This window comes from Streptomyces sp. 17_S59, from assembly GCF_056930295.1.
Genome location: NZ_JBXOWD010000001.1, coordinates 1,037,077 through 1,149,551, shown reverse-complemented (window position 1 = coordinate 1,149,551; position 112,475 = coordinate 1,037,077). Strand labels below are relative to the sequence as shown.

Annotated in this window: 105 protein-coding genes and 8 tRNA genes (2 of these 113 only partly in view); 83 read left to right on the top strand and 30 right to left on the bottom strand. The window is 72.1% G+C overall.

What is annotated here, in order from left to right:
- The 3 genes from AC1Z4A_RS04855 to AC1Z4A_RS04845 all read left to right on the top strand — a co-directional run.
- Window positions 1-314, top strand: the 3' end of a protein-coding gene (locus tag AC1Z4A_RS04855; protein WP_483676576.1) for a glycerophosphodiester phosphodiesterase. It extends 859 nt beyond the left edge of the window; the window shows 314 of its 1,173 coding nt (coding positions 860-1,173); its start codon lies beyond the left edge, outside the window; its stop codon occupies window positions 312-314.
- A gap of 66 nt (window positions 315-380) precedes the next feature.
- The gene (locus tag AC1Z4A_RS04850) at window positions 381-878 is read left to right on the top strand and encodes a sigma-70 RNA polymerase sigma factor region 4 domain-containing protein (RefSeq protein WP_483676575.1); all 498 of its coding nucleotides are present in this window, start codon (window positions 381-383) and stop codon (window positions 876-878) included.
- Between the two features lie 50 nt (window positions 879-928).
- A complete protein-coding gene (locus AC1Z4A_RS04845; protein WP_483676574.1) occupies window positions 929-1,441 on the top strand; it encodes a GNAT family N-acetyltransferase in 513 nt (170 codons plus the stop codon).
- A gap of 39 nt (window positions 1,442-1,480) precedes the next feature.
- Here the strand turns inward: AC1Z4A_RS04845 and AC1Z4A_RS04840 are convergent, their stop codons facing one another.
- Window positions 1,481-1,918 (bottom strand): hypothetical protein, encoded by a 438-nt coding sequence (locus AC1Z4A_RS04840; RefSeq protein ID WP_483676573.1) that lies wholly within the window; start codon window positions 1,916-1,918, stop codon window positions 1,481-1,483.
- 3 nt (window positions 1,919-1,921) lie between these two features.
- Entirely contained in the window at window positions 1,922-2,281 is a 360-nt protein-coding gene (locus AC1Z4A_RS04835) for a hypothetical protein (RefSeq protein ID WP_483676572.1), read from the bottom strand.
- 423 nt (window positions 2,282-2,704) lie between these two features.
- On the opposite strand from AC1Z4A_RS04835, the gene AC1Z4A_RS04830 reads away from it, so the two are divergent.
- The 8 genes from AC1Z4A_RS04830 to AC1Z4A_RS04795 all read left to right on the top strand — a co-directional run bounded on the left by AC1Z4A_RS04830 (window position 2,705) and on the right by AC1Z4A_RS04795 (window position 14,059).
- Entirely contained in the window at window positions 2,705-3,802 is a 1,098-nt protein-coding gene (locus AC1Z4A_RS04830) for a methionine ABC transporter ATP-binding protein (protein WP_483676571.1), read from the top strand.
- Window positions 3,799-4,575, top strand: coding sequence for a methionine ABC transporter permease (locus AC1Z4A_RS04825; RefSeq protein WP_483676570.1), 777 nt, complete (start codon window positions 3,799-3,801; stop codon window positions 4,573-4,575). Before AC1Z4A_RS04830 ends, AC1Z4A_RS04825 begins: the two co-directional genes overlap by 4 nt.
- A 101-nt stretch (window positions 4,576-4,676) precedes the next feature.
- Window positions 4,677-5,543: a MetQ/NlpA family ABC transporter substrate-binding protein gene (locus AC1Z4A_RS04820; RefSeq protein ID WP_483676569.1), complete on the top strand. Its 867-nt coding sequence runs from the start codon at window positions 4,677-4,679 to the stop codon at window positions 5,541-5,543.
- A 175-nt stretch (window positions 5,544-5,718) separates the two neighbouring features.
- Window positions 5,719-6,363: a GNAT family N-acetyltransferase gene (locus tag AC1Z4A_RS04815; protein ID WP_483676568.1), complete on the top strand. Its 645-nt coding sequence runs from the start codon at window positions 5,719-5,721 to the stop codon at window positions 6,361-6,363.
- A 106-nt stretch (window positions 6,364-6,469) separates the two neighbouring features.
- Complete coding sequence (gene cbiE, locus AC1Z4A_RS04810) at window positions 6,470-7,684, top strand: precorrin-6y C5,15-methyltransferase (decarboxylating) subunit CbiE (protein WP_483676567.1); 1,215 nt, start codon at window positions 6,470-6,472, stop codon at window positions 7,682-7,684.
- Window positions 7,685-7,901: 217 nt separating this feature from the next.
- On the top strand, window positions 7,902-11,705 hold the full coding sequence (cobT, locus tag AC1Z4A_RS04805; protein WP_483676566.1) for a nicotinate-nucleotide--dimethylbenzimidazole phosphoribosyltransferase: 3,804 nt from the start codon (window positions 7,902-7,904) through the stop codon (window positions 11,703-11,705).
- 225 nt (window positions 11,706-11,930) lie between these two features.
- Window positions 11,931-13,166, top strand: coding sequence for a uroporphyrinogen-III C-methyltransferase (gene cobA, locus AC1Z4A_RS04800; protein WP_483676565.1), 1,236 nt, complete (start codon window positions 11,931-11,933; stop codon window positions 13,164-13,166).
- A gap of 74 nt (window positions 13,167-13,240) precedes the next feature.
- Entirely contained in the window at window positions 13,241-14,059 is an 819-nt protein-coding gene (locus tag AC1Z4A_RS04795; protein WP_483676564.1) for a TrmH family RNA methyltransferase, read from the top strand.
- On the opposite strand, the gene AC1Z4A_RS04790 is transcribed toward AC1Z4A_RS04795, so the two are convergent.
- Window positions 14,034-15,314, bottom strand: coding sequence for a serine/threonine-protein kinase (locus tag AC1Z4A_RS04790; RefSeq protein WP_483676563.1), 1,281 nt, complete (start codon window positions 15,312-15,314; stop codon window positions 14,034-14,036). The genes AC1Z4A_RS04795 and AC1Z4A_RS04790 overlap by 26 nt on opposite strands.
- A gap of 656 nt (window positions 15,315-15,970) precedes the next feature.
- Between AC1Z4A_RS04790 and AC1Z4A_RS04785 the strand changes: the two genes are divergently transcribed.
- On the top strand, window positions 15,971-16,177 hold the full coding sequence (locus AC1Z4A_RS04785; protein ID WP_483676562.1) for a hypothetical protein: 207 nt from the start codon (window positions 15,971-15,973) through the stop codon (window positions 16,175-16,177).
- Between the two features lie 215 nt (window positions 16,178-16,392).
- Here AC1Z4A_RS04785 and AC1Z4A_RS04780 read toward each other — a convergent pair.
- From AC1Z4A_RS04780 to AC1Z4A_RS04755, 6 genes are all read right to left on the bottom strand, one after another.
- A tRNA-Val gene (locus AC1Z4A_RS04780) sits at window positions 16,393-16,464 on the bottom strand.
- 20 nt (window positions 16,465-16,484) lie between these two features.
- A tRNA-Val gene (locus tag AC1Z4A_RS04775) sits at window positions 16,485-16,559 on the bottom strand.
- Between the two features lie 32 nt (window positions 16,560-16,591).
- Window positions 16,592-16,663, bottom strand: a tRNA-Val gene (locus AC1Z4A_RS04770).
- 19 nt (window positions 16,664-16,682) lie between these two features.
- Window positions 16,683-16,757: transfer RNA gene (locus tag AC1Z4A_RS04765), tRNA-Val, on the bottom strand.
- Between the two features lies 1 nt (window position 16,758).
- Window positions 16,759-16,832: transfer RNA gene (locus tag AC1Z4A_RS04760), tRNA-Cys, on the bottom strand.
- A 35-nt stretch (window positions 16,833-16,867) separates the two neighbouring features.
- Window positions 16,868-16,940, bottom strand: a tRNA-Gly gene (locus AC1Z4A_RS04755).
- A 178-nt stretch (window positions 16,941-17,118) separates the two neighbouring features.
- On the opposite strand from AC1Z4A_RS04755, the gene AC1Z4A_RS04750 reads away from it, so the two are divergent.
- Genes AC1Z4A_RS04750 through AC1Z4A_RS04740 form a run of 3 tightly spaced genes read left to right on the top strand, consistent with a single transcriptional unit; the run spans window position 17,119 to window position 19,854 of the window.
- The gene (locus AC1Z4A_RS04750; protein ID WP_483683504.1) at window positions 17,119-18,159 is read left to right on the top strand and encodes a chorismate-binding protein; all 1,041 of its coding nucleotides are present in this window, start codon (window positions 17,119-17,121) and stop codon (window positions 18,157-18,159) included.
- Entirely contained in the window at window positions 18,156-18,977 is an 822-nt protein-coding gene (locus AC1Z4A_RS04745; protein ID WP_483676561.1) for an aminotransferase class IV, read from the top strand. Before AC1Z4A_RS04750 ends, AC1Z4A_RS04745 begins: the two co-directional genes overlap by 4 nt.
- Before the next feature lie 40 nt (window positions 18,978-19,017).
- Window positions 19,018-19,854: a GNAT family N-acetyltransferase gene (locus AC1Z4A_RS04740; protein WP_483676560.1), complete on the top strand. Its 837-nt coding sequence runs from the start codon at window positions 19,018-19,020 to the stop codon at window positions 19,852-19,854.
- An 18-nt stretch (window positions 19,855-19,872) separates the two neighbouring features.
- On the opposite strand, the gene AC1Z4A_RS04735 is transcribed toward AC1Z4A_RS04740, so the two are convergent.
- Window positions 19,873-20,382 carry a DsbA family protein gene (locus tag AC1Z4A_RS04735; RefSeq protein ID WP_483676559.1) on the bottom strand — a complete coding sequence of 170 codons (510 nt, stop codon included), beginning with the start codon at window positions 20,380-20,382 and terminating at the stop codon, window positions 19,873-19,875.
- A 167-nt stretch (window positions 20,383-20,549) separates the two neighbouring features.
- On the opposite strand from AC1Z4A_RS04735, the gene AC1Z4A_RS04730 reads away from it, so the two are divergent.
- A complete protein-coding gene (locus AC1Z4A_RS04730; protein WP_483676558.1) occupies window positions 20,550-20,999 on the top strand; it encodes a hypothetical protein in 450 nt (149 codons plus the stop codon).
- A 68-nt stretch (window positions 21,000-21,067) separates the two neighbouring features.
- On the top strand, window positions 21,068-21,208 hold the full coding sequence (locus AC1Z4A_RS04725; protein WP_483676557.1) for a hypothetical protein: 141 nt from the start codon (window positions 21,068-21,070) through the stop codon (window positions 21,206-21,208).
- 40 nt (window positions 21,209-21,248) lie between these two features.
- On the opposite strand, the gene AC1Z4A_RS04720 is transcribed toward AC1Z4A_RS04725, so the two are convergent.
- Both AC1Z4A_RS04720 and AC1Z4A_RS04715 read right to left on the bottom strand, forming a co-directional pair.
- Window positions 21,249-21,782 carry a CGNR zinc finger domain-containing protein gene (locus AC1Z4A_RS04720; protein ID WP_483676556.1) on the bottom strand — a complete coding sequence of 178 codons (534 nt, stop codon included), beginning with the start codon at window positions 21,780-21,782 and terminating at the stop codon, window positions 21,249-21,251.
- Window positions 21,783-21,971: 189 nt separating this feature from the next.
- Window positions 21,972-22,385 (bottom strand): SsgA family sporulation/cell division regulator, encoded by a 414-nt coding sequence (locus AC1Z4A_RS04715; protein ID WP_003959770.1) that lies wholly within the window; start codon window positions 22,383-22,385, stop codon window positions 21,972-21,974.
- Window positions 22,386-22,728: 343 nt separating this feature from the next.
- Between AC1Z4A_RS04715 and AC1Z4A_RS04710 the strand changes: the two genes are divergently transcribed.
- The 3 genes from AC1Z4A_RS04710 to AC1Z4A_RS04700 all read left to right on the top strand — a co-directional run bounded on the left by AC1Z4A_RS04710 (window position 22,729) and on the right by AC1Z4A_RS04700 (window position 23,484).
- Window positions 22,729-22,800 (top strand) — tRNA-Val (locus AC1Z4A_RS04710).
- A gap of 67 nt (window positions 22,801-22,867) precedes the next feature.
- The gene (locus tag AC1Z4A_RS04705; RefSeq protein WP_483676555.1) at window positions 22,868-23,350 is read left to right on the top strand and encodes an SRPBCC family protein; all 483 of its coding nucleotides are present in this window, start codon (window positions 22,868-22,870) and stop codon (window positions 23,348-23,350) included.
- Window positions 23,351-23,412: 62 nt separating this feature from the next.
- Window positions 23,413-23,484: transfer RNA gene (locus tag AC1Z4A_RS04700), tRNA-Val, on the top strand.
- 71 nt (window positions 23,485-23,555) lie between these two features.
- Here the strand turns inward: AC1Z4A_RS04700 and AC1Z4A_RS04695 are convergent.
- Window positions 23,556-24,281: an exonuclease domain-containing protein gene (locus tag AC1Z4A_RS04695; protein WP_483676554.1), complete on the bottom strand. Its 726-nt coding sequence runs from the start codon at window positions 24,279-24,281 to the stop codon at window positions 23,556-23,558.
- 165 nt (window positions 24,282-24,446) lie between these two features.
- Here AC1Z4A_RS04695 and AC1Z4A_RS04690 point away from each other — a divergent pair, with 165 nt between their 5' ends.
- From AC1Z4A_RS04690 to AC1Z4A_RS04665, 6 genes are all read left to right on the top strand, one after another.
- The gene (locus AC1Z4A_RS04690) at window positions 24,447-25,025 is read left to right on the top strand and encodes a DUF4365 domain-containing protein (RefSeq protein ID WP_483676553.1); all 579 of its coding nucleotides are present in this window, start codon (window positions 24,447-24,449) and stop codon (window positions 25,023-25,025) included.
- Window positions 25,025-26,218 (top strand): hypothetical protein, encoded by a 1,194-nt coding sequence (locus AC1Z4A_RS04685; protein WP_483676552.1) that lies wholly within the window; start codon window positions 25,025-25,027, stop codon window positions 26,216-26,218. Before AC1Z4A_RS04690 ends, AC1Z4A_RS04685 begins: the two co-directional genes overlap by 1 nt.
- 75 nt (window positions 26,219-26,293) lie before the next feature.
- Window positions 26,294-28,273 carry a threonine--tRNA ligase gene (gene thrS, locus AC1Z4A_RS04680; protein ID WP_483676551.1) on the top strand — a complete coding sequence of 660 codons (1,980 nt, stop codon included), beginning with the start codon at window positions 26,294-26,296 and terminating at the stop codon, window positions 28,271-28,273.
- 141 nt (window positions 28,274-28,414) lie between these two features.
- Window positions 28,415-28,975: an HIT family protein gene (locus AC1Z4A_RS04675; protein WP_483676550.1), complete on the top strand. Its 561-nt coding sequence runs from the start codon at window positions 28,415-28,417 to the stop codon at window positions 28,973-28,975.
- A gap of 101 nt (window positions 28,976-29,076) precedes the next feature.
- Complete coding sequence (locus AC1Z4A_RS04670) at window positions 29,077-29,877, top strand: polysaccharide deacetylase family protein (RefSeq protein WP_483676549.1); 801 nt, start codon at window positions 29,077-29,079, stop codon at window positions 29,875-29,877.
- A 113-nt stretch (window positions 29,878-29,990) separates the two neighbouring features.
- Complete coding sequence (locus AC1Z4A_RS04665) at window positions 29,991-31,139, top strand: YncE family protein (RefSeq protein ID WP_483676548.1); 1,149 nt, start codon at window positions 29,991-29,993, stop codon at window positions 31,137-31,139.
- A 34-nt stretch (window positions 31,140-31,173) separates the two neighbouring features.
- On the opposite strand, the gene AC1Z4A_RS04660 is transcribed toward AC1Z4A_RS04665, so the two are convergent.
- Together AC1Z4A_RS04660 and AC1Z4A_RS04655 are read right to left on the bottom strand one after the other, a co-directional pair.
- On the bottom strand, window positions 31,174-32,829 hold the full coding sequence (locus AC1Z4A_RS04660; protein ID WP_483676547.1) for a hypothetical protein: 1,656 nt from the start codon (window positions 32,827-32,829) through the stop codon (window positions 31,174-31,176).
- Window positions 32,830-32,994: 165 nt separating this feature from the next.
- Window positions 32,995-35,202: an elongation factor G-like protein EF-G2 gene (locus AC1Z4A_RS04655; RefSeq protein WP_483676546.1), complete on the bottom strand. Its 2,208-nt coding sequence runs from the start codon at window positions 35,200-35,202 to the stop codon at window positions 32,995-32,997.
- 235 nt (window positions 35,203-35,437) lie between these two features.
- Here AC1Z4A_RS04655 and pgsA point away from each other — a divergent pair, with 235 nt between their 5' ends.
- Genes pgsA through AC1Z4A_RS04640 form a run of 3 tightly spaced genes read left to right on the top strand, consistent with a single transcriptional unit; the run spans window position 35,438 to window position 38,180 of the window.
- Window positions 35,438-36,100 (top strand): phosphatidylinositol phosphate synthase, encoded by a 663-nt coding sequence (gene pgsA / locus AC1Z4A_RS04650; protein WP_483676545.1) that lies wholly within the window; start codon window positions 35,438-35,440, stop codon window positions 36,098-36,100.
- The gene (locus AC1Z4A_RS04645) at window positions 36,097-37,023 is read left to right on the top strand and encodes a phosphatidylinositol mannoside acyltransferase (RefSeq protein WP_483676544.1); all 927 of its coding nucleotides are present in this window, start codon (window positions 36,097-36,099) and stop codon (window positions 37,021-37,023) included. Before pgsA ends, AC1Z4A_RS04645 begins: the two co-directional genes overlap by 4 nt.
- Window positions 37,020-38,180: a glycosyltransferase family 4 protein gene (locus AC1Z4A_RS04640; RefSeq protein ID WP_483676543.1), complete on the top strand. Its 1,161-nt coding sequence runs from the start codon at window positions 37,020-37,022 to the stop codon at window positions 38,178-38,180. Before AC1Z4A_RS04645 ends, AC1Z4A_RS04640 begins: the two co-directional genes overlap by 4 nt.
- Before the next feature lie 61 nt (window positions 38,181-38,241).
- On the opposite strand, the gene AC1Z4A_RS04635 is transcribed toward AC1Z4A_RS04640, so the two are convergent.
- On the bottom strand, window positions 38,242-38,940 hold the full coding sequence (locus AC1Z4A_RS04635) for a VC0807 family protein (RefSeq protein WP_483676542.1): 699 nt from the start codon (window positions 38,938-38,940) through the stop codon (window positions 38,242-38,244).
- A gap of 224 nt (window positions 38,941-39,164) precedes the next feature.
- Between AC1Z4A_RS04635 and AC1Z4A_RS04630 the strand changes: the two genes are divergently transcribed.
- From AC1Z4A_RS04630 to AC1Z4A_RS04575, 12 genes are all read left to right on the top strand, one after another.
- Window positions 39,165-39,707 carry a LemA family protein gene (locus AC1Z4A_RS04630; RefSeq protein WP_483676541.1) on the top strand — a complete coding sequence of 181 codons (543 nt, stop codon included), beginning with the start codon at window positions 39,165-39,167 and terminating at the stop codon, window positions 39,705-39,707.
- A gap of 119 nt (window positions 39,708-39,826) precedes the next feature.
- Window positions 39,827-40,738 carry a pyridoxal 5'-phosphate synthase lyase subunit PdxS gene (gene pdxS, locus AC1Z4A_RS04625; protein ID WP_483683503.1) on the top strand — a complete coding sequence of 304 codons (912 nt, stop codon included), beginning with the start codon at window positions 39,827-39,829 and terminating at the stop codon, window positions 40,736-40,738.
- A gap of 79 nt (window positions 40,739-40,817) precedes the next feature.
- Entirely contained in the window at window positions 40,818-41,408 is a 591-nt protein-coding gene (gene pdxT, locus AC1Z4A_RS04620; protein ID WP_483676540.1) for a pyridoxal 5'-phosphate synthase glutaminase subunit PdxT, read from the top strand.
- A 62-nt stretch (window positions 41,409-41,470) separates the two neighbouring features.
- A complete protein-coding gene (locus tag AC1Z4A_RS04615; RefSeq protein WP_483676539.1) occupies window positions 41,471-42,220 on the top strand; it encodes a YebC/PmpR family DNA-binding transcriptional regulator in 750 nt (249 codons plus the stop codon).
- A gap of 118 nt (window positions 42,221-42,338) precedes the next feature.
- On the top strand, window positions 42,339-42,890 hold the full coding sequence (ruvC, locus tag AC1Z4A_RS04610) for a crossover junction endodeoxyribonuclease RuvC (RefSeq protein WP_483676538.1): 552 nt from the start codon (window positions 42,339-42,341) through the stop codon (window positions 42,888-42,890).
- Entirely contained in the window at window positions 42,887-43,510 is a 624-nt protein-coding gene (gene ruvA / locus AC1Z4A_RS04605) for a Holliday junction branch migration protein RuvA (RefSeq protein ID WP_483676537.1), read from the top strand. The genes ruvC and ruvA overlap by 4 nt, the downstream gene beginning before the upstream one ends.
- 129 nt (window positions 43,511-43,639) lie before the next feature.
- Window positions 43,640-44,716 (top strand): Holliday junction branch migration DNA helicase RuvB, encoded by a 1,077-nt coding sequence (gene ruvB / locus AC1Z4A_RS04600; RefSeq protein ID WP_483676536.1) that lies wholly within the window; start codon window positions 43,640-43,642, stop codon window positions 44,714-44,716.
- A 164-nt stretch (window positions 44,717-44,880) separates the two neighbouring features.
- Window positions 44,881-45,372 carry a preprotein translocase subunit YajC gene (gene yajC / locus AC1Z4A_RS04595; RefSeq protein WP_483676535.1) on the top strand — a complete coding sequence of 164 codons (492 nt, stop codon included), beginning with the start codon at window positions 44,881-44,883 and terminating at the stop codon, window positions 45,370-45,372.
- Window positions 45,373-45,521: 149 nt separating this feature from the next.
- Window positions 45,522-47,360: a protein translocase subunit SecD gene (secD, locus tag AC1Z4A_RS04590; protein WP_483676534.1), complete on the top strand. Its 1,839-nt coding sequence runs from the start codon at window positions 45,522-45,524 to the stop codon at window positions 47,358-47,360.
- A 1-nt stretch (window position 47,361) separates the two neighbouring features.
- Entirely contained in the window at window positions 47,362-48,492 is a 1,131-nt protein-coding gene (secF, locus tag AC1Z4A_RS04585; RefSeq protein WP_483676533.1) for a protein translocase subunit SecF, read from the top strand.
- Window positions 48,489-49,055 (top strand): adenine phosphoribosyltransferase, encoded by a 567-nt coding sequence (locus AC1Z4A_RS04580; RefSeq protein WP_483676532.1) that lies wholly within the window; start codon window positions 48,489-48,491, stop codon window positions 49,053-49,055. Before secF ends, AC1Z4A_RS04580 begins: the two co-directional genes overlap by 4 nt.
- A 168-nt stretch (window positions 49,056-49,223) precedes the next feature.
- Window positions 49,224-51,755: a RelA/SpoT family protein gene (locus tag AC1Z4A_RS04575; protein WP_483676531.1), complete on the top strand. Its 2,532-nt coding sequence runs from the start codon at window positions 49,224-49,226 to the stop codon at window positions 51,753-51,755.
- 84 nt (window positions 51,756-51,839) lie between these two features.
- On the opposite strand, the gene AC1Z4A_RS04570 is transcribed toward AC1Z4A_RS04575, so the two are convergent.
- Together AC1Z4A_RS04570 and AC1Z4A_RS04565 are read right to left on the bottom strand one after the other, a co-directional pair.
- Window positions 51,840-53,069, bottom strand: a complete 1,230-nt coding sequence (locus AC1Z4A_RS04570; protein ID WP_483676530.1) for a DUF349 domain-containing protein — start codon at window positions 53,067-53,069, stop codon at window positions 51,840-51,842.
- Window positions 53,070-53,279: 210 nt separating this feature from the next.
- Complete coding sequence (locus AC1Z4A_RS04565) at window positions 53,280-54,083, bottom strand: peptidylprolyl isomerase (RefSeq protein ID WP_483676529.1); 804 nt, start codon at window positions 54,081-54,083, stop codon at window positions 53,280-53,282.
- 215 nt (window positions 54,084-54,298) lie between these two features.
- On the opposite strand from AC1Z4A_RS04565, the gene AC1Z4A_RS04560 reads away from it, so the two are divergent.
- The 4 genes from AC1Z4A_RS04560 (at window position 54,299) to AC1Z4A_RS04545 (ending at window position 58,478) form a co-directional block, all read left to right on the top strand.
- Window positions 54,299-55,009 (top strand): MBL fold metallo-hydrolase, encoded by a 711-nt coding sequence (locus AC1Z4A_RS04560; RefSeq protein ID WP_483676528.1) that lies wholly within the window; start codon window positions 54,299-54,301, stop codon window positions 55,007-55,009.
- An 11-nt stretch (window positions 55,010-55,020) separates the two neighbouring features.
- Window positions 55,021-56,283, top strand: a complete 1,263-nt coding sequence (hisS, locus tag AC1Z4A_RS04555) for a histidine--tRNA ligase (protein WP_483676527.1) — start codon at window positions 55,021-55,023, stop codon at window positions 56,281-56,283.
- 59 nt (window positions 56,284-56,342) lie between these two features.
- On the top strand, window positions 56,343-56,993 hold the full coding sequence (locus tag AC1Z4A_RS04550) for a vitamin K epoxide reductase family protein (protein WP_483676526.1): 651 nt from the start codon (window positions 56,343-56,345) through the stop codon (window positions 56,991-56,993).
- Between the two features lie 132 nt (window positions 56,994-57,125).
- Window positions 57,126-58,478, top strand: coding sequence for a replication-associated recombination protein A (locus AC1Z4A_RS04545; RefSeq protein WP_483676525.1), 1,353 nt, complete (start codon window positions 57,126-57,128; stop codon window positions 58,476-58,478).
- Window positions 58,479-58,569: 91 nt separating this feature from the next.
- Here the strand turns inward: AC1Z4A_RS04545 and AC1Z4A_RS04540 are convergent, their stop codons facing one another.
- Window positions 58,570-59,286, bottom strand: a complete 717-nt coding sequence (locus AC1Z4A_RS04540; RefSeq protein ID WP_483676524.1) for a DUF2470 domain-containing protein — start codon at window positions 59,284-59,286, stop codon at window positions 58,570-58,572.
- A 201-nt stretch (window positions 59,287-59,487) separates the two neighbouring features.
- Between AC1Z4A_RS04540 and rpsD the strand changes: the two genes are divergently transcribed.
- The 15 genes from rpsD (at window position 59,488) to nusB (ending at window position 73,449) form a co-directional block, all read left to right on the top strand.
- The gene (rpsD, locus tag AC1Z4A_RS04535; RefSeq protein ID WP_483676523.1) at window positions 59,488-60,102 is read left to right on the top strand and encodes a 30S ribosomal protein S4; all 615 of its coding nucleotides are present in this window, start codon (window positions 59,488-59,490) and stop codon (window positions 60,100-60,102) included.
- Window positions 60,103-60,360: 258 nt separating this feature from the next.
- Window positions 60,361-60,807 (top strand): DUF948 domain-containing protein, encoded by a 447-nt coding sequence (locus tag AC1Z4A_RS04530; RefSeq protein ID WP_483676522.1) that lies wholly within the window; start codon window positions 60,361-60,363, stop codon window positions 60,805-60,807.
- An 8-nt stretch (window positions 60,808-60,815) separates the two neighbouring features.
- A complete protein-coding gene (locus AC1Z4A_RS04525; RefSeq protein WP_483676521.1) occupies window positions 60,816-61,145 on the top strand; it encodes a DUF6167 family protein in 330 nt (109 codons plus the stop codon).
- Window positions 61,145-63,814: an alanine--tRNA ligase gene (alaS, locus tag AC1Z4A_RS04520; RefSeq protein WP_483676520.1), complete on the top strand. Its 2,670-nt coding sequence runs from the start codon at window positions 61,145-61,147 to the stop codon at window positions 63,812-63,814. The genes AC1Z4A_RS04525 and alaS overlap by 1 nt, the downstream gene beginning before the upstream one ends.
- A 2-nt stretch (window positions 63,815-63,816) precedes the next feature.
- Complete coding sequence (ruvX, locus tag AC1Z4A_RS04515) at window positions 63,817-64,281, top strand: Holliday junction resolvase RuvX (RefSeq protein ID WP_483676519.1); 465 nt, start codon at window positions 63,817-63,819, stop codon at window positions 64,279-64,281.
- 127 nt (window positions 64,282-64,408) lie between these two features.
- Window positions 64,409-66,061 (top strand): endolytic transglycosylase MltG, encoded by a 1,653-nt coding sequence (mltG, locus tag AC1Z4A_RS04510; RefSeq protein ID WP_483676518.1) that lies wholly within the window; start codon window positions 64,409-64,411, stop codon window positions 66,059-66,061.
- Window positions 66,058-66,900, top strand: a complete 843-nt coding sequence (locus AC1Z4A_RS04505; protein WP_483676517.1) for a shikimate dehydrogenase — start codon at window positions 66,058-66,060, stop codon at window positions 66,898-66,900. Before mltG ends, AC1Z4A_RS04505 begins: the two co-directional genes overlap by 4 nt.
- A gap of 177 nt (window positions 66,901-67,077) precedes the next feature.
- Complete coding sequence (gene aroC, locus AC1Z4A_RS04500; RefSeq protein ID WP_483676516.1) at window positions 67,078-68,262, top strand: chorismate synthase; 1,185 nt, start codon at window positions 67,078-67,080, stop codon at window positions 68,260-68,262.
- On the top strand, window positions 68,259-68,804 hold the full coding sequence (locus AC1Z4A_RS04495) for a shikimate kinase (RefSeq protein WP_483676515.1): 546 nt from the start codon (window positions 68,259-68,261) through the stop codon (window positions 68,802-68,804). The genes aroC and AC1Z4A_RS04495 overlap by 4 nt, the downstream gene beginning before the upstream one ends.
- A gap of 7 nt (window positions 68,805-68,811) precedes the next feature.
- Window positions 68,812-69,903, top strand: a complete 1,092-nt coding sequence (gene aroB / locus AC1Z4A_RS04490) for a 3-dehydroquinate synthase (RefSeq protein ID WP_483676514.1) — start codon at window positions 68,812-68,814, stop codon at window positions 69,901-69,903.
- Window positions 69,904-69,926: 23 nt separating this feature from the next.
- Window positions 69,927-70,379, top strand: a complete 453-nt coding sequence (gene aroQ, locus AC1Z4A_RS04485) for a type II 3-dehydroquinate dehydratase (protein ID WP_483676513.1) — start codon at window positions 69,927-69,929, stop codon at window positions 70,377-70,379.
- A gap of 164 nt (window positions 70,380-70,543) precedes the next feature.
- Complete coding sequence (locus AC1Z4A_RS04480; RefSeq protein ID WP_483676512.1) at window positions 70,544-71,227, top strand: AAA family ATPase; 684 nt, start codon at window positions 70,544-70,546, stop codon at window positions 71,225-71,227.
- 59 nt (window positions 71,228-71,286) lie between these two features.
- Window positions 71,287-72,396: an aminopeptidase P family protein gene (locus AC1Z4A_RS04475; protein ID WP_483676511.1), complete on the top strand. Its 1,110-nt coding sequence runs from the start codon at window positions 71,287-71,289 to the stop codon at window positions 72,394-72,396.
- Window positions 72,397-72,445: 49 nt separating this feature from the next.
- Entirely contained in the window at window positions 72,446-73,012 is a 567-nt protein-coding gene (gene efp, locus AC1Z4A_RS04470; RefSeq protein ID WP_483676510.1) for an elongation factor P, read from the top strand.
- A 2-nt stretch (window positions 73,013-73,014) separates the two neighbouring features.
- Complete coding sequence (gene nusB, locus AC1Z4A_RS04465; protein WP_483676509.1) at window positions 73,015-73,449, top strand: transcription antitermination factor NusB; 435 nt, start codon at window positions 73,015-73,017, stop codon at window positions 73,447-73,449.
- A 77-nt stretch (window positions 73,450-73,526) separates the two neighbouring features.
- On the opposite strand, the gene bldD is transcribed toward nusB, so the two are convergent.
- Window positions 73,527-74,027 carry a transcriptional regulator BldD gene (bldD, locus tag AC1Z4A_RS04460; protein WP_004948690.1) on the bottom strand — a complete coding sequence of 167 codons (501 nt, stop codon included), beginning with the start codon at window positions 74,025-74,027 and terminating at the stop codon, window positions 73,527-73,529.
- Between the two features lie 234 nt (window positions 74,028-74,261).
- Between bldD and pyrR the strand changes: the two genes are divergently transcribed.
- The 14 genes from pyrR (at window position 74,262) to AC1Z4A_RS04390 (ending at window position 90,844) form a co-directional block, all read left to right on the top strand.
- The gene (gene pyrR / locus AC1Z4A_RS04455) at window positions 74,262-74,831 is read left to right on the top strand and encodes a bifunctional pyr operon transcriptional regulator/uracil phosphoribosyltransferase PyrR (RefSeq protein WP_483676508.1); all 570 of its coding nucleotides are present in this window, start codon (window positions 74,262-74,264) and stop codon (window positions 74,829-74,831) included.
- 90 nt (window positions 74,832-74,921) lie between these two features.
- Window positions 74,922-75,908: an aspartate carbamoyltransferase catalytic subunit gene (locus tag AC1Z4A_RS04450; protein WP_483676507.1), complete on the top strand. Its 987-nt coding sequence runs from the start codon at window positions 74,922-74,924 to the stop codon at window positions 75,906-75,908.
- Window positions 75,908-77,221 carry a dihydroorotase gene (locus tag AC1Z4A_RS04445; protein WP_483676506.1) on the top strand — a complete coding sequence of 438 codons (1,314 nt, stop codon included), beginning with the start codon at window positions 75,908-75,910 and terminating at the stop codon, window positions 77,219-77,221. The genes AC1Z4A_RS04450 and AC1Z4A_RS04445 overlap by 1 nt, the downstream gene beginning before the upstream one ends.
- Window positions 77,218-77,781, top strand: coding sequence for a PH-like domain-containing protein (locus AC1Z4A_RS04440; protein WP_483676505.1), 564 nt, complete (start codon window positions 77,218-77,220; stop codon window positions 77,779-77,781). The genes AC1Z4A_RS04445 and AC1Z4A_RS04440 overlap by 4 nt, the downstream gene beginning before the upstream one ends.
- Window positions 77,778-78,917: a glutamine-hydrolyzing carbamoyl-phosphate synthase small subunit gene (gene carA, locus AC1Z4A_RS04435; RefSeq protein WP_483676504.1), complete on the top strand. Its 1,140-nt coding sequence runs from the start codon at window positions 77,778-77,780 to the stop codon at window positions 78,915-78,917. The genes AC1Z4A_RS04440 and carA overlap by 4 nt, the downstream gene beginning before the upstream one ends.
- Window positions 78,910-82,221 carry a carbamoyl-phosphate synthase large subunit gene (gene carB / locus AC1Z4A_RS04430; RefSeq protein WP_483676503.1) on the top strand — a complete coding sequence of 1,104 codons (3,312 nt, stop codon included), beginning with the start codon at window positions 78,910-78,912 and terminating at the stop codon, window positions 82,219-82,221. The genes carA and carB overlap by 8 nt, the downstream gene beginning before the upstream one ends.
- Before the next feature lie 80 nt (window positions 82,222-82,301).
- The gene (locus AC1Z4A_RS04425; protein ID WP_483676502.1) at window positions 82,302-83,420 is read left to right on the top strand and encodes a quinone-dependent dihydroorotate dehydrogenase; all 1,119 of its coding nucleotides are present in this window, start codon (window positions 82,302-82,304) and stop codon (window positions 83,418-83,420) included.
- Window positions 83,417-84,268 carry an orotidine-5'-phosphate decarboxylase gene (gene pyrF / locus AC1Z4A_RS04420; protein ID WP_483676501.1) on the top strand — a complete coding sequence of 284 codons (852 nt, stop codon included), beginning with the start codon at window positions 83,417-83,419 and terminating at the stop codon, window positions 84,266-84,268. The genes AC1Z4A_RS04425 and pyrF overlap by 4 nt, the downstream gene beginning before the upstream one ends.
- A 244-nt stretch (window positions 84,269-84,512) precedes the next feature.
- Window positions 84,513-84,836 (top strand): integration host factor, encoded by a 324-nt coding sequence (locus tag AC1Z4A_RS04415; protein WP_362084480.1) that lies wholly within the window; start codon window positions 84,513-84,515, stop codon window positions 84,834-84,836.
- 72 nt (window positions 84,837-84,908) lie between these two features.
- Window positions 84,909-85,499 (top strand): guanylate kinase, encoded by a 591-nt coding sequence (gene gmk, locus AC1Z4A_RS04410; RefSeq protein WP_483676500.1) that lies wholly within the window; start codon window positions 84,909-84,911, stop codon window positions 85,497-85,499.
- A 33-nt stretch (window positions 85,500-85,532) separates the two neighbouring features.
- Window positions 85,533-85,805, top strand: a complete 273-nt coding sequence (rpoZ, locus tag AC1Z4A_RS04405; protein ID WP_483676499.1) for a DNA-directed RNA polymerase subunit omega — start codon at window positions 85,533-85,535, stop codon at window positions 85,803-85,805.
- A 131-nt stretch (window positions 85,806-85,936) separates the two neighbouring features.
- Entirely contained in the window at window positions 85,937-87,145 is a 1,209-nt protein-coding gene (gene coaBC / locus AC1Z4A_RS04400) for a bifunctional phosphopantothenoylcysteine decarboxylase/phosphopantothenate--cysteine ligase CoaBC (RefSeq protein WP_483676498.1), read from the top strand.
- A 212-nt stretch (window positions 87,146-87,357) separates the two neighbouring features.
- Window positions 87,358-88,566 carry a methionine adenosyltransferase gene (gene metK, locus AC1Z4A_RS04395; RefSeq protein WP_483676497.1) on the top strand — a complete coding sequence of 403 codons (1,209 nt, stop codon included), beginning with the start codon at window positions 87,358-87,360 and terminating at the stop codon, window positions 88,564-88,566.
- A 127-nt stretch (window positions 88,567-88,693) separates the two neighbouring features.
- A complete protein-coding gene (locus tag AC1Z4A_RS04390; RefSeq protein WP_483676496.1) occupies window positions 88,694-90,844 on the top strand; it encodes a primosomal protein N' in 2,151 nt (716 codons plus the stop codon).
- A 143-nt stretch (window positions 90,845-90,987) separates the two neighbouring features.
- On the opposite strand, the gene AC1Z4A_RS04385 is transcribed toward AC1Z4A_RS04390, so the two are convergent.
- Window positions 90,988-91,491 (bottom strand): hypothetical protein, encoded by a 504-nt coding sequence (locus AC1Z4A_RS04385; RefSeq protein WP_483676495.1) that lies wholly within the window; start codon window positions 91,489-91,491, stop codon window positions 90,988-90,990.
- Window positions 91,492-91,787: 296 nt separating this feature from the next.
- Here AC1Z4A_RS04385 and fmt point away from each other — a divergent pair, with 296 nt between their 5' ends.
- The 4 genes from fmt (at window position 91,788) to AC1Z4A_RS04365 (ending at window position 96,171) form a co-directional block, all read left to right on the top strand.
- Window positions 91,788-92,723 (top strand): methionyl-tRNA formyltransferase, encoded by a 936-nt coding sequence (gene fmt / locus AC1Z4A_RS04380; protein ID WP_483676494.1) that lies wholly within the window; start codon window positions 91,788-91,790, stop codon window positions 92,721-92,723.
- Between the two features lie 49 nt (window positions 92,724-92,772).
- Window positions 92,773-94,206, top strand: a complete 1,434-nt coding sequence (locus AC1Z4A_RS04375; protein ID WP_483676493.1) for an RsmB/NOP family class I SAM-dependent RNA methyltransferase — start codon at window positions 92,773-92,775, stop codon at window positions 94,204-94,206.
- A gap of 113 nt (window positions 94,207-94,319) precedes the next feature.
- Window positions 94,320-95,006, top strand: a complete 687-nt coding sequence (gene rpe, locus AC1Z4A_RS04370; RefSeq protein ID WP_483676492.1) for a ribulose-phosphate 3-epimerase — start codon at window positions 94,320-94,322, stop codon at window positions 95,004-95,006.
- Between the two features lie 175 nt (window positions 95,007-95,181).
- Window positions 95,182-96,171, top strand: coding sequence for a sugar-binding transcriptional regulator (locus AC1Z4A_RS04365; protein WP_181143586.1), 990 nt, complete (start codon window positions 95,182-95,184; stop codon window positions 96,169-96,171).
- A 61-nt stretch (window positions 96,172-96,232) separates the two neighbouring features.
- On the opposite strand, the gene AC1Z4A_RS04360 is transcribed toward AC1Z4A_RS04365, so the two are convergent.
- The 6 genes from AC1Z4A_RS04360 to AC1Z4A_RS04335 all read right to left on the bottom strand — a co-directional run bounded on the left by AC1Z4A_RS04360 (window position 96,233) and on the right by AC1Z4A_RS04335 (window position 101,261).
- On the bottom strand, window positions 96,233-97,315 hold the full coding sequence (locus tag AC1Z4A_RS04360; protein ID WP_483676491.1) for an HAD-IIIC family phosphatase: 1,083 nt from the start codon (window positions 97,313-97,315) through the stop codon (window positions 96,233-96,235).
- A 17-nt stretch (window positions 97,316-97,332) separates the two neighbouring features.
- Window positions 97,333-98,496 carry an acyl-CoA dehydrogenase family protein gene (locus tag AC1Z4A_RS04355; RefSeq protein WP_483676490.1) on the bottom strand — a complete coding sequence of 388 codons (1,164 nt, stop codon included), beginning with the start codon at window positions 98,494-98,496 and terminating at the stop codon, window positions 97,333-97,335.
- Window positions 98,489-98,785 (bottom strand): acyl carrier protein, encoded by a 297-nt coding sequence (locus AC1Z4A_RS04350; protein ID WP_483676489.1) that lies wholly within the window; start codon window positions 98,783-98,785, stop codon window positions 98,489-98,491. The genes AC1Z4A_RS04355 and AC1Z4A_RS04350 overlap by 8 nt, the downstream gene beginning before the upstream one ends.
- Window positions 98,782-99,648 (bottom strand): 3-hydroxyacyl-CoA dehydrogenase family protein, encoded by an 867-nt coding sequence (locus AC1Z4A_RS04345; protein WP_483683502.1) that lies wholly within the window; start codon window positions 99,646-99,648, stop codon window positions 98,782-98,784. The genes AC1Z4A_RS04350 and AC1Z4A_RS04345 overlap by 4 nt, the downstream gene beginning before the upstream one ends.
- Window positions 99,649-99,804: 156 nt before the next feature.
- Window positions 99,805-100,473: an O-methyltransferase gene (locus tag AC1Z4A_RS04340; RefSeq protein WP_483676488.1), complete on the bottom strand. Its 669-nt coding sequence runs from the start codon at window positions 100,471-100,473 to the stop codon at window positions 99,805-99,807.
- A gap of 50 nt (window positions 100,474-100,523) precedes the next feature.
- Window positions 100,524-101,261 carry a thioesterase II family protein gene (locus AC1Z4A_RS04335; RefSeq protein WP_483683501.1) on the bottom strand — a complete coding sequence of 246 codons (738 nt, stop codon included), beginning with the start codon at window positions 101,259-101,261 and terminating at the stop codon, window positions 100,524-100,526.
- A 591-nt stretch (window positions 101,262-101,852) separates the two neighbouring features.
- Between AC1Z4A_RS04335 and AC1Z4A_RS04330 the strand changes: the two genes are divergently transcribed.
- The 5 genes from AC1Z4A_RS04330 to AC1Z4A_RS04310 all read left to right on the top strand — a co-directional run bounded on the left by AC1Z4A_RS04330 (window position 101,853) and on the right by AC1Z4A_RS04310 (window position 108,352).
- The gene (locus tag AC1Z4A_RS04330; RefSeq protein ID WP_483676487.1) at window positions 101,853-104,663 is read left to right on the top strand and encodes a helix-turn-helix transcriptional regulator; all 2,811 of its coding nucleotides are present in this window, start codon (window positions 101,853-101,855) and stop codon (window positions 104,661-104,663) included.
- A gap of 170 nt (window positions 104,664-104,833) precedes the next feature.
- On the top strand, window positions 104,834-105,415 hold the full coding sequence (locus tag AC1Z4A_RS04325; protein ID WP_483676486.1) for a TetR/AcrR family transcriptional regulator: 582 nt from the start codon (window positions 104,834-104,836) through the stop codon (window positions 105,413-105,415).
- A gap of 72 nt (window positions 105,416-105,487) precedes the next feature.
- A complete protein-coding gene (locus AC1Z4A_RS04320; protein WP_483676485.1) occupies window positions 105,488-106,441 on the top strand; it encodes a quinone oxidoreductase family protein in 954 nt (317 codons plus the stop codon).
- A 106-nt stretch (window positions 106,442-106,547) separates the two neighbouring features.
- On the top strand, window positions 106,548-107,495 hold the full coding sequence (locus AC1Z4A_RS04315) for an ATP-binding cassette domain-containing protein (RefSeq protein ID WP_483676484.1): 948 nt from the start codon (window positions 106,548-106,550) through the stop codon (window positions 107,493-107,495).
- A 17-nt stretch (window positions 107,496-107,512) separates the two neighbouring features.
- On the top strand, window positions 107,513-108,352 hold the full coding sequence (locus tag AC1Z4A_RS04310; protein WP_483676483.1) for an ABC transporter permease: 840 nt from the start codon (window positions 107,513-107,515) through the stop codon (window positions 108,350-108,352).
- Between the two features lie 49 nt (window positions 108,353-108,401).
- On the opposite strand, the gene ccrA is transcribed toward AC1Z4A_RS04310, so the two are convergent.
- From ccrA to AC1Z4A_RS04295, 3 genes are all read right to left on the bottom strand, one after another.
- Window positions 108,402-109,745, bottom strand: coding sequence for a crotonyl-CoA carboxylase/reductase (ccrA, locus tag AC1Z4A_RS04305; protein WP_483676482.1), 1,344 nt, complete (start codon window positions 109,743-109,745; stop codon window positions 108,402-108,404).
- Between the two features lie 103 nt (window positions 109,746-109,848).
- Window positions 109,849-111,081, bottom strand: a complete 1,233-nt coding sequence (locus tag AC1Z4A_RS04300; protein ID WP_483676481.1) for an FAD-dependent oxidoreductase — start codon at window positions 111,079-111,081, stop codon at window positions 109,849-109,851.
- Window positions 111,078-112,475, bottom strand: partial view of a type I polyketide synthase gene (locus AC1Z4A_RS04295; protein ID WP_483676480.1) — the final stretch only. It continues 5,538 nt past the right edge of the window; the window shows 1,398 of its 6,936 coding nt (coding positions 5,539-6,936); its start codon lies off the right edge, out of view — the gene reads right to left on this strand; the stop codon is at window positions 111,078-111,080. The genes AC1Z4A_RS04300 and AC1Z4A_RS04295 overlap by 4 nt, the downstream gene beginning before the upstream one ends.

Genomic DNA, 112,475 nt, shown 5'->3' with positions numbered 1-112,475 from the left:
AGTGGGTCTCCGGCTTCGCCCAGGGCATAGGCCCGTGGGTGAACCTGATCATCCCGCGGGGCAAGGACGACCGGCTCACCAAGCCGACCACGCTGGTGCGGGACGCACACGCCGCGGGGCTCATCCTGCACCCGTACACCATGCGCAACGAGAACAGCTTCCTGCCCGCGGACTTCCGGCGCGGCACCGACCCGAACGCCTACGGCGACGCCTTCGGTGCGTTCAAGACGTACTTCGCGACCGGCATCGACGGCATCTTCTCCGACAACTGCGACACGGCGGCGATGGCGCGGGACGCGTTCCTGAAGGGCTGACCCCCGGACGGGTGAATTCCGGGCGCCCCGGAAACCGGTGGCGCCCGGTCGCACGTCCCCGCCCGCATGACACGCAGTGATCTTCTGACGCGGCTGGGCCCGCTGCTGGAGGCGGAGTGCGCGGCCGAAGCGGCCGCCGCCGGGGTGGATCCGGCCGACCTCGAACAGTCCGTCTGGGTACGGCTGCTGAGCGAGGCCAGCCCGGCCGTGCCCGCGGCCCGGTTACGCGCCGCGGTGCGCGCCGAGGCCAGGGCCGCCCGCCGCCGGGCCCGGCGCGAGGTGCCGTACGACCCGACCGGCGCCCGGCAGCCGCAGGGCCGTCCGGAGTCCGGCGTGGAGGACGCGGTCCTGGCCGCCGAGGCGGGCCGGGAACTGCGCGCGGCCGTACGGCGGCTGCCCGGCCGGTGCCCCCGCCTGCTGGGGGCGCTGCTCTCCGGTGGAGACCCGACCTACCGCGAAATCGCAGGGAAGTTGGGAATGTCACAAGGATCTCTGGGGCCCGTACGCTCCCGCTGCCTGGGATGCTTGCGCAGAATGCTCATGGCGGAGATTGCGGCTCCATGACCCTGGGGACAAGGAGCCTAAGGACGACCCACAAGGGGAGGCATGCGCAGATGGGTATGAGCGTGACCGTCTCGGCCGCGACCGGGACAGATGCCGAACACATCCTCAAGCTTCAGTATCTCTGCTACCAGAGCGAGGCCGAGCTGTACGGCGACTACAGCATCGAACCCCTCACGCAGACCCTCGACGACCTGCGCGCCGAACTGGGCGGCGGCTGTGTGCTCGTGGCCCGGCTCGGCGAGGAGGTCGTCGGCTCCGTGCGCGGCACGGTCGACGGGGACGGCACGGCCGTCATCACCGGGCTCATCGTGCACCCCCGGATGCAGCGGCACGGCCTGGGCGGGCGGCTGCTCGGCGCGCTGGAGGCACGGCTGGCGGGGGAGTGGGCCGCCCGGCGGTTCCGGCTCGCCACCGGGCAGCGCAGCGAGGGCAACCTGCGCCTCTACCGCAAGTGGGGGTACGAGGCGACGGGCACCGAGCAGGTCACGCCCACGCTGACGCTCGTCACCCTGGAGAAGGCCGCACAGCCGGCCGCGGCCCCCGCGCTCGCGACGACCGTCTGAGCGCCGGGGTCCGTGCGGCGGCGGCCCGCCGCGCCCGCCTCAGTGCGGTGCGCGGCGCAGCCAGGCCATGGCCGTCACCGGCAGGATCACCGGGATGAAGAGATAGCCCATGCCGTAGTCCGACCAGACCGTGGCGTCCGGGAAGGCGGACGGCGCAAGGAGCGTCCAGGTGCCCACGACGAGGACGCCGGCCAGCTCGGCGGCGCAGCACACCAGCGCCGCCCTGCGGGCCGCCGCGCCGCCGCGCACCAGGGAGTACGTGATGAACGCGTACACCACGGCGGCCGCCGCCGACAGGACGTAGGCCAGCGGCGCCCGGCCGAAGTCCATCAGCATCTGGACGACGGAGCGGGAGGCCGCGGCGACGGTGAACACCCCGTACAGCCAGACCAGCAGCCGGCCCGGCCCCTGGCCGAGGTCGAAGCCGGGCCTCTCCTGCGCGTCGACGGGCTCGGACACGTTCACGGGCTCGGACATGGGTCAGCCTCCCCAGATGTCGTACAGCCGCACCTCGAGCACGGCCAGGATCACTGCGCCCGCCGCCACGGTGGCCGAACCCCAGCGGGTCCGCTCGGCGAGGGACATGAAGCCCGCGGCCGGGACCGCGGCGGCCGCGCCCAGCAGATAGGCCACGAAGATGGCCGTGCCCTGCTCGGGCTTGTCGCCGCCGGCCAGCCGCACCACGCCTATGACGAGCTGGAGCACGGCGAGGACGGAGACCACCGCCATGCCGATGAAGTGCCAGTCCTTGGTGGGCTGGTCGCGGGAGAAGGCGAAGCCGCACCAGGCGGCCAGCGCGAGGGCGGCCAGACCGGCCGCGAGCGTCAGCGCGTCGATCACCGCGGCCCCCGGGCGGTGCGGGCGTGCGAAGGGGACGAGAGAGGCATGGGACGACTCTAAACGCCCGCTACGGGCCCCTCGCGAGCGCCCTCACAGTCCAGAGAGCGAGAGATCGAGTCCGGTATTCGGACAGGCTTGGCTGATTCGCACGTGCTTCTGTTTTACTGGCCCGCATGACCACGACGAGCACCCGCATCCTTGCGACTGAGGCGATGACGACGCCCGGTGCTGCTCGTTGCATGTGTCGAATGTGTGACTGCTGAGGGCCCCCGTGCCTCGCGCCCCGAAGCGAGACCCCGTAGCGCACCCGTCCGGCGACCTGCCGGAGGGAATCGCGCCGCCCCGCGTCACCAGATGTCCCCGAGCCCGCGCACCCCTGCGCTCGGCCGGGCCCTCCGATGCCGCGTTCCGCAATGAATGCCCGTGCCCGGCACCCTCACCGCCGCGCACTCGACAGTGACGGAAACCCCTGTGATCACCACTACGGGCCTGACAAAGGTCTACCGCTCACGCGGCCGCGAGGTCACCGCCCTCGACGGCGTCGATCTCCATGTCCGTGAGGGCGAGGTGTACGGCGTCATCGGCCAGAGCGGCGCCGGAAAGTCGACCCTCATCCGCTGCGTCAACCTCCTGGAGCGCCCCACCTCCGGCACGGTCACCGTCGCCGGCCAGGACCTGACCGCCCTCGCCGGCCGCGGCCAGCGCGCGAACGCAGCGCTGCGCCAGGCCCGCAGCCGCATCGGCATGGTCTTCCAGCACTTCAACCTGCTCTCCTCGCGCACCGTGCAGGCCAACGTCGAGCTGCCCCTCGAGATCCTCGGCATCTCGGGCAAGGAGCGCTCCCGCAAGGCCCTCGAACTGCTCGACCTCGTCGGCCTCGCCGACAAGGCCAAGGCCTACCCCGCCCAGCTCTCCGGCGGCCAGAAGCAGCGCGTCGGCATCGCCCGCGCCCTGGCCGGCGACCCCAAGGTGCTGCTCTCCGACGAGTCGACCTCCGCGCTCGACCCCGAGACCACCCGCTCCATCCTCCAGCTGCTGCGCGACCTCAACCGCCAGCTCGGCCTGACCGTCCTCCTCATCACCCACGAGATGGACGTCGTCAAGACCATCTGCGACTCCGCGGCCCTGATGAAGGGCGGCCGCGTCGTGGAGTCCGGCACGGTCACGGAACTGCTCGCCACGCCCGGCTCCGAGCTGGCCGCCGAGCTGTTCCCGGTGGGCGGCGAGCCCTCCGGCCCCGACCGCACGGTCGTGGACGTCACCTTCCACGGTGCCGCGGCCACCCAGCCGGTCATCTCCCAGCTGTCCCGTACGTACAACATCGACATCTCGATCCTGGGCGCCGCGATGGACACCGTCGCCGGCAAGCAGGTCGGCCGGATGCGCATCGAACTGCCCGGCCGCTTCGAGGAGAACGTCGTCCCCATCGGCTTCCTGCGCGAGCAGGGCCTCCAGGTCGACGTCGCGGATGTCGCCACACCGGCTCCGGCCGACGCGATCCTCAAGGACGGTGCCAAGTGACCTGGACCCAGATGCAGCCCCTGCTGCGCGACGCCTGTCTGGACACCCTCTTCATGGTGTGGTGGTCCACCGTCTACGCCGTGCTCGCCGGCCTGCCGCTGGGCCTCCTGCTCGTCCTCACGGACCGCGGCGCCCTGCTCCAGAACGTCGTGGTGAACAAGGTCCTGGGAGCGGTCCTCAACCTCGGCCGCTCGCTGCCCTTCATCATCCTCATCGTCTGGCTGATCCCCTTCAGCCGCTCGGTCGTCGGCACCTCCATCGGCCCCAGCGCCGCCGTGGTCGCCCTCGCCGTCGGCGCCACCCCCTTCTTCGCCCGGCTGGTGGAGACCGCCGTGCGCGAGGTCGACCACGGGCTCGTCGAGGCCGTGCAGTCGATGGGCGGCGGCACCTGGACCATCATCCTCAAGGTGCTGCTCCCGCAGTCCCTGCCCTCGCTCATCGCAGGCCTGACCACCACCGTCATCACCCTCATCGGCTACTCCGCGATGGCCGGCGCGGTCGGCGGCGGCGGTCTGGGCAACCTCGCCATCACCTATGGCTACCAGCGCCGCGAGGACGACCTCATGAACATCACCATCGTGCTGCTGATCGTCATTGTGACGGTCGTTCAGCTCGTCGGTGACCTGGCCGTACGGCGCCTCGCCGCCCGCGGTGGCCGCCAGGCCGCACCCGTGGGCCTGCGCAGGCTCCTGCCGGCCCAGCGCAAGGCGCCGGCGGCCACCGCCGAGCCCGTCGCGCAGCCCGAAGCCGTCGGCCGCACCGAGTCGGTCTGACACCGGGGGCCGCAAGGCCCCCACCCCGAGAGCCCGGACCCTTTGCCGGGCGGCAACACCCTCGGGGACCCGAGGAACACCAAGCAAGGAAGGCACTCTTCGTGCGTACCACCATCAAGCTCACCGCCGCCGTCGCCGCAGCCGCCGCCCTCACCCTCGGCCTGAGTGCCTGCAGTGCCCCGTCCGACACCTCCAGCTCGGGTAAGAAGGGCAAGGACGCCGACCCCGACGCCACCCTCACCGTCGCCGCCAGCCCCACCCCGCACGGCGACATCCTCAACTTCGTCCGCGACAACCTCGCGGCGAAGGCCGGCCTGAAGCTCCAGGTGCGGGAGTTCAACGACTACGTCCTGCCCAACACCGCCACCCAGAGCGGCGAGGTCGACGCCAACTTCTTCCAGCACAAGCCGTACCTCGACGACTTCAACAAGAAGAACAACACGGACATCGTGCCCGTCGTCAACGTCGAGATCGAGCCGCTGGGCCTCTACTCCAAGAAGGACAAGAAGGTCGCCGACCTCGGCTCCGGCTCCACCATCGCCGTCCCCAACGACGCCACCAACGAGGGCCGCGCCCTCAAGCTGCTCGCCGACAATGGCGTCATCAAGCTGAAGGACGGCGTCGGCGCCGCCGCCAAGCTCTCCGACATCGAGGACAAGAAGGGCGTCCAGTTCACCGAGCTGGAGGCCGCCCAGATCCCCTCCCGCCTGGCCGACGTGGACGCCGCCGTCATCAACGGCAACTTCGCCATCGGCGCCAAGCTCAACCCCGCCAAGGACTCCCTGGCCCTGGAGAAGGCCGACGGCAACCCCTACGCCAACTTCCTCGCCGTCAAGCGGGGCAACGAGAAGGACCCCCGCGTCATCAAGCTCGCCAAGCTCCTCAACTCCGACGAGGTGAAGAAGTTCATCGAGGAGAAGTTCAGCAACGGCGCCGTTCTGCCCGCCTTCGGTCCCGCGCAGAGCTGACACCTTGTAACCTCGGCCGTCCGTAAGGTCGTAGGCCCCGTGCACACCGACACCGTGCGCGGGGCCTACGCGCTTGGCGCACCCGCCTGCCGATGCTGCATGCTTGTGCCCCCAAGACGGACCTCGACGGCTCCCCGAGCCACCGAGCCCACTCGCCCCGGCGTTGGAGCAGCGCATGACTTCCACCTTTCCGGACATCTCCATCAGTACGGACCGACTGGTGCTGCGCCCGTTCGAGGCGGGGGACGTGCCCGCGCTGGCGGAGATGATGAACGACGAGCTCATCACCGCCTGGACCTCCGCCCCCCACCCCTACACCACCGCCGACGCCCGCGACTGGGTGCTGCGCAGCGCCCCCGGCGAGCGCACCTCCGGGCGCGGAATCGTCTTTGCGGTCACGGAGTTCCTCACCCACCGCCTCGTCGGCATCGTCCACCTCCGCAACACCGACTGGCGCATCCTCGCCACCGAGGCCGCCTATGTCACGGCGCCCTGGGCCCGGGGCGAGGGCTACGCCTGCGAGTCCGTCCTCGCCGTCGCCCAGTGGCTCTTCCGCGACCAGAAGTTCGAGCGCCTGGAGCTGCGCACCGCCGCCGACAACACCGCCTCCCAGCAGGTCGCCCAGAAGATCGGCTGCGTCAGCGAGGGCGTCCTGCGCAGCGCCTGGATAGCGCGCAACCGCACCGAGGACGGCAGCTGGACCGAATTCCGCTCCGACCTCATCGTCTGGAGCCTGCTGCCCGAGGACCTGGACGAGGTCCGCGAGACCCACCCGGGCGGCGGATACGACTACGCCTCCGCCTTCACCGACTGGCGCTGAGCCCCACGCCGTCCGCCCCGGCACCGGCCGCCCGGGGTAACCTCACCGTGCCCCCGCCCGGCCCCAGGGGGACCCGCCCCCACACGAGCCCAGGAGACTGACGACGATGGCCGACCGGGTCACGGTGATCGGGTGGGACGGCTCACCGCTGACGGACGCGGCCCGCTCCGCCCTGGCCGCCGCCACCCTGGTGGCCGGTGCCGCCCACCACCTGGCCCTGCCCGAGGTCCCGCCCGCCGCCGAACGCATCCGGCTCGGCAGCGTCGACCTCGCCGCCCGCCGCATCGCCCGGCACCGCGGCTCCGCCGTCGTCCTCGCCGACGGCGACCCCGGCTTCTTCGGCGTCCTGCGCGCCCTGCGCGCCCCCGAACACGGCCTCGAGGTCGAGGTGGTGCCCGCCGTCTCCTCCGTCGCCGCCGCCTTCGCCCGCACCGCCATGCCCTGGGACGACGCCCAGATCGTCGTCGCCCACAGCCGCGACCTGCGCCGCGCCGTCAACGTCTGCCGCGCCCACCCCAAGGTCGCCGTCCTCACCTCGCCCGGCGCCGGCCCCGCCGAACTCGCCCTCCTCCTCGGCCCCGTCCACCGCACCTTCGTCATCTGCGAGGAACTCGGCACCGAGCGGGAACAGGTCACCGTCGTCACCTCCGACCGCGCCGCCGACCACACCTGGCGCGACCCCAACGTCGTCATCGTCATCGGCGGCTTCGGCACGCCCCCCGTCCGGGGCGGCGGCTGGATCGCCGGCCGCGACCCCGGCCACCCGCCCGCCCCGCGCGGCTGGGCCCTGCCCCGCGAGGCCTACGGACCCGGCGCCGGCCCGGGCGAGGGCACCGAGCTGCGCGCCGCCCAACTCGCACGCCTCGGCCCGCGGGTGGGCGACCTCGTGTGGGACATCGGCTCGGGCAGCGGCGCGGCCGCCGTGGAGGCCGCCCGGTTCGGGGCCGCCGTCATCGCCGTCGACCGCGATCCGGAGGCCTGCCGCCGCGCGGCCTCCGCCGCCCGCCGGGGCGCGGTCCAGCTCCAGGTCGTCGAGGGCACCGCACCCCAGGTCCTGGAGGACCTCCCGGAACCCGACGTGGTCCGCGTCGGCGGCGGGGGAGCGGCGGTCGTCGCCGCCTGCGCCGACCGCCGGCCCGAACGGATCGTCACCCACGCCACCACCCGCGACGAGGCCGAGGCCGTCGGACGGGTGCTCGCCGAGGGCGGGTACGCCGTCGAGTGCACATTGCTCCAAGCGGTGGAACTCGACACCGCCGACTGGACGGAGCGCGAGCGCGCCGTGGCCTTCCTGCTCAGCGGCAGGCGCACCCACCCCTGAGGCGCGGCCGGCGGCGGAGGGTAGGCTGGCGGACCGTTGTGCAGCCGCTCGGTGTCCGACACCACAGTCACCAATGACCCGAACGCTCCCCCCGCTTGGCGCGTACAGGGCAGGGTGGCTCAGGACGGGGCACAACGTGCCGCAAAACATGGACGCTCGTTCTTGTCTATGGGCGTGAGCGGTTGGAAGGAGCACTACCGATGGGCGAGGGGTACGCATGACCGACACCGGCCGGTTCCCGGACGAGGGACAGCCGGAGAACGCAGGCGCACTGCCCGGCCACCCGCTCCCAGCGGACGCCGCAGTTCCTGCCGACACCGGAAGCCAGGCTCCGTACACCTTCCTCGACCACGACGCCGCGGATGAGGACGACCTCCTGCTGATGCCGGGCGCCCAGGGCGCCTGGATGGAACAGCCTCCGGCGCAGGGCGGTACCCACGAGACGGGCGGCCGCGACACCGGCTCCGTCGACTACACCGGCGTCCAGCCCCCGCCGCCCGCGGCCCCGGCCCCGCCGCGCCGCCCGCTGCACATGGGCCCGCCCGTGCCGGACGCCTCCTCCGGCGTCGTGCGCTCGCTCGCGGACCGCGGCCCCGCCGCGCCGCAGCAGCCCGTCGGTGCACCCGTCCACCCGGCGGCCCCCCAGACCGGGGGCGTCGAGTACCTGGACGCGGGTGCCGACGACACGCTCGGGGGCGCGCCCGCAGTGGCCTTCGTACCGCCGCAGAACACGGGCGGAGCAGCCGTGCAGGTGGCGCCCGAGATAGTCCCCACGGCACCGGCCGCACCGGCCGCACCGGCGGCGACGCCTGACGGCGCCTCCGCGGCCGTCCGGGAACCGGTACCGGCGGCTGAGCCGGTGTCAGAGGCGATCCAGGTGCCCGTCGCGCCCGCCGTCCCCGCCGAACAGCCCCAGGAGACGCCCGCCCACGGCCTCGACCTCGGCGCGGCGGCCCAGCCCGCGCCGGGCGCCCCCGTGCTCCAGCAGGACGCCGCGGCCGGCGTGCTCGGCAGGCTCGCCGCCGTGGTGAACGCCGATGCGCAGCCGCAGGCCGCCGCGGTGCCCGCGCCGGGCGCCGGGCCCGAGCCGGTCGTGCCCGGTGCCGACGGCACGCAGGGCACCCCGGCCCCGAACGGCCCGGAGGCCGCCGGCCCCGACGAGGCCCCGGCACCGGCCGCGCAGACCTTCGTCACGCCCGGTCAGGCCGCGGACGGCGGGCAGCAGGTGCCCGGCCCCGAGGCCGCCGAGGCCCCGCCCACCTGGGACCTGCCCGCGGGCGCCCCGGGCACGGGCGACGCCCCGGAGGACGTCTCCGTGCCCGCGCAGGCGACCGCCTCCCCGATCGAGGGCCCCGCCGGGACCGCACAGCCGCCCGCCGAGGTCCCGCCCACGGCGGGCGAACCGGCCGTGGCCCCGGAGCAGGCCCCCGTGCCCGCGCAGCGCGCCGCGGAGCCCGAGCAGCCCGCTGCCGAATTCCCCGCAGAGTTCGCCGAATCCACCGAATCCACCGAATCCCTCGAATCGGTCGAATCCGTCGCGGACGCTGCCGCGGCCCCCGTTGCGGTCGTTGCGCCGGAGGCCGTGGAGGAGCAGGCACCGGCGCCCGCCGCCGAGGCGGTGCCGACGGCGCCCGCCCAGCCGGTGCCGGCCCCGGCCGCACCGGCCGAGGCGGAGGCCCCTGCCGTACCGCAGGCTCCGGCCGCACCCGAGGCCGTGGCCGTGGAGCCGGTGGCCGTGCAGCCGGAGACCACGGAACCGGAGGCCACCGAACCGCAGGCCCCGGCACCGGAGGTCGTGGCACCGCAGCCCGTACAGCCCGTGGCCGTGCAGGAGCCGGTGCCCGCCGCCCCGCAGGAGCAGACCGTCGCCCCCGCCGAACAGGCGCCGGAGCCCGCGCCCGTGGCCGACGCCGCCGAGCCCGCCCCGGCCCCGGCTGTTGCCGCGGAGCCCGCACCGCAGCCCGCCCCGGCCCCCGAGGACGTTCCGGCACCCGTCCAGGCGGAGCCGCAGCAGCCGGTGTCCGCCGAGCCCGTCGTCGAGCCCGCCCCGGAGACGGCACCCGAGCCCGTTCGGATCCATTCGGTGCCCGCCGAGGCGGAAGCGGCCGAACAGCCGCAGGACGTACAGCAGTCGGAGACGCCGGAACCGGAGGTGCCGGTGTCCGCCGAGCCCGTAGAGACCCAGGTGGCCCAGGTAGTGCAGGAGGCGCAGGAGGCCCAGACCTCCGAGGAGCCGCAGGAGCCTCAGGAACCCCAGGAGCCCGCTCCCGCGCCGGAGCCCGTCGGCCCCCCGGCCATGGGCTACGCGGAGAGCGAGCGTGTCGCCGTGCACCGGGTGATGCGGGAGCGCCGCGACATCCGCAACGGCTTCCGCTCCGACCCCGTCCCGCACGAGGTGCTCCTGCGGGTGCTCGAGGCCGCGCACACCGCGCCCAGCGTCGGGCACTCCCAGCCCTGGGACTTCGTCGTCATCCGCTCCGCGGAGACCCGCAAGACGATGCACGAGCTGGCCGTGCGGCAGCGCGAGGCGTACGCCAAGTCGCTGCCGAAGGGCCGGGCCAAGCAGTTCAAGGAAATGAAGATCGAGGCGATCCTCGAGACGCCCGTCAACATCGTGGTCACCGCCGACCCCACCCGGGGCGGCCGCCACACCCTCGGCCGGCAGACCCAGCCGCAGATGGCGCCCTACTCCTCCGCGCTCGCCGTCGAGAACCTCTGGCTCGCCGCGCGCGCCGAGGGCCTGGGCGTCGGCTGGGTGAGCTTCTTCGACGAGCGCGAGATGGTCCGCGCGCTCGGCCTGCCGGAGCACCTGGAGGTCGTCGCCTACCTCTGCGTCGGCTACGTGGACGAGTTCCCGGACGAGCCCGAGCTGATGCAGGCCGGCTGGTCCAAGCGACGGCCGCTGTCCTGGGTCGTGCACGAGGAGGAGTACGGGCGCCGCGCGCTGCCCGGCGAGGACCCGCACGACCTGCTCGCCGACACCCTGCGCGGCATCCGCCCGCTGGACGCCAAGGCGCTGGGCGAGGCCTGGGAGCGGCAGAAGCGGATGACCAAGCCGTCCGGCGCGCTCGGCATGCTGGAGATCATCTCGGCGCAGCTGTGCGGTCTCTCCCGCAAGTGCCCGCCGCCGATCCCGGAGCCGGCCGCGGTCGCGATCTTCGCGGGTGACCACGGCGTGCACCACCAGGGCGTCACGGCGTGGCCCCAGGAGGTCACTTCGCAGATGGTCGCCAACTTCCTGGGCGGCGGGGCCGTGTGCAACGCCTTCGCCAACCAGGTCGGCGCCGAGGTCTGCGTCGTCGACGTGGGCGTCGCGGGCGACCTGCCCAGCACGCCCGGCCTGCTGCCGCGCAAGATCCGGCCGGGGACGAACGACTTCACCACCGGCCCCGCGATGACCCGCGAGGAGGCGCTGCGCGCCGTCGAGGTGGGCATCGAGACGGCCCGTGACCTGGTCACGGCTGGCAACAAGGCGCTGCTCACCGGAGAGATGGGCATCGCCAACACCACCGTGTCGGCGGCCCTGATCTCCGTCTTCACCGGCGCCGACCCGGCCGAGATCACCGGGCGCGGCACGGGCATCAACGACGAGATGCACGCCCGCAAGATTGACGTGGTCCGGCGCGCCCTGGAACTCCACCAGCCGGATCCGGCCGACCCGATCGGCGTCCTCGCCGCGGTCGGCGGCCTGGAGCACGCCGCGCTCGTGGGCCTGATCCTCGGCGGTGCGTCGCTGCGCACGCCCGTGATCCTCGACGGGGTGAGCGCGGGGGCGGCGGCCCTCGTGGCCCGTGCGATCGCCCCCGAGGCGCTCGCGGCCTGCATCGCGGGGCACCGCAGTGCGGAGCCGGGCCATGTGGCGGCCCTGACCAAGCTGGGGCTGCGGCCGCTGGTCGACCTCGACCTGCGGCTGGGGGAGGGGACGGGGGCGCTGCTGGCGCTGCCGGTTGTGCAGAGTGCGGCGCGGGCGATGCACGAGGTTGCCACGTTCGACACCGCGGGTGTCACCGAGAAGGGCTGACGGGGGCTGCCCGGTGCCGGGCCGTACTGGGTACGGTGCCCGGCACCGGGGTTGCCGGTGAGGGCGCGGCTCCGTGTTCCGGTGTGCCCACCCGTTCCGCCCTGCGGAACGATTGCCCACACCGGGCGGAACGCCTGCCCACAACCGGGCGGCGGGATTGCCCGCACCGGTGCGGGCACCCCTTAAGGTGTCCCCACCAGCGCATTCGTACGAGGAGACCTGCTCATGGCTCAGCCCGGACACGCCGCTTACCCCGTCGGACTGCGCCTTGCCGGTCGCCGTGTGGTCGTTCTCGGCGGCGGTCAGGTCGCCCAGCGCCGGCTGCCCGCCCTGATAGCTGCGGGGGCCGACGTCCTCCTCGTCTCCCCCTCCGCCACCCCGTCCGTCGAAGCGATGGCGGAGGCCGGCGAACTGCGCTGGGAGCGCCGCCGCTACCGCGACGGCGACCTGGACGGCGCCTGGTACGCCCTCATCTCCACCGACGAACCCGCCGCCAACGAGGCGGCCTCCGCCGAGGCCGAGGCCCGCCGCGTCTGGGCCGTGCGCAGCGACGACGCGTCCGCCGCCTCCGCCTGGACCCCGGCCACGGGCCGCAGCGACGGCGTCACCGTCGCCGTGCTCACCGGGCAGGACCCGCGCCGCTCCGCCGCCGTGCGGGACGCCATCGTGGAGGGCCTGCGCGACGGCTCACTGGGCGCACCGCACTACCGGGACCGCGCCGCGCGCGGCGGAAGCGTCGCCCTCGTCGGCGGCGGCCCCGGCGACCCCGATCTGATCACCGTGCGCGGCCGCCGCCTGCTCGCCGAGGCGGACGTGGTCATCGCCGACCGGCTGGGCCCCCGGGATCTCCTCGACGAGCTTCCCCCGCACGTCGAGGTGATCGACGCGGCGAAGATCCCCTACGGCCGCTTCATGGCCCAGGAGGCCATCAACAACGCCCTCGTCGAGCACGCCAGGGCCGGCAAGGCCGTGGTCCGGCTCAAGGGCGGCGACCCGTTCGTCTTCGGCCGCGGCATGGAGGAGGCCCAGGCCCTGGCCGAGCACGGCATCCCGTGCACCGTGGTGCCCGGCATCTCCAGCTCGATCAGCGTGCCGGCGGCGGCCGGAATCCCCGTCACCCACCGCGGAGTGGCACACGAGTTCACGGTCGTCAGCGGCCACGTCGCACCGGACGACCCCCGCTCGCTGGTCGACTGGGAGGCGCTGGCCCGGCTCCGCGGCACGCTCGTGCTGCTGATGTCGGTCGAGAAGATCGGTGCGATCGCCGAGACGCTCGTCCGGCACGGCCGTCCGGCCGCGACCCCCGTCGCCGTCGTACAGGAAGGCACGACGGCCGCCCAGCGGCGCGTGGACGCCACCCTTGCGACAGTGGGGGAGAGGGTGAAGGCGGAGGGTATACGCCCGCCCGCCGTCATCGTGATCGGCGACGTGGTCTCGGTGGGCCGGGAGACCGACCGGTAGGACCGCGACCGGACCGCACACGGACACCCGCGCCGACGAGACCGAACGAGACCAGGACGAGGCAGCAGCACCCCATGGCCGAGCTGATCACCATCGAGGACCCCGACGACCCGCGCCTGCGCGACTACACCGACCTGACGGACGTCGAACTGCGCCGCCGCCGGGAGCCCGCGGAGGGGCTGTTCATCGCCGAGGGCGAGAAGGTCATCCGGCGGGCCCGCCAGGCCGGCTACGCCATGCGGTCCATGCTGCTGTCGGCCAAGTGGCTCGACGTGATGCAGGACGTCATCGACGAGATCCCGGCCCCCGTCTACGTCGTCAGCCCGGAGCTGGCCGAACGGGTGACGGGCTATCACGTCCACCGGGGCGCGCTCGCCTCGATGCAGCGCAAGCCGCTGCCGGAGGCCGCCGAGCTGCTCCGCACCGCCCACCGCGTGGCCGTGATGGAGCGGATCAACGACCACACCAACATCGGCGCGATCTTCCGCAGCGCGGCCGCCCTGGGCATGGACGCGGTCCTGCTCTCGCCGGACTGCGCCGACCCGCTCTACCGCAGGTCCGTGAAGGTCTCGATGGGCGCCGTGTTCTCCGTCCCGTACGCGCGCCTGGAGAGCTGGCCCCGGGACCTGGAGACCGTCCGGGAGGCGGGATTCCGGATCCTTGCGCTCACCCCGGCCGCGCAGGCCGTCTCCATGGACGAGGCGGCGCCGCACCGGCTGGACCGGGTCGCCCTGATGCTGGGTGCGGAAGGTGACGGGCTGTCGGCCCGGGCCCTGCGGGCGGCGGACGAATGGGTCCGTATCCCCATGGCCCACGGCGTCGACTCGCTCAACGTGGGCGCGGCGGCCGCCGTGGCGTTCTACGCGGTCACGACGGGTCGCCCGGAGAGCTGACCGGCGCTCCGGCCGGGGCCGCGGAGCCCACCGGCACTGCGGGCCCCGGCAGTTCGCCGAGGCTCCCGTTCCGGGCGGGCCCCTGGCATCCCTGGGCCGCGGCGATGCCCAGTGCCACCAGCAGCGTCACCACCACGAACACGATCAGCCGCTGGCGCAGCAGCTTCCGGTCCGGTCCGGGACGCCGGGCACCGGCGCCCGGCCCCGTACGCACTCCGGGGCGCGAGCCGTTCCGTGCGCCCGTGCCGCCGGAGCGCTGCGGGACGGGCCGGCGCGCGGGCGCCCGGTGGGGCTCGGCGGGGCGGTGCGGGCGCGGGGTGGGGGCGCTGCCCGGGCGGCGCTCGGTGCGCTGGTTCTCGTACTCCGCGGCCCGGCGGACGGACGGGCGGTCGGGCTCGCGGCGCGGGGACGGCGGGCGGCCCTCCGCCAGCCCGTGGGCCTCGCGCGCGGCGATCTCCTTCAGCCGCAGGGAGAGCTGGAGGGTGCTCGGGCGCTCCTCCGGGTCCTTGGCCAGGCAGGCGTGGATCAGCGGAGCCAGCGCGTCCGGGACGGCCATCAGCTGGGGTTCCTCGTGCACGACCCGGTAGAGCATGACCTCGGAACTGCCCTGCCCGAACGGGGAGTCCGCGGTGCAGGCGTAGGCGAGCGTGGCCCCCAGCGCGAACACGTCGGTCGCGGGCGTCACCGCGGCCCCGCGCACCTGTTCGGGCGCGAGGAAGCCGGGCGAGCCGACCGCCGTGCCCACGTGGGTGAGCGTGCTGGCCCCGGTCGACCAGGCGATGCCGAAGTCGATGATGCGGGGGCCCTTGGGGGAGAGCAGGATGTTCGACGGCTTGAGGTCGCGGTGCACGACCCCCGCGTCGTGCACGGCCAGCAGGCCCTCCGCCAATGCCGCCCCGATGGAGGCGGTCTGAGCCGCCGACAGCGGCCCCTCCTCGTTCACCTTGTCGTGCAGCGAGGGCCCCGGCACGTACTGCGTCGCGAACCACGGACGGTCCGCCTCCAGGTCGGCGGCCACCAGCCGCGCCGTGCAGCCGCCGCGGATCCGCCGGGCGGCCGAGACCTCGCGGGCGAAGCGCGAGCGGAACTCCTGATCCTCCGCCAGGTCCGGCCGGATGACCTTCAGCGCGACCCGCTGCCCGCGCTTGTCGGAGCCCAGGTAGACCACGCCCATGCCGCCCGCGCCGAGCCGGCGGTGCAGCCGGAACGAGCCGACGACACGCGGGTCCTCGCGACGGAGCCGCATCATCGTCATCTTCGTCCCCTACCTCCGGTGGGGCTGCCCCACATAGCTGCCCGGCGTCTGACGAGCCACAGCTTACGGATTGACGGACGGTCGCGCTCAGAGGCCGCGCATGCGTCGGCAACTCGATTGCCGTAGCGCGCCGGGACGCCGCCGGCTCCGGCGCGGGGCGCCGCCCGCACACACCCGGACGGCGCGATTCCGTTCAACGGGCGGCAGTGGAAGGCGGGTTGGCGGCGGACCCCGGGATCCGGCCGGGTCCGCCCGGCCCGGGCCGGAGCCGGGCCGGACGCACGGAGCGGCGCCGGAGGGGCCCCGGCGGAAAATGCGCCCTGAAGCCCCCAGGAGTGTGGTGGAAGTGATCGAAGTCACCCCGGCCCGCGGTCGGACGGGAGCCGGAGGCAGTCGGACCGCCGGGCGTGCGGACGGCCCGGGCATAGGGGAAGACCCCAAGGCCGGACGGGGTGATCTCCACCCACGGGAGTAGCGGCCCGGCGCCGGTCTCATCCTCCGGGAGAACCGCCAAGCGGTACGAGGGCATGACGCCGGGCCGGTCCGCCGCGCCTAGTGTTGAGGACAAGCGGCGGGCGCAGCACTCGTCCCCCGAGGTCAGGTGCCCGCCGCTGCCAACGCAAGAGCGAGCGGGACGGGCGGAGGGGAGAGGAACGATGGCGGATCCCGTGCGGCGTACGGCCGGGCCGGCGCGCAGCCACCGGGTGCCGGACGGCTTCGGCGACCGCCCCTCCTCCACCCGCCACCCCCTCGTCGCGGCCGCGATGGTGCTGCCCATGGCAGCCCTGCTGGCCGTGCTCTTCGGCGGCTGGGATGCCGTCGTGACACAGGCGTCGTCCGTGGCCGGGATGCTGGGGCGCTGAGCGCTCCGGGCCCGGGAGAGCGGCCCGGGCCGGGGACACACCGGCGAAACCCCGTGGGGACGGGGGTGCGGCGGACGGCACGACTGGCCGGGTACCTGGGGAGGTACCCGGCCGTCGCGTTTGCGCAGACAGTCCTTCGACCGCCCGGAAAAGGGCTTGAGCAGCAGAAACGACCGGGGGCCGGAGCTTTCGCCCCGGCCCCCGGCCGTACGGTGTGCGCGATACTGGGATTGAACCAGTGACCTCTTCCGTGTCAGGGAAGCGCTCTCCCGCTGAGCTAATCGCGCGGGAGGATCCATGAGGATCCTGGTGGACGATACTGGGATTGAACCAGTGACCTCTTCCGTGTCAGGGAAGCGCTCTCCCGCTGAGCTAATCGTCCGGGAAGCAGCTGCGGATGCCGCAGACGCCGCGTGCGCGATACTGGGATTGAACCAGTGACCTCTTCCGTGTCAGGGAAGCGCTCTCCCGCTGAGCTAATCGCGCGGGGGGTCCGTGAAGACCCTGGTGGACGATACTGGGATTGAACCAGTGACCTCTTCCGTGTCAGGGAAGCGCTCTCCCGCTGAGCTAATCGTCCTTGGAGGTGGAGACGGGATTTGAACCCGTGTAGACGGCTTTGCAGGCCGTTGCCTCGCCTCTCGGCCACTCCACCAGGAGTGCGGGGGTTCGGGAAGATCCCCCACATCGAGCGGACAACGAGACTCGAACTCGCGACATCCACCTTGGCAAGGTGGTGCTCTACCAACTGAGCTATGTCCGCACTTGTCGTTTCCCGGGGCGCTTCCGCGTCCTGGCGACGTGTTGAACTTTAGCGGATTCCGGCGCCAGCTCAAATTCCGTTTGCCCAGCATGCTGCGCTGATCCCCGGCCCGGGTCCTCCTGGGGGGCCGCGCCATAGACTCGATGACGTGCACAGCCTCCCCCCGACGTCCTCTCCCATGGCCCGTCTCGGCGGCCTCCTCGCCACCGACCTGCGGGATGTCACCAGCGACCCGGCGGCCCTGGACTCCTCGGGCTGGTGGGCCGTCGTCGCGGACTTCGAAGGGGGCCTCACCTGCGCCCGCTTCGGCGACGTGCGCCCCGCCCCGGCCCCCGCCGTCCAGCCCGGCCGCTGGCGCGGCCCCGCCCCCGACCGGTGGGCCAGCTCCCTCGACCGTGCCGCCTACACCGCGGGCGTACGCCGCATCCGCGAGCACATAGCCGCCGGTGAGGTGTACCAGGCCAACCTCTGCCGCGTCCTGAGCGCGCCCCTGCCCGAGCCGGCCGCCGCCGACATCGACGCCCTCACCGCCCTGCTCGCCCGGGGCAACCCCGCCCCCTACGCCGGAACGATCAGCCTCCCGGCCCACGGCGTGGAGGTGGCCACCGCCTCGCCCGAGCTGTACCTGCGCCGCACCGGCGACGTCCTGGAGTCCGGGCCGATCAAGGGCACCGGCCGCACCGCGGCCGATCTCCAGGAGAAGGACCACGCCGAGAACGTGATGATCGTGGACCTCGTCCGCAACGACCTCGGGCGCGTCTGCGCCACCGGCTCCGTGACCGTCCCCGAGCTGTGCGCCGTCGAACCGCACCCCGGCCTCGTCCACCTGGTCTCCACCGTGCGCGGCGAGATCAGGGACGGCGCGGGCTGGGGCGAGCTGCTCGCCGCCACCTTCCCGCCCGGCTCCGTCACGGGCGCCCCCAAGGCCAGCGCCCTGCAGATCATCGAGTCCCTGGAGACCGCGCCCCGCGGCCCCTACTGCGGCGGCGTCGGCTGGGTCGACGCCGACCGCGGCACGGCCGAGCTGGCCGTCGGCATCCGCACCTTCTGGATCGACCGCACGGCCGCCGACGGCCCGGTGCTGCGCTTCGGCACCGGCGCCGGGATCACCTGGGGATCCGACCCCGAGCGCGAGTGGGCCGAGACGGAGCTGAAGGCGGCCCGGCTCCTCGCGATAGCGTCGGAGGCACACCAGCCGACAGAAGGGACGAAACGGTGACCATCTGGCTCGACGGCGAACTCCGCGACGCGGACAGCGCCCGCGTCTCGGTCTTCGACCACGGACTGACGGTCGGCGACGGCGTCTTCGAGACGCTCAAGGCCACCGACGGCCGGACCTTCGCCATGACCCGGCACCTGGCCCGGCTCGCCCGCTCGGCCGCACTGCTCGGCCTGCCCGAGCCCGACCTCGACGAGGTCCGCCACGCCTGCGCGGCCGTCCTCGCCGCCAACCCCATGCCGCTCGGCCGGCTCCGGATCACCTACACCGGCGGCATCTCCCCGCTCGGCTCCGACCGGGTCTCCGCCCGCCCCACCCTGGTCGTGGCGCTGGTGGAGACGGCCCGGCCCGCCGAGGCGACCGCCGCCGTCACCGTTCCCTGGACCCGCAACGAGCGCGGTGCCGTCGCCGGGGCGAAGTCCACCTCCTACGCCGAGAACGTGGTCGCCCTCGCCCACGCCCACAAGCGCGCCGCCACCGAGGCGCTGTTCGCCAACACCGCCGGGGCGCTCTGCGAGGGCACGGGCTCCAATGTCTTCGTCGTCCTCGACGGCGAGCTGCACACCCCGCCCCTGGCCTCCGGCTGCCTGGCCGGCATCACCCGCGCCCTCGTCGTCGAATGGGCCGGCGCCAAGGAGACGGAGCTGCCCTTCGACGTCCTGGAGCGCGCCGACGAGATCTTCCTGACCTCGTCCATCCGCGACATCCAGGCCGTCCACACCCTTGACGGCCGTCAACTGCCCGGCACACCGGGCCCGGTGACCGCGAAGGCCGTGCGGATCTTCGAGGAGCGCTCGGCCGCGGACATCGATCCGTAAATCCCGTGACGTGCCGCCGCGGGCCCGGTACAACATCGACATGACCACCACCCTGCGGCCCACCGCACCGGAGCAGCACACGGCCGACGGCGGCCGGTCCCGCGCGTACGAGGTCTGCGTCAACAGCCGGCCCGTCGGCGGCATCGAGATCGCCACGGACGACCGCTTCGGCCCCCGCTGCGGCCGCATAGCCCGCCTCGCCATCGACGAACGGGACCGCGGCCGGGGGCGCGGCACGGTCGCCGCGCTCGCCGCCGAGGAAGTCCTGCGCGGCTGGGGCTGCGACCAGGTCGAGGTGTCCGTCGGCGCGGGCGCGGCGGCGGCGCTGGGCCTGGCGGCCGCCCTCGGCTACGTCGAGCGCAACCGCAACATGGCCAAGACGCTCACCACCGCCCCCCGGCTCCCCGAGGGCACCGAGGCGCGGTCGATGACCGAGCCCGAGTTCACCGCCTGGGAAGTGAGCACCAGGGAGGCCTACGCACAGGACTGGATCTCCCGCGGCGTGCCCGCCGAGCGGGCCCGCGCCAAGGCCGCCGCGGACCACCGCAGCGCGCTCTCCGCCGGCCTGGCCTCCCCCGGCACCCTTCTGAGCGTCCTGAGCCACCACGACACGCCCGTCGGCACCCTCTGGGTCGCGCTGCGCGACCACGGGCCCGACGAGCCGGGCGCCTATGTCTACGACGTCGAGGTCGCCGAGGAGCACCGGGGCCGGGGCCACGGGCGGTCGCTGATGCTGCTGGCCGAGGCCCAGGCCCTGGCGGCGGGACAGGGCCGGCTCGGCCTCAACGTCTTCGCGGGCAACACCCCGGCCCTGCGGCTGTACGAGTCGCTCGGCTACGAGGCGACCCAGCTCCACCTGTACAAGCCGCTGCTCTAGTGGGTGTCCCGGACCGCGCTAGCTGCCCGCCAGCAGCCGGTCGGCGATCTCCTCGATCCGCTCCCGCAGCCCCTCCTGGCTCTTGCCGCCGTCGAGCCGCTCGCCGCCGATGACGTAGGTGGGCGTGCCGGTCACCCCGAGCGCCTTGCCCTCGGCCTGGTCGGCGTCGACGATCAGCATGTGCCGCCCGTCGATCAGCGCGGTGTCCACCTCCTCGGCGTCCAGTCCCAGCTCGCCCGCCAGCTCGACCAGCAGCTGCTCGCCCCGGGCACCGAGGTCCGCGGTGCGCGCCAGCAGCGCCTCGGCATAGGGCCACGCCGTGCCCTGCTCCGCCGCCTCCTCGGCGGCCTGCGCGGCCGCGTAGGCGTGCTTGTGCTTCGCGAGCGGGAAGTGCCGCAGCTGGATCTCCAGCCGGTCGCCGTAGTGCTCGCGCAGCGCGCGGAGGTCGTCCAGGGCCCGGTGGCAGTCGGGGCACTGGAGGTCGCACCAGACGTCGAGCGTGGTGCGGGTGGTGTCGGTATCGCTCATGGGGCCAGTCTTCCAGCCCGTCCCCGCCGCCGGGCCCTCGGTCCTGCGGAGGAGGGCACCCCCGGCACGACCCGGAGTTCTCCCCGATAACCCCCTGGGACCGTGGCACCCGTGCGCGCGTCCGGTGCACGATGGATGCAGGATCCCATCATCGGCAGGAGGACCGGATGCTGACCTCGACCGTATGCGCCGCGGTGTCCGCGGCCGGCCTGGGCATCGCCCTGCTGACGGCCTACCGCAAGCGCTTCCTCGCCGCGACCCGCATCGCGGCGTACTCCCTCGTGCCCATCGGACTGGTCATGACGGGAATCGTCGACTGGCTCACCGGCCTGGTCTTCAAGCCCGGTGTCTGGGCGGGCTTCGGCGTCCTCGCCCTCTCGGCCGTGCTGTTCGCCGCGAGCAGGGCGGCGGAGCGCCGCGCCGGGGGCACCCGGAAGGAGCGCCGGGCCGCGGCCGCTGCCGCGCGGCGCGAGGCCGTGGTGCCCGGCGCGTCCACGCCCTCGCTCGGCCCGGGCCGTTCCGCCGACCGCCCCAAGGCCCGGGGGACGAAGGCCACGGGTCACGACGGAGAGGACTTCTCGGACATCGAGGCAATCCTCAAGAAGCACGGGATCTGACGAACTCCCGCTGAAAACTCGCGTGTTGGCGGGTCGGCGGACCGTGGCTGCGCCATGATCTGTCGGAGATGAACGACGAACCGGCCGAGATCACCGACGAGCCGCGAGGCTGTCTCTTCGCTCTCTCCCAGCCCCCGCTGATGTTCTTCCTCGCCTTCATAGCCACGCTCATACTCGTGACCGCCGTGCACGACCTGTACCGCTGGTGACCACCCCCACCACGGCCCGGCCGCCCCCCCGGGGCATGTCCTAGCCCGCGGCCTCCCGGCGGCGCGCCCGGTACGCGGCCACGTGCAGCCGGTTCCCGCAGGTGCGGCCGTCGCAGTAGCGGCGCGACCGGTTGCGGGAGAGGTCGACGAAGGCGCGCCCGCAGTCCGGCGCCCCGCATCGCCGCAGCCGCTCCAGCTCGCCCTGCACCAGCAGGAACGCCAGCGCCATGCCGCCGTCCGCCGCCAGGTGCTCGGCCAGGGAGGCGCCGGGCGCGAAGTAGTGCACATGCCAGTCGTAGCCGTCGTGGTCGGTGAGCCGGGGCGTCGTCCCGGCCTCGGCGACCAGGGCATTGAGCAGCTCCGCGGCGGTGCGCACGTCCGCGCAGTCGAAGATCTCGGCGAACCGCTCCCGCACCGACCGCACGGCCGCCAGATCCGGCTCGCCCAGGGTGCCGATGCCGCTGATGGCGTGCCGCGCCACGAACGACCGCAGCGCGGCCGGATCCCGTGGCTCGGTGTTCAGCAGGTCGACGACGGCGTCGAGCGTGCGCCGGGTGTCGTGGTTGATCAGCACGGATCGTTTCGCTCCCTGGCCGGACGGACGGGCCCGCCGACGGCTGCATGTGTTCGATGCGGGCAGCAGACTCTAGCGGCTCCCCAGCACGACGGCGCCGTCGTCCGCGGTGGTTCCGCGGCGACGGCGCCGTGTCCTGCCGTTATGCGAGTTGTCCGCGCGTGGCCTCCCCGAGTGGGCCCGGCGCTGTCAGCTCTCGGCCAGAATGTGCGAGAGCTCGGTGTCCAGATCGAAGTGACGGTGTTCGGTGCCCGGCGGGACGGCGGCGTCGGTCCTCTTCAGGAACGACTCCAGGGCCCGGGCCGGGGCCTCCAGCAGCGCCTCGCCCTCCGGCGAACTCAGCGCGATGCAGACGACGCCCTGACCGTGGCTGCGGGACGGCCAGACACGGACGTCGCCGGTTCCGGTGGGTCTGTGCAGGCCCTCCGCGAGGAGGTCCCGGGCGAAGACCCATTCGACCGTCTCTTCGGCTCCGGTGTGGAAGGTGGCGTGCACGGCGTAGGGATCGGCCGTGTCGTACCGCAGGCCTGCGGGTACAGGCAGTGAGGATTCGCTCGACACAACGAGGCGCAGGTGCAGCTCGCAGCTGACCGTGGTGTTCATAAGCGCCAAGGCCTTTCGCTCAGTGTGCGCTCGGGGATTCGCACGTCGGCGAAATCGACATGCCACCTACGGTGCCGTTGTAAACCCCTCTGACCGTTTTGAGACTGTTCGGATACCTCGGACGGCCCAGTGGATGCGCCGCGCGCTCGGCCGAACCGGTGAGTTCAGGACGTTCCGGCATCTTTGGCCTTGCAAATGCGGAGGGTGACGACCGGCGGTCCGTCGTGACGGAGAGTGGCCGAGGCGCCGGGGAGGGCCCTCACCGCTGCCGCCGTCCTGCGCCTGACCAGGCATGCATGGTTCAAGGCACCGTCTGACATGCGGTAATGTTTGCGGTGCGCCCGGGCGATTAGCTCAGCGGGAGAGCGCTTCGTTCACACCGAAGAGGTCACTGGTTCGATCCCAGTATCGCCCACACAGGACCGAGGGTCCGCAAGGTTCACCCCCTTGCGGACCCTCGGCTTTTCGTATGCCCTGGCCCCATGCGCCCGCGCCGCAGCCTGCCCTCGCCGAACCACTACCGCTTCCGCGACGCCTGGACCCTGCCCGCCCCGCCGGACGCCGTCTACGCTGTCCTCGAGGCCGCCGAGGACTACCCCGCCTGGTGGCCGCAGGTCCTGCACGTCGACCGCACCGACGACACCAGCGGAACCGTCCGCTTCCGCTCCCTCCTCCCGTACGTCCTCACCGTCACCGCCCGCGAGAGCCGCCGCGACCCCCGCGCCCGCGTCCTGGAGATCGTCATGTCCGGCGACCTCGAGGGCTGGGCGCGCTGGACCCTCGTGCCCCACGGCGCCGGCGGCACCACCGCCCGCTTCGAGCAGGACGTCCACACCCGCAAGCCCCTCATGCGGCTCCTGGCCCTCCCCGGCCGCCCCCTCTTCCTTGCCAACCACGCCTGGATGATGCGCGGCGGACGGCGCGGCCTGTGCGCCCTGCTGGCCCGGCAGCAGGGCGGGATTTGAACGAGGACCGCCGCGACCTGTATTGTTCAGTGCGTTGCCGGGGGAAACCCCGAAACGATCCCGGGCGATTAGCTCAGCGGGAGAGCGCTTCGTTCACACCGAAGAGGTCACTGGTTCGATCCCAGTATCGCCCACATCAGGCAAGGCCGGTACGTCAAGAGGCGTACCGGCCTTGTGCGTTGCCGGGCCGCTCGTGCAGGCGCGCTCACGCCACCGCCGGCAGCTCCGGCCGCAGCGGCCACGCCGGATCGCACTCCTCTGTCGAGCCGTTGCGCGCGAACCACGCCTGCAGGCCGCGTGCCTGTGCCGCGTGCCACACCGCCTGCCGCATGTGCAGCTCCGCCGGGCTCAGCCGGTCCAGCCGCGACGCGAACCGCCGCCCCACCGCCCGGACGACCTCCAGCGCGGCCGTCGCATCGGCCGCCGCATCGTGCGCGCCCACCAGCTCCACCCCGTACTGACCGCACAGGTCCGACAGCGTCCGGCGCCCCTTGCGGTAGCGGTCCAGGTGCTTGTCCAGCACCCACGGGTCCAGCACGCACAGCGCCGCACCCCCCAGGTACGCCACCAGCGACGACGCCCGGTGCCGCCGCAACTCCCGGTCCAGCAGCGTCAGATCGAACGGTGCGTTCATCACCGCCAGCGGAATGCCACGCGCCGCATGAGTCGCCAGCGCCCGCGCCACCTCCTCCATCACCGGCGCCGGCCACCGGCCGTTGCGCTGCAGGTGCTCGTCGCTCAGCCCGTGTATCGCAGTCGCCTGCTCCGGAACCGGCACCCCCGGATTCACCAGCCAGCGGGTGACCACCGGCACGGCCCCCGCCTGCGACTGCGTCACGAAAGCCGCCGACACGATCCGGTCGCGCTCCACATCCACCCCGGTCGTCTCCGTGTCGAAGGCCGCCAGCGGCCCCTCGAACCAGCACGGCATGACACAACTCCTCGCGCTCGTCCGTCACATGGCGTGATTCCCCTCCCCGGCAGGTGATACCCGGCCACCCCCGCACCCGAACCGCCCTCGTTTGCCGGGGAGTTCACGTGGAGACAACACAGATGTACGACCAAAGGACCGGCGAGCCCGGAAGGCTTTTCGGACATGGCGCTCGCTCAGCCCGACCCGCCCGCACCCACGAGCAGCCCCCCGCCCGGCCACCGCGCCGTGCACCGCGGCAGCCTCGCCGTCACCGCCTGCATGGAGACGCTCCAGATCGGCTACCTGCACGCCGTCGCCGCCGCAGCGGGCTGCACCCTCGCCCAGCCGTTCCCCGACAACGGCATCGACTGGCACGTCAGCCACAGCGCCCCCGGGCACACCGCCGACGACGAGGTCACCATCAAGGTGCAGCTCAAGTGCACCTACCAGCTGGGCCCCCGCCCCACCGGACTGACCTTCGGCTTCAGCCTCGACAACGACCACCTGGCCAAGCTCGCCCGGACCCCCGTGTCCGTCCACAAGATCCTCGTCGTGATGATCGTCCCCCGGCTCCAGGAGGACTGGCTGCGGGCCGGACACGACCGGCTCGAGCTGCGCCACTGCTGCTACTGGACCAACCTCGCCGGCCACCCCGTGACCGGCAGGCGCAGGACCACCGTGCGCATCCCGACCTCGCGCGTCTTCGACGACCGCGCACTCTGCGAGATCATGACCCGGGTCGGGGCGGGAGGGAGACCCTGATGCACCGGACGGCCGCACAACCCCCCAGCCGGCCCGACCCCGCCGTCCTCGGCGCCCTCCTCGCCCGCCACGGCTGGCGACGGCGCGGCGGCGCCCCCGGCCGCTACAGCCGCTGGACCCCGCCCGAGGGCACCGGCGCCGGCACCAGCCTCCTGCTGCCCGAGAATTTGGACCGGCCCGACAGCGCCGACCTCCTCGCCGAGGCCCTCACCGCCCTCGAACGCAGCGCCGTGCCCTCGGCCCGCGACGTCCTCGTCGCCCTCCGCGTCCCCAGCGACGAGATCCGCTGGCAGCGCGACATCCCCGCCCCCCGCGCCCCCGCCGCCGCCTGGACCGCCCAGGAACGGCTCCGCACGGGCGCCCGCGCCATGCTGCTCGCCGGCTCCCTCGCCGCCCACGGCCCCAGCGGCTACCACGGCGCCCGCCACCGCCGCCGGGCCGAGGCCACCCTCGGCCCCCTGCTCGTCGGACCCGCCCCCGACGGCCGCGAACTGACCGTCTTCGTGCCCGTCGACGCACCCCCCGGAACACCGGGCGAAGGCGGACGCCCCCTGGTCACCGCACTGCTGCGAGCCCTCCAGGCCACCCGCGACGCCACCGACTACGGGCGGGCCACCGGCCGCACCGACGCCTTCCACGCGGCCGTCGGGGCAGGGGTCTGCCAGGAGCTGACCCAGGCCCTCGTCTCCCTCGTCGGCGGCTCCGAGGGAATCCGCGTCGCCGTGGAGTGGGCGCCCGCCGCCGGCACGCCCCCCGGCTTCGCCGCCCGCCCCGAGCCCGTCGAGTTCACGCCCGGCGACCTCCCCGCCCTCCGCGAGGCGGGCGCCCGCTATATACGCGACGAGCCCCCCGTCCCCGTACGGCTCACCGCGACCGTGGTGCGCCTGCGCCGCGAGACCCCCGGCGGCGCGGGCACGGTCCGGCTGAGGGTGCTCTCCGGAGCCGAGGTCACCCAGGTCAGGGCCGTCCTCGACGAGGACGACTACCGCATCGCCGGGCACGCCCACCTGCTCGGCCTGCCGGTCCGGGTCGGCGGGCGGCTGGAGAGCCGCGGCGGCTTCCGCCGTCTCGCCGACGCCGGGGGCGTCACACCCGTGCACGTCGACGCGGCCGAGCGCGACCGGCTGCTCAAGGCCCTCGGCGAGAGTCTCGACGCGCTGGGGGAGCAGAACGACGGAGACATAACCGTTTAGCGGCCGGGGCACCGGGCTCGGTACGATTCAGGCGCACAGCATCCGCTGTCGCGCCCCACAAGTCAGGAGAGACCGGTGTCAGACGTCCGTGTGATCATCCAACGCGATTCCGAGCGGGAAGAGCGCGTGGTGACGACGGGCACTACCGCCGCCGACCTCTTCGCCGGCGAGCGCACCGTCGTCGCCGCGCGGGTCGCGGGCGAGCTGAAGGACCTGGCCTACGCCGTCGCCGACGGCGAGGAGATCGAGCCCGTCGAGGTCTCCTCCGAGGACGGCCTGAACATCCTGCGCCACTCGACCGCCCACGTCATGGCCCAGGCCGTGCAGGAGCTGTTCCCCGAGGCCAAGCTGGGCATCGGCCCGCCGATCAAGGACGGCTTCTACTACGACTTCGGCGTCGAGAAGCCCTTCCACCCCGATGACCTCAAGCTCATCGAGAAGCGCATGCAGGAGATCATCAAGCGGGGGCAGAAGTTCTCCCGCCGGGTGGTCACCGACGAGGCCGCTCGCGACGAGCTGGCCGACGAGCCGTACAAGCTCGAGCTGATCGGCCTCAAGGGCGCCGCCTCCCACGACGACGGCGCGGACGTCGAGGTGGGCGCCGGCGAGCTGACCATCTACGACAACCTCGACCCGAAGACCGGGGAGCTGTGCTGGAAGGACCTCTGCCGGGGTCCGCACCTGCCCACCACCCGGGTGATCCCGGCGTTCAAGCTGATGCGCCAGGCGGCCGCGTACTGGCGGGGCAGCGAGAAGAACCCGCAGCTCCAGCGCATCTACGGCACCGCGTGGCCGACCAAGGACGAGCTGAAGGCGCACCTGGAGTTCCTGGCCGAGGCCGAGCGCCGCGACCACCGCAAGCTCGGCGCCGAGCTGGATCTGTTCTCCTTCCCCGACGAGCTGGGCCCCGGCCTCGCGGTGTTCCACCCCAAGGGCGGCGTCATCCGCAAGGAGATGGAGACCTACTCGCGCAAGAAGCACGAGAACGCGGGCTACGAGTTCGTGAACACCCCGCACATCACGAAGGAGCAGCTCTTCGAGACCTCGGGGCACCTGCCGCACTACGCGGAGGGCATGTTCCCGCCCATCGAGTTCGACGGGCAGAACTACCGCCTGAAGGCCATGAACTGCCCGATGCACAACTTGATCTTCAAGTCGCGCGGGCGGTCCTACCGTGAGCTGCCCTTGAGGCTGTTCGAGTTCGGCACGGTCTACCGCTACGAGAAGTCCGGCGTCGTCCACGGCCTGACCCGCTCCCGCGGCTTTACCCAGGACGACTCGCACATCTACTGCACCAAGGAGCAGATGCCGGAGGAGCTGGACACACTCCTCACCTTCGTGCTCGACCTGCTGCGCGACTACGGCCTGACCGACTTCGAGCTGGAGCTGTCGACCCGCGACCCCGAGTCGGACAAGTTCATCGGCTCGGACGAGGCGTGGGAGGAGGCCACCGAGGCGCTGCGCCTGGCGGCCGAGAAGCAGGGCCTGCCGCTGGTCCCGGACCCGGGTGGCGCCGCGTTCTACGGCCCGAAGATCTCGGTGCAGGCGCGTGACGCGATCGGCCGGTCCTGGCAGATGTCGACTCTCCAGGTCGACTTCAACCAGCCCGCGCGCTTCGGCCTGGAGTACACGGCGGCGGACGGCTCGCGCCAGCAGCCCGTCATGATCCACCGTGCGCTCTTCGGCAGCATCGAGCGGTTCTTCGGCGTCCTGCTGGAGCACTACGCGGGTGCGTTCCCGGCATGGCTGGCTCCGGTCCAGGCGGTCGGCATCCCGGTGGGCGACGCCCACGTGCCGTACCTGGAGGAGTTCGCGGCCGAGGCCCGGGAGAAGGGCCTGCGGATCGAGGTGGACTCGTCCTCGGACCGGATGCAGAAGAAGATCAGGACCGCACAGAAGTCGAAGGTGCCGTTCATGATCATCGTGGGTGACGACGACATGAACGCGGGCACGGTGTCGTTCCGCTACCGGGACGGCTCGCAGGAGAACGGGATTGCCCGTGACGAGGCGATCGCGAAGCTCGTTGATGTGGTGGAGCGTCGCGCGCAGGTGTGACGCGTCCCCGCGCAGGCGGGGGTGTTCCGATGCACGAGATGAGCAATCGGGGACAGCAGTTCCGCTCCCCGCTACCGCGGGGTTAGAGGGGCGGTCCTTTCAGGGCCGCCCCTCTCTGCATCCGCCCCCACCCGGCCGCATATGCTGCACAACATGACGAGTGAGCCGGAGCAGCAGTTCGGAGTGGGGGCGCCGGACGCCTTTCAGCGCCTGTGGACGCCCCATCGGATGGCGTATATCCAGGGGGAGAACAAGCCGAGCGGCCCGGGATCCGGGGACGGCTGTCCGTTCTGCTCGATTCCGGCCAAGAGCGACGAGGACGGGCTGATCATCGCCCGGGGCGAGCACGTCTACACCGTGCTGAACCTCTACCCCTACAACGGCGGCCACTGCATGGTCGTCCCGTTCCGGCACGTCGCCGACTACACCGAGCTGGACGGGGCCGAGACGGCCGAGCTGGCCGAGTTCACCAAGCGGGCGATGCGCGCGCTGCGCGCCGCCTCCGGGGCACACGGCTTCAACATCGGCATGAACCAGGGCGGCGCCGCGGGCGCGGGCATCGCGGCCCATCTGCACCAGCACATCGTGCCCCGCTGGGGCGGCGACACCAACTTCATGCCGGTCGTGGGCCACACCAAGGTGCTCCCGCAGCTCCTTGCGGACACCCGCAAGATGCTGGCGGACGTCTGGCCCACGGTCTGAGCGGATCGGCCGGGACACGCAGCGCCGAAAATTGGGCAAATCGCCACAATTCTTACTAAAGAAGATCTAATGGTGCGGTGACCTTCTTTCGCCGTCGCACCGTGTTGCGCGCAGCCGGCGGCGCCCTGACGGGGGTCGCCGGTGCCGCCGCCGCGGGCTGTGCCGGGGATCCCGGCCGGGGCGCCGCCGGGGTCGCGCCGCGGGCGTCCGGTTCCTCGCCGGGCGCGGCGGGTGCCGCCGCCCGGGCTGCTGCACCGCCCGTGGGGCCGCCGCTGGTGCTGCCGGACCTGCCGCCCGGACTGCCCGTCCAGATCGAGAACGGCCCGCGCCGGGCCCGTGCGGTGGCGCTCACCTTCCACGGCCGCGGGGACGCCAAGTCCGCCACCGCCGTGCTGAGCGAGGCCGAGCGGGCGGGGGCGCGGGTGACCGTGCTCGCCGTGGGCGACTGGCTCGACGCCGAGCCGCAGATGGCCCGCCGGGTGCTGGACGGCGGGCACGAGCTGGGCAACCACACGATGCGGCACCTGAGCATCTGCACGATGCCGGAGCAGGCCGCGTATGCGGAGATCACCGAGTGCGCCGAGCGGCTGCGCAGGCTGACCGGTGGCATCGGCCGCTGGTTCCGGCCATCCCGCGCGCGGCGGGCGACCGATCAGGTGGTCCGGCTGGCGCGGAAGGCCGGTTATCCCCACGTCCTGTCGTACGACGTGGACTCCCTCGACTTCACCGATCCCGGTGCGGAGGCGGTCCGGCGTACCGTGTTGAGCGCGGTGCGGCCGGGGTCGGTCGTGAGTCTCCACTTCGGGCACGCCGGCACGGTCGCCGCGATGCCCGCGATCCTCGACGGCCTGCACCGCCGCGGTCTGCGTGCGGTGACGACTACGGAGCTGCTGACCCGATGATCCAGTTCTCGCATCACCGCCCCGGTCCCCGACTCCTGCCCCGTCTGCGCCCCGCTGCCCGTCCCCGGAGGGCGCGGGGTCCGCTGGGGGGTGTCCGCAGGGCCGCCCTGTGCGTGGCGGCCGGTGCGCTGCTGGCTGCCGGGTGCGGCGGCGGGAGCAGCGACGAGGCCGCCGACCGGCAGCCGCACGGCGGCGGGCAGCAGAGTCAGGGTGCCGCCCGCGGGCTTCCGCAGGGTCTGCCGGGGATGCCGCCGCTGCTCGATCCGAACGACGTCTACGCGGCGGACCGGCCCAATGCGCTGTCGCCCGTGGTCAAGGACTTCCCGTCGCGGGTGTACGTGCCGAACACGGAGTCGGACACGGTCAGCGTCATCGATCCGAAGACGTACAAGGTGATCGAGACGATTCCGGTGGGGGAGCAGCCGCAGCACGTGGTGCCGTCCTGGGACCTGAAGACGCTGTGGGTCAACAACGACCGGGGTCACACGCTGACGCCGATCGACCCGGCCACGGGCAGGGCGGGCAAGCCGGTGGACGTGCACGACCCGTACAACCTGTACTTCACCCCGGACGGGAAGTACGCGGTGGTGATGGCGTCGATGGACCGTGAGCTGGTGTTCCGGGACGCGCACACGATGAAGCGGGTGAAGACGGAGCATGTGAACTGCCTGGGGGTGAATCACGCCGACTTCTCGCCCGACGGGCGGTACTTCATCGTCTCGTGCGAGTTCTCCGGGGAGCTGCTGAAGGTCGACACGGCGCAGATGAAGGTGATCGCTCAGCAGAAGCTGCCGTACGACGGGGCGATGCCGCAGGATGTGAAGATCGCCTCGGACGGCAGGACCTGGTACATCGCGGACATGGTGGCCGACGGCTTGTGGGTGCTGGATGGAGACAAGTTCACCGAGCCCTGGCTGATGCCGACGGGCAAGGGGGCGCACGGCCTCTATGTGAGCCGGGACTCCAGGTCGATGTACATCTCGAACCGTGGCGAGGGGTCGATCTCGGTGCTGGACCTGCCGAGCCGCAAGCTGGTGAAGAAGTGGGAGCTGCCGGAGGGCGGGAGCCCGGACATGGGCGGGGTGTCGGCGGACGGCAAGGTGTTGTGGCTGTCGGGGCGTTACAACAGCGAGGTGTATGCGATCGACACGACCGACGGGCATCAGATCGCCAAGATCCCGGTGGGGGCGGGGCCGCACGGGCTGGCCGTCTATCCGCAGCCGGGGCGGTACTCGCTGGGCCACACCGGGATCTTCCGGTGAGGCCCGGCGCGCGGCGGCAACGGTCCTTCGGGGCTCAGGCGTTGTAGACGTCGGCCTGGCGCGGTGTGGGGTCCTGCACCGCGCCGCTGAGGTTCATGGCGCGGTTGTTGAACCGCACGACGTCGACGCCGTGCTCGGCGAGGACGTGCAGGGCGGCTTCGTGGACGACGCGGAGCACGGGCGTGGCGGCGCGCAGTGCGTCGTCGGCCATGAAACGGTGGCGCCAGGGCTTGTCGGCCCAGGCGTGCCGGAGTCCGAAGGGCTCGGGGAGGACGAGCTTGCCGCCCCAGTACTCGAGGAGGGGCGGATACCAGGTGAGGGGGGCGCGGGCGGCGAGGCGGACGACCTCCTTGGCGGGGACGACGGGGAGGGTGAACTCCCGGGTCTCCCAGAATTTGACGGCCTTCTTCATGGTCTTCGTCCGCTTTTTGGGGCGGTCGTTGAAGACGGAGTGGGTGGGGCCGAGGGCGTGGCCGGTGACCTCGATGCGCAGGGTCTTGTGGAGGACGGTGACGTTGACGAGGAGGGTGATGATCAGCTGGCCGTCCCAGAGGGTGAACTGGACGCCGAGGTAGTGCCGGTCGCCGCTGCCGAAGTGCTGTTTGTCGCAGATTTCCTGGAGTTGGGCGCCGCGTATCTGGTAGGAGCCGGCGCCACCGCCGCCGGGGCGGGAGACCGCCGAGGCGCCTTCGCCGATGGGGGAGACGATCCAGTGCTCGACGGAGGGCGGGGTGAGGCCGCCGGTGTTGATGGGGGTGCGCTCGAGGAGCTTGAGGCGGTCGTGGACGGCGCGGATGATGTCCCAGCTGCGGAAGGGGTTGATGTCCTTGCCGGGCTCGGCGGGGACGAGTTCCTCGGCCAGCTGCCAGCTGCCCCAGCGGGTGCCCATGCCGAGTATGCCCTTGGGGCCGGCGTAGAAGACGACGTTGCTCTGCTGCTCGGCGGCCAGGCGCTCGAGGTTCTGCCGCAGCTGCTCGGCGGTCTTCTCGCCGGGGGTCTGGGGCACGGCCTCGGGGATCTTGGCGCCGATGCCGCTGCCGTCGAGGAGGCCGGTCCAGCGCTCCCGCAGGTCCTTGGCGGTGCGCTCGCAGGTGGTCTTGGCCCAGTAGCCGCCGATGAGGGGGGCGATGAGCATGGCGCGCAGGTAGAAGCCCCAGAAGCCGTTGAAGGGCAGCTTGATCATGAAGATGACGGCCACGACGCCCAGGAGGGCGAGGAGGGCCGTGCCGAGCGCCCCGGCGCGCTTGTCCTGGGCGCCGGCGAGGGTGCGGCGGAGCTGGAAGACGCCGAACCAGAGGAGCACGCCGGGCAGGAAGAGCAGGCCGAAGCCGATGGTGATCAGGGTGAGCCGGGTGTCGCGCTGCTTGCGGATGCGGGAGGCGGCCAGGCAGTGCTCGACGATGACCTGGGGTTCGAGGCCGAAGGACTGGATGAGGGGCTTGCGCCCGCCGCCGAGCATGCGCTGCTGGACGGCGCGGGCGAAGGCCTCGCCGAGGTCGGGCTCGAAGAGCGAGATGCGGGGCTTCTTGACCTCGGAGGTGGCCCAGTCGGAGTTGGCCTTGAGGAGCTGGTCGACGGGGCCGTCCCGGTAGGCGGCCGAGGCGAGGGCCTGGGTCGCGGCGGTGCCGCCCGCGCCGCCGGAGACCGGGATCTGTGCCCCCGGGCTGAAGTCGATCGCGTCACCTGCCACTGCTGCCCCCCATGCCGTGCGCGTCCGGTGCGCCGGCTTGCTCCCGACTGTCGCCCACTTTCCGTGTCATGGGCCGCGTGCTCAGCGTAACGGTGCGGGGTGTCGCCTGTCGTGGAGATCGGAAAGCCGCCCGCCGCAAGCGAGTTGAGACGGGCGGCTTGCGAACTATGCCCCGTTCTCCGCTTGTTCGCGGAGGCGGTCCGCCACTTGCGGCGGCATGGGTTCGTGCCGGGCGTAGGAGCGGCTGAACCGTCCGGTGCCGTGGGACAGGGAGCGCAGGTCCACCGCATAGCGGTCGATCTCGATCTCGGGGACCTCGGCGCGGACGAGCGTGCGGCCCGCTCCGGACTGCTCGGTGCCCACGACGCGGCCGCGCCGCCCGGACAGATCGCTCATCACCGGGCCGACGTAGTCGTCGGGGACCAGGACCTGCACCTCCGCGACCGGTTCGAGGAGGTGGATGCGGGCCTCGGCGGCGGCCTCGCGCAGGGCCAGCGCGCCGGCGGTCTGGAAGGCCGCGTCGGAGGAGTCCACCGAGTGGGCCTTGCCGTCGAGGAGCGTGATCCGCACGTCGACCAGCGGATAGCCGGCCGCGACGCCGCGCGCCGCCTGGGCCCGTACGCCCTTCTCCACCGAGGGGATGAACTGGCGGGGAACGGCGCCGCCCACGACCTTGTCGACGAACTCGATGCCGGAGCCGCCGGGCAGCGGCTCCACCTCGATCTCGCAGATGGCGTACTGGCCGTGGCCGCCGGACTGCTTGACGTGCCGGCCACGGCCGCCCGCGCGGGTGCCGAAGGTCTCGCGCAGGGACACCTTGTGCGGGATCACGTCGACCTGGACGCCGTAGCGGGTGCGCAGCCGCTCCAGGGCGACGTCGCGGTGGGCCTCGCCCAGGCACCACAGGACGACCTGGTGGGTGTGCTGGTTCTGCTCCAGCCGCATCGTGGGGTCCTCGGCGACCAGCCGGGCCAGGCCCTGGGACAGCTTGTCCTCGTCGGCCTTGCTGTGCGCCTGGATGGCGACGGGCAGCAGGGGGTCCGGCATCAGCCAGGGCTCCATCAGCAGCGGGTCGCCCCGGTCGGAGAGGGTGTCGCCGGTCTCGGCCCGGCCGAGCTTGGCGACGCAGGCGATGTCGCCCGCGATGGCCTGGCTCAGCTGGCGCTGGTGCTTGCCGAAGGGCGAGGAGAGGGCGCCGACGCGCTCGTCGACGTCGTGGCTCTCGTGGCCGCGGTCCTCCAGCCCGTGGCCCGAGACGTGCACCGTCTCGTCCGGCCGCAGGGTGCCGGAGAAGACCCGGACCAGGGAGATCCGGCCGACATAGGGGTCGGAGGCGGTCTTGATCACCTCCGCGGCGAGCGGCCCGGCCGGATCGCAGCCGAGCGGCGGCCGGGAGCCGCCCTCGGGGGTGGTGACGGCGGGCGCCGGGTGTTCGTGCGGGGTGGGGAAGCCGCCGGTGACCAGCTCCAGCAGCTCCACGGTGCCCAGGCCCTGCCGGGCGCCGTCGGGCGCGGGCGCGGCGGCCAGCACGGGGTGGAAGCTGCCCCGTGCGACGGCCTGTTCCAGGTCCTCGATCAGGGTCTTGACGTCGATCTCCTCACCGCCGAGGTAGCGGTCCATGAGGGTCTCGTCCTCGCTCTCGGCGATGATGCCCTCGATGAGCCGGTTGCGGGCCTCCTCGATCCGAGGCAGCTCCTCCGGGCCGGGCTCCGCCTCGCTGCGGGCGCCGGAGGAGTAGTCGAACACGCGCCGGCTGAGCAGCCCGATGAGCCCCGCGACCGGGCGGTGCCCGTCCGCGCCAGGCGCCCCGTGCAGGGGCAGGTACAGGGGGAGCACGCTGTCGCCGGAGTCGTTGCCGAAGGCGGTGCGGCAGGCCTCCGTCATCGCGTCGAAGTCCGCCCGCGCCGCCTCCAGGTGCGTCACCACGATGGCGCGGGGCATCCCGACCGCCGCGCACTCCTCCCAGAGCATGCGGGTTGCACCCGTGATGCCCTCGGTGCCCTCCGCCGCCGAGACGACGAAGAGGGCCGCGTCGGCGGCCCTCAATCCTGCCCTCAGCTCGCCGACGAAGTCGGCGTAGCCGGGGGTGTCCAGCAGATTGATCTTGATCCCGGCCCATTCGACGGGGACCAGGGACAGCTGTACCGAGCGCTGCTGGCGGTGTTCGATCTCGTCGTAGTCCGACACCGCCGCGCCGTCCTCGACCCGGCCCGCGCGGTTCACCGCGCCGGTGGCCAGGGCCAGCGCCTCGACGAGCGTCGTTTTTCCGGAGCCGCTGTGGCCGACCAGCACCACATTGCGGATGTTGCCGGGCCGGTCGGCCGTCACTGCTCTGCCCGCGGCCCCTGGGTGTGTGGTCGTCTTCTCGCCCATGTGTCTCGCCTCCCGGTCGTCGACACCTGCGGTCCTTCGAGCTTTCCACCATGGTCACGCTGCGTCCATACGTCGCACACGCGTATGCAACCGTCCGCCCCCGGTGCGAGCGCCCCAGGGGCTTGCTGCGGCCGGGGAGCGACGGTGTGCGCGGAGCGCCCCGGCGGCCTGGCTACGATGGGCCAGCCGGTGGCCTTCCGACCACCCGGCCCGCACACGACCCTCCGGGAAGGCCATGCTGAACAAGTACGCGCGTGCTTTCTTCACGCGTGTTCTCACGCCGTTCGCCGCCCTGCTCATTCGCCTGGGCGTCAGCCCCGATGCGGTGACTCTCATCGGCACCGGTGGCGTGGTGGCGGGTGCGCTGGCCTTCTATCCCCGGGGCGAGTTCTTCTGGGGCACGATCGTCATCACGCTGTTCGTCTTCTCGGACCTGGTCGACGGCAACATGGCCCGCCAGCTCGGCCGGTCCAGCCGCTGGGGGGCGTTCCTCGACTCGACCCTGGACCGGGTGGCCGACTCGGCGATCTTCGGCGGCCTGGCCCTCTGGTACGCCGGGCGCGGCGACGACCAGATGCTCTGCGCGGTGGCGATCTTCTGCCTCGCCAGCGGCCAGGTGGTCTCATACACCAAGGCGCGCGGCGAGAGCATCGGGCTGCCGGTCAACGTCAACGGCCTCGTCGAGCGCGCCGAGCGACTGGTGATCTCCCTGGTGGCATGCGGCCTCTCCGGGCTGCACAAGTTCGGCGTGCCATACGTCCAGATCCTGCTGCCCATCGCGCTGTGGATCGTGGCCGTCGGCAGCCTGATCACCCTGATCCAGCGGGTGGTGACGGTGCGCCGGGAGGCCGCCGAGGCGGACGCCCCCGCAGCGGTCGGCGGAGGCGGCAAGGCATGAAGGAGCAGCTGACCGACGCGCTGTACGGGCTGGGGTGGGGCACGGTCAAGAAGCTCCCCGAGCCGGTGGCCGCAGGGCTGGGACGGCGGATCGCCGACATCGCCTGGCGGCGCCGCGGCGCCGGTGTGCTGCGCCTGGAGGCCAACCTCGCCCGGGTCGTCCCCGACGCGGGCCCGCAGCGGCTCGCCGAGCTGTCGCGGGCGGGCATGCGCTCGTACATGCGCTACTGGATGGAGTCCTTCCGGCTGCCGGTCTGGAGCGCGGAGCGCATCCGGGGCGGCTTCGCCCCGGAGGGCCTGCACCACCTGGAGGAGGCGCTGGCCTCCGGCCGCGGAGTGGTCCTGGCCCTGCCCCACATGGCCAACTACGACCTGGCGGGGGCCTGGGTCACCACCCGGCTCGGGGTGCCCTTCACCACCGTGGCCGAGCGGCTCCGGCCCGAGACGCTCTACGACCGCTTCGTGGCCTACCGCGAGGGGCTGGGCATGGAGGTCCTGCCGCACGCGGGCGCCGGCGCCTTCGGGACGCTGGCCCGGCGGCTGCGCTCCGGCGGTCTGGTGGCCCTGGTGGCCGACCGTGATCTGTCCTCCTCCGGGATCGAGGTCAAGTTCTTCGGGGAGGCGGCGAAGATGCCCGCCGGACCCGCCGCGCTCGCCGTGCAGACGGGTGCCCTGCTGCTGCCGGTGACGCTCTGGTACGACCCGTCGCCGGTGCTGCAGGGGTGCGTCCATCCGCCCGTCGAGGTGCCGGAGACCGGCACCCGGGCGGAGAAGGCCGTGGCCATGACCCAGCAACTGGCCGACGCCTTCGCGTCGGGTATCGCCGAGCACCCGCAGGACTGGCACATGCTGCAGCGGCTGTGGCTCGCCGACCTCGACCGGCGGCCCGGCCCCGACCGGAGCCCGGGAACGGAGAAGCCTTGAGGATCGGGATCGTCTGCCCGTACTCGTGGGACGTGCCCGGCGGCGTCCAGTTCCACATCCGTGACCTCGCCGAGCACCTCATCGGGCTGGGCCACGAGGTGTCCGTGCTGGCACCCGCCGACGACGAGACGCCGCTGCCGCCCTTCGTCGTCTCCGCCGGGCGGGCCGTGCCCGTCCCGTACAACGGCTCGGTGGCCCGCCTCAACTTCGGCTTCCTGTCCGCCGCGCGCGTGCGCCGCTGGCTGCACGAGGGCGACTTCGACGTCATCCACATCCACGAGCCCACCTCTCCCTCGCTGGGTCTGCTGGCCTGCTGGGCCGCCCAGGGCCCCATCGTGGCGACCTTCCACACCTCCAATCCCCGCTCCCGCGCGATGATCGCGGCCTATCCGATCCTCCAGCCCGCCCTGGAGAAGATCAGCGCGCGCATCGCCGTGAGCGAATACGCCCGCAGGACCCTGGTGGAGCACCTGGGCGGCGATGCCGTCGTCATCCCCAACGGCGTGGACGTGGACTTCTTCGCCGGGGCCGAGGCCAAGCCGGAGTGGCAGGGCGGGACCATCGGCTTCATCGGCCGTATCGACGAGCCCCGCAAGGGCCTGCCCGTCCTCATGCGCGCCTTTCCCAAGATCCTCGCCGCGTACCCGGAGACCCGTCTGCTGGTCGCCGGCCGGGGCGACGAGGAGGAGGCCGTCTCCGGACTGCCCGCCGAGATGCGCGGCAACGTCGAGTTCCTCGGCATGGTCAGCGACGAGGACAAGGCCCGGCTGCTGCGCAGCGTCGACGTCTATGTGGCGCCCAACACCGGTGGCGAGTCCTTCGGCATCATCCTCGTGGAGGCCATGTCGGCGGGCGCGCCCGTCCTCGCGAGCGATCTGGACGCCTTCACCCAGGTCCTCGACCGGGGAGCGGCGGGCGAGCTGTTCGCCAACGAGGACGCCGACGCCCTCGCCGCCGCCGCCGTCCACCTCCTCGGCGCCCCCGCGCGGCGGGCCGAGCTGAGCGAGCGCGGCAGCCGGCACGTACGCCGCTTCGACTGGTCCACCGTGGGCGCCGACATCCTGGCCGTCTACGAGACGGTCACGGCCGGCGCGGCCTCGGTCGCCACCGACGAACGCACCGGCCTGCGCGCCCGCTTCGGCCTCGCCCGGGAGTAGCCCGGGCGAGGCCGAAGCGGGATCGGCCGGGCCGCCACCCCCGTCGGCGGCCCGGCCGGGCTCAGACGCGGCCGGACATCTCCTCCGGCACCGGCACGCCACCGACCGGGGCCCCCACCCCGAACAGCGGTATCCCGTGCCGTGCCCGGAAGGCCCGGCTGCGCCGCACGGTGACGACCGCCACCAGACCCAGCAGCGCGATCGACTCGAAGCGGCCGATCACCGGCACCGCGTCCACGGGCAGCGTCAGTGCGAACACGGTGCTCAAGGCGGCGTCCAGCAGCTGCACACACCCCCAGAACACGGTCAGCCGCCGCAGCGCCTCCCGGAACTCCGGGCGCTCCCGCCAGGCCCGCTCGGCCTCCTCCTCGGCGGCCGGGCCGCGCAGCGACCCGCCGAACCGGAAGGCGAACGGCCGCGACAGCCGCAACGTGCCCAGGATCCACAGCCCCAGCACCGCCGGCAGCCCGGCGTCCTTCAGCAGCAGCACCCGGGGATTGCCGCTGATCAGCGACGTCCCCGCGGACACCGCGAGCAGCACCACCACGAAGAAGTCGAAGAACTCGACGCGGCGGCGCAGCACGGCGGCGCCCAGCGCGTGCGCCGCGGGTATCGCGCTGCTCAGCAGCAGCGCCGCCCACTGCGCCAGGCCCTGCGACCGGAGCGCGTAGTACAGCGCGAGCGGCAGCAGGATGTTGACGGTCAAGGGGATCAGGAGCGCATTCCTGGTGTGCGCTCCGTGCGGTGCCACGGTGTCCATGAGTACCTCCACGGTCCGGCGGCCCGGCCGGATTCCTGCCATCCGGCCCTTGCATCGAAGTTAGGAGGCGGGCGGGTGCAGACGGATCGGAGCCAGGGTCGGTTCTCCGGCGGCTCCTCTCCACCCTGATCTCCACCCCGGGGTGGAGATCAGGGAGAGCGGCGGTCCCCGCGGCGGCCCGGACCCACCGGCCACCCCCCGGCCGGGCGGTAACGTGACCCGGCGTGACCACTTTGATCTGGATCGCGGCCGCCCTGGTCGTCATCGGCATCTACCTGAGCTGGACCGCCGGCCGCCTGGACCGGCTGCACAGCCGCATCGACGCGGCCCGGGCGGCCCTTGACGCCCAGCTGCTGCGCCGGGCCTCGGTCGCCCAGGAACTCGCCACCGCCGGAGTCCTCGACCCGGCCGCCTCGATGGTCCTCTACCAGGCGGCGCACGCCGCGCGGCAGGCCGAGGAGGAGCACCGCGAGGTGGCCGAGAGCGAGCTGAGCCAGGCACTGCGGGCGGTCTTCGCCGACGCGCCGCAGGTCGAGGTGGTGCGCGAGGCCCCGGGGGGCGAGGAGTCGCTGGGGGAGCTGACCGAGGGCGTGCGCCGGGTGCCCATGGCCCGGAGGTTCCACAACGACGCGGTCCGGGCGGGCCGGGCGCTGCGCCGCCACCGCACCGTGCGCTGGTTCCGGCTGGCGGGCCATGCGCCCTTCCCGATGGCCTTCGAGATGGACGACGAACCCCCGGCCGCGCTCGCCGGGCGGGCGGGCGGCTGACCCCGGTCCGGGCCACCGGATTCCGGACAAGCCACCGGCCTCGAATTGGCCCTTTTTCCGGGCCACTCGCCCTGGGTTTGATGACGCTGCAGCATCACCGCCCTTGATAGTGAGGTCACATCGTGTCCATTCCCACCACGCCCCAGACCCCGGAGACCGGCACCGCCCGCGTGAAGCGCGGCATGGCCGAGCAGCTCAAGGGCGGCGTGATCATGGATGTTGTCACGCCCGAGCAGGCCAAGATCGCCGAGGATGCCGGTGCGGTCGCTGTCATGGCGCTGGAGCGGGTGCCCGCCGACATCCGCAAGGACGGCGGCGTGGCGCGGATGTCCGACCCGGACATGATCGAAGGCATCATCAACGCCGTCTCGATCCCCGTCATGGCCAAGTCCCGCATCGGCCACTTCGTCGAGGCCCAGGTCCTGCAGTCCCTCGGCGTCGACTACATCGACGAGTCCGAGGTCCTCACCCCGGCCGACGAGGTCAACCACTCCGACAAGTGGGCGTTCACCACCCCCTTCGTCTGCGGCGCCACCAACCTGGGCGAGGCCCTGCGCCGCATCGCCGAGGGTGCGGCCATGATCCGCTCCAAGGGCGAGGCCGGCACCGGCAACGTCGTCGAGGCCGTCCGCCACCTGCGCCAGATCAAGAACGAGATCGCCAAGCTGCGCGGCTTCGACAACCACGAGCTGTACGCCGCCGCCAAGGAGCTGCGTGCCCCGTACGAGCTGGTCAAGGAGGTCGCCGAGCTGGGCAAGCTGCCCGTCGTGCTGTTCTCCGCCGGCGGCGTGGCCACCCCGGCCGACGCCGCGCTGATGCGCCAGCTCGGCGCCGAGGGCGTCTTCGTCGGCTCCGGCATCTTCAAGTCCGGCGACCCGGCCAAGCGCGCCGCCGCCATCGTGAAGGCCACCACCTTCTACGACGACCCGAAGATCATCGCGGATGCCTCCCGCAACCTGGGCGAGGCCATGGTGGGCATCAACTGCGACACCCTGCCCGAGGCGGAGCGCTACGCCAAGCGCGGCTGGTAACGCACGTTCTTCCCCGGCCGGGCGGCCCGCGCGACGGCGGGCCGCCCACGGTCGTCGTACATCTGAGAGGTAGTGCCCCGTGTCCACCCCCACCATCGGTGTCCTCGCTCTGCAGGGCGACGTCCGTGAGCACCTCGTGGCCCTCGCCGCGGTCGACGCGCTGGCCCGCCCGGTCCGCCGCCCCGAGGAGCTGGCCGAGGTCGACGGCCTGGTCATACCGGGCGGCGAGTCCACCACCATGTCCAAGCTCGCCGTGATCTTCGGCATGCTCGAGCCGCTGCGCGAGCGGGTGCGGGCCGGGATGCCCGTCTACGGCACCTGCGCGGGCATGATCATGCTGGCCGACAAGCTGCTGGACGGCCGGGAGGACCAGGAGACCCTCGGCGCCATCGACATGATCGTCCGTCGCAACGCCTTCGGCCGCCAGAACGAGTCCTTCGAGGCGGCCGTCGAGGTGGACGGCATCGAGGGCGGTCCGGTCGAGGGCGTCTTCATCCGCGCCCCCTGGGTCGAGTCGGTCGGCGCCGCGGCCGAGGTGATCGCCACCTACGACGGCCACACCGTCGGTGTGCGGCAGGGGAACGTGCTGGCCACGTCGTTCCACCCCGAACTGACGGGCGACCACCGGGTGCACGGCCTCTTTGTCGAGATGGTGCGCGCAGCCCGGTAGTGAGATCCCGGTAGGATCTCTGTCGTTCGTCCGGAATTTGGTTACGCGAAGGAGACAGGCGAATGTCCGGCCACTCTAAATGGGCTACGACGAAGCACAAGAAGGCCGTGATCGACGCCAAGCGCGGCAAGCTCTTCGCGAAGCTGATCAAGAACATCGAGGTCGCGGCCCGCATGGGCGGCGCCGACATCGAGGGCAACCCGACGCTCTACGACGCCATCCAGAAGGCGAAGAAGCAGTCGGTCCCGAACAAGAACATCGACTCCGCGGTCAAGCGTGGTGCGGGTCTCGAGGCCGGCGGCGCCGACTACGAGACGATCATGTACGAGGGCTACGGCCCCAACGGTGTCGCGGTCCTCATCGAGTGCCTCACCGACAACCGCAACCGCGCCGCCGGTGACGTCCGTGTCGCCATGACCCGCAACGGCGGCTCCATGGCCGACCCGGGCTCGGTGTCCTACCTGTTCAACCGCAAGGGCGTCGTGATCGTCCCCAAGGGCGAGCTGACCGAGGACGACGTGCTGGGCGCGGTCCTGGACGCCGGTGCCGAGGAGGTCAACGACCTCGGTGAGAACTTCGAGGTCCTCAGCGAGGCCACCGACCTGGTCGCGGTCCGCACCGCCCTCCAGGAGGCCGGCATCGACTACGACTCGGCCGAGGCCAACTTCGTCCCCACCATGCAGGTGGAGCTGGACGAGGAGGGCGCGAAGAAGATCTTCAAGCTGATCGACGCCCTCGAGGACAGCGACGACGTCCAGAACGTCTTCGCCAACTTCGACGTCTCCGACGACGTCATGGAGAAGGTCGGCTGACCACGGTCACCGCGACGGGCCGGCGGGAGCTTCCCGCCGGCCCGTCGTGCTTGTCGGTGCCGGGCGTTGTCAGTGGCGGCCGATAGCCTGCCGGAACAGGTGACCGAAGGAGGGGGCAATGCGGGTGCTGGGCGTGGACCCGGGGCTGACGCGGTGCGGCGTCGGCGTGGTGGAGGGCGTCGCCGGACGGCCGCTGCGCATGGTCGGCGTGGGCGTCGTGCGTACCCCGCCGGAGGCCGAGGTCGCCGAGCGGCTCGTCCTCATAGAGCGCGGCATAGAGCAGTGGCTGGACGAATACCGGCCCGGCTATGTGGCGGTGGAGCGCGTGTTCAGCCAGCACAACGTCCGCACGGTGATGGGCACCGCCCAGGCCAGCGCGGTCGCCATGCTCTGCGCCGCACGCCGCGGGCTGCCGGTCGCCCTGCATACACCCAGCGAGGTCAAGGCCGCAGTCACCGGCTCCGGACGGGCCGACAAGGCACAGGTCGGCTCGATGGTCACCCGCCTGCTGCGGCTCGACGCACCGCCGAAGCCGGCGGACGCCGCCGACGCCCTCGCCCTGGCCATCTGCCACATCTGGCGGGCACCGGCGAACAACCGCCTCCAGGAAATCGCCGCCGCCCACCGCCGCACCACCGCTCCCGTACGACTCCCGAAGGGCACCCGATGATCGCCTTCGTCTCCGGCCCGGTTGCGGCCCTCGCTCCCGACACCGCCGTGATCGAGGTCGGCGGGGTGGGCATGGCCGTCCAGTGCACCCCGGGCACGCTCGCCAGGCTGCGGGTCGGCGAGCCGGCCAGGCTTGCCACGTCCCTCGTGGTCCGCGAGGACTCCCTGACGCTCTACGGCTTCGCCGACGACGACGAGCGGCAGACCTTCGAGCTGCTCCAGACCGCGAGCGGGGTCGGGCCGCGGCTCGCCCAGGCGATGCTCGCCGTGCATGCGCCCGATGCCCTGCGGCGGGCGTTCGCCGCGGGGGACGAGAAGGCGCTCACGGCCGTGCCGGGGATCGGCAAGAAGGGGGCGCAGAAGCTGCTGCTGGAGCTGAAGGACCGGCTGGGCGCGCCGGTCGGGGCTGCTGCGCCTGCGGGCGTCGCTTCCATCGGCGCCGCCGGGTGGCGCGATCAGCTGCATGCGGCGCTTGTCGGGCTGGGGTATGCGGCTCGGGAGGCGGATGAGGCGGTTGCGGCGGTTGCTCCGCAGGCGGAGGCCGCGCTGGCCGAGGGGACGCAGCCCCAGGTGGGACAGCTGCTGCGGGCTGCGTTGCAGACGCTGAACCGGGCTCGCTGATTGTTTTTCTCCCCCACCCCGCCCCTTCCCGTAACCGGGGCTCCGCCCCGGACCCCGGTCCTCAAACGCCGGACGGGCTGACATTGCCGCCCGGACGGACGAGGACAAGAAGACCGTGAGGTTTCACCCGTGAACTGGGACGACGAGTCCGCACCTGCCACCCGTACCGGCGACCGCCTCGTCGGCAATGTCGCCGACCGAGAGGACCAGGCGGTCGAGGCGGCGCTGCGGCCCAAGGACCTGGGCGAGTTCATCGGCCAGGAGCGGGTCCGTGAGCAGCTGGACCTCGTGCTGAAGGCCGCCCGCGCCCGTGGTGCCACCGCCGACCACGTGCTGCTCTCCGGCGCCCCCGGCCTCGGCAAGACCACCCTGTCGATGATCATCGCGGCCGAGATGGGCGCCCCCATCCGCATCACCTCCGGCCCCGCCATCCAGCACGCCGGCGACCTGGCCGCGATCCTGTCCTCCCTCACCGAGGGCGAGGTGCTGTTCCTCGACGAGATCCACCGCATGTCCCGGCCCGCCGAGGAGATGCTCTACATGGCCATGGAGGACTTCCGCGTCGACGTCGTCGTCGGCAAGGGCCCCGGCGCCACGGCCATCCCCCTGGAGCTGCCGCCCTTCACCCTCGTCGGCGCCACCACCCGGGCCGGGCTGCTGCCGCCCCCGCTGCGCGACCGCTTCGGCTTCACCGGCCACATGGAGTTCTACGCCCCCGCCGAGCTCGAGCGCGTCGTCCGCCGCTCCGCCCGGCTGCTCGACGTGGCGATCGAGGACAGGGGAGCCGCCGAGATCGCCGGGCGCTCCCGGGGCACGCCCCGCATCGCCAACCGCCTGCTGCGCCGGGTGCGCGACTACGCCCAGGTCAAGGCAGACGGCGTGATCACCCGGGAGATCGCCGCCCAGGCCCTGGAGGTCTACGAGGTCGACGGGCGCGGCCTGGACCGCCTCGACCGCGCCGTGCTCACCGCCCTGCTGAAGCTGTTCGGCGGCGGCCCGGTCGGGCTCTCCACCCTGGCGGTGGCGGTGGGGGAGGAGCGCGAGACGGTCGAGGAGGTCGCCGAGCCGTTCCTGGTGCGGGAGGGGCTGCTGGCCCGTACGCCCAGGGGCCGGGTCGCCACGCCCGCGGCCTGGTCGCACCTCGGGCTGGTGCCGCCCGGGCAGCAGGCGGGGGGCGCGGGGCAGCAGGGTCTCTTCGGGCGGTGACGGCGCGGGGGCTGGTCCGGCCAGGAACCACGGTGCCATGCTGGGCGTTGTTCCATCGGTGCGGACTCGCTTAGACTCCGCCGATGCCGTCCGTATTTGTACGGCATACCGCCCCCGTAGACCAGGCCGCGCCCCCAGCGGTCGTGTGAAGGAAACCCCGTCCCGTGAATATCGTGACTCTCCTGCCGTTCATCGTGCTCATCGGGGCCATGTTCCTGATGACCCGGTCGGCCAAGAACAAGCAGCGCCAGGCCATGCAGATGCGCGACCAGATGTCGCCGGGCACCGGTGTCCGGACGATCGGCGGCATGTACGCCACGGTCAAGGAGATCCACGAGGACACGGTCCTCCTGGAGGTCGCCCCGGGCGTCCACGCGTTCTACGCGAAGAACGCCATCGGTGCCGTTCTCTCGGACGACGAGTACAACCGCATCGTCCACGGCCTGGAGCCGGAGGAGACCCCGGTCGTCCCGGACGACGCCTCGTCGCTCACCGAGGCCGTCGACGCCGGTGAGCCTCCGGTCGAGAAGAAGATCGACCTCGGCAAGGACGCCGGCGGCGAGCAGGAGCAGGCCGACAAGCCCGGCAAGACCGGCGCCGAGGACGAGGCGGGGACGAAGGACGCCAAGCGGGACGGCGACACCGACGCGAAGTAGCCCCTCGACGGAACCGCGGAGCACCCACCGAGCGGTGCACCGCGGTTCCGTTACGGTCTAGGCTCCGGCGGGGGGCAGGTCCCCACAAGACTTCGTGGCCGCCCGGCGAACACTCGGTGCCCGGCGGTTGGACAGGGAGAAACGACAAGGTGGCAGCACCGAAGAAGGGCCGCAGGTCCCCGGGCGGCCAGGGCAGGCCGGGCAGAGTCCTGGCCTTCATCCTGATCGCCATGGTGGCGCTCACCGGGGGGATGTTCGCCTCCGGGCACACCACGCCGCGGCTTGGCATCGACCTTGCCGGCGGCACCAGCTTCACGCTGGAGGCCAAGAACGAGCCCGGCAAGCCCAACGCGATCAACGCGACCAACATGAACACCGCCGTGGGCATCATCGAGCGGCGTGTGAACGGTCTCGGTGTCACCGAGGCCGAGGTCCAGACGCAGGGCGGCAAGCACATCATCGTGAACATCCCCAAGGGGACGAACGCGAAGCAGGCCCGCCAGCAGGTCGGCACCACCGCCAAGCTCGCCTTCCGGCCCGTCCTGACCGCGACTGCCGGCGTCAAGGCTCCCGAGCCCGCGCCGAGCACCTCCGGCAGCGGCAAGGACAAGGAGAAGGACGGCAAGGAGAAGGAGGGCGACAAGAGCAAGCCCTCCGGTTCGCCGTCCCCCTCCGGCAGCGCCAGCCCCCAGGGCCGCGCCGTGACCGACGCCCTCAAGGCCGACGGCACCCCGGCCCCGAACGCCACCGCGTCCGTCGCCGACGGCAAGAAGGACGACAAGTCCTCCGAGAAGCCGTCCGACAAGCCCTCGGACAAGCCGTCCGGCAAGCCCGACGACAAGAAGACCCCCGAGCCGACCCCGTCCGCCGGGGACGCGGCCGCCCTGCAGAAGCAGCTCGACGCGCTCGACTGCTCCACCAAGGACGGCCGCGCCAAGGCGAACGAGGCCGCTGCCGCCGCCAAGGCCACCGACCCGATCGTGGCCTGCCGCAAGGACGGCCAGGCCAAGGAGATCCTCGGCCCGGTGGCCGTGGAGGGCACCAACGTCTCCGGCGCCAACGCCGTCTTCGACAGCCAGCAGGGCAAGGGCTGGATCGTCCAGCTGAAGTTCGACTCCACCGGCTCCAAGAAGTTCGCCTCGGTCACCGGCCAGCTCGCCGGCAAGCCCGCCCCGCAGAACCAGTTCGCGATCGTCCTCGACGGCGAGGTCTTCTCCGACCCGTCCGTCAGCAGCTCGATCACCGGCGGCCAGGCGGAGATCTCCGGCGGCTTCACCCAGCGGAGCGCCCAGGACCTGTCCAACGTGCTGTCCTACGGTGCCCTGCCGCTGTCCTTCGACGTCGTCACCGAAACCACGGTGACCGCCGCGCTCGGCGGCGAGCAGCTGCACGCCGGTCTGATCGCCGGTGCCATCGGCCTCGCGCTCGTCGTCCTCTACCTGGTGATCTACTACCGCGGGCTCGCGCTCGTGGCCCTCGCCAGCCTCCTGTGCTCGGCGATCCTCACCTACACGCTCATGGTCCTGCTGGGCACGGCCATCGGCTTCGCGCTGAACCTGCCGGCCGTCTGCGGCGCCATCGTGGCGATCGGCATCACCGCCGACTCCTTCATCGTCTACTTCGAGCGCATCCGCGACGAGATCCGCGAGGGCCGCACCCTCCGCCCGGCCGTGGAGCGCGGCTGGCCGCGCGCGCGGCGCACCATCCTCGTCTCGGACTTCGTCTCGTTCCTCGCCGCCGCGGTGCTCTTCATCGTCACCGTCGGCAAGGTGCAGGGCTTCGCGTTCACCCTCGGCCTGACCACGCTCCTCGACGTCGTCGTGGTCTTCCTCTTCACCAAGCCGCTGATGACGCTCCTCGCCCGCCGCAAGTTCTTCGCCAGCGGTCACCCCTGGTCCGGTCTGGACCCCAAGCGGCTCGGCGCCAAGCCGCCGCTGCGGGCCTCCCGCCGCCGTCCCTCCGCCACCGTCGACCCGAAGGAGGCGTGAGATGTCGCGACTCGGCACCATCGGCGCCCGGCTCTACCGCGGCGAGGTCGGCTACGACTTCGTCGGCAAGCGGAAGATCTGGTACGGCATCTCGATCCTCATCACCATCACGGCCATCGTCGGCCTGGCGGTGCGCGGCCTGAACATGGGCATCGAGTTCTCCGGCGGCGCGGTCTTCACCACCCCCAAGACCTCGGTCTCGGCCGAGACGGCCAAGCGGACGGCCGAGGAGGCCTCCGGCCACACCGCCATCGTCCAGAAGCTCGGCGACCGCACGCTGCGCATCCAGGTCAGCGAGCTGACCACGGACAAGTCCCGGACGACGCAGGAGGCGCTGGCCAAGAAGCTCGACGTCCCGCTGGACAAGGTCAACACCGACATCGTCGGCCCCAGCTGGGGTGACCAGATCGCCAACAAGGCATGGACCGGCCTCGGGGTCTTCATGATCCTGGTGGTCGTCTACCTGGCGATCGCCTTCGAGTGGCGGATGGCCCTCGCCGCGCTCATCGCCCTGATCCACGACCTCACGATCACCGTCGGCATCTACGCGCTCGTCGGCTTCGAGGTCACCCCGGGCACCGTGATCGGTCTGCTGACGATCCTCGGCTACTCCCTCTACGACACCGTCGTCGTCTTCGACGGTCTCAAGGAGAGCGCGAAGGACATCACCAAGCAGACCCGCTTCACCTACAGCGAGATCGCCAACCGCAGCCTCAACGGCACCCTGGTGCGCTCCATCAACACCACGGTGGTGGCGCTGCTGCCGGTCGCCGGCCTGCTGTTCATCGGCGGCGGCTTCCTCGGCGCGGGCATGCTGAACGACATCTCCCTCGCCCTGTTCGTCGGCCTCGCGGCCGGCGCCTACTCGTCGATCTTCATCGCCACTCCGCTGGTCGCCGACCTCAAGGAGCGCGAGCCGCAGATGAAGGCCCTGACCAAGCGGGTGCGCGCGCGGCGCGCCGCCGACGCGGCCAAGGCCGAGTCCACCGGCGCCGAGCCCCAGGAGGGCGCCGACGGGCCGGACGACGACGAGCCGGAGGACGAGGCCCCCGCCGGGGTCGTCGGCCAGCGCGGCCGTTCCGCGAGCCGCAACCGCGGTGGCCGCGGCCGTCCCCAGGGGCGGCGCCGATGAGCGCCACCCGCGCCTCCGGCGCCGACCAGGACCTGCAGGAGCTGCTGCTCAGCCGGATCCACGACGTACCCGACTACCCGAAGCCGGGCGTGATGTTCAAGGACATCACCCCGCTGCTCGCCGACGCCGAGGCCTTCGGCGCGCTCACGGACGCCTTCGCGGGCATCTGCGAGCGCTACGAAGCCACCAAGGTCGTGGGCCTGGAGGCCCGCGGCTTCATCCTGGGCGCCCCCGTGGCCGTCCGCGCCGGGCTCGGCTTCGTGCCCGTGCGCAAGGCGGGCAAGCTCCCCGGTGCCACCCTGGCCCAGTCGTACGAGCTGGAGTACGGCACCGCCGAGATCGAGATACACGCCGACGCGGTCGGCGCCGGCGACCGCGTGCTCGTCATCGACGACGTGCTGGCCACCGGCGGCACCGCGGAGGCCTCGCTCAAGCTGATCCGCCGCGCCGGAGCCGAGGTGGCGGGCGTGGCGGTGCTCATGGAGCTGGGCTTCCTGCCCGGCCGCCGGCGCCTGGAGCCCGCCCTCGCCGGGGCGCCGCTGGAGGCGCTGATCACCGTCTGAGCCGCGCCACGGCGCCGCAGAACGGACCGCACGGCGGGCACCGGGGAAGTCCCCGGTGCCCGCCGCTGTTGTTCCTGTTGCCGCCGGGCGAGCGGCGGCCGGACGGCCGGGATCGATACCATGGCAGTCCGGACCTGAACGGGGGGCCGGTACGCATGAGGAGTGCTCTTGCCAGACGAGGTCCAGCCGCTCACCGCCGCTCAACAGCAGGACAAGCCTTCTCCCGGGGCCGCGGCGGTCGCGGGCACGCCCACGGGCCGCCCGGGGAGCACGGCCGAGCCCGCAGCCCGGGGCCGCGGCGAGCCGAGGACCGCGGAGCCCGCGCACCACAAGGCCGCCCCGCAGGCCCAGCCCGCCGCCTCCGCACCGGCCCGCCCGGCGCCCCCGCAGGGCCCCGCATCCCGCCCCGCCTCCTCCAGCCGGGTCCGCGCCCGCCTCGCCCGTCTGGGCGTACAGCGCTCCAGCCCGTACAACCCGGTGCTCGAGCCGCTGCTGCGCATCGTGCGCGGCAACGACCCCAAGGCGGACACCGGGACCCTGCGCCAGATCGAGCGCGCCTACCAGGTCGCCGAGCGCTGGCACCGGGGCCAGAAGCGCAAGAGCGGCGACCCGTACATCACCCACCCGCTCGCGGTGACCACGATCCTCGCCGAGCTGGGCATGGACCCGGCCACGCTGATGGCCGGCCTGCTGCACGACACCGTCGAGGACACCGAGTACGGCCTGGACGACCTGCGCCGTGACTTCGGCGACCAGGTCGCCCTGCTCGTCGACGGCGTCACCAAGCTGGACCGGGTGCAGTTCGGCGAGGCCGCACAGGCCGAGACCGTCCGCAAGATGGTCGTCGCCATGGCCAAGGACCCGCGCGTCCTGGTCATCAAGCTCGCCGACCGCCTGCACAACATGCGCACCATGCGCTACCTCAAGCGGGAGAAGCAGGAGAAGAAGGCCCGCGAGACCCTCGAGATCTACGCCCCGCTGGCCCACCGGCTGGGCATGAACACCATCAAGTGGGAGCTGGAGGACCTCGCCTTCGCGATCCTCTACCCCAAGATGTACGACGAGATCGTGCGCCTCGTCGCCGAGCGGGCCCCCAAGCGCGACGAGTATCTGGCCATCGTCACCGACGAGGTCCAGGCCGACCTGCGCGCCGCCCGCATCAAGGCGACCGTCACCGGCCGCCCGAAGCACTACTACAGCGTCTACCAGAAGATGATCGTGCGGGGCCGCGACTTCGCCGAGATCTACGACCTGGTGGGCATCCGCGTCCTCGTCGACACCGTCCGCGACTGCTATGCGGCGCTCGGCACCGTCCACGCCCGCTGGAACCCGGTGCCGGGGCGGTTCAAGGACTACATCGCGATGCCCAAGTTCAACATGTACCAGTCGCTGCACACGACGGTCATAGGGCCCAGCGGCAAGCCCGTCGAACTCCAGATCCGCACGTTCGACATGCACCGCCGCGCCGAGTACGGCATCGCCGCGCACTGGAAGTACAAGCAGGAGGCGGTCGCCGGAGCCTCCAAGATCCGCACGGACGTGCCGAAGAACGCCGGCAAGAACCAGGACACCGTCAACGACATGGCCTGGCTCCGGCAGCTGCTGGACTGGCAGAAGGAGACCGAGGACCCGGGCGAGTTCCTGGAGTCCCTGCGCTTCGACCTCTCCCGCAACGAGGTCTTCGTCTTCACGCCCAAGGGCGACGTCATAGCGCTGCCCGCAGGGGCCACGCCCGTCGACTTCGCCTACGCCGTCCACACCGAGGTCGGCCACCGCACGATAGGCGCCCGGGTCAACGGCCGCCTCGTGCCCCTGGAGTCGACCCTCGACAACGGCGACCTGGTCGAGGTCTTCACCTCCAAGGCGCCCGGCGCCGGTCCCTCCCGCGACTGGCTGGGCTTCGTCAAGTCCCCGCGCGCCCGCAACAAGATCCGCGCCTGGTTCTCCAAGGAGCGCCGCGACGAGGCCATCGAGCAGGGCAAGGACGCCATCGCGCGGGCCATGCGCAAGCAGAACCTGCCGATCCAGCGCATCCTGACCGGCGACTCGCTGGTCACCCTCGCGCACGAGATGCGCTACCCCGACATCTCCTCCCTCTACGCCGCCATCGGCGAGGGCCACGTCGCCGCGCAGGGCGTCGTGCAGAAGCTCGTCCAGGCCCTCGGCGGCGAGGACGCGGCCACGGAGGACATCGAGGAGACCGCTCCCATCCGCGGCCGCTCCAAGCGGCGCGCGAGCGCCGACCCGGGCGTGGTCGTCAAGGGCGTGGACGACGTCTGGGTCAAGCTGGCCCGCTGCTGCACTCCCGTCCCCGGCGACCCGATCATCGGCTTCGTCACCCGCGGCAACGGCATCTCGGTGCACCGCGCCGACTGCGTCAACGTCGACTCGCTCTCCCAGCAGCCCGAGCGCATCATCGACGTCGAGTGGGCGCCCACCCAGTCGTCCGTCTTCCTCGTCGCCATCCAGGTCGAGGCGCTGGACCGGTCCCGGCTGCTGTCGGACGTCACCCGCGTACTGTCCGACCAGCACGTCAACATCCTCTCCGCCGCCGTGCAGACCTCCCGCGACCGGGTGGCCACCTCGCGCTTCACCTTCGAGATGGGCGACCCCAAGCACCTGGGGCACGTCCTGAAGGCGGTGCGCGGCGTCGAGGGCGTGTACGACGTCTACCGCGTGACGTCGGCCCGCCGCCCGTAGGCGGGCATCGGCAAGCAGACATGAGTAAGGGGCTCCGGCAATAGCCGGAGCCCCTTACTCAATGCCCTGCTCGGCGGCCTCGGATCAGCCGCCGAACTCTTCGAGACCCTTCAGAGCCTGGTCCAGCAGCGCCTTGCGGCCCTCCAGCTCCTTGGCGAGCTTGTCGGCCTTCGCGTCGTTGCCCGCCGCGCGCGCCTTGTCGACCTGCTCCTGGAGCTTGTCGACGGCCGACTGCAGCTGCCCCGTCAGACCGGCCGCACGGGCCCGCGCCTCCGGGTTCGTACGCCGCCACTCGGCCTCCTCGGCCTCCTGGATGGCGCGCTCGACCGTGTGCATGCGACCCTCGATCTTCGGCCGGGCGTCGCGCGGCACATGGCCGATGGCCTCCCAGCGCTCGTTGATCGAACGGAAGGCCGCCCGGGCCGCCTTCAGATCGGTGACCGGGAGCAGCTTCTCGGCCTCGGCGACCAGCTCTTCCTTGAGCGTGAGGTTGCCCTGCTGCTCGGCGTCGCGCTCGGCGAACACCTTGCCGCGCGCCTGGAAGAAGACGTCCTGGGCACCCCGGAAGCGGGCCCACAGGTCGTCCTCGGCCTCGCGCTGCGCACGTCCGGCGGACTTCCACTCGGTCATCAGATCGCGGTAACGGGCTGCCGTCGGCCCCCAGTCCGTGGACCCGGAGAGCGCCTCGGCCTCGGCGACCAGCTTCTCCTTGACCTTGCGGGCGTCCTCACGCTGGGCGTCCAGCGAGGCGAAGTGCGCCTTGCGGCGCTTGGAGAACGCCGAGCGGGCGTGCGAGAAGCGGTGCCACAGCTCGTCGTCCGTCTTGCGGTCCAGCCGGGGCAGGCCCTTCCAGGTGTCGACCAGGGCGCGCAGCCGCTCGCCGGCCGACCGCCACTGCTCGCTCGCCGCCAGCTCCTCGGCCTCGGCGACCAGCGCCTCCTTGGCCGTACGGGCCTCCTCGGCCTGCTTGGCCTTCACCGCCTTGCGCTCCTCGCGGCGCGTCTCCACCGAGGCCGAGAGCTTGTCGAGCCGCTCGCGCAGCGCGTCCAGGTCGCCCACCACATGGTGCTCGTCGACCTGGGTGCGGATGTGCTCGATGGCGGCCGTAGCGTCCTTGGCCGAGAGGTCGGTGGTCCTCACACGCCGCTCGAGGAGGCCGATCTCGACGACCAGGCCCTCGTACTTGCGCTCGAAGTAAGCCAGGGCCTCCTCCGGAGACCCCGCCTGCCACGATCCGACGACCTGCTCGCCGTCGGCGGTACGCACGTACACGGTCCCCGTCTCATCGACGCGGCCCCACGGGTCGCTGCTCACAGCGCCTCCTCCACATGATGCCGGGGCCGGTCCCGGCCCGCGCGCATCGTCCACAGTTGTTCCGGGCAGAGCCGCGCCCTGGCCGGTCCGACGGCTTGATCATTCGGGTGCGTACGGCCGCCGGATCAGGCACCCTACACAACGCCAACATAGGCGAACGGTGGCCCGGCTGTCCGTATCCCGCGCGACCGAAATTTCGCCGTCCGGGCGTCAGCTTTTGGTCACCGTCGCCTGGTCGATCACCACGGTCGCGTTCGGTGCGCCGTCGCCGGCCCCCGACTGCTCGCCCGCGTCGGCGATCTTCTTCAGCGTCTTCATGCCCTCTTCGCCGATGGTGCCGAACGGCGTGTACTGCGCCGACAGCTGGCTGTCCTGGTAGACGAGGAAGAACTGGCTGCCCCCGGAGTGCTGCTGGCCGGTGTTGGCCATCGCGATCGTGCCCGCCGGGTAGACGTCCCCCTTGAGCTTCGGGTCCTTGAGGTTCTCGTCCTCGATCGTGTAGCCGGGGTTGCCCATACCGGTGCCCTTCGGGTCACCGCACTGCAGGACGTAGATGCCCGCGGTGGTGAGCCGGTGGCACTTGGAATGGTCGAGGAACCCTTCCTTCGCCAGGAAGTCGAACGAGTTCACCGTGTGCGGGGCATTCGCCGCATCGAGCTTGACGTCGATCACACCGCAGGTCGTCTTCAGATTCATCGCGTACGACGCCGACTTGTCGATCGTCATCTCCGGCTCCGACTTCCACGTCTTGGCGGAGGGCGTGCCCGGAGCGGGCTTGGCGCACGGGTCCGGCTTGGGGGTCGGCGCGGCCGCATCGGCCTTGTCCTTCTTCCCGTCGCCCGAGAAGGCACCGGTGGCGAACGCGGTCGCACCGGCGGCCAGCACCACGGCGAGACCGGCGGCGATCACCGCATTGCGGCGGCGGGCCTTGCGCTGCGCAGCCTCGCGGCGCTGCTGCTGCCGCTCGAACTTCTCCCGGGCGAGCTGCCGCCGCCGCTGCTCGTTACTGACCACCGGTCCTCTTCCTCATGCCGTGTCGTATGGGTGCCGTGTCGCCTGGTGTCCAGAAGGCCTGTGTTGCGAGTGTGTCCGTACCGTATACGGGTTCGCGGCGGTGGGAGTGCCGCCGGTAGGCTCTGAGACGGCCGGGCGTCCCCGCCGGGGCTCCCGCCGAAGCACCGCCTGCCGGCACCGCCTGCCGAATACCCCGCCGATCATTAAGGACGAACGTGCTCATTGCCGGGTTCCCCGCCGGGGCCTGGGGGACCAATTGCTATCTGGTCGCCCCGGCCGCCGGCGAGGAGTGCGTGATCATCGACCCGGGCCACCAGGCGGCCCAGGGCGTCGAGGAAGCACTGAAGAAGCATCGGCTCAAGCCCGTCGCCGTCGTCCTCACCCACGGCCACATCGACCACGTCGCCTCGGTCGTCCCGGTGTGCGGCGCGCATGACGTACCGGCCTGGATCCACCCCGCGGACCGCTACATGATGAGCGACCCGGAGAAGGCCCTGGGCCGCTCCATCGGGCAGCCGCTCATGGGCGAGCTGACCGTGGGGGAGCCGGACGACGTCAAGGAGCTGTCCGACGGCAGCCGGCTGGAGCTGGCCGGGCTGGAGTTCACCGTCGCGCACGCGCCCGGCCATACCAAGGGGTCGGTGACCTTCAGGATGCCCGAGACCACCGAGATCCCGTCGGTGTTCTTCTCGGGCGACCTGCTGTTCGCCGGCTCCGTCGGACGCACCGACCTGCCCGGCGGTGACCACGCCGAGATGCTCCAGTCACTGGCACGCGTATGCCTGCCCCTGGAGGACTCGACCGTGGTGCTGTCCGGCCACGGCCCCCAGACGACCATCGGCCAGGAGCGCGCCACCAACCCGTACCTACGGCAGGTGGCCGCCGGCATCGGAGCCGGATCCCCGGCTCCGCGACGAGGAATGTGACGAGAGTTTTCGTGAGCACCTTCAAGGCCCCCAAGGGCACCTACGACCTGATCCCGCCCGACTCCGCGGTCTTCCTGGCCGTGCGCGAGGCCATCTCCGCCCCCCTCAAGCGGGCCGGGTACGGCTACGTCGAGACGCCCGGCTTCGAGCAGGTCGAGCTGTTCTCCCGGGGCGTCGGCGAGTCCACCGACATCGTGACCAAGGAGATGTACACCCTCACCACGCGCGGTGGCGACCAGCTCGCCCTGCGCCCCGAGGGCACCGCCTCCGTGCTGCGCGCCGCGCTGGAGGCCAACCTCCACAAGGCGGGCAACCTCCCGGTCAAGCTCTGGTACTCGGGTTCGTACTACCGCTACGAGCGCCCGCAGGCCGGCCGCTACCGCCACTTCTCGCAGGTCGGTGCCGAGGCGATCGGCGCCGAGGACCCGGCGCTGGACGCCGAGCTGATCATCCTGGCCGTCGACGCCTACAAGTCGCTGGGCCTGAAGAACTTCCGCCTGCTGCTGAACTCGCTCGGCGACAAGGAGTGCCGCCCCGCCTACCGGGCCGCCCTGCAGGAGTTCCTGCGCGGGCTCGAGCTGGACGAGGACACCCGCCGCCGTGTCGAGATCAACCCGCTGCGCGTGCTCGACGACAAGCGCGAGGCCGTGCAGAAGCAGCTCGTCGGTGCCCCGCTGCTCCGCGACCACCTGTGCGAGGCGTGCAAGGAGTACCACGAGCAGGTGCGCGAGCTGCTGACCGCGGCCGGTGTCGCCTACCAGGACGACGAGAAGCTGGTGCGCGGCCTGGACTACTACACCCGCACCACGTTCGAGTTCGTCCACGACGGCCTCGGCTCGCAGTCCGCGGTGGGCGGCGGCGGCCGCTACGACGGCCTGTCCGAGATGATCGGCGGGCCCGCGCTGCCGTCCGTGGGCTGGGCGCTCGGCATCGACCGCACGGTGCTGGCGCTCAAGGCCGAGGGGATCGAGCTGGAACTGCCCGCGCCCACCCAGGTCTTCGCCGTGCCGCTGGGCGAGGAGGCCCGCCGGGTGCTCTTCGGCGCGGTGACCGAGCTGCGCCGGGCCGGCGTCGCGACGGACTTCGCGTTCGGCGGCAAGGGCCTGAAGAACGCCATGAAGTCGGCCAACCGCTCCGGCGCGCGCTTCGCGCTCGTCGCCGGCGAGCGGGACCTGGCCGAGGGCGTGGTGCAGCTCAAGGACCTGGAGAGCGGCGAGCAGAAGGCCGTGGCGCTCGACACCGTTGTGAGTGAAGTCCTTTCGGCCCAAGGCTGACTGTCGGGCCCTTGGTGCACAATGGGCGACTACGGCCTACTGATGGGATCGACGGCGCTATGACCACTTCGGCACTCGACCGTTCCGACCTCGACGGCGTGGAGCGGGACGGTCCCGCCCGCGGCGCCGTGGGCGGCAGCCGCGCGTTCGCGCTGCTGCTGGTGATCACGGGTGCCGCGGGTCTGCTGGCGTCCTGGGTCATCACCCTGGACAAGTTCGAGCTGCTCAAGGACCCGAACTTCGTGCCGGGCTGCAGCCTCAACCCGATCGTGTCCTGCGGCAACATCATGAAGAGCGAGCAGGCCGAGGCATTCGGCTTCCCCAACCCGATGCTGGGCCTGGCCTGCTACGCCGTGATCATCGCGGTCGGGATGGGGCTGCTCGCGGGCGCCCGCTACCGCCGCTGGTACTGGCTGGGCATGGAGGCCGGCTGCCTCTTCGGCGTCGGCTTCGTCACCTGGCTCCAGTACCAGTCGCTGTACGTCATCGGGTCGCTGTGCCTGTGGTGCTGCCTGGCCTGGGTCGCCACCATCGTGATGTTCTGGTACGTCACCGTGCAGAACCTCCGCCACGGCTTCATCCCGGCGCCGGAGGGGCTCAAGCGGGGGCTCCTGGAGTTCCACTGGGTGGTGCCCGTGCTCTGGATCGGCGTCATTGGGATGCTGATCCTCACCAAGTGGTGGTGGTTCTGGAGCGGTGGCACGGCGTGATCGTCCGATCACGCGAACCGGGCTGCACCGCCTGAACCGCCCTTGAACCGCCTTTCGCGACTGGCTTGATCGACGCCGCCGGACCTTATGGGTCCGGCGGCGTTGTCAGTGGCGTGGCTTAGGGTTTCGAAGGTGGAGCCCGATCTGTTCACCGCAGCCGAAGAGGACCGCCGGGAGAAGGACCCGGCGAGCAGTCCCCTTGCCGTACGCATGCGCCCCCGCTCGCTCGACGAGGTCGTGGGGCAGCAGCACCTGCTGAAGCCCGGCAGCCCGCTGCGCCGGCTGGTGGGGGAGGGGAGCGGCGGCCCGGCGGGGCCGTCCTCGGTGATCCTCTGGGGGCCGCCCGGCATCGGCAAGACGACCCTCGCCTATGTGGTCAGCCAGGCCACCAACAAGCGCTTCGTGGAGCTGTCCGCGATCACCGCGGGCGTCAAGGAGGTGCGGGCCGTCATCGACGGCGCCCGCCGGGCCTCCGGCGGATACGGCAGGGAGACCGTCCTCTTCCTGGACGAGATCCACCGCTTCAGCAAGGCCCAGCAGGACTCCCTGCTGCCGGCCGTCGAGAACCGCTGGGTGACGCTGATCGCGGCCACCACGGAGAATCCCTACTTCTCGGTCATCTCCCCGCTGCTCTCGCGCTCGCTGCTGCTGACGCTCCAGGCGCTGACCGACGACGACCTCCGCGGCCTGATCCGCCGCGCCCTCGGCGACGAGCGGGGGCTGGGCGGCGCGGTGCGCCTCCCCGAGGACGCCGAGGCGCACCTGCTGCGCATCGCGGGCGGGGACGCCCGCCGTGCCCTCACGGCCCTGGAGGCGGGGGCGGGCTCGGCCATCGCCAAGGGCGAGGACGAGATCACCCTGGAGACGCTCGAGGACGCCGTCGACCGGGCGGCGGTCACATACGACCGCGACGGTGATCAGCACTACGACGTCGCGAGCGCGCTGATCAAGTCGATCCGCGGCTCGGACGTGGACGCCACGCTGCACTACCTGGCGCGGATGATCGAGGCCGGGGAGGATCCGCGGTTCATCGCCCGGCGGCTGATGATCTCGGCGAGCGAGGACATCGGGATGGCCGATCCCACCGCCCTCCAGACGGCGGTGGCGGGGGCGCAGGCGGTGGCGCTGATCGGCTTTCCCGAGGCGCGGATCGTGCTGGGGCAGGTGGCCGTGGCGCTGGCGCTGGCGCCGAAGTCCAACGCCGCGTACCTGGCGATCGACGCGGCGCTGGCGGACGTGCGGGCGGGGCTGGCCGGGCCCGTGCCGCCGCATCTGCGGGACGGGCACTACAAGGGCGCCGAGAAGCTCGGGCACGCGCAGGGGTACGTCTATCCGCACGACGTACCGGGCGGCATTGCGGCGCAGCAGTATGCGCCGGATGCGGTGCGGGGGAAGCGGTATTACGAGCCGACGCGGTATGGGGCGGAGGCGCGGTATGCGGATGTGGTGGAGCGGGTGCGGGCGCGGCTGCGGGCTGAGGACTGAGCGGTCGGTGCTGCCCGGTGGGCCGGTTTGTGCCCACCCGTTCCGCCCTGCGGAACGACTGCCCACAAACCGGCGGCGCCGTTGCTGCGCCCTACTCCATCGCCGCCTCGAAGAGGCGGTGCATCTCGGCGCGGAGCGATGCCATGTCCCGGACCGGGTCCGGGAACTCGAAGCGGGCGTCGAAGGAGCGGTCCGCGGGGGTTCCGGCCCCGTCGCGGCGGGTGAAGCGGACCCGCAGTCCGAAGCGGTCCAGAGCGACCGGCACCACCCGCTCGTAGGCCTCGGGGCCGGTGTTCTCACGGCCGCCCAGCAGGGCGCACAGGCTCCGCACCTGGTCGCCGTGGCCGGAGTGCAGATGCTGCAGCAGCTCGGCCTCGTGCGTCACCAGCGGGTCGGCGCAGGCGCGGGCGAACTCCTCCGGCTCGATCGTCTCCGCGCCCCAGAGGTCGTCCACGCTCCCCTCGCCCAGCTCCAGCCGCAGCAGCATCCGCCCGGCCTCGGCCACCCCCGGCGCGCACGTCAGCCAGCCGGACAGCCAGGCCCGTCCCCGGATGCGGTTGGGCACGGAGACCGGCGCCACGTCGGTCAGCTCCAGCACGGCCGACAGCTCGTCGTCCTGGGCGTGCGTGGCGGCCCGTACGGCGGGGGAGTCGACGGGCAGCACCAGGAAGATCTCGCCGTCCGGGCCCACGCTGCGCACGTCCGGCATCAGCTGGTCCGGGTAGGTGCCGCCCAGCCCGGGAATCAGCAGCACCGCGGAGCATGTACTCTGTACGAGAGTTCGTGTGCGCTCGGCTGCTGACGGCATCCGTGCGATTTCTAGTCCGCTGGGACGCGGCTGACCACGATCTGATCGGACCTCCGTCACGTCGACGCCCTCTAGAGCGTCGGATCCCTTTTGGGATTCTTTCGTGCTGTCCGTGATGTGACTGGTGTTCCCCGGACGAGACATGCGATCTCCTTGAGTAAGGTAAGCCTAACCTAACTTATCAACGGAGGTCTGGAGAACGTGCCTAACCAGTCGCGTCCCAAGGTCAAGAAGTCCCGTGCGCTCGGCATTGCGCTGACGCCGAAGGCCGTCAAGTACTTCGAGGCCCGCCCCTACCCGCCGGGCGAGCACGGCCGTGGCCGCAAGCAGACCTCGGACTACAAGGTCCGTCTGCTCGAGAAGCAGCGTCTGCGCGCCCAGTACGACATCAGCGAGCGCCAGATGGCGCGCGCCTACGACCGCGCCAAGAAGGCCGAGGGCAAGACGGGCGAGGCGCTGGTCGTCGAGCTCGAGCGCCGCCTCGACGCCCTGGTCCTGCGTTCGGGCATCGCCCGCACCATCTACCAGGCCCGCCAGATGGTCGTCCACGGCCACATGGAGGTCAACGGCAAGAAGGTCGACAAGCCGTCCTTCCGTGTCCGTCCGAACGACGTCGTGATGGTCCGCGAGCGCAGCCGCAGCAAGACCCTCTTCGAGACGGCCCGTGCCGGTGGCTTCGCCGCCGAGGGCGAGACCCCGCGCTACCTGCAGGTCAACCTGCCGGCGCTGGCCTTCCGCCTGGACCGTGACCCGAACCGCAAGGAGATCCCGGTCATCTGCGACGAGCAGCTCGTCGTCGAGTACTACGCCCGCTGAGTCGGACGCAGGGCTCTCCTTTCGCCCAGCCCGTCGTTTCTCCGGCCCTCGTGGCCGGCGAGCGGCGGGCTCGCGCGTTTCCGGGCCCGCCGCGGGGCCCCCGGGCGCGTTCGCACACGCACATCCGTGCCCGTACGGACCGGTAATGCGGTACGGCTGCGGAGGCCCGGCGCGATAAGGTCGGTACCCGACGTTTATTTCGGTGGACACGATGTCCACGCCGATGAACAGCGACGATTCAGCAGGGAGCGGTGCAGCGTGTCCGGTGGAGAGGTGGCCGGGATCCTCGTGGCCGTCTTCTGGGCGATCCTCGTGTCCTTCATCGCCCTGGTGCTCGTGCGCCTCGCGCAGACCCTGAGGGCGGCCACCAAGCTGGTCGCCGAGGTCTCCGAACAGGCCGTGCCGCTGCTCGCCGACGCCTCCGCGACCGTCCGCTCCGCGAACACCCAGCTCGCCCGCGTCGACTCGATCACCGCCGACGTCCAGGAGGTCACGGCGAACGCCTCCGCCCTCTCCTCGACCGTCTCGTCCGCCTTCGGCGGGCCGCTGGTCAAGGTCGCCGCGTTCGGCTACGGCGTGCGGCGGGCGATCGGCCGCAAGACGGAGGACGCGCCGCCGCAGCGCACCGTGTTCGTCGGCAGAGCCGTCGGCGACCAACTGCCGTCCGCCCGGCGCGGCAGCCGCCGGACCCGTGGGAAGGGCTGATCCCGGAAATGTTCCGCCGTACGTTCTGGTTCACCACCGGTGTGGCCGCCGGTGTGTGGGCCACCACCAAGGTCAACCGCAAGCTCGCCAAGCTCACCCCGGAGAGCCTGGCGCTGCAGGCGGCGGACCGGGTGGTCATCGCGGGCCGCAAGGCCAAGCTCTTCGCCCTGGACGTACGCGAGGGCATGGCGGACCGCGAGGCGGCGCTCAGGGACGCGCTCGGCCTCACCGCCGCGCCGCCCGCGCCCGAGCGTCACGCACTTCCCGAGCAGCGCCGCCTGGTCGCGCTCGAACAGCAGCACCCCTACAACTCGTACACCCGGAAAGAGGACCACTGATGGAGTCGGCTGAAATCCGCCGCCGCTGGCTGCGCTTCTTCGAGGAGCGCGGGCACACCGTCGTCCCCTCGGCGTCGCTCATCGCGGACGACCCGACCCTGCTGCTGGTCCCGGCGGGCATGGTGCCCTTCAAGCCCTACTTCCTCGGTGAGGTCAAGCCGCCCTTCCCGCGCGCCACCAGCGTGCAGAAGTGCGTCCGTACCCCGGACATCGAGGAGGTCGGCAAGACCACCCGCCACGGCACGTTCTTCCAGATGTGCGGCAACTTCTCCTTCGGCGATTACTTCAAGGAAGGCGCCATCAAGTACGCCTGGGAGCTGCTGACGACTCCCGTGGCGGACGGCGGCTACGGCCTGGAGCCCGAGAAGCTCTGGATCACCGTCTACCTCGACGACGACGAGGCCGAGCGCATCTGGCGCGACGTCATCGGCGTGCCGGCCCAGCGCATCCAGCGCCTGGGCAAGAAGGAGAACTACTGGTCCATGGGCGTTCCGGGCCCCTGCGGTCCGTGCTCCGAGATCAACTACGACCGGGGCCCGGAGTTCGGTGTCGAGGGCGGCCCGGCCGTCAACGACGAGCGCTACGTGGAGATCTGGAACCTGGTCTTCATGCAGTACGAGCGTGGTGCCGGCGAGGGCAAGGAGGACTTCCCGATCCTCGGCGACCTGCCCAGCCAGAACATCGACACCGGCCTCGGCCTCGAGCGCCTGGCGATGATCCTCCAGGGCGTGCAGAACATGTACGAGACCGACACCCTGCGTGTCGTGATCGACAAGGCCACCGAGCTCACCGGCGTCCAGTACGGCGCTGCCAAGGACACGGACGTCTCCCTGCGCGTGGTCGCCGACCACATGCGCACGTCCACCATGCTCATCGGTGACGGCGTCACCCCCGGCAACGAGGGCCGCGGCTACGTCCTGCGCCGCATCATGCGCCGCGCCATCCGCAACATGCGCCTGCTGGGCGCCACCGGCCCGGTCGTCGCCGAGCTGCTCAACGTCGTCATCCGCACGATGGGCCAGCAGTACCCCGAGCTGCTGACCGACCGCGCGCGCATCGAGACCGTCGCGCTCGCCGAGGAGGCCGCCTTCCTCAAGACCCTGAAGGCCGGCACCAACATCCTCGACACCGCCGTCTCCGACACCAAGGCCGCGGGCGGCAAGGTCCTCGCCGGCGACAAGGCGTTCCTGCTCCACGACACCTGGGGCTTCCCGATCGACCTCACCCTCGAGATGGCCGCCGAGCAGGGCCTCTCCGTGGACGAGGACGGCTTCCGCCGCCTGATGAAGGAGCAGCGGGAGCGCGCCAAGGCCGACGCCAAGGCCAAGAAGACCGGCCACGCCGACCTGTCCTCCTACCGTGAGGTCGCCGACGCCTCCGGCGAGACCGACTTCACCGGCTACACCACCACCGAGGGCGAGTCGACCATCGTCGGCCTGCTCGTCGACGGCGTGCCCTCGCCCGCCGCCTCCGAGGGCGACGAGGTCGAGGTCGTCCTGGACCGCACCCCCTTCTACGCCGAGGGCGGCGGTCAGCTCGCCGACCAGGGCCGGATCAAGCTGGACAACGGCGCGGTCATCGAGATCCGCGACGTCCAGAAGCCCGTCCCGGGCGTCCACGTCCACAAGGGCGTCGTCCAGGTCGGCGAGGTCACCGTCGGCGCCTCCGCCTACGCCGCGATCGACGTCCGGCGCCGCCGGGCCATCGCCCGCGCCCACAGCGCCACCCACCTCACCCACCAGGCGCTGCGCGACGCCCTCGGCCCGACGGCCGCCCAGGCCGGTTCGGAGAACTCCCCGGGCCGCTTCCGCTTCGACTTCGGCTCGCCGGCCGCCGTGCCCGGCTCGGTCCTCACCGACGTCGAGCAGCGCATCAACGAGGTCCTCTCCCGGGAACTCGACGTGCACGCCGAGGTCATGAGCCTGGACGAGGCCAAGAAGGCCGGCGCCATCGCCGAGTTCGGCGAGAAGTACGGCGAGCGCGTGCGCGTCGTGACCATCGGCGACTTCTCCAAGGAGCTGTGCGGCGGCACCCACGTCGCCAACACCGCCCAGCTGGGCCTGGTGAAGCTGCTCGGCGAGTCCTCGATCGGCTCCGGAGTGCGCCGCGTCGAGGCCCTCGTCGGCGCCGACGCCTACAACTTCCTGGCCAAGGAGCACACGGTCGTCGCCCAGCTCACCGAGCTGGTCAAGGGCCGCCCGGAGGAGCTGCCGGAGAAGATCTCCGGGATGCTCGCCAAGCTCAAGGAGGCCGAGAAGGAGATCGAGCGCTTCCGCGCCGAGAAGGTGCTCCAGGCCGCGGCCGGCCTGGCCGCGGGCGCCAAGGACGTCCACGGCATCGCCCTGGCCGTCGGCCGGGTGCCGGACGGCACCGGCGCCGACGACCTGCGCAAGCTCGTCCTGGACGTCCGGGGCCGCATCAACGGCGGCCGCCCGGCCGTCGTCGCCCTGTTCACCGTGGCGGGCGGCCGCCCGCTGACCGTCATCGCCACCAACGAGGCCGCCCGCGAGCGCGGTCTCAAGGCCGGTGACCTGGTTCGCACGGCTGCCAAGACGCTCGGTGGCGGCGGTGGCGGCAAGCCGGACGTCGCCCAGGGCGGCGGCCAGAACCCCGAGGCCGTCGACGAGGCCATCGCCGCCGTCGAGCGCCTCGTGGCGGAAGCGGCCTGACCGTGCGACGAGGCAGGCGCATTGCCGTGGACGTCGGGGACGCCCGGATCGGGGTCGCCACCTGCGACCCCGACGGGATCCTCGCCACCCCGGTCGAGACCGTCCCCGGGCGCGACATCCCGCAGGCCCACAAGCGGCTCGCGGCGATCGTCGCGGAGTACGAGCCCGTCGAGGTCGTCGTCGGCCTGCCCCGCTCCCTCAAGGGGGGAGAGGGGCAGGCCGCGGCCAAGGTGCGGACCTTCGCCAAGGAGATGGCCCGGCGCATCGCGCCGGTGCCGGTCCGGCTGGTCGACGAGCGCATGACGACCGTCACCGCCGCACAGGGCCTGCGCGCCTCCGGCGTCAGCTCGAAGAAGGGGCGTTCCGTGGTCGACCAGGCAGCCGCCGTGGTCATCCTCCAGAACGCCCTGGAGATCGAGAAGGTCTCGGGCCGCCCGCCGGGCGAGGCCGTCGAAGTGGTCATCTGATCGCAGTACGGTAACGTTCCGCGCGACATGGCAGCTGTTCGAATGTCTTCCGGGCAGGACCAGACATCGGACCAGTGCGCTCCACGGGGCGCCCGACGGCTGCCGCTGTTGCGGCTCTAGGGGATAGATGACTGAGTACGGCCGGGGTTCCGGCTCCCAACCGTGGCATCCCGAGGACCCTCTCTACGGGGACCAGGGGTATGCCGGGCAGCAGTACGCCCAGCCTCAGTCGCAGCCCCAGTACGGCGCACAGCATCCCGAACAGCAGTACGGCTGGGACCCCTCGCAGGGCGCGGGGGGTCCCTACGTCCAGAACCCCGGCGACCCGTACACCGAGCAGCACACGGGACAGCACCAGGCGGCGCAGCACCACACAGGGCAGCACGCCATTCCGCAGACCGGCGGTTACCCGGCCGAGCAGTACGGCGCGCCCGGCGGCTACCCGCAGGAACAGCAGCAGGCCCCCTACGTCGGCGAGCAGCGGCACGGGCAGCACGAGCAGGTCGCGGCACCCCAGGCACCCGTGCACGAGGAGTGGCACGCGGAACCGGATCCCGGCCACGACAACAGGATCTCCCTCTTCGACGAGCCGGTGGGCACCGAGCCGGAGGCCGACAGCGTCGACCCGCCCGAGGAGCGGGGCGGCCGGGGCCGCGAGCGCCGCGGCAAGGGCAAGAAGAACAAGAAGAACAAGAAGAACAAGAAGAACAAGCGCCGCAGCGGCACCGCCTGCCTGCTGGTCGCCTTCGTGCTCGTCGGCGTCGTGGGCGGCGGCGGGTACTTCGCCTACGACTACTGGGAGACCAATTTCGGCCCCGCGCCCGACTACGACGGCGAGGGCAGCGGCCAGGTGCAGGTCGAGATCCCGAAGGGTTCCTCCCTGACCCAGATGGGCCAGGCCCTGCAGGACGCCGGCGTGGTGAAGAGCGTCCGCGCCTTCACCGAGGCCGCGGCCAAGAAGTCCATCCAGCCGGGCACCTACACCCTCCGCAAGGAGATGTCCGGTGCGGCCGCCGTCTCGATGATGACCGACTCCGGGAACTTCCTCACCATCCGCGAGGGCATCCGGGCCGCCGAGGTCTACGCCGAGATCGACAAGAAGCTCGGGCTCAAGGCGGGCGCCACCAAGGAGGCTGCCAAGAGCCAGGCGAAGAACCTCGGGCTGCCCGACTGGGCCGGCAGCGACCCCAACGTCAAGGACCCGCTGGAGGGCTTCCTCTTCCCGTCGCAGTACAGCGCGGGCAAGGGCACCAAGCCCGAGGAGATCCTGCGCCAGATGGTCGCCCGCGCCAAGCAGAACTACGACCAGCAGGACCTGGCGGGCAAGGCCCAGCAGCTGGGCCTGAAGTCCCCGCTCCAGGTCGTCACCGTCGCGAGCCTCGTCCAGGTCGAGGGCAAGTACAAGCACGACTTCGACAAGATCTCCCGGGTCATCTACAACCGGCTCAAGCCGGACAACAAGGAGACCTACGGGCTGCTGGACTTCGACTCCACGGTCAACTACGCCAGGAGCCAGAGCACCCTCGACACCGGTGCCGTCAGCGACCTGCGCAAGTTCAAGGACCCGTACAACACCTACAGCATCAAGGGCCTGCCGCCCGGCCCGATCAGCAACCCGGGCATGGACGCGCTCAAGTCCGCACTGGAGCCCGCGCCCGGCCCCTGGTACTACTTCGTCTCCGTCAACGACAACGAGACGCTGTTCGCCGTGACCAACGAAGAGCACAACAAGAACCGGCAGCGGTACGAGCAGGAGCACAAGAAGGGCACCTCCTCATGAACCGGCTGAACCGACCCCGCCGTGCCGCCGTACTCGGCTCGCCGATCGCCCACTCGCTCTCCCCGGTCCTGCACCGCGCCGCCTATGCGGAGCTGGGCCTGGAGGAGTGGACCTACGACCGCTTCGAGGTCGACGAGGCCAGCCTGCCCGCCTTCGTCGAGGGGCTCGACGACACCTGGGCCGGGCTCTCCCTCACGATGCCGCTCAAGCGGGCGGTCATCCCGCTGCTGGACGAGATCAGCGCGACCGCCGAGTCCGTCGAGGCCGTCAACACCGTCGTCCTGACCGAGGACGGCCGCCGCCTCGGCGACAACACCGACATCCCCGGCATCGCGGCCGCGCTGCGCGAGCGCGGCGTGGACAAGACCGACTCGGCGGCCGTGCTCGGCGCCGGGGCCACCGCCTCCGCGGCCCTCGCCGCCCTCGCCCGGATCTGCACCGGAGAGGTCACCGCCTACGTCCGCAGCGCCGAGCGCGCGGCCGAGATGCGCCACTGGGGCGAGCGGCTCGGCGTGGCCGTGCGCACCGCGGACTGGTCCCGGGCCGCCGAGGCCTTCACCGCGCCGCTGGTGATCGCCACCACCCCGGCCGGGGCCACCGACGCCCTGGCGGCCGCGGTCCCCGAGCGGCCCGGCACGCTCTTCGACGTCCTGTACGAGCCCTGGCCGACCCCGCTGGCCGCAGCGTGGTCCGCAGCCGGCGGCACGGTCCTGGGCGGGCTGGACCTGCTGGTGCACCAGGCCGTGCTCCAGGTCGAGCAGATGACCGGCCGGGCCCCCGCGCCGCTGGCCGCGATGCGTGCTGCGGGAGAGGCGGCGCTGGCGGCGCGGACGCGCTGACCGCTGTCCGCAGGGCGGCATGACCGGTCCATTACCTGGACCGGCGGCCTGTGGACGGCCCGGGACGTGGGAGGATCGGAGGTGGCGGGCCGGGGCCGCGCTCGCCCAGCCACCGCTGGGAGGTGCCACCGGGCCACGCCGCCGCATGATTTTCAGCGCGCGAGCAGAGGAGTCCCGTTGAGCAGGTTGCGCTGGCTGACGGCCGGAGAGTCGCATGGACCGGCACTGGTGGCGACGCTGGAGGGACTTCCCGCCGGCGTGCCGATCACCACCGACATGGTGGCGGACCACCTGGCCCGGCGGCGGCTCGGCTATGGACGCGGCGCGCGCATGAAGTTCGAGCGCGACGAGGTCACCTTCCTCGGCGGCGTGCGGCACGGCCTGACCCTGGGCTCCCCGGTCGCGGTCATGGTGGGCAACACCGAGTGGCCCAAGTGGGAGCAGGTCATGGCGGCCGACCCCGTGGACCCCGCCGAGCTGGCCGAGCTGGCCCGCAACGCCCCGCTGACCCGGCCCCGTCCCGGCCACGCGGACCTCGCGGGCATGCAGAAGTACGGTTTCGACGAGGCCCGGCCGATCCTGGAGCGCGCCTCCGCCCGGGAGACCGCCGCCCGCGTCGCCCTCGGCGCCGTCGCCCGCTCCTTCCTCAAGGAGACGGCCGGCATCGAGATCGTCTCGCACGTCGTCGAGCTGGCCGCCGCCAAGGCCCCGTACGGCGTGTACCCCAAGCCCTCCGACGTCGAGAAGCTCGACGCCGACCCGGTGCGCTGCCTTGACGCCGACGCGAGCAAGGCGATGGTCGCCGAGATCGACCAGGCCCACAAGGACGGCGACACCCTCGGCGGCGTCGTCGAGGTCCTCGCCTACGGGGTGCCGGTGGGTCTCGGCTCGCACGTCCACTGGGACCGGCGGCTCGACGCCCGCCTGGCCGCCGCGCTGATGGGCATTCAGGCCATCAAGGGCGTCGAGGTCGGCGACGGCTTCGGGCTGGCCCGCGTGCCCGGCTCCAAGGCGCACGACGAGATCGTGGCCACCGAGGACGGCATCCGCCGCACCTCCGGCCGCTCCGGCGGCACCGAGGGCGGCCTGACCACTGGTGAGCTGCTGCGGGTGCGCGCCGCGATGAAGCCCATCGCCACCGTCCCGCGCGCCCTGGCCACGGTCGACGTGGCCACCGGCGAGGCCGCCCAGGCCCACCACCAGCGCTCCGACGTCTGCGCCGTGCCGGCCGCCGGCATCGTGGCCGAGGCGATGGTGGCCCTGGTCCTCGCCGACGCGGTCGTCGAGAAGTTCGGCGGCGACAGCGTCACCGAGACCCGCCGCAACGTGCGGGCCTACCTCGACAACCTGGCCATCAAGTGACCACCCCCGGCCGGCCCGCAGTCGTCCTGGTGGGCCCGCCCGGCGCGGGCAAGTCCACCATCGGCGCCCTGCTCGCCGAGCGGCTGGGCACCGGCTACCGGGACACCGACGCCGACATCGAGCGGACGGCCGGAAAGCCCATCCCGGAGATCTTCGTCGACGAGGGCGAGCCGCACTTCCGCGAGCTGGAGCGGCAGGCCGTCCGCGCCGCCGTGGCCGAGCACCCCGGGGTGCTCGCCCTCGGCGGCGGCGCGGTCATGGACCCGGGGACACGGGCCCTGCTGAAGGGCCTGCCCGTGGTCTTCCTCGACGTCGAACTGGCCGATGCCGTGCACCGCGTGGGGCTGGACGCCCCGCGCCCGCTGCTCGCCGTCAACCCCCGCAAGCGGTGGCGCGAGCTGATGGAACAGCGCCGTCCGCTCTATACCGAGGTCGCCCGCGCCGTCGTCGCCACCGGAGGCCGCACCCCGGAGCAGGTCGCCGACGCCGTGCTGGAGGCGCTGGAGCTGCCCCGGGACCGTACCCCAGACATCACGCAGTGAGGAACGCATGACCGACGCCCCCACCCGCATCCAGGTCGCCGGAAGCGCGGGCACCGCTCCGTACGAGGTCCTGGTCGGCCACCGGCTGCTGGGCGAGCTGCCCGGCCTCATCGGCACCGAGGCCAAGCGCGTGGCCGTGCTGCACCCCGAGGCGCTCGCCGAGACCGGGGAGGTGCTCCGCCAGGACCTCGCCGAGCAGGGCTACGAGGCCATCGCCATCCAGCTCCCCAACGCGGAGGAGTCCAAGACGGTCGAGGTCGCCGCCTACTGCTGGAAGGCGCTGGGCCAGACCAAGTTCACCCGCACCGACGTCATCGTCGGCGTCGGCGGCGGTGCCACCACCGACCTGGCGGGCTTCGTGGCCGCCACCTGGCTGCGCGGGGTGCGCTGGATCGCGGTCCCCACCACCGTCCTGGGCATGGTGGACGCGGCGGTCGGCGGCAAGACCGGCATCAACACCGCCGAGGGCAAGAACCTCGTCGGCGCCTTCCACCCGCCGGCGGGCGTGCTCTGCGACCTGGCCGCGCTGGAGTCGCTGCCGGTCCACGACTACGTCAGCGGGCTCGCCGAGATCATCAAGGCCGGTTTCATCGCCGACCCGGCGATCCTGGACCTCGTCGAGGCCGACCCCGAGGCCGCCCGCACCCCGGCCGGCCCGCACACCGCCGAGCTGATCGAGCGCGCCATCCGGGTCAAGGCCGAGGTGGTCTCCACCGACCTCAAGGAGTCGGGCCTGCGCGAGATCCTCAACTACGGGCACACCCTCGCCCACGCCATCGAGAAGAACGAGCGCTACAACTGGCGGCACGGTGCCGCCGTCTCCGTCGGCATGGTCTTCGCCGCCGAACTCGGCCGGATCGCCGGCCGGCTGGACGACGCCACCGCCGACCGGCACCGGGCGATCCTCCAGTCCGTGGGCCTGCCCATCACCTACCGGGGCGACCAGTGGCCCAGGCTGCTGGAGACCATGAAGGTCGACAAGAAGTCCCGGGGCGACCGGCTGCGCTTCATCGTCCTCGACGGCCTTGCCAGGCCGACGGTCCTGGAGGGGCCCGACCCGGCGATGCTGCTCGCCGCGCACGCGGAGATCGCGGCGTGAGCGGCGGGAGTGGCGGGAGTGGCGTGAGCGGTGTGAGCGCGCGCAGGGTGTTCGTGCTGAACGGGCCGAACCTCGGCCGGCTCGGCTCGCGCGAGCCCGACGTCTACGGCTCGACCTCCTACCGGGGGCTGGTCGAGGCGTGCACCGAGCTGGGCGCGGAACTCGGCATGGCCGTCGAGGTCCGCGAGACCAACGACGAGGGCGAGCTGGTGCGCTGGCTGCACGAGGCCGCCGACGGGCGGGTGCCGGTCGTCATCAACCCCGGTGCGTTCACGCACTACTCGTACGCCATGCGCGATGCGGCGGCGCAGCGGACCGCCCCGCTCATCGAGGTGCACATCTCGAATCCGTACGCCCGCGAGGAGTTCCGCCACACCTCGGTGATCGCGGCGGTCGCCAGCGGGACGGTGGCGGGCTTCGGTATCGGCTCGTACCGGTTGGCGCTGCGGGCGCTGGCGGAGGAACTCGCGGGCTGACGCGACCGTTCCCACGGTGGTGGCCGGGGGTTTCTTTTCCCCCACCCCGCCCCTTCCCGTAACCGGGGGCTCCGCCCCCGGACCCCCGGTCCTCAAACGCCGGACGGGCTGGAATTGCCCCAGTCCCCCCAGATAGTTGCCCGTACGAGACGGAGTGCCACCGGATGCAGCACCCTGTGGGACCGCCGCTGCCACCATCCCACCCCCCGATGCCGGCCGCGCCGCCCCCGCCCGGGGCCGAGGCGGTCACTGGGCACTTCCCGCTCGCGGGCGCCGCGCAGGCCGTCGCCGATGCCCGGGTCGCCGCCGTCGCGGTGCTGCTCATCGGCCCGGCCGGGGCCGGCAAGACCACGGTCGCCCGGTACTGGGCGGACACCCGCCGCGTGCCCACGGCCCACATCAGCCTCGACGACGTCCGCGAGTGGGTGCGGTCCGGCTTCGCCGACCCGCAGTCCGGCTGGAACGACAACTCCGAGGCGCAGTACCGGCTCGCCCGCCGGACCTGCGGCTTCGCGGCCCGCAACTTCCTCGCCAACGGCATCTCCTGCATCATCGACGACGCCGTCTTCCCGGACCGCCCGGTCGTCGGTCTCGGCGGCTGGAAGCGGCACGTCGGCCCCGGTCTGCTGCCGGTGGTGCTGCTGCCGGGGCTGGAGGTCGTCCTGGAGCGGAACGCCGAGCGCACCGGCAACCGCCGGCTCGGCGACGAGGAGGTCGCCCGGATCCACGGCCGGATGGCGGGCTGGTACGGCTCGGGCCTGCCGATCATCGACAACTCCCGGCAGGACGTCGCCACCACGGCCCGGCTCCTGGACGAGGTCGTCGCCCGCGCCCTCACCAGCCGGTAAGGCCCCGGTCGGAGGCGCTGGAAAGGCCGGAACCGGCCGCCGAACGTACGCTCGGAAGCATGTCCGAGGTGTACGCGGCACGACGCGCCCGGCTGCGCGAGTGGTGCGAGGCGGGCGGCAGTGAGGCGGCGCTGGTCTCCGGTGCCGCCAACGTCCGGTACCTGGTGGGCGGCGCGCCGGCCGGTGCCGTGCTGCTCCTCGGGCCCGGCGGGGACGTGCTGATGTGCGCGAGCGACCCCTTCACGGACGCCACGGGGGCCAGCCGGCCCGCCGACGACCTGCGGGTCCTGGTGCTGCCGACGCCGGAGGGCGACCCCGCGGTGGCGGGTGCCGAGCGGGCCGCCGAGGCGGGAGCGCGCTCGCTGGCGGTGGAGGAGCACCATCTGACCGTCTCCCGGCACCGGGCCGTGCGCTCGGTCGCGCCCCGGGTGCGCCTGAACGACCTGGGCACGGCCGTGGAGCAGCAGCGGGTGGTCAAGGACGACGAGGAGATCTCCACGCTGCGGATCGCCGCCGAGATCGCCGACCAGGCCCTGGGCGAGCTGCTGGAGTCGATACTGGTCGGGCGCACCGAGCGCCACCTGGCCCTGGAGCTGGAGCGCCGTCTGATCGATCACGGCGCCGACGGGCCGGCGTTTCCCACCTCGGTCGGTACCGGACCCAACTCGGGACGGGTCGGTCATGTGCCGACCGACCGCAGGGTGGAGGAGGGCGACTTCCTCAGCGTCTGCCTGGGGGCCCACTACCGCGGATACCGCAGCGAGATCGCCCGGACGTTCGTCATCGGGGCCTCCCCGGCCGACTGGCAGATCGAGCTGTACGACCAGGTCTTCGCCGCCCAGCGGGCCGGCCGCGAGGCACTCGTGCCGGGGACGGCGTACCGTGATGTTGACAGGGCGGCGCGAGTCGTGCTGGAAGCGGCGGGCCATGGCGAACGGGTCGGACCGCGGATCGGCCATGGCGTGGGACTCGAAAACGACGAGGACCCTCGGCTGGCGCCCTCGGCAATGGGTAAACTGGACGCTTGCGTGCCGGTCACCGTAGATCCGGGAGTCCACCTCCCGGGGCGGGGCGGCGTCCGGATCGATGACACGCTCGTCGTCCGCCCCGAGGCGGACGGCGGACCCGAGCTACTCACCATTACGACCAAAGAGCTGCTCGCGCTCTAAGCGGCGCACCGCACTTTCTGGTTCCACCAGTCCAGGAGATTCCGCAACCGTGGCATCCACGAACGACCTCAAGAACGGCATGGTGCTCAAGCTCGACGGCGGCCAGCTCTGGTCCGTTGTCGAGTTCCAGCACGTCAAGCCCGGCAAGGGCCCCGCCTTCGTCCGTACGAAGCTGAAGAACGTGCTCTCCGGGAAGGTCGTCGACAAGACCTTCAACGCCGGCGTCAAGGTCGAGACGGCCAACGTCGACAAGCGCGGCATGCAGTTCTCGTACATGGACGGCGAGTACTTCGTGTTCATGGACATGGACACGTACGACCAGCTGCACATCGACCGCAAGACCGTCGGTGACGCGGCCAACTTCCTGATCGAGGGCTTCGAGGCCGTCGTCGCGCAGAACGAGGGCAGCGTGCTCTACGTCGAGCTGCCGGCCGCCGTCGAGCTGGTCATCCAGGAGACCGAGCCGGGCGTCCAGGGCGACCGCTCCACCGGTGGCACCAAGCCCGCCACGCTGGAGACCGGCTACCAGATCCAGGTTCCGCTCTTCATCACCACGGGTGAGAAGATCAAGGTCGACACCCGTACCGGTGATTACCTCGGCCGGGTGAACAGCTAACCGTGGCCGCCCGTAGCAAGGCCCGTAAGCGCGCCTTCCAGATCCTCTTCGAGGCCGATCAGCGCGGCACGACCGTGCAGAACGTGCTCGCGGACTGGATCCGGCACTCGCGGTCCGACGACCGGCAGCCGCCGGTCAACGAGTACACGATGCAGCTGGTCGAGGGCTATGCGCAGCATGTCGCGCGCATCGACGAGCTGATCAGCACGTATGCGGTCGACTGGGACCTGGACCGCATGCCCGCCGCGGACCGGAGCATCGTCCGGCTCGGCGCCTACGAGCTGATCTGGGAGGACGGTACCCCGGACGCCGTGGCGATCGACGAGGCGGTGCAGCTCGCCAAGGAGTTCTCCACCAACGACTCGCCGGCCTTTGTGAACGGCCTGCTGGGCCGTTTCAAGGAGCTGAAGCCGAGCCTCCGGCGCGACGCCCGCTGAAACGACAACCGCCGTGGGGCGGGAAACCTCCGGGTTTCCCGCCCCACGGCGGTTTTGTCGTCAGGGACGATGGACGGCTATGCGTCCTCGTGCTGGACGGCGCGGCGCGCGTCCGCGTCGAGCACGCCCCAGCTGATCAGCTGCTCGGTGAGGACCGAGGGCGACTGGTCGTAGATCACGGCGAGGGTGCGCAGGTCGTCCTGGCGGATCGAGAGCACCTTGCCGTTGTAGTCGCCGCGCTGGCTCTGGATGGTCGCGGCGTAGCGCTGGAGCGGGCCGGCCTTCTCGGCCGGGACGTGGGCGAGCCGCTCCAGGTCCAGGACCAGCTTCGGCGGGGGCTCGGCGGCGCCGCCGGGCGTGGTGCCGGGCAGCAGCTCCTGCACGGGAACGCCGTAGAAATCGGCCAGCTCGGCCAGGCGCTGCACGGTGACGGCACGGTCGCCGCGCTCGTAAGAGCCCACTACGACGGCCTTCCAGCGCCCCTGGGACTTCTCCTCGACGCCATGGAGGGAGAGGCCCTGCTGGGTGCGGATGGCGCGGAGCTTGGCCCCGAGCTGTTTGGCGTATTCGCTGGACATAAAGCTCCCCGGACGCTGTATCGACGTGCGACGGCGTCATCTCGACTGCCGCGTGTCTGGTAACTCACTGTGAGGTTACGCAGCGTAATCTCGGTTCGTCAAGCCGAATGGGCCATACCCTGGGCCGTCAGGGGGCCATGGCAGGAGTTACGCGCTGCTCCTGGTACGGTAAACAGGTAAATCCGACGTCCTTTAATGTCCGTCCCGTGAGGCGGAGAAGGAGGTCCGTTTCGTATGGACGCAATTCCCAGCGCGCGTCCCGTGCTCGAAGCACCGGACATCGCCCGGGTCCTCACCCGTATCGCGCATGAGATCGTCGAGCGCGCCAAGGGCGCCGACGACGTCGTGCTCCTCGGCATTCCCACCCGCGGCGTCTTCCTCGCCCGCCGGCTGGCCGCCAAGCTCGAGGACATCACCGGAAGCAAGACCCCGGTCGGCTCCCTCGACATCACCATGTACCGCGACGACCTGCGGCTGCGTCCCGCCCGTGCGCTCGCCCGCACCGAGATTCCCGGCGAGGGCATCGACGGCAGGCTCGTCATCCTCGTCGACGACGTGCTCTTCTCCGGCCGCACCATCCGCGCCGCCCTCGACGCCATGAACGACCTCGGCCGGCCGCGCGCCGTCCAGCTCGCCGTCCTCGTCGACCGCGGCCACCGCGAGCTGCCGATCCGCGCCGACTACGTCGGCAAGAACCTCCCCACGTCGCTGCGGGAGACGGTCAAGGTCCACCTGACCGAGGAGGACGGCCGCGACAGCGTGCTCCTCGGCGCGGGCACGACCGCCCCGGCCGACACGCAGTAGCGAGCCTCCACGGACCCGCCCCGCGGGCCCGTGCGCCGCCGCACGCCCGGCCCCAGCCCCCGCATACCTCCCAACCACGGAGAAACCCGGATGAAGCGCCACCTCATCTCGGCCACCGACCTCACGCGCGACGACGCCGTCCTGATCCTCGACACCGCCGAGGAGATGGCCCGGGTCGCGGACCGGCCGATCAAGAAGCTGCCCACCCTGCGCGGCCGCACCGTCGTCAACCTCTTCTTCGAGGACTCGACGCGCACCCGCATCTCCTTCGAGGCCGCCGCCAAGCGCCTCTCCGCCGACGTCATCAACTTCTCCGCCAAGGGCTCCTCGGTGTCCAAGGGCGAGTCCCTGAAGGACACCGCCCTGACCCTGGAGGCCATGGGCGCCGACGCCGTCGTCATCCGCCACCACGCCTCCGGCGCCCCCTACCGGCTGGCCAACTCCGGCTGGATCGACGGGGCCGTCGTCAACGCGGGCGACGGCACCCACGAGCACCCCACCCAGGCCCTGCTGGACGCCTTCACCATGCGCCGCCGCCTGGTCGGCCGGGACGCCGGGCTCGGCAAGGACCTGTCCGGCCGCCGGATCACCATCGTCGGCGACGTCCTGCACAGCCGCGTGGCCCGCTCCAACGTCCACCTGCTGAACACGCTGGGCGCCGAGGTCACGCTGGTCGCACCGCCCACCCTGGTGCCCGTCGGCGTCGAGAGCTGGCCCTGCGAGGTCTCCTACGACCTCGACGCCGTGCTGCCGAAGTCCGACGCCGTGATGATGCTGCGGGTGCAGCGCGAGCGCATGAACGCCGCGTTCTTCCCGACCGAGCGCGAGTACTCGCGGCGCTACGGCCTGGACGCCGACCGCATGGCGAAGATGCCCGAGCACGCCATCGTGATGCACCCGGGCCCGATGAACCGCGGCATGGAGATCACCGCCGAGGTCGCCGACTCCGACCGCTGCACGGCCGTCGAGCAGGTCGCCAACGGCGTCAGCACCCGGATGGCCGTCCTCTACCTGCTCCTGGGCGGCTCCGAGCCGGCCGTCACCACGAACAACGCCCGCACCGAGGAGAGCAAGTAATGTCCAAGATCCTGATCCGCGGTGCGAAGGTCCTCGGCGGCGAGCCGCAGGACGTCCTGATCGACGGCGAGACCATCGCCGAGGTGACGCCGTCCAATATCGCCCTACCGGGCGGTGGTGGCCTGGCCGCCGACGGCGCTCAGGTGATCGAGGCCGACGGCAAGATCCTGCTGCCCGGCCTGGTCGACCTGCACACCCACCTGCGCGAGCCCGGCCGCGAGGACTCCGAGACCGTCCTGACCGGCACCCGCGCCGCCGCGAGCGGCGGCTACACCGCCGTCTTCGCCATGGCCAACACCTTCCCCGTCGCCGACACCGCCGGCGTGGTCGAGCAGGTCTGGCGGCTCGGCAAGGAGCACGGCTACTGCGACGTCCAGCCCATCGGCGCCGTCACCGTCGGCCTGGAGGGCAAGCAGCTCTCCGAGCTGGGCGCCATGCACGACTCCGCCGCCGGGGTCACGGTCTTCTCCGACGACGGCAAGTGCGTCGACGACGCCGTGATCATGCGCCGCGCGCTGGAGTACGTGAAGGCCTTCGGCGGCGTCATCGCGCAGCACGCCCAGGAGCCCCGGCTCACCGAGGGCGCCCAGATGAACGAGGGCATCGTCTCTGCCGAGCTGGGCCTGGGCGGCTGGCCGGCCGTCGCCGAGGAGTCGGTCATCGCCCGTGACGTCCTCCTCGCCGAGCACGTCGGCTCCCGGGTGCACATCTGCCACCTGTCCACGGCCGGCTCGGTCGAGATCGTCCGCTGGGCCAAGTCCCGCGGCATCGACGTCACTGCCGAGGTCACCCCGCACCACCTGCTCCTCACCGACGAGCTGGTGCGCACGTACAACCCGGTCTACAAGGTGAACCCGCCGCTGCGCACCGAGCGCGACGTGATGGCGCTCCGCGAGGCCCTGGCCGACGGCACCATCGACATCGTGGCCACCGACCACGCCCCGCACCCGCACGAGGACAAGGACTGCGAGTGGGCCGCCGCGGCGATGGGCATGGTGGGCCTGGAGACCGCCCTCTCCGTCGTCCAGCACACGATGGTCGACACCGGACTGCTGGACTGGGCCGGGGTCGCCGAGCGCATGTCCTTCAAGCCCGCCAGCATCGGCAGCCTCGCCGGGCACGGCCGTCCCATCGCCCCCGGTGAGCCCGCCAACCTCACGCTGGTCGATTCCGCTTACCGTGGTGTCGTGAACCCCGCGGGCTTCGCCTCCCGCAGCCGCAACACCCCCTACGAGGGCCGCGAGCTGCCGGGGCGCGTCACCCACACCTTCCTGCGGGGCCGGGCGACGGTCGTGGACGGGAATCTCGCGTGACACCTGCACTCATCACTCTGGCGGCCGAGCAGAAGTCTCAGGACGTCACCCACTGGGCCGCGCGCGCCGGCTGGGTCGTGGGGCTGCTGCTCTTCATCGCACTGCTCTACTGGCTGATGCGCGAGGGCTGGAAGTGGCGCGGCACGCTCCAGGGCGACCTGCCCGAGCTGCCCGCCGCCCCCGAGGACCCGGGCACCGCCACCCTCACGATGGAGGGCCGCTACCACGGCTCGACCACCGCCGGGCAGTGGCTCGACCGCATCGTCGCGCGCGACCTGGGCACCCGCAGCCGCGCCCGGCTCACCCTGACGGAGCAGGGCGTCGACGTCGTCCGCCCCGGCGCGACGGACTTCTTCATCCCCGCCGCCGCGCTGCGCGGCGCCCGCCTCGACAAGGGCATCGCGGGCAAGGTCCTCACCGAGGGCGGCCTGCTCGTGATCACCTGGCAGCACGGCGACAAGACGATCGACTCGGGATTCCGCTCCGACCGCGCGGCCGGGCACCCCGCCTGGGTCGAGGCGATCAGCACCATGAACAGCACTACGGAAGGCGCACGATGACGACCTCCAGCAGGGGGAGCAAGGTCCCCGCGGTACTCGTCCTGGAGGACGGTCGTACGTTCCGCGGCCGCGCCTACGGGGCCGTCGGGACGACCTTCGGCGAGGCCGTGTTCTCCACCGGCATGACCGGCTACCAGGAGACCCTCACCGACCCCTCCTACCACCGCCAGGTCGTCGTGATGACGGCTCCGCACGTCGGCAACACCGGCGTCAACGACGAGGACCCCGAGTCCGGCCGCATCTGGGTCGCCGGGTACGTCGTCCGCGACCCCGCCCGCGTGCCCTCCAACTGGCGCTCCCGCCGCTCCCTGGACGAGGAGCTGGCCAAGCAGGGGATCGTCGGCATCAGCGGCATCGACACCCGCGCCCTCACCCGCCACCTGCGCGAGCGCGGCGCGATGCGGGTCGGCATCTTCTCCGGCAACGTGCTCCCCGACGAGGGCGTCATGCTCGCCGAGGTCCGCCAGGCCCCCGAGATGAAGGGCGCCGACCTCTCCACCGAGGTCGCCACCAAGGAGGCGTACGTCGTCCCCGCGATCGGTGAGAAGAAGTTCACCGTCGCCGCGATCGACCTCGGCATCAAGGGCATGACCCCGCACCGCATGGCCGAGCGCGGCATCGAGGTGCACGTCCTGCCCGCCACCGCCACCGCCGAGGACGTCTACGCCGTCGAGCCGGACGGCGTGTTCTTCTCCAACGGCCCGGGCGACCCGGCCACCGCCGACCACCCCGTCGCCGTGATGCGCGAGGTCCTCTCCCGCAAGACCCCGCTCTTCGGCATCTGCTTCGGCAACCAGATCCTCGGCCGCGCGCTCGGCTTCGGCACCTACAAGCTGAAGTACGGCCACCGGGGCATCAACCAGCCCGTGCAGGACCGCACGACCGGCAAGGTCGAGGTCACCGCCCACAACCACGGCTTCGCCGTCGACGCCCCCCTCGACAGGGCGACCGACACGCCGTACGGCCGCGTCGAGGTCTCCCACGTGTGTCTGAACGACAACGTGGTCGAGGGTCTCCAGCTGCTCGACCAGCCGGCATTCAGCGTCCAGTACCACCCCGAGGCAGCAGCAGGCCCGCACGACGCCGCGTACCTGTTCGACCGCTTCGTCTCCCTGATGGAGGGCCAGCGTGCCTAAGCGCACCGACATCCAGTCCGTTCTGGTCATCGGCTCCGGCCCGATCGTCATCGGCCAGGCCGCGGAGTTCGACTACTCCGGCACCCAGGCCTGCCGCGTCCTGAAGTCCGAGGGCCTGCGGGTCATCCTCGTCAACTCCAACCCGGCCACGATCATGACCGACCCGGAGATCGCCGACGCCACGTACGTCGAGCCGATCACCCCGGAGTTCGTCGAGAAGATCATCGCCAAGGAGCGCCCCGACGCCCTCCTGCCCACCCTCGGCGGCCAGACCGCGCTGAACACCGCCATCTCCATGCACGAGAACGGCGTGCTGGAGAAGTACGGCGTGGAGCTGATCGGCGCCAATGTCGAGGCCATCCACAAGGGCGAGGACCGCGACCTGTTCAAGGGCGTCGTCGAGGCCGTCAACGCCAAGATCGGCCACGGCGAGTCCGCCCGCTCGGTCATCTGCCACACCATGGACGAGGTCCTCGCGGGCGTCGAGACGCTCGGCGGCTACCCGGTCGTCGTGCGCCCCTCCTTCACCATGGGCGGCGCCGGCTCCGGCTTCGCCCACGACGAGGAGGAGCTGCGCCGCATCGCCGGCCAGGGCCTCACGCTCTCCCCGACCACCGAGGTGCTCCTGGAGGAGTCCATCCTCGGCTGGAAGGAGTACGAGCTGGAGCTGATGCGCGACAAGCACGACAACGTCGTGGTCGTCTGCTCCATCGAGAACTTCGACCCCATGGGCGTGCACACCGGTGACTCCATCACCGTCGCCCCGGCGATGACCCTCACCGACCGCGAGTACCAGATCCTGCGCGACATCGGCATCGCGATCATCCGCGAGGTCGGCGTCGACACCGGCGGCTGCAACATCCAGTTCGCCGTCAACCCCGACGACGGCCGGGTCATCGTCATCGAGATGAACCCGCGGGTCTCGCGCTCCTCCGCGCTCGCCTCCAAGGCCACCGGCTTCCCGATCGCCAAGATCGCGGCCCGCCTCGCGGTGGGCTACACGCTGGACGAGATCCCCAACGACATCACCGAGAAGACCCCGGCGTCCTTCGAGCCCACGCTCGACTACGTCGTGGTCAAGGCGCCCCGCTTCGCCTTCGAGAAGTTCCCGGCCGCCGACGCCACCCTCACCACGACCATGAAGTCGGTCGGCGAGGCCATGGCCATCGGCCGCAACTTCACCGAGGCCCTCCAGAAGGCCCTGCGCTCGCTGGAGAAGAAGGGCTCGCAGTTCGACTTCGTGTCGGAGCCCGGCGACAAGGCCGAGCTGCTGGAGAAGGCGGTCCGGCCCACCGACGGCCGGATCAACACGGTCATGGCCGCCATCCGCGCCGGTGCCACCCCGGAGGAGGTCTTCGAGGCGACGAAGATCGACCCCTGGTTCGTCGACCAGCTCTTCCTGATCAAGGAGATCGCCGACGAGCTGGCCGCCGCCGAGAAGCTCGAGCCCGGGCTGCTCGCCGAGGCCAAGCGGCACGGCTTCTCCGACGCCCAGATCGCCGCCGTCCGCGGCCTGCGCGAGGACGTCGTCCGCGAGGTCCGCCACGCGCTGGGCGTGCGCCCGGTCTACAAGACCGTCGACACCTGCGCCGCCGAGTTCGCCGCGAAGACCCCGTACTTCTACTCCTCCTACGACGAGGAGAACGAGGTCGCGCCGCGCGAGAAGCCCGCGGTGATCATCCTCGGCTCGGGCCCGAACCGCATCGGCCAGGGCATCGAGTTCGACTACTCGTGCGTCCACGCCTCCTTCGCGCTCAGCGAGGCGGGCTACGAGACCGTGATGGTCAACTGCAACCCGGAGACCGTCTCCACCGACTACGACACCTCCGACCGGCTCTACTTCGAGCCGCTCACCCTGGAGGACGTCCTGGAGATCGTCCACGCCGAGTCCCAGGCCGGCCCCGTCGCGGGCGTCGTCGTCCAGCTCGGCGGCCAGACCCCGCTCGGCCTGGCCCAGGCGCTCAAGGACAACGGCGTGCCGATCGTCGGCACCTCCCCGGAGGCCATCGACCTCGCCGAGGAGCGCGGCGCCTTCGGCCGCGTGCTCACCGAGGCCGGGCTGCCCGCGCCCAAGTACGGCACCGCCTACTCCTTCGAGGAGGCCAAGGGCATCGCCGCCGGCATCGGCTACCCGGTCATGGTCCGCCCGTCCTATGTGCTCGGCGGCCGCGGCATGGAGATCGTCTACGACGAGCCCTCGCTGGCCGGCTACCTGGAGCGGCACGCGGGCCTGATCTCCGAGCACCCGGTGCTCATCGACCGCTTCCTCGACGACGCCATCGAGATCGACGTCGACGCGCTCTACGACGGCCGCGAGCTGTACCTCGGCGGCGTCATGGAGCACATCGAGGAGGCCGGCATCCACTCCGGCGACTCCGCCTGCGCGCTGCCCCCGATCACCCTCGGCGGCTTCGACATCAAGCGGCTGCGGGCCTCCACCGAGGCCATCGCCAAGGGCGTGGGCGTCCGTGGTCTGATCAACATCCAGTTCGCCATGGCCGGGGACATCCTCTACGTCCTGGAGGCCAACCCGCGCGCCTCCCGCACCGTCCCCTTCACCTCGAAGGCCACCGCGGTGCCGCTGGCGAAGGCCGCCGCCCGGATCTCGCTGGGCGCGACCATCGCCGAGCTGCGCGAGGAGGGCATGCTGCCGAAGACCGGCGACGGCGGCACCCTGCCGATGGACGCGCCGATCTCCGTCAAGGAGGCCGTGATGCCGTGGTCGCGCTTCCGCGACATCCACGGCCGCGGCGTGGACACCGTCCTCGGCCCGGAGATGCGCTCCACCGGCGAGGTCATGGGCATCGACAACGTCTTCGGCACGGCCTACGCCAAGTCGCAGGCCGGTGCCTACGGCGCGCTGCCGACCAAGGGCCGTGCGTTCGTCTCGGTCGCCAACCGCGACAAGCGCTCGATGATCTTCCCGGCCCGTGAGCTGGTCGCCCACGGCTTCGAGCTGCTGGCCACCTCCGGCACCGCCGAGGTGCTGCGCCGCAACGGCATCAACGCCACCGTGGTGCGCAAGCAGAGCGAGGGCGAGGGCCCGAACGGCGAGAAGACCATCGTCCAGCTCATCCACGACGGCGAGGTCGACCTCATCGTCAACACCCCCTACGGCACCGGCGGCCGCCTCGACGGCTACGAGATCCGCACCGCCGCGGTCGCCCGGGCGGTCCCCTGCCTGACCACCGTCCAGGCACTGGCCGCCGCGGTCCAGGGCATCGACGCCCTGACCCGGGGCGAGGTCGGCGTCCGCTCCCTCCAGGAGCACGCGGAACATCTGACCGCCGCGCGCGAGGCGTAGGACCCAGGAGGGGGACACCGGGAGGTGTCCCCCTCCTCATGAGCCCTCCTCGCCACGCTCCCTAGCTCAGAAGGCTGGACATGTACCGTCTCTTCTTCGACCTGATCTTCAAGCGCATGGACCCCGAGAAGGCCCACCACCTGGCCTTCGGCTGGATCCGCGCCGTCGCCCGCATCCCCGTCCTGCGTACCTTCGCCGCCGCCGTCCTCGCCCCCCGCCACAAGGCGCTGCGCACCGAGGCCCTGGGCCTGCGCATGCACGGCCCCTTCGGCCTCGCCGCCGGCTTCGACAAGAACGCCGCCGCGATCGACGGCATGGCCATGCTCGGCTTCGACCATGTCGAGATCGGCACCGTCACGGCCCAGCCCCAGCCCGGCAACCCCAAGAAGCGGCTCTTCCGCCTGGTCGCGGACCGCGCGCTGATCAACCGCATGGGCTTCAACAACGACGGCTCGGAAGCGGTCGCGGAGCGCCTGGCGGCCCGCAAGGCGGCCTTCCGCACCACCGTCGGCGTCAACATCGGCAAGACCAAGATCGTGCCGGAGGCGGAGGCCGTCGCCGACTACGTCACCTCCACCGAGCGCCTCGCCGCCCACGCCGACTACCTGGTCGTCAACGTCTCCTCGCCGAACACCCCCGGACTGCGCAACCTCCAGGCCACCGAGTCGCTGCGGCCGCTGCTGACCGCCGTCCGCGAGGCGGCCGACCGCACGGTCGCCGACCGCCGCGTCCCGCTGCTGGTCAAGATCGCGCCGGACCTGGCCGACGAGGACATCGACGCCGTCGCCGACCTGGCCGTCGAGCTGGGCCTGGACGGCATCATCGCCACCAACACCACCATCGCCCGCGACGGCCTCGGCCTGCGCACGCCCATGCGGACCGTCGAGGCCATCGGCGCGGGCGGCCTGTCCGGCGCCCCGCTCAAGGCCCGCTCGCTGGAGGTCCTGAGCCGCCTGTACGCCCGGGTGGGCGACCGGATCACCCTCGTCGGGGTCGGCGGCATCGAGACCGCCGACGACGCCTGGGAGCGCATCCTGGCGGGCGCCACCCTGGTCCAGGGCTACAGCGCCTTCATCTACGAGGGCCCGTTCTGGTGCCGCGCGATCCACAAGGGCCTGGCCGAGCGCCTGGCCGCCAGCCCCTACGCCACCCTCGCCGAGGCCGTCGGCGCCGAGACCCGGAAGAAGGCCGCCGCATGAGCCCCCTGGAACCGTTCGGCACCCGGCTGCGCCGTGCCATGGACGAGCGCGGTCCGCTGTGCGTCGGCATCGACCCGCACGCCTCGCTGCTCGCCGACTGGGGCCTGTCCGACGACATCGCCGGACTGGAGCGCTTCACGCACACCGTGGTGGAGGCACTGGCCGACCGCGTCGCCGTCCTCAAGCCGCAGTCCGCGTTCTTCGAGCGTTTCGGCTCGCGTGGCATCGCCGTCCTGGAGCGCGCCGTCGCCGACTCGCGCGCCGCCGGGGCCCTGGTGCTCATGGACGCCAAGCGCGGCGACATCGGCTCCACCATGGCCGCCTACGCCGCGACCTACCTGGACCCGTCCTCCCCGCTGTTCTCGGACGCCGTCACGGTCAGCCCGTACCTGGGCTACGGCTCGCTGCGGCCCGCCCTGGACCTGGCCCGCGAGAGCGGCACCGGCGTGTTCGTCCTGGCGCTCACCTCGAACCCTGAGGGCGCCGAGGTGCAGCACGCGGTGCGGGCGGACGGCGCGAGCGTCGCCGCGACCGTGCTGAACCACCTGCGGGCGGAGAACGCCGGTGCGGCCCCCATGGGCTCGTACGGGGCCGTCGTCGGCGCCACGCTGGGCGGCGGGCCGGCCGCGGCGGGTGCGGATCTGGCCATCAACGGCCCGCTGCTGGCCCCCGGCATCGGGGCGCAGGGCGCCACCGCCGCCGACCTGCCGCGGGTGTTCGGCGCGGCCGTCAAGGACGTCGTCCCGAACGTCAGCCGGGGGGTGCTGCGGCACGGACCGGACGTGACCGCCCTGCGTGCGAGCGCCGAGCGGTTCGCGGACGAGGTGCGGGAGGCGGTGGCCGGCTAGGCGCCCGGGACGCGACAGAGGCGGGCCCGGCGTCAAAATTGTCGGTCATTATGTCCGGAAAGGTCCTGGTCGAGCGAGGCTGACCAGGACTTTTCGTCTGTTCTCGCTGACTGGAGCGGGATCGGCCGCTAGTCTCCGACGAGAGCGAACGTGCAAGCGCGTTGCTCGTTGCTCCCCAGGTGTGGGCCGACTAGGTTCCTCACCGGTCCGTATCCGACAGTTCGACATCCGAGGTGACGTAGGCGTGGCTCTTCCGCCCCTTACCCCTGAACAGCGCGCAGCCGCGCTCGAAAAGGCCGCCGCGGCTCGCCGGGAGCGCGCCGAGGTCAAGAATCGGCTCAAGCACTCCGGCGCCTCGCTGCACGAGGTCATCAAGCAGGGCCAGGAGAACGATGTCATCGGCAAGATGAAGGTCAGCGCCCTCCTGGAGAGCCTTCCCGGTGTGGGCAAGGTCCGTGCCAAGCAGATCATGGAGCGGCTCGGGATCTCCGAGAGCCGCCGGGTGCGCGGACTCGGCTCCAACCAGATCGCTTCCCTCGAGCGCGAGTTCGGCAACAAGGCCGCCTGACGGCGGCCCCCACGGCCGACCCGGGACGGCCCGGCGTTCCCAGGCACTCCCGGGAACCGGGATAATCGCTGCATGAGTACTGCAGTCTCCCGGGGGACGTCCCCCGTCCCCCCGGCCAGACAACCGCGGCTGACCGTGCTCTCCGGCCCCTCCGGGGTCGGCAAGAGCACGGTCGTCGCCCATATGCGCAAGGCCCACCCCGAGGTGTGGCTCTCGGTCTCCTGCACCACCCGCAAGCCGCGCCCCGGCGAGCAGGAGGGCGTCCAGTACTTCTTCGTGGACGACGAGCAGTTCGACAAGCTCATCGCCAACGGCGAGCTGCTGGAGTGGGCCGAGTTCGCGGGCAACCGCTACGGCACGCCCCGCAAGGCCGTGCTTGACCGCCTTGAGGCGGGGGAGCCGGTGCTGCTGGAGATCGACCTCCAGGGCGCCCGGCAGGTCCGCGAGACCATGCCGGAGGCCCAGCTGGTCTTCCTGGCGCCGCCGAGCTGGGAGGAGCTGGTCCGCCGGCTCACCGGCCGGGGGACGGAGTCGGCCGAGGTCATCGAGCGCCGGCTGGCGGCCGCGAAGATCGAACTGGCCGCCGGGTCGGAGTTCGACACCACGCTGGTCAACACCTCCGTCGAGGACGTTGCGCGTGAGCTGCTAGCCTTGCTGCACTGAACATCTTTCTTCACCCCCTTCGGAAGGCAGAGAGTGTCCTCTTCCATCACCGCGCCCGAGGGCATCATCAACCCGCCGATTGATGAGCTGCTCGAGGCCACCGACTCGAAGTACAGCCTCGTGATCTACGCCGCCAAGCGCGCGCGCCAGATCAACGCGTACTACTCGCAGCTCGGCGAGGGCCTGCTGGAGTACGTCGGCCCGCTGGTGGACACCCACGTCCACGAGAAGCCGCTCTCCATCTCTCTCCGTGAGATCAACGCGGGCCTGCTGACCTCCGAGGCTGTCGAGGCCCCGGCGGCGTAAGCACCGAATTTCCTCATCGAGGGCCCGGCAGCGCGGCTGCCGGGCCCTTGGTGTGTCATAGGACCGTACGTAGTACGTGTGTGCACGTGCGCGTACGTCCACGCGTACGGGAGTGGGGAGAAGCGAGAGCGATGGACAAGCCCAAGGTCGTCCTGGGGGTCAGCGGCGGGATCGCCGCGTACAAGGCGTGCGAGCTGCTGCGCCGCCTCACCGAGTCGGGGCACGATGTGCGCGTGGTGCCGACGGCCTCGGCCCTGCAGTTCGTCGGCGAGGCGACCTGGGCCGCGCTGTCCGGGCACCCGGCCGGCACCGAGGTGTGGGAGACCGTCCACGAGGTGCCGCATGTGCGGATCGGGCAGCAGGCCGACCTGGTCGTCGTGGCCCCTGCCACCGCGGACATGCTGGCCAAGGCCGCGCACGGCCTCGCGGACGACCTGCTGACCAATACGCTCCTGACCGCCCGCTGCCCGGTCGTCTTCGCACCCGCGATGCACACCGAGATGTGGGAGAACCCCGCCACCCAGGAGAACGTCGCCACCCTGCGCCGCCGGGGCGCCCTGGTGATCGAGCCCGCCGTCGGCCGGCTGACCGGCGCCGACACCGGCAAGGGCCGCTTCCCCGACCCCGCCGAGATCTTCGACGTCTGCCGCCGGGTGCTGGCCCGGGGCGTCCGGGAGCAGGCGGCCGACCTCGCGGGCCGGCACGTCGTCGTGAGCGCCGGCGGCACCCGGGAGCCGCTCGACCCCGTCCGGTTCCTCGGCAACCGCTCCTCCGGCAAGCAGGGGTACGCCCTGGCCCGTACCGCCGTCGCACGCGGCGCACGCGTCACTCTCGTCGCGGCCAACAGCGAGCTGCCCGACCCGGCCGGGGTCGAGGTCGTGCACGTGGGGACGGCCGTGCAACTGCGCGAGGCCGTGATCAACGCGGCGGCGGACGCCGATGCGGTCGTCATGGCCGCGGCGGTGGCCGATTTCCGGCCGTCCCACTACGCCACGGGCAAGATCAAAAAGCGGGACGGTCAGGAGCCGGAGCCCGTGGCGCTCGTTCGCAATCCGGACATTCTCGCGGAGCTGTCGGCCGGCCGGCAGTGGCCCGGCCAGGTGGTCGTCGGCTTCGCCGCGGAGACCGACGACGTGCTCGCCAACGGTCGCGCCAAGCTCGCCCGGAAGGGCTGTGACCTGCTGGTTGTCAATGAAGTGGGGGAGAGCCGGACCTTCGGCTCGGAGGAGAACGAGGCCGTCGTGCTCGCCTCCGACGGCACCGAGACCCCGGTCCCGCACGGCCCCAAGGAGGCCCTCGCCGACACCGTCTGGGACCTGGTCGCCGGTCGCCTGTCCTGACCGCCTTACCGGCCGCCTGTCCTAAAGGCGCCACCCGTGTGTCCCCTGGGATCCAGGGGGCGGGTGTCGCAGGTCACCCTGCTTGTGATGGCAGGCGGGATGCCCGAAGCGAGAGAACGCCGGATAAACTGGCAACGGATCCGCGCCGAGCGCAGCTCTCGTCCGGGTCCTTCAATGATCAGCCAGCAGCCGCTGCAACCCCAGGGAGCGATGTGTCCCGCCGCCTGTTCACCTCGGAGTCCGTGACCGAGGGTCACCCCGACAAGATCGCTGACCAGATCAGCGACACCATTCTCGACGCCCTTCTGCGGGAGGACCCGACCTCCCGGGTCGCAGTCGAGACCATGATCACCACCGGCCTGGTGCACGTCGCCGGCGAGGTGACCACCAAGGCGTACGCGCCGATCGCGCAGCTGGTGCGCGACAAGATCCTCGAGATCGGCTACGACTCCTCCAAGAAGGGCTTCGACGGCGCCTCCTGCGGCGTCTCGGTGTCCATCGGCGCGCAGTCCCCGGACATCGCCCAGGGTGTCGACACGGCGTACGAGAGCCGCGTCGAGGGTGACGAGGACGAGCTCGACCGCCAGGGCGCGGGCGACCAGGGCCTGATGTTCGGCTACGCCTGCGACGAGACGCCCGAGCTGATGCCGCTGCCGATCAACCTGGCGCACCGGCTCTCCCGCCGCCTGTCGGAGGTCCGCAAGAACGGGACCATCCCCTACCTGCGCCCCGACGGCAAGACCCAGGTCACCATCGAGTACGACGGCAACAAGGCCGTCCGCCTGGACACCGTCGTCGTCTCCTCGCAGCACGCGTCCGACATCGACCTGGACTCGCTGCTGGCTCCCGACGTCCGCGAGTTCGTCGTGGAGCACGTCCTCAAGGAGCTGGTCGAGGAAGGCATCAAGCTGGACACCGACGGCTACCGCCTGCTGGTGAACCCCACCGGCCGCTTCGAGATCGGCGGCCCCATGGGCGACGCCGGCCTCACCGGCCGCAAGATCATCATCGACACCTACGGCGGCATGGCCCGCCACGGCGGCGGCGCCTTCTCCGGCAAGGACCCGTCCAAGGTCGACCGCTCGGCCGCCTACGCCATGCGCTGGGTCGCCAAGAACGTCGTCGCCGCAGGCCTGGCCGCCCGCTGCGAGGTCCAGGTCGCCTACGCGATCGGCAAGGCCGAGCCCGTCGGCCTGTTCGTGGAGACCTTCGGCACCAACACGGTCGAGCCCGAGAAGATCGAGAACGCCATCTCCGAGGTCTTCGACCTCCGCCCGGCCGCGATCATCCGCGACCTCGACCTGCTCCGCCCGATCTACGCCCAGACCGCCGCGTACGGCCACTTCGGCCGCGAGCTGCCGGACTTCACCTGGGAGCGCACGGACCGCGTGGACGCGCTGCGCAAGGCTGTGGGGCTGTAAGTCCCACCCGCACGCCTGACCGGCCCCGGACCGAGGAATCGGTTCGGGGCCGGTCGTGTGTCCGGGCACGGTCCCGGGCGCACCGCGCACGCCGCCGCTGTCAGTGCCGTCTGGTAGGACTGGGGCTGTGAGCAGCGAGAACGGGCGGGCCGGGGGAGAGCGGGGCGGGGGGGAGCCGGAGCAGCTTGCGTTCATCCGCGAGACCGTGCGCAAGGCCAAGGTGCCGCGGGCCAAGCCGCGTACCTGGCGGGGGGCCGAGCTGGCCAAGGAGCTGCCCGTCGCCCGGGTGCTGGTGGACAAGGGCCCCGTGCACCTCGACCGGCTGTGGGACTACGCCGTGCCCGCCGAGCTGGACGCCGAGGCCCGGCCCGGCGTGCGGGTGCGGGTGCGCTTCGGCGCCGGCACGCGGAACGTGCGGGGCGGGCGCCGGGAGGGGGGCGGGCTGCTCGACGGGTTCATCGTGGAGCGGGTCGCCGAGTCCGACTACCAGGGGCCGCTCGCCGCGCTTGCGCAGGTGCTGTCCCCCGAGCCGGTGCTGAGCCCCGCGCTGCTGGGGCTGTGCCGGGCCGTCGCCGACCGGTACGCCGGTTCGCTCGCCGATGTGCTGCAGCTGGCCGTGCCGCCGCGGCACGCCCGCATCGAGGGCGAGCCCTCGCCGGGGCCGCTGCCACCGCCCCGGGTGCCGGAGCCCGGCAGCTGGGCGCGGTATCCCGCCGGGCCCGCCTACCTCGACGCCGTCGCCCGGGGCGACTCGCCGCGCGCCGTGTGGACGGCGCTGCCCGGGCCGCACTGGCCCGGCGAGCTGGCCCGGGCCGCCGCCGCCGCGCTCGCCTCGGGGCGCGGGGCGCTGATCGTCGTACCCGACGGGCGCACCGCCGCCCGGGTGGACGCCGCGCTCACCGAGCTGCTGGGCGCCGGCCGGCACGTCCTGCTGACCGCCGACACCGGGCCGGAGGAGCGCTACCGCCGCTGGCTGGCCGTCAGCCGGGGTGCGGTGCGGGCCGTGGTCGGCACCCGCGCCGCCATGTTCGCGCCCATACGGAATCCCGGCCTCGTGGCCATCTGGGACGACGGCGACTCCAGCCACAGCGAGCCCCACGCCCCCCAGCCGCACGCCCGCGAGGTGCTGCTGCTGCGCGCCGCGCACGAGAAGGCGGCGTTCCTGCTCGGCGGTTTCGGCTGCACGGTGGAGGCCGCGCAGCTGGTGGAGACCGGCTGGGCGCTGCCGCTGACCGCCGCCCGCGAGCGGGTGCGGGCCGCCGCGCCCCGGGTCCGCACGGTGGGGGAGGGCGACGAGGCCCGGGACGCCGCCGCGCGGGCCGCCCGGCTGCCCACGGTCGCCTGGGAGGCCGCGCGCGAGGGGCTCAAGCACGGCCCCGTGCTGGTGCAGGTCCCCCGCCGGGGCTATGTGCCCCGCCTGGGCTGCGAGCAGTGCCGCGAGCCCGCGCGCTGCGGGCACTGCGCCGGTCCGCTGGAGGCGCGCGGCGCCGACGGCGTGCTGCACTGCGGCTGGTGCGGGCGGGAAGTCGGCGACTGGCACTGCGGTGAGTGCGGCGGCTTCCGGCTGCGCGCCCGGGTCGTGGGCGCCCGGCGCACGGCCGAGGAGCTGGGGAGGGCGTTCCCCGCCGTGCCCGTGCGGACCTCCGGGCGCGACCACGTGCTGGACACCGTCCCCGACCGGCCCGCGCTCGTCGTCTCCACGCCCGGCGCCGAGCCGGTCGCCGAGGGCGGCTACGCGGCCGCCCTGCTGCTGGACGGCTGGGCCCTGCTGGGCCGCCCCGACCTGCGGGCCGGGGAGGAGGCGCTGCGCCGCTGGCTGGGCGCCGCGGCGCTGGTACGGGGCCAGGAGGCGGGCGGCACGGTGGTGATCGTGGCCGAGCCGACGCTCCGTCCGGTGCAGGCCCTGGTCCGCTGGGATCCGGCCGGCCATGCGGTGCGCGAACTCGCCGAGCGGGCGGAGCTGGGCCTTCCGCCCGTCTCCCGGATGGCGGCGGTCACGGGGCCGCCGGAGGCGGTCGCGGAGCTGATCGCGGCGGCGGAGCTGCCGGCGGGGACGGACGTGCTGGGGCCGGTGCCCGTGCCACCGCCCGCCGCCGGGCGCCCGCGCCGGGCGGGCGACCCCCCGCCCGGGGAGCACTGGGAGCGGGCGCTGCTCCGGGTGCGGCCCGGGCAGGGGGCGGCGCTGGCCGCGGCGCTCAAGGCCGCGCAGGCGGTGCGGCTCGCTCGCCGCGAGGGGGAGCCGGTGTGGTTGCGGGTGGATCCGCCGGACATCGGGTGAGCCGTGTGCGGTGCCGCTGCTTGCGGTGGGTTCGGCACCGCCGGGGTGCGTCATGGGGGCTGGGCGCCGTTGCGGCGGGGTGGGATTCCCCAATCCCGCCCCTTCCCGAAACCGGGGGGCGCGCCCCCGGGTCCCCCGGGGGTTCAGCCGTTCCTCGGGCCCGGGAAGACCGAGGCCCGGGGTTCTTCGCGGTGGGCCGTGGGCTGGCCCGGGACCGTGCGGGCCGCCGGGACGACCGGCACCGCCGACGGCTCCGCGGTGCGGACCTGCTCCGTGGCCTCGGTCGTGCCCTGCGCGCCCGCGCGGCGCGCACCGTAGCGGCGGTGCACCGCCTGCTTGGTGACGCCCAGCGCCGAACCCACCGCGTCCCACGAGAAGCCCAGCGAGCGGTCGAAGTCCACCGCCGCCGTGACCAGCGTCTCGACGCTGTCCCGCAGCTCCTGCGCCAGCCGCACGGTCGGCGCGGGGGCACGGCCGTAGACGACGAAGCCCGCGGACGGGCCGGTGCGGCGGGGGCGGTACACGTTGCCCAGCTGAGCGGTGAGGGTGCGCAGGGCGTCCACCTGGCGGCGGACCCTCTCGATGTCCCGGACCAGGAGATGCAGGCTGGCCCGTGCCTGGGCGTCGTGGGTTGCGTGGTCGGGCATGAACAAGCCTCTCGGACCGGCGGTTAAAAGGACGAATCGGGGATGAGAGTTGACGGACGGTTGACAGTCAACGGAACGGAAGCGGGCCGCGGTTGCGGCCCGTTCAGGTCAATCTCTCTTGACCCAACGCGCCAGGGGCCGCTGGGTCACGGTATGGGGGCGTACATCCGCCGGAATGGGGCGCGCACCAGCCCGCACGCCCCCCGGTGCCCGGCCGCCTCTAGACTGGTCCGCCGTCCCGCAATGCCGGCCCCCGGCGCCACGAGAGCGCTCACGAGAGAGGTAGTCCGCCACCCATGAGGCTCGTCTTCGCCGGTACCCCCGAGGTCGCCGTCCCCGCCCTCGACGCCCTGCTCGCCTCGGAGCGGCACGAGGTCGTCGCCGTCGTCACCCGCCCCGACGCCCCCGCCGGGCGCGGCCGCCGGCTGGTCGCCAGCCCCGTCGCCGAGCGCGCGGAGGAAGCCGGCATCGAGGTCCTCAAGCCCGCCCGCCCGCGCGACGAGGACTTCCTCGCCCGGCTGCGCGAGATCGCCCCCGACTGCTGCCCGGTCGTCGCCTACGGTGCGCTGCTGCCCAAGGCCGCCCTGGAGATCCCGGTCCACGGCTGGGTGAACCTGCACTTCTCCCTGTTGCCGGCCTGGCGCGGCGCCGCCCCCGTCCAGCACGCGATCCTCGCCGGGGACGAGGTCACCGGAGCCTCCACCTTCCAGATCGAGGAGGGCCTGGACTCCGGGCCCGTCTACGGCGTGCTGACCGAACAGGTCCGCCCCACCGACACCAGCGGCGACCTGCTGACCCGGCTCGCCTTCGCCGGCGCCGGGCTGCTGGCCGCCACCATGGACGGCATCGAGGACGGCTCGCTCAAGGCCGTGCCGCAGCCCGCGGACGGCATCTCCCTCGCCCCGAAGATCAGCGTCGAGGACGCCCGCATCGACTGGTCCGCGCCCGCGCTGCGCGTCGACCGCGTCGTCCGCGGCTGCGCCCCCGCCCCCGGCGCCTGGACGACCTTCCGTGGCGACCGTCTGAAGGTCATGTCCGTGACCCCGGCCCCCGACCGCACGGACCTCGCACCGGGCGAGGTCGCCGTCGCGAAGAACTCCCTCCACGTCGGCACCGGCTCGCACGCGGTGCAGCTGCAGTGGGTCCAGCCGCAGGGCAAGAAGCCGATGCAGGCGGCCGACTGGGCCCGCGGCGTCCGTATCACCGCAGGCGAGAAGCTCGCCGCCCAGTGACGCGGCGTAGGCTGGAGACCTTCATCAGCCCAGCTCCGGAGCACCTTTCGTGAACGATCAGACCCCTCGCAAGCGTCCCGCGAAGCCCCACCGCCGGCCCAAGAAGGACCCGGTGCGGATGCTTGCCTTCGAGGCGCTGCGGGCCGTCGACGAGCGGGACGCGTACGCGAACCTGGTGCTCCCCCCGCTGCTGCGCAAGGCCCGGGAGAAGAGCGGCTTCGAGGCGCGCGACGCCGCGCTCGCCACGGAGCTGGTCTACGGGACGCTGCGCCGCCAGGGCACCTACGACGCGATCATCGCGTCCTGCGTCGACCGCCCGCTGCGCGAGGTGGACCCGCCGGTGCTGGACGTCCTGAGCCTGGGCGCCCACCAGCTGCTCGGCACCCGCATCCCCAGCCACGCCGCGGTCTCGGCCAGCGTCGAGCTGGCGCGCTGCGTGCTGGGCGACGGGCGCGCGAAGTTCGTCAACGCCGTGCTGCGCAGGATCGCCGCCCACGACCTGGACGCCTGGCTGGAGAAGGTCGCCCCGCCGTACGAGGACGACCCCGAGGAGCACCTCGCGGTCGTGCACTCGCACCCACGCTGGATCGTCTCCGCCCTGTGGGACGCGCTCGGCGGCGGCCGGGCGGGCATCGAGGACCTCCTGACGGCGGACAACGAGCGGCCCGAGGTCACCCTGGTCGCCCGGCCCGGCCGCTCGACCACCGACGAGCTGCTGGCCGCGCTCGGCGGCGACGCCGGGCTGCCCGGCCGCTGGTCCCCGCACGCCGTGCGGCTCGCCGAGGGCGGCGAGCCCGGGGCGCTGGACGCCGTGCGCGAGGGCCGCGCGGGCGTCCAGGACGAGGGCAGCCAGCTGATCGCCCTCGCCCTCGCGGCGGCCCCGCTGGAGGGGCCGGACGAGCGCTGGCTGGACGGCTGCGCGGGGCCCGGCGGCAAGGCCGCCCTGCTCGGCGCGCTCGCGGCGCAGCGCGGTGCCGCGCTGCTGGCCTCCGAGAAGCAGCCGCACCGCGCCCGTCTCGTCGAGCGCGCGCTGTCCGGCAACCCCGGCCCGTACCAGGTGATCGCCGCCGACGGCACCCGTCCGCCGTGGCGGGAGGGCTCCTTCGACCGGGTCCTGGTCGACGTGCCCTGCACGGGCCTGGGCGCCCTGCGCCGGCGGCCCGAGGCCCGCTGGCGGCGCCGCCCCGAGGACCTGGCCGGCTTCGCGCCGCTCCAGCGCGACCTGCTGCGCGAGGCGCTGCGGGCGGTGCGGGTCGGCGGGGTCGTCGGGTACGCCACGTGCTCGCCGCACCTGGCGGAGACGCGGGTCGTGGTGGAGGACGTCCTCAAGGGGCGCGGCGGGTCCGCGCCGGAGGCGGAGTGGATCGATGCGCGGCCGCTGATGCCGGGGGTGCCGGCGCTGGGCGAGGGGCCGGACGTGCAGCTGTGGCCGCATGTGCACGGTACGGATGCGATGTATCTGGCGCTGCTGCGGCGCGTGTAACCGGGGGCTCCGCCCCCGGACCCCCGGTCCTCAAATGCCGGACGGGCTGTATCGGCCCCCGGCCACGAGCCCCACGGTCAACGCCGCGCCCGCGGCATGGCAGGCTTGGGGGCATGGCCGTGCAGATCAACCCCAGCATCCTTTCCGCCGACTTCGCCCGTCTCGCCGAAGAGGCGCAGGCCGTCGAAGGCGCGGACTGGCTCCACGTCGACGTGATGGACAACCACTTCGTGCCCAACCTCACGCTCGGTGTGCCGGTCGTGGAGTCGCTGGTCAAGGCCACCGACACCCCGCTGGACTGCCACCTGATGATCGAGGACCCGGACCGCTGGGCCCCGCAGTACGCCGAGGCGGGCGCCGGGTCGGTGACCTTCCACGCGGAGGCCGCCCACGCGCCCGTACGGCTCGCGCGGGAGATCCGGCGGCTGGGGGCCCGGGCGTCGATGGCGCTCAAGCCCGCCACGCCGATCGAGCCCTTCGAGGACCTGCTGCCCGAGCTGGACATGCTCCTCATCATGACCGTGGAGCCCGGCTTCGGCGGCCAGGCGTTCCTCGACATCATGCTGCCCAAGATCCGCCGCACCCGGGAGCTGATCTCGCGGCACAACCTCCCGATTTGGCTCCAGGTCGACGGCGGCGTCTCGGCCGCCACGATCGAGCGCTGCGCCGAGGCCGGCGCGGACGTGTTCGTAGCCGGATCCGCCGTCTACGGTACGGACGACCCGGCGGCCGCCGTACGCTCTCTGCGCACGCAGGCGGAAAAGGCCACCGCCGGTGCACCCTGGGCCTGCGCCCACTGACCCACCCGGCGCCCCGTGCCGCTCGCCCGAATTGCTGAGGGCGGAGGTCGAGGACTGATCAAGGACCGCCGCATCTGACAGGATGAGACCGAGTCCAACAGCTCCACAGCTTGCACACAAGCGTGGACACAGTAGTGAGGAGATCGCGGTGTCGACGGGCCGTTCAGCGTCGCCCATGGGGCCCGCCGAGCTGGTGCAGGCGGCGGCGATGGCCCGCCGCTTCTACCTCGAGGGCAAGTCGAAGATCCAGATCGCCGAGGAGTTCGGCGTGAGCCGCTTCAAGGTGGCCAGGGTGCTGGAGACGGCCCTGGAGCGGGATCTGGTGCGGATCGAGATCCGGGTGCCGGCCGAGCTGGACGCGGAGCGCTCCGACGCGCTGCGCGCCCGCTACGGGCTGCGGCACGCGGTCGTGGTGGAGTCCCCGGCCGACGCGGCCGACGACGCGCCCGACCCGGAGAACCTGGGCGAGGTGGCGGCCGACCTGCTCGGCGAGCTGGTGCACGAGGGCGATGTGCTCGGCCTGGCCTGGGGCCGGTCCACGATCCACATGGCCGCCGCCCTGCACCGGCTGCCTCCGTGCACGGTCGTGCAGCTCACGGGCGTGTACGACGCGGGCACCGCCGAGCGCGGCTCGGTGGAGGCCGTGCGCCGCGCGGCCCAGGTCTCCGGCGGCGAGGCGCACCCGATCTACGCGCCGATGCTGCTGCCCGACTCGGCCACCGCCGCCGCGCTGCGCGGCCAGACGGGCATCGCGCGGGCCTTCGACTACTTCGACAAGGTCACGGTCGCGGCGGTCTCGATCGGCTCCTGGGCGCCGGGCATCTCGACCGTCTACGACATGCTCACCGAGGAGGAGCGCGCCCACTACGCCTCGCTGGGTGCCGCCGCGGAGATGTCCGCGCACCTCTTCGACGCCGAGGGCCGGCGCATCGGCCGGGACCTGGGCGAGCGCTGCATCACGGTCGAGGCGGACCGGCTGCGCCGCATCCCGGAGGTCGTGGCGATCGCGGGCGGGCTGCGCAAGGCGGCGGCGATCGGTGCCGTGCTGCGCTCCGGGCTGGTCACCAGCCTGGTCACGGACACCGCCGCCGCCGACCACCTGCTCCTGGAGACCGGTCCCGGCCCCCGCCCGGCGCTGGACCGGGCGGACCCGGACGGCGGCTGACGCCGGGGCCCGGTGGGGCCCCGGCGTCAGCCGGACGGCAGTGGGGTCAGCGGCGGCGCGGTCAGACGACCGGCGCCGCCAGCTCGGGGGCAATGAGCTTCATCGTGGTGGGGGGCTGCTGCCGCTGCGGGGTGAGGTGGAGCCGCTCGATGCCCTCCTCGGCGGCGGGCTCCAGGGCGTCCCGGCAGGCGCACGGGTCGTCCGTGTAGCCCGCGAAGCGGTAGGCGATGTCCATCATCCGGTTGCGGTCGGTCCGGCGGAAGTCGGCCACCAGGTGGACCCCGGCCCGGCCGGCCTCGTCGGCCAGCCAGTTGAGGATGACGCTCCCGGCGCCGAACGAGACGACCCGGCAGGACGTGGCCAGCAGCTTGAGGTGCCACACCCCGGGCCGCCGCGCGACGAGCAGGACGCCGACGGCGCCGTGCGGGCCGAAGCGGTCGGCCATGGCGGCGGTCAGCACCTCTTGTTCCGGATCGTTCAGCAGGGCGCGCAGCGTCGCATCGGAGTAGTGCACTCCGGTGGCGTTCATCTGGCTGGTGCGCAGGGTGAGTTCCTCGACCCGGGACAGTTCCTCCTCGCCCGCCCGGTCGATCCGCATCACCATCTCCAGGGAGCGCAGGAACTCCTCGTCGGGCCCGGCGAAGCTCGCCTGCTCGGCCTCCCGCCGGAACCTGGCCTGGTACATCCGGCGCCGCCGCCGCGAGTCCACGGTGACGGTGGCCGGGCTGAACTCCGGCAGCTCCAGCAGGGATCCGGCCTGCTCCGCCGGGTAGCAGCGGATCTCGGGCAGGTGGAAGGCGACCTCCGCGCGCTCGGCGGGCTGGTCGTCGACGAACGCCACGGCCGCGGGGGCGAAGTTCAGCTCGTCGGCGATCGCGCGTACCGACTCCGACTTCGGGCCCCAGCCGATCTTCGGCAGGACGAAGTACTCGGCGAGGCCCAGCTCCGTCAGCCGGGCCCAGGCCGGGTCGTGGTCGTTCTTGCTGGCCACGGACTGGAGGATGCCGCGCGCGTCGAGGCCGACGACGACCTCCCGCACGGCGGCGTCGACCTCGGCCGGGCCGCCCTCCAGCAGCGTGCCCCGCCAGAGGGTGTTGTCCAGGTCCCAGACCAGGCACTTCACCAGGGTTGGCCGGTCGGCCACGACTCCTCCTCAAGTCCTCAAGGACGCCGGTCCGCTGCGGCCGCCGTGCTCGTCACGTGCTGCGCCAGCAGCAGCCGGCAGATCTCGTTGCTGCCTTCGATGATTTCCATGAGCTTGGCGTCCCGGTACGCCCGGGCCACCACCTCGCCGTCGGACGCGCCGGCCGAGCCCAGGACCTGCACGGCGGTGGCGGCACCGCGCGCGGCGTTCACGGCGCTGGTGTGCTTGGCGAGCACGGTCGCGACGACGACGTCGGGGGAGCCCGCGTCCCAGCGGTCGCTGGCGTACTCGCAGGCCCGTGCCGCGGACTGCTCGGCGACCAGCAGGTCGGCCAGGTGCCCCGCGACGAGCTGGTGCTGCGCGAGCGGCTTGCCGAACTGCTCCCGGGACGAGGCGTGCCGGGCGGCCGCGTCCAGGCAGGCCCGCAGGATGCCCACGCACCCCCAGGCGACCGAGAACCGGCCGTACGCGAGCGCCACCGTGACCAGCAGGGGCAGCGACTGCCCGAAGCCGCCCAGGACGGCGTCCTTGGGCAGCCGGACCGAGTCGAAGGAGAGGTCGGCGTGGCCCGCGGCGCGGCAGCCCATCGGGTCGGCCACGCGGCGCACCCGCACCCCCGGGGCGGTGGCGGGCACGACCACGGCCGCTGCCCCCCGGTCACCGGTGCCGTCTGTGCCTTCTTCATAGCGACCGAACACAACCAGCAGATCGGCGTAGTGCGCCGCCGTGATCCACTTCTTCTCGCCGTCGAGGACGACCGAGTCGCCCTCGGCACGGATCCGCGTGGTCATCGCGGACACGTCGCTGCCCGCCGAGGGCTCGCTGAAGCCCACGGCCGCCAGCTCCCCGCCGGTCAGCCGGGGGAGGAGGGCGCGCTGCTGCTCGCGGGTGCCGAGCCGCTGGACGGTCCACGCGGCCATGCCCTGCGAGGTCATCACGCTCCGCAGGGAGCTGCACAGGCTCCCCACGTAGGCGGTGAACTCGCCGTTGTCACGGCTGGAGGCGCCGAGTCCGCCGAATGCACCGGGGACCTGGGCGCACAGCGCGCCCCGGGCGCCGAGCGCGTGCAGCAGGTCGTGGGGTATCTCGCCCTTGAGGTCCCATGCGGCCGGCTGGTCCCCGACCAGCTCGCCGACCAGGCGGCGTTCCTCGGCGAGCGGCTCCGGGCGCGGCTCAGGCATCGGAGTCCGCGGCGGCCTCGTCGCGCAGCCGGAGCACCAGCCCGGACATGCCGTGTACGGTACGGAAGTTGTCGAGCTTGAGGTCCGGGCCGACGATGGCGATGTCGTACGTGCCCTCGAGGTGGACGACGAGTTCCATGGCGAACATCGACGAGACCAGGCCGGACGCGAACAGGTCCTGGTCCTTCTCGACGGTGGCCTTCGTCCTCGCCTCGAGGAACTCCAGCAGGGCCGTCTCGACGGTCTCGGCGGTCACCGGGGCGGTCGTGGTCAGTTCGTCGCTCGTCACGAAAGTGCCTCTCCATAGTCGAAAAACCCGCGGCCCGTCTTGCGGCCCAGGTCGCCCGCGCGGACCTTGTCGAGCAGGAATGCGCAGGGCCGGTAATCGTCGTTGCCGGTGCGCCGGTGCAGCACGTCGAGCGAGTCGGCGAGGTTGTCCAGGCCGATCAGGTCGCCGGTGCGCAGCGGGCCGGTCCGGTGCCCGAGGCACCCCTCCATCAGGGCGTCCACCGATTCGGCGGTGGTGATGCCCTCGCCGACGATCCGCGCCGCGTCGTTGATCATCGGGTGCAGCAGCCGGCTGGTCACGAAGCCGGGGGAGTCGCTCACCACGATCGCGCGCCGCTCGATGGCGCCGAGCAGCCCGGTGACCGCCGCCATGGTGGCCTCTCCGGTGCGCGGCCCGCGGACGACCTCGACCAGCCGGATCAGGTACGTCGGGTTCATGAAGTGGATGCCGACGAGTTCGGCGGGACGCAACACGGCGTCGGCCAGCTCGTCGATCGGAATTCCCGAGGTATTGGAAATCAGGGGGGTGCCGGGGCGTACGGCGGCTGATATCTCCCCGAGCACCTTGTACTTCAGCTCGGGCTGTTCGGTGACCGCCTCGATGACCGCCGTCGCCTCGACGCCGTCGGCCGCCGACACGGTGGTGACCAGTTCGCCGGTCTCCCGGTCGGCGGGCAGTGCGCCCATCAGCCGACCGTGCCGCACATTCGTGGATATCTCCGAACGGGCCTTCTCCAGCCGGTCCTCGTCAATGTCGACGAGGACCACCGGTACGCCGTGACCGATGGCCGTCGTTGCAATATTGGTGCCCATGACACCGGCGCCCAGCACAGTGAGCCGATGCGCCGTCAAATTGGCTGTCACCGAACCTCCGGAACAGTTGCCGCGGTTTCCGTCGAGCAATTCCGCATTTTCTGCGCCGCAAGGTGAGGAGGCGCGTGAATTCACCGTATTTACGCGCCCGTCGGACGGTCAACCCCCCTATCCGAAAGGTGTGTCACCCCTTAAGGGGTGCGGGGGTCACGGCTGCCGTTTGCGGGCCAGTGTGATGCCGTCGGCCATCACCAGCAGCGACATGTCGACGCGCTCGTCCCGGTGCAGCAGGAGGTTGAGTTCGCGTACCGCCGCGGTGTCCCGGTCCTGGGCCCCGGGGTCCACGACGCGTCCGAAGAACAGGGTGTTGTCGACGACGATCAGCCCGCCGGGGCGGGTGAGGGCGAGCGCGGACTCGTAGTACCTGGGGTAGTTGGCCTTGTCCGCGTCGATGAAGACCAGATCCACCGAGTCGGGGCCGAGTTCCTCCAGCAGCCGCTCCAGGGTGCCGGCGGCGTCGCCCACCCGCAGCTCGATCCGGTCGGAGACCCCGGCCTTGCTCCAGTACGGCGCGGCGACGGAGGCCCAGCGGTCCGTGATGTCGCAGGTGATCAGCCGGCCGCCGGCGGGCAGTGCGCGGGCCATGCACAGCGCGCTGTAGCCGGTGAAGGTCCCGACCTCCACCACGGTGGACGCGCCGCACAGGCGCACCAGCAGTGCCAGCAGCTGGCCTTCCTCGGCCATGACCTGCATCGCCGTGCCCATGGGCAGCGCCGCGGTCTCCTCGCGCAGTCCGCGCAGCAGCGGGTCGTCGCGCAGCGAGACGTCCCTGACGTATTCCAGCAGGGCGTCCGAGGATTGAATCTGATCGGCCATCGGCAGTGGGCTCCCCTGAATCGGAAAGAGAATCGGAAATCGGCTGGGAGTCAGATCGAGAGAAAGAGGTCGGAGATCAGGTTGACCACTTCCGGCTGGTGCTCCTCGAGGAAGAAGTGCCCGCCGGGGAACACCTGGAGTTCGAATGTCCCGGAGGTGTGCCGGCCCCAGCCGTTGGCCTCGTTGGCGCTCACCTTCGGATCCCGGTCGCCGATCAGGGCGATGACCGGGCAGCTGACCCGGGCGCCCGGCCGGTGCCGGTAGGTCTCGAAGGCCTTGTAGTCGCTCCTGATGGAGGGCAGGATGATGCGCAGCATCTGTTCGTCGGAGAGCGGGGCGGCGTCCGAGTCCGCTCCGTTCAGCCGTTGCACCTCGGCGACCAGGCCCCTGTCGTCGAGGAGGTGAATGCGCTCGTCCCGCCCGCTCGTCGGGGCCGGGCAGCCGGCGGCGAACAGGGCCAGCGGGCACGTCCGTTGTTTCTCCTCCAGCAGCAGGGCCAGTTCGAAACCCACCAGCGCACCCATGTCCTGGCCGAACAGCAGCATCGGCAGGTCGGCCCAGTCGGAAAGCGCGTCGAATACGTGGCCCGCCAGTTCGTGGACGTCCTCGATGCATCCCTCGGAATGCCGGTCCTGCCGCCCGGGATACTGCACGGAGAGCACTTCCAGCGACGGTGCGAGCTGCTCCGACATATGGAAGAAGAAGTTCGCCGAACCGCCCATGTGCGGAAGACAGACGAGGCGCGCTCTAGGGGTTGCTGACGGGGTGAAACGTCTGATCCAGAGCATGTTGTCTTCGGCATGAGACGGCATCGGCTGGTCCGCTCCTTCTCGCGAGATGTCCGGCCCACCGCACCGGCCGACCCGCCGAGACCGCGGTGGAATGGCCCTGACGGCGGTTCTGCCGTACTCAACCACGCCGGACTCCCGACCGGAATACTGTCGAGCGGGGCGGGTGCTGCCAACCCGTGGGCCTCCCCTAGCAACCCCTACCGGTGGCAGCCCCTGTCCGGGGGCCGGACGGCCATTGATCGTTTCGCCCCGGTGGGATATTGATCGGCCCGCCGGAACCTCGATCAAATCCAGCGGTTTGGCTGGAACTTGGTCAGGGATTTATCCCCTCTTTACCTCTTTGGAATTATGTCGGCAGACACACGATTGTGTTAGGCGCGCGTTACCGGGGGTGCTGTGCCCCGGGGGCCGTCGACGATGCTTGTCGCGGCCCTCTCTCAGTTGTTACAGTCTCTCAGAACTTGCCCCAAAGATCATTGTGGTTACTGCCGCCCCGGTACGTCTGATCGAGTTCGGGCCCATCGCGCAACGTGACAATGAAACTGAAACTCTCAGCGACTTCACTTTTGCAGGTAGTCAGGACGGGGGATGACTGTGAACCTGTTCGAACGGGACGCCGAAATGGGTGTTCTCCGCGAATCCTTTGCCGCTGCAGCCCAGGGCCGAGGGGAAACGATAATTCTCAGCGGTGTGATCGGAGCCGGAAAGACCGCTCTCCTGCATGAGTTCAACGAGTTCGCTGCCGAATCCGGCGCGCTGGTGCTGACCTCCGCCTGCGGGCCGGCCGAGCAGAAGCTGCCGCTCGGCGCCATCGAGCAGTTATTCCGGGAGGCGCCGCTCACGGAGGAGAATGCCGCTCTCGTCCACGACATCCTCCGCGAGGCCGCCTCGCTCCCGCTGCCCCTGCCCGCGGCGCTCACCCGCTCGTGCGCCCGCATGGTCAAGGTCCTGTGCACCGCACTGCTCGACCTCGCCGACAGCAGCCCGGTCGTCGTCAGCGTCGACGACGTGCAGTCCGTGGACCGTCTGTCCATGGAGTGCCTGATGTATCTGGCCCGGCGCATCCGGCGCGCCCGGCTGCTGCTGATGGTCAGTGAGCGGGCCGGTGCACCCGCCGCGGACCGGGCCTTCCGCGCGGACCTCATGCACCAGCCGCACTGCCGCCGGATGAAGCTCAACCACCTGTCCCCCACCGCCATTGCGGCCATGCTGGCCGAGCGCCTGGAGGTGCCCGTGGGCGGCCAGCCGGCCGCCGACTGCCATGCGTTCAGCGGCGGCAACCCGCTCCTCGCCCGCGCCGTCGTCGACGACCAGCCCCGCGACGCGGCCGCCGGGGAGGGCAGGGGCCCGGCACCCCAGCCCGGCGAGGCGTACGCGGACGCGGTGCTGGCCTGTCTGCACCGGTCCGGCTGCCGGACCGTCGAGGTCGCGCGCGGCCTGGCCCTGCTCGGCGACAACGCCGCCCCCGAGTTCATCGGTGCCCTCGTCGGCGCGGGCACCGGCGAGGTGACCGAGGCCGTCGAACGCCTGGAGGCGATCGGCCTGCTGGCGGCCGGACGGTTCCGGCACCCCGTCGGCCGGACGGCCGTCCTGCACCAGATGGGCGTCGCGCGCCGCGTCGAACTGCACGTACGGGCCGCCGAGTTGCTGTACCGCGAGGGAGTGGAGGCCACCGCGGTCGCAGAGCACCTCGTCGCCTCGGACGGCGACCCGGGGTCGTGGGCCGTCGGCGTGCTCCAGGACGCCGCCACGTGCGCGGTCGCCGAGGGCAGGGTGGAGTTCGCGCTGGACTGCCTCGAACTGGCCCGGCGCAACTGCGCCGACGAGCGCCGCCGGGCCGTGCTCACGGTGCTGCTCGCCGACACCGAACTGCGGTCCGGCTCCTCGTCGGCGTCGGCCCGGCACCTGCCCCGGCTGAACGCCGCCCTGCGGGAGGGCGAACTGGGCGGCCGGCTCGCCGTGACCGCCATCGACCACCTGCTCTGGTTCGGCCACACCGACCAGGCGGGGGAGGCGCTGGAGCGGCTGCGGGGCACGGTCCGCCCCCTGGACGCCGAGACCACCAGGTCGCTGCGCGTGCTCCAGCGGTCGCTCGCCTCGTCCTACCCCGGCCTGCTGGCCAGGATGCCTGCGGACGCGGTCGCCCCCGCGGCCAAGGAGCCGACCCCCGTCACCGTCGCGAACGACCCCGTGCTGCACGCCGCCGAGGCGCTCACCACCGTGCTGACCGCGGGCCCGAACGGCGACGCGGTCACCGCGGCCGAGCAGATACTGCAGAGCGGCCGCCTGACCGGGGCGACGCTCAGCACGCTCACCAACGCCCTGTACGCCCTGATCTACGCGGACCGGCTGGACCTCGCCCTGCCCCGCTGCGACGCCCTGGTCGCCGAGGCGCGGGCGCGCAACTTCCGCACCGGGGAGGCCCGGCTCACGGCCGCCCGGGCGGAGATCGCCGTGCGGCTGGGCGATCTGGCGGGGGCGGAGGAGTACGCGGCCGCCGCGCTGACGCTGGTGCCGGCCGCCGGCTGGGGCGTCGGCGTCGGGGCGCCGCTCGCGAGCCGGCTGCTGGCCGCGACCGCGACGGGCCGGTTCGACGTGGCCGAGGAGGTGCTGGACCAGGCCGTGCCCAAGGGCATGTTCGGCACCCGGTTCGAGCTGCACTACCGGTACGCGTGCGGCGACCACTACCTGGCCACCGGCCGGCCGCACGCCGCGCTCGGGGAGTTCCAGATCTGCGGTGAGCTGATGGCCGACTGGGGCATCGACAGCCCGGGGCTCGTGCCGTGGCGGGCCGGGGCGGCCGAGGCGCTCGTCGCCCTGGAGGAGCGGGACCAGGCCAGGCGGCTGGCCGAGGAGCAGCTGGCGCGGTGCGGCGGCGGGGCGACACGGGCGCGCGGGCTCGGGCTGCGGGTCCTGGCGTCGGCGCTGGAGCCCCGGCAGCGGTTCCGGCCGCTGCGCGAGGCCGTCGACATCCTGCACGCCTGCGGCGCGCGGCTGGAGCTGGCGCGGGCGTTCGCCGACCTGAGCCAGGTGCACCACATGCTGGGCACCTCGGACCGGGCCCGGATGGTCGCGCGGCGGGCCTGGCAGCTGGCCAAGGCGTGCCAGGCCGAGCCGCTGTGCCAGCAGCTGATGCCGGGCTCGGGCCGGGTGGTGCCGAGGGCGCACCTGGGCCGCCCCGAGAAGTCCGGGGGCGTCGAGGCCCTGAGCGAGGCGGAGCGCAGGGTCGCGGCGCTGGCCGGGCAGGGCCTGACCAACCGGGAGATCGCCCGGAAGCTGCGGATCACGGTCAGTACCGTCGAGCAGCACCTGACCAGGGCCTACCGGAAACTCAACGTCAGGCGCCGGACGGACCTACCGGCCGAGGCCCAGCTGGACTTCGTCGGAACGGCCTCCTGACCAGCCACGGCCGGTCCCCTTCGAGGGGGACCGGCCGTTTTGTCGTTCGTGCGCTCTGTTCATGTGCTCCTGCATGTGCGCCCTCATGCTCTTCAGGGGCTTGACTGACAGCCACTGGCTAGTGAAAGATTCTCTCAGTAGAGAGATTTTCTCAGTTGATACGGGGACTCATGGGACTGCGCGAGCTGAAGAAGTTGCGGACGAAGAAGGAGGTACAGCGCCAGGCGCTGAAGCTCTACCTGGAGAAGGGGTACGACGCCGTCACGGTCGAGCAGATCGCGACCGCGGCGGAGATCTCGACGGCGACCTTCTACCGGTACTTCCGGGACAAGAAGGACGTGCTGTTCAACGACGAGTACGACCCGTTCTTCGAGGAGGCCTTCGCCCGGCGCCCGGTCGACGAGCCGCTGCCCGACGTCGTCTGCACCGTCTTCAGCGAACTCGCCAGCCAGCTCCTGAACGCCGACCGCGACGCGCTGCTGCTGCGGCACCGGCTGCTGCTCGGCGTCCCCGAGCTGCGGCAGCGCATGTACCAGGAGGCGTCCGCCAACATCGAGCAGCTCACCGAGCTGATCGCGAAGCGGACGGGGCGCGACGCCAAGGAGGACCTCGCGGTCCAGCTGGCTGCAACAGCGGCCAACGCCGCCTTCGCGTCGGCGGCCCTCTACTGGCTCGACCACGAGACGCAGCCCGACCTCACCCAGCTGATCGAGTTCGCCATGCATCGCATCAAGCCTGCACTCGAGCTCTGAAACGACCCTCTCCGGAACCACCTGAAGCACTGATGTCAACACTCTTGAACCTCTTACAAGGAGACAGCAGCGATGCATGCCGCCGTCGTGCGCACCATCGGACAGCCGCCCGTTTACGCGGAGTTCCCCGACCCCACGCCCCGCGAGGGTGAGGTCCTCATCCACGTCCGCGCCGCCGCGCTGACCAACCTGGGCAAGCTCGTCACGTACGACCCCGACTACTCGGCCGGCGCCGAGATCCCCTTCGTCGCCGGTGTCGAGGGCGTCGGCACGCTGGAGGACGGCACCCGCGTCGGCTTCGCCGCCCAGCGTCCGCCCTACGGCTCCATGGGCGAACTCAGCGTCTCCTACGGGGCGCTGGCCTTCCCCATCCCCGACGGCGTGAGCGACTCGGTCGCCGCCGCCCTGATCAACCCCGGCTTCTCCTCCTGGCTGCCGTTCGCCTCCAAGCTCCAGGTCGGGCCCGGCTCCAAGGTCCTCGTCCTGGGCGGCACCGGCGTCGCGGGCAAGCTCGCCGTGCAGATCGCCAAGCACCTCGGCGCGGAGCGCGTGGTGGCGGCCGGCCGCAACCGGGCCGCCCTCGAGGAGCTGCCCGCGCTCGGCGCCGACAAGGTCATCTCCCTGGACCAGCCCGACGAGAAGATCGCCGCCGAGTTCGCCCAGGAGGCCGGCGAGCACCCCTTCGACGTGGTCCTCGACTACATCTGGGGCCGCCCCGCCGAGATATTCCTCGGCTCCCTCCCGCGCAGCCTGGAGGCCGAGGGCGACGTCCGCTACGTACAGCTCGGCAACAGCGCCGGCCAGACCGCCTCGATCGAGGGCAACGCCCTGCGCCGGGCCGGCATCACCATCATCGGCACGGGCAGCATGCCGAGCCTCGAGATCGTCAAGGACGTGTGGGCCAAGATGACCGACGCGGTCGTCCAGGGCGCCCTGCGCGTCGACGTCGACGAGGTCCCGCTGTCCGAGGTCCACGACGCCTGGAACCGTGAGACGCCGGGCCGGCGCCTCGTGTTCGTCGTCTGACCGAGCCGACCGCAAGAGCTGGTGGCACCGGGGACCGGCCCGCAGAACCCCCGCTGCGAGGCCCGGCCCCGGTGCCACCGCGACCAGGGAAGACGACACCGACACCATGAACGAGCTGATGATCGAAACACTCGGCGTCGGCAAGACCTACGGCACCGTGCGGGCCCTGGCCGGGGTCACTCTGTCCGTGCCCGCGGGCACCGTGCTCGGCCTGCTCGGCCACAACGGCGCCGGCAAGACCACGCTCGTGAACATCCTGGCCACCCTCCAGCCCCCCAGTTCGGGCTCCGCCCGCGTCGCGGGCTTCGATGTGGCCGCCGACCCGGTCGAGGTCCGCCGCCGCATCGGCCTCACCGGCCAGTACGCCTCGGTCGACGAGCAGATGACCGGCCTGGACAACCTGATCCTGATCGCCCGGCTGCTCGGCGCCCACCCCCGGGCCGCCCGGGCGCGGGCGGAAGAACTCCTGGAGCGCTTCGAGCTGACCGCCGCCGCCAAGCGGCCCGTCCGCGGCTACTCCGGCGGCATGCGGCGCCGGCTCGACCTCGCCGCCAGCGTCGTGGGCAACCCGGCCGTGCTCTTCCTCGACGAGCCCACCACCGGGCTCGACCCCACCAGCCGCCTCACGCTCTGGACCATCGTCGAGGAGATGGCCGGCCAGGGCAGCACGGTGGTGCTCACCACCCAGTACCTCGACGAGGCCGACCGCCTGGCCGATGCCATCGCCGTCCTGTCCGCCGGGGCGGTCGTCGCCTCCGGCACCCCCGCGGAGCTGAAGGACCGGGTCGGCCGGCGCGCCGTCACCGTCACCCTGCAGACCCCCGAGGACGTGCCGCCCGCTGCCCGCGCACTGGAGTCGGCCGGTCTGCGCCCCTCGTACGACGAGAAGCGCATGAAGCTCACCACGCCGGTGGACAGCTCCCGTCAAGTGGCGGACGTGGTACGGGCCCTGGACGCCGTCCGCGTCGAGGCCGCCGAGCTGGCGATGACCGAGCCCACCCTCGACGACGTCTACCTCACCCTCGCCCGCAAGGCACCCGCCCTCACCGGATGAACACCGTAGGAGACCCCATGGCGCGCGCACTCGCGCACCGACCGTCCGGGGCGGCACCGCCCGCCGTCGAGTGGACGGGAGCCGGAATCGGCACCCAGATCGGCGTGCTCACCAGGAAATCGCTGCGAAAACTGGTCACCGACCCCAAACTGCTGATATTCAGCGTGGCGCAACCGCTCGTGCTCCTGCTGCTGTTCGGGCAGGTCTTCAACAGCGTTGCGACGACACCCCATTTCCCCGAAGGCGTCGGCTACATCGAATTCCTGGTGCCCGCCATTGTGGTGACCACTTCGATGCAGTCCGCGCTGATGTCGGGAGTGGGGCTCAACGAGGACATTCAGAACGGCGTCGTCGCCCGGTTCCGGGCCATGCCGATCTGGCTGGGGTCCGTCCTGGTCGCCCGGAGCGCATTCGACGTGGCGCGCGCGGCCGTCCGGCTGCTGGTCCTGATCGTCCTCGCCACCGTGCTCTTCGGCTTCTCGCCCGCGGGCGGGGTGCCCGGCGTCCTCGCCGCGGTGCTGCTCGCCCTGCTGATCGGCTTCGCCCTGGCCTGGATCTTCATGGCCATCGCCTGCTGGCTGCGGAACGCGGAGGCCATGCAGGGCGTCGGGTTCCTGGTGATGTTCCCGCTGATGTTCGCCTCGAACGCCCTGGTGCCCACGGGCGGGCTGCCGGGCTGGCTGCAGGTCGTCGCCGAGATCAACCCGATGAGCTACGGCATCGACGCCTCCCGCCGGCTGATGTGGGGCCGGCCGGCCGGGACGTCCCTGGTCGCCTCCGTGGGCACGAGCCTGGTGCTCGCCGCCGTGGCCGCGGTGCTGGCGGAGCGGGGCTTCCGCAGGCCCCCGTCCCCCTAGGAGGACGCCCGACCCAGGGGGTGTCCCGGCGGACACCCCCTGGCCGCCGTCAGGCCTCGGCCCGGCGGAACAGGGTGATCGCGTCGAGGTGCCGCTCGCGCAGCTGCCCGTTCCGCACGCCCAGGCCCTCCTCGGGCGCCAGGCACAGCACGCCCACCTTGCCGCTGTGCCGGTTGCGGTGCACGTCGCGCGCCGCCAGGCCCGTCTCCTCCAGCGCGAACACCTTCGACAGCGTCGGGTGGATCATGCCCTTGGCGATCAGCCGGTTGGACTCCGACGCCTCCCGGTAGTTCGCGAAGTGGGTGCCCACCACGCGCTTGAGGCTCATCCACAGATAGCGGTTGTCGTAGACGTGCTGGTAGCCCGACGTGGCCGCGCACGTGACGATGGTGCCGCCCTGCCGCGCCGCGAACACACTGGCGCCGAACGTCTCCCGGCCGGGGTGCTCGAACACGATGTCCGGGTCGTCACCGCCGGTCAGCTCCCTGATCCGGGACCGGAACCGCTTCCACTCCCGCGGATCGGGCGTCTCCTCGTCCGCCCAGAACCGGTACCCCTCGGCCGCCCGGTTGATCACCAGCTCGGCACCCATCTCCCTGGCCAGCGCCGCCTTGCTCTCGCTCGACACGACGCACACCGGAATGCCGCCGCCGTTGAGCACCAGCTGGGTGGCGTACGAGCCGAGTCCGCCCGTGGCGCCCCAGATCAGCACCACGTCGCCCTGCTTCATGCCCCCGGCGTTCTGCGACACCAGCTGCCGGTACGCCGTGGCGTGGCACAGCGTCGAGCAGGCCGCCTCCTCCCACGTCAGGTGGTCGGGCATCGGCATCAGCTGGGTCCCGTTCACCAGGGCCAGCTCGGCGAGACCGCCGTAGTTGGTCTCGAAGCCCCAGGCCCGCCCCTCGGGGTCGAGCATGGAGTCGTTGTAGCCGTCGGGAGTGTCCATGGGCGCCTTGTGCGCCGTCGCCACCACCCGGTCGCCCGGCTTCCAGCGCTCCACGCCCGGCCCGGTGCGCAGCACGACGCCGGCCATGTCGGAGCCCACCACGTGGTACGGCTGGAAGTGCCGGGCGTTCAGCGAGCTGGCCTGGGCGTAGCGCTTCAGGAACCCGAACGTCGGCAGGGGTTCGAAGATCGCGCTCCACACCGTGTTGTAGTTGATCGCGCTGGCCATCGAGGCGACCAGCACCTCGCCGGGACCGGGCTCCGGCGTCGGCACGTCCTGGACGTGCAGCGACTTCTGCGGGTCCTTGTCGCCCGTCGCCATCCCGTCGAACATGGCGGTCTCCTCCGCGAGCACCACCACGCCCCGGTAGGACTCGGGGATCGGCAGGGCCGCGAAGTCCTCGCTCACGGCGTCGTCGGACAGGATCGCACTGAGGATCTGGTCCACTTCGGTCTCCAATCAGCGGAATTCGGCGAAAGCCAGCAAGAGTCGGCGAAAGTCGGCGGATAACGGCACCTGCCGGGCGGGTCCCGGCAGGTGCCGGCGGATGTCAGCGGACGCGGATCTTCGCCGTCCTGGTGCCCGGCGCATCGTCGTTCAGGTAGTTGCTGAGCCGCGTGACCTGGAGCTGCTGGTACGCGGTCATCGGCACGAAACGGCCGATCCGGCGGGCCAGCTTCGGCGGCGCCGGCAGGGTCCGGCGGCCCATCAGCTCCGCGATGCTCCGCATCCTGCGCAACCGGGGCCAGCGCGCGGTCTCGTAGGCGCGCAGCCGCTCGTTCGCCGTGCCCGGACGGGCCATGGCCCGCTCCAGCACCCAGGCGTCCTCGAGCGCCTGGCACAGCCCCATGCCCAGCCGCGGCGGGACGACGTGCGCGGCGTCCCCGGCCAGGGTCACCGGACCGTCCCCCCACGCCGGGCGGACGTTGTGCATGATGTGCGGGAAGACGCTGACGTCCTTGTCGCCGATCGTCTCCAGCAGCTGCGGCAGCGCCCCCGCCGTCCAGTGCCCGAACCGGGCCCTCAGGTTGTCGACCGGAGACCCCTCCACCGGAACGCCCGGATGCCCGTAACCGTGGCTGCCCGGCTTGCCGAGCGGAGCGGAGTCGCCCTCGCGCCACGGCAGTTCGAACGCCCAGTACACCTGGCCGTTGCCGACCGGGTGCATCACGCAGATGCCCTCACTGCCGTAGAGCGAGTGAATGCGGTGCCCGTCGCTGAACTCGCTGGGCAGGTCGGTGATCCCGTGCCAGGTCGCGTCCCCGCAGTACGCGGCCGGATCGTGCCCCAGCAGGTGCTCCCGCACGGCGGACCGGTGACCGTCCGCGCCGATCAGCGCGTCGGCCTCGACCTCGCTCCCGTCCGAGAACGTGGCCACCACCGTCGTCCGCGGCCGGTCCGTCCGGTACGTGATGCCGGTCAGCTCCTTGCCGAACTGCACCATGCCCGCCGGCAGCCGCTCGGCCAGGGCCGCCAGGACGCCGCCGCGCTTGCCGACGACGATCGGGTGCCGGTAGCGGCGGGCAATGCCCGCCATGTCCATCCGGAGCAGCGTCTCGCCGTACTCCGACAGCAGGTCGAGCGAGTCCATGTGCACGCCCAGGGAGTCCGGCCGGATGCCCCAGGTGCGCAGCAGGCCCGTCGCATTGGGGTACAGCAGCACGCCGTTGCCGTCGGCGCGCAGCTCGGGAGCCCGCTCGTACACCGTCACTTCGTGCTCGCGGGAGAGGGCGAGCGCGCTCGCGATGCCGCTGACTCCTGCACCGATGATGACAATCTTCACTTGCGTGCGCCTTTCTCGGAGCGGTACGGGGGTTGGGTGTTCAGCCAGGTGTGCACGGCTTCGGCGGTGGAGTCGGAGAACCTCTCCAGCATCGTGAAGTGGTCGCCCGGCACGTCGAGTTCGACGTCGGCGAGTTCCCAGACGGCCCGCCAGTCCTCCGGCGGGGCCTCCGGGCCCGTGTCTCCGCCCGCGAAGCACTCGGTGGCCCTTACCAGGAGGGTCGGCACGGCCACCGGCTCCACGCTCCAGGCGGAGAAGATCCTGATGTAACCGCCCATGGCGGCCAGTCGCTTGTCGCTGAACAGGTCGAAGTCGTTCTCCCGCGTCACCATCGCGCCGCCGATCTGCGCGCCGACCGGGGACTGCGCCATGTGCTCGGGGGAGGAGGTGTCCAGCAGCACCACGGCGCCGGGCGCGTGCCCCAGGCTCTCCAGCCGGCGCGCCACCGCGTGCGCGACCCAGCCGCCCGCGGACCGTCCCACCAGGACGAACCGCCGCTGCCCGGCGCCGTCGCCCAGGCACCGCAGGACCGCCTCCGCATGCACGCGGGCGAGCGCCTCGACCGTGCCGGGCAGCGCCTCGTCGGCCAGGAAGCCGGGCTCGGCGAAGGCCCAGACATCGGCCTTGCCGCGGAAGTGGGCGGCGAAGCGGGCGTATTCGTGCGGGCCCGCCACGGGGCTGAAGGAGGGGAAGCAGACGAGCACGGGGGCGTCGCCGGACGAGGTGCCCGCCGCGGCGAGGCGGATGGGCTCGGGGGCGGGCAGGTCCGGGCTGTCCGCGGCGAAGACGGGCTCCAGGAGAGAGGCCGCCTTGAGCAGCTCCAGGGCCTCGTCGAGCTTCTCCTCGGCGCAGGCGCGGCGGTAGAGCGCGCCCAGGGGGCCGGGGGCGGCGGCCCCGCCGGCGGCGCCGGGCGCGTCCTCCCGGGCTTCCGGGGCCTCCTGCCCGATCCGCTCCAGCAGGTACGCGGCCAGGGCCGTCGGGGTGGGATGGTCGAAGAGGAGCGTCGCGCCCAGGCGGAGACCGGTGAGGTCGTCGAGGCGGGAGCGCAGCTGGACGGCGGTCAGGGAGTCGAAGCCGGACTCGAGGAACGGCTGCTCGGCAGCGACCTGCTCCGCATCGCGGTGCCCCAGCACGGCGGCGGCGTGCGTACGCACCGCATCGAGGAGCAGATCCGGACGTGCATCCTCGGGCGCCTCGTCGAGCCGGCGCCGGAAGTCGGTGGCCGAGGGTGCGGATTGCTCGGACCGGGGGGTGACGGTCTGGGTCGTGCTGTCGAGCCAGTAGCGGTCGCGCTGGAAGGGGTAGGTGGGGAGATCGGGAACCGGGGAGGCCGCCGGGGTGAGGAGGCCGGCCCAGTCGAGAGGGGTGCCGGTGACGTGGAGATGGGCCAGGGC

What these genes read in the sequence shown, in the direction of transcription:
- AC1Z4A_RS04690 (WP_483676553.1), top strand. Translation starts at nt 24,447, where the DNA reads ATGGCGCTCGCTCAGCCCGACCCGCCCGCACCCACGAGCAGCCCCCCG.
- AC1Z4A_RS04615 (WP_483676539.1), top strand. Translation starts at nt 41,471, where the DNA reads ATGTCCGGCCACTCTAAATGGGCTACGACGAAGCACAAGAAGGCCGTG.
- AC1Z4A_RS04330 (WP_483676487.1), top strand. Translation starts at nt 101,853, where the DNA reads ATGACTGTGAACCTGTTCGAACGGGACGCCGAAATGGGTGTTCTCCGC.
- AC1Z4A_RS04725 (WP_483676557.1), top strand. Translation starts at nt 21,068, where the DNA reads ATGAACGACGAACCGGCCGAGATCACCGACGAGCCGCGAGGCTGTCTC.
- AC1Z4A_RS04715 (WP_003959770.1), bottom strand. Translation starts at nt 22,385, where the DNA reads ATGAACACCACGGTCAGCTGCGAGCTGCACCTGCGCCTCGTTGTGTCG.
- AC1Z4A_RS04740 (WP_483676560.1), top strand. Translation starts at nt 19,018, where the DNA reads ATGACCACCACCCTGCGGCCCACCGCACCGGAGCAGCACACGGCCGAC.
- AC1Z4A_RS04750 (WP_483683504.1), top strand. Translation starts at nt 17,119, where the DNA reads ATGGCCCGTCTCGGCGGCCTCCTCGCCACCGACCTGCGGGATGTCACC.
- pyrF (WP_483676501.1), top strand. Translation starts at nt 83,417, where the DNA reads ATGAGCCCCCTGGAACCGTTCGGCACCCGGCTGCGCCGTGCCATGGAC.
- AC1Z4A_RS04845 (WP_483676574.1), top strand. Translation starts at nt 929, where the DNA reads ATGGGTATGAGCGTGACCGTCTCGGCCGCGACCGGGACAGATGCCGAA.
- gmk (WP_483676500.1), top strand. Translation starts at nt 84,909, where the DNA reads ATGAGTACTGCAGTCTCCCGGGGGACGTCCCCCGTCCCCCCGGCCAGA.
- cobT (WP_483676566.1), top strand. Translation starts at nt 7,902, where the DNA reads ATGACCGACACCGGCCGGTTCCCGGACGAGGGACAGCCGGAGAACGCA.
- pgsA (WP_483676545.1), top strand. Translation starts at nt 35,438, where the DNA reads ATGCTGAACAAGTACGCGCGTGCTTTCTTCACGCGTGTTCTCACGCCG.
- AC1Z4A_RS04730 (WP_483676558.1), top strand. Translation starts at nt 20,550, where the DNA reads ATGCTGACCTCGACCGTATGCGCCGCGGTGTCCGCGGCCGGCCTGGGC.
- cobA (WP_483676565.1), top strand. Translation starts at nt 11,931, where the DNA reads ATGGCTCAGCCCGGACACGCCGCTTACCCCGTCGGACTGCGCCTTGCC.
- AC1Z4A_RS04310 (WP_483676483.1), top strand. Translation starts at nt 107,513, where the DNA reads ATGGCGCGCGCACTCGCGCACCGACCGTCCGGGGCGGCACCGCCCGCC.
- AC1Z4A_RS04645 (WP_483676544.1), top strand. Translation starts at nt 36,097, where the DNA reads ATGAAGGAGCAGCTGACCGACGCGCTGTACGGGCTGGGGTGGGGCACG.
- AC1Z4A_RS04815 (WP_483676568.1), top strand. Translation starts at nt 5,719, where the DNA reads ATGACTTCCACCTTTCCGGACATCTCCATCAGTACGGACCGACTGGTG.
- AC1Z4A_RS04505 (WP_483676517.1), top strand. Translation starts at nt 66,058, where the DNA reads ATGAACCGGCTGAACCGACCCCGCCGTGCCGCCGTACTCGGCTCGCCG.
- AC1Z4A_RS04685 (WP_483676552.1), top strand. Translation starts at nt 25,025, where the DNA reads ATGCACCGGACGGCCGCACAACCCCCCAGCCGGCCCGACCCCGCCGTC.
- AC1Z4A_RS04315 (WP_483676484.1), top strand. Translation starts at nt 106,548, where the DNA reads ATGAACGAGCTGATGATCGAAACACTCGGCGTCGGCAAGACCTACGGC.
- pyrR (WP_483676508.1), top strand. Translation starts at nt 74,262, where the DNA reads ATGGACGCAATTCCCAGCGCGCGTCCCGTGCTCGAAGCACCGGACATC.
- AC1Z4A_RS04850 (WP_483676575.1), top strand. Translation starts at nt 381, where the DNA reads ATGACACGCAGTGATCTTCTGACGCGGCTGGGCCCGCTGCTGGAGGCG.
- AC1Z4A_RS04355 (WP_483676490.1), bottom strand. Translation starts at nt 98,496, where the DNA reads ATGCCTGAGCCGCGCCCGGAGCCGCTCGCCGAGGAACGCCGCCTGGTC.
- cbiE (WP_483676567.1), top strand. Translation starts at nt 6,470, where the DNA reads ATGGCCGACCGGGTCACGGTGATCGGGTGGGACGGCTCACCGCTGACG.
- AC1Z4A_RS04785 (WP_483676562.1), top strand. Translation starts at nt 15,971, where the DNA reads ATGGCGGATCCCGTGCGGCGTACGGCCGGGCCGGCGCGCAGCCACCGG.
- AC1Z4A_RS04840 (WP_483676573.1), bottom strand. Translation starts at nt 1,918, where the DNA reads ATGTCCGAGCCCGTGAACGTGTCCGAGCCCGTCGACGCGCAGGAGAGG.
- AC1Z4A_RS04425 (WP_483676502.1), top strand. Translation starts at nt 82,302, where the DNA reads ATGTACCGTCTCTTCTTCGACCTGATCTTCAAGCGCATGGACCCCGAG.
- AC1Z4A_RS04795 (WP_483676564.1), top strand. Translation starts at nt 13,241, where the DNA reads ATGGCCGAGCTGATCACCATCGAGGACCCCGACGACCCGCGCCTGCGC.
- AC1Z4A_RS04705 (WP_483676555.1), top strand. Translation starts at nt 22,868, where the DNA reads ATGCGCCCGCGCCGCAGCCTGCCCTCGCCGAACCACTACCGCTTCCGC.
- AC1Z4A_RS04320 (WP_483676485.1), top strand. Translation starts at nt 105,488, where the DNA reads ATGCATGCCGCCGTCGTGCGCACCATCGGACAGCCGCCCGTTTACGCG.
- coaBC (WP_483676498.1), top strand. Translation starts at nt 85,937, where the DNA reads ATGGACAAGCCCAAGGTCGTCCTGGGGGTCAGCGGCGGGATCGCCGCG.
- AC1Z4A_RS04335 (WP_483683501.1), bottom strand. Translation starts at nt 101,261, where the DNA reads ATGCTCTGGATCAGACGTTTCACCCCGTCAGCAACCCCTAGAGCGCGC.
- AC1Z4A_RS04655 (WP_483676546.1), bottom strand. Translation starts at nt 35,202, where the DNA reads ATGGGCGAGAAGACGACCACACACCCAGGGGCCGCGGGCAGAGCAGTG.
- AC1Z4A_RS04695 (WP_483676554.1), bottom strand. Translation starts at nt 24,281, where the DNA reads ATGCCGTGCTGGTTCGAGGGGCCGCTGGCGGCCTTCGACACGGAGACG.
- AC1Z4A_RS04385 (WP_483676495.1), bottom strand. Translation starts at nt 91,491, where the DNA reads ATGCCCGACCACGCAACCCACGACGCCCAGGCACGGGCCAGCCTGCAT.
- AC1Z4A_RS04580 (WP_483676532.1), top strand. Translation starts at nt 48,489, where the DNA reads ATGAGCGCCACCCGCGCCTCCGGCGCCGACCAGGACCTGCAGGAGCTG.
- AC1Z4A_RS04480 (WP_483676512.1), top strand. Translation starts at nt 70,544, where the DNA reads ATGCAGCACCCTGTGGGACCGCCGCTGCCACCATCCCACCCCCCGATG.
- AC1Z4A_RS04525 (WP_483676521.1), top strand. Translation starts at nt 60,816, where the DNA reads ATGTTCCGCCGTACGTTCTGGTTCACCACCGGTGTGGCCGCCGGTGTG.
- AC1Z4A_RS04340 (WP_483676488.1), bottom strand. Translation starts at nt 100,473, where the DNA reads ATGGCCGATCAGATTCAATCCTCGGACGCCCTGCTGGAATACGTCAGG.
- fmt (WP_483676494.1), top strand. Translation starts at nt 91,788, where the DNA reads ATGAGGCTCGTCTTCGCCGGTACCCCCGAGGTCGCCGTCCCCGCCCTC.
- ruvA (WP_483676537.1), top strand. Translation starts at nt 42,887, where the DNA reads ATGATCGCCTTCGTCTCCGGCCCGGTTGCGGCCCTCGCTCCCGACACC.
- carA (WP_483676504.1), top strand. Translation starts at nt 77,778, where the DNA reads ATGACGACCTCCAGCAGGGGGAGCAAGGTCCCCGCGGTACTCGTCCTG.
- AC1Z4A_RS04475 (WP_483676511.1), top strand. Translation starts at nt 71,287, where the DNA reads ATGTCCGAGGTGTACGCGGCACGACGCGCCCGGCTGCGCGAGTGGTGC.
- AC1Z4A_RS04550 (WP_483676526.1), top strand. Translation starts at nt 56,343, where the DNA reads ATGACCACTTCGGCACTCGACCGTTCCGACCTCGACGGCGTGGAGCGG.
- alaS (WP_483676520.1), top strand. Translation starts at nt 61,145, where the DNA reads ATGGAGTCGGCTGAAATCCGCCGCCGCTGGCTGCGCTTCTTCGAGGAG.
- AC1Z4A_RS04445 (WP_483676506.1), top strand. Translation starts at nt 75,908, where the DNA reads ATGTCCAAGATCCTGATCCGCGGTGCGAAGGTCCTCGGCGGCGAGCCG.
- AC1Z4A_RS04675 (WP_483676550.1), top strand. Translation starts at nt 28,415, where the DNA reads ATGCTGCACAACATGACGAGTGAGCCGGAGCAGCAGTTCGGAGTGGGG.
- aroB (WP_483676514.1), top strand. Translation starts at nt 68,812, where the DNA reads ATGACCGACGCCCCCACCCGCATCCAGGTCGCCGGAAGCGCGGGCACC.
- AC1Z4A_RS04540 (WP_483676524.1), bottom strand. Translation starts at nt 59,286, where the DNA reads ATGCCGTCAGCAGCCGAGCGCACACGAACTCTCGTACAGAGTACATGC.
- AC1Z4A_RS04450 (WP_483676507.1), top strand. Translation starts at nt 74,922, where the DNA reads ATGAAGCGCCACCTCATCTCGGCCACCGACCTCACGCGCGACGACGCC.
- AC1Z4A_RS04735 (WP_483676559.1), bottom strand. Translation starts at nt 20,382, where the DNA reads ATGAGCGATACCGACACCACCCGCACCACGCTCGACGTCTGGTGCGAC.
- mltG (WP_483676518.1), top strand. Translation starts at nt 64,409, where the DNA reads ATGACTGAGTACGGCCGGGGTTCCGGCTCCCAACCGTGGCATCCCGAG.
- rpe (WP_483676492.1), top strand. Translation starts at nt 94,320, where the DNA reads ATGGCCGTGCAGATCAACCCCAGCATCCTTTCCGCCGACTTCGCCCGT.
- bldD (WP_004948690.1), bottom strand. Translation starts at nt 74,027, where the DNA reads ATGTCCAGCGAATACGCCAAACAGCTCGGGGCCAAGCTCCGCGCCATC.
- AC1Z4A_RS04325 (WP_483676486.1), top strand. Translation starts at nt 104,834, where the DNA reads ATGGGACTGCGCGAGCTGAAGAAGTTGCGGACGAAGAAGGAGGTACAG.
- AC1Z4A_RS04635 (WP_483676542.1), bottom strand. Translation starts at nt 38,940, where the DNA reads ATGGACACCGTGGCACCGCACGGAGCGCACACCAGGAATGCGCTCCTG.
- AC1Z4A_RS04790 (WP_483676563.1), bottom strand. Translation starts at nt 15,314, where the DNA reads ATGACGATGATGCGGCTCCGTCGCGAGGACCCGCGTGTCGTCGGCTCG.
- AC1Z4A_RS04365 (WP_181143586.1), top strand. Translation starts at nt 95,182, where the DNA reads ATGGGGCCCGCCGAGCTGGTGCAGGCGGCGGCGATGGCCCGCCGCTTC.
- secF (WP_483676533.1), top strand. Translation starts at nt 47,362, where the DNA reads ATGTCGCGACTCGGCACCATCGGCGCCCGGCTCTACCGCGGCGAGGTC.
- ruvC (WP_483676538.1), top strand. Translation starts at nt 42,339, where the DNA reads ATGCGGGTGCTGGGCGTGGACCCGGGGCTGACGCGGTGCGGCGTCGGC.